Raw genomic sequence first — 115,343 nt, 5'->3', positions numbered from 1 at the left:
CGGTGTACGCCTCGGCGAGCGAGCCCCGCCAGCCGGCCGGCCGCATGATCGACCAGCCGTCGCGCGACTTCCACATCCGTACGGCCGGGACGGCCCGCGTCGCGCTGGGCGTCGCCGTGGGCGTCGCACTAGGGGTCGGCGTGACCGTCGGCGTGAGCGGGACGGTCACCGCGGCGGGCCTGGCGGAGGCGCGCGGGGCTCCTTCCGCCGGCGAGTCGAGCTGGAAGTACGCCACCGCGCCGCCCGCGATGATCACCACCGCGGCCGCGGCCGCCGCGAGCAGGGCCCGGCTCCGGCCGCCCCGCCTCCTCTCGGGCACGTCCCGGTCGAGGTGCGCCGGCCTGGCCGCGAGGATCGCGGCGAGCAGCCGGTCGGCCTCCTCGGCGTCGACCCGCTGCTCCGGCTCCTTCTGCAGCAGGCCGCGCAGCACCGGGTGCATGATCGGCGGGATCCTGCGGTAGTCGGGCTCCTCGGTGAGCAGCGCGTTCAGCGTCGACATGGGGTCGCCCCGCTCGAACGGCGAGCGCCCCACCATGCAGGCGTACAGCGTGGCGCCCAGCGACCACAGGTCGGACGCCGGTCCGGCGTTCTCGGCGCGGACCCGTTCGGGGGCGAGGAAGCTCGGCGAGCCGGTCACCATGCCGGTCTTGGTGAGCGACGGGTCGCCCTCGACGGTGGCGATGCCGAAGTCCATGAGCACGGCCCGGCCGTCGTCGGCCAGCAGGATGTTGCCCGGCTTGACGTCCCGGTGCAGGATGCCCGCCTCGTGCGCCGTCTTCAGCGCGGACAGCACCTGACGGCCCAGCTCCGCCGCCTCGCGTACGGGCAGCGCCCCCGAGGTGAGCACGACCTGCTCGACCGTGGGGTGCCGCAGCAGCTCCATCACGATCCACGGACGGCCGCCCTCCTCGACGACGTCGTAGACCGCGACGACGGAGGGGTGGGTCAGCTTGGCCGCGGTACGGGCCTCGCGGGCGGTACGCAACAGCTGGCGCTCCTGCTCCCCCGGCGAGAGACCGTCGGGCAGCAGCACTTCCTTGATGGCGACCTGCCGGTTGAGCAGGGTGTCCTGCCCCTCCCAGACCACGCCCATGCCCCCGCGGCCCAGTTCACGCAGTAACTGGTAACGTCCTGCGACGAGCCGGTTGCTCTCCGAAACCATGCCCTACCCCTGTTGACACCCGAACACAGTGGGCAAGTTTCCCATACCAGCCAGCGGTTCGCGGGAAGGTCACGCAGGCGGCTTGCGACAGATCACCGAATGTTGTTCTACTGTGAGGGTGTCTGACGTTCGAAGCGGCCCTCTGGCCGGGGTTCGGGTGCTGGAGCTGGCCGGGCTCGCCCCCGGGCCGTTCGCCGGGATGATGCTGGCCGACCACGGTGCCGAGGTGCTGCGGGTCGACCGGGTCAAGGCCGTCTCCGACCGGCCGCGCACCGACGTGATGGACCGCGGCAAGCGCACGGTCGGGCTCGACCTGAAGGCGCCGGCCGGCGTGGCGGCGTTCAAGGAGCTGGCGCGCCACGCCGACGTGGTGATCGAGGTGTTCAGGCCCGGCGTGGCCGAGCGGCTCGGCATCGGCCCCGGCGACCTGCACGCCGTCAACGAGCGGCTGGTCTACGGCCGGATGACGGGCTGGGGGCAGGACGGCCCGCTGGCGCCCACGGCCGGGCACGACATCGACTACGTCGCCGTCTCCGGCGTGCTGTCGATGCTGGGCCGCGAGGGCGACAAGCCGACCCCGCCGATCAACATCCTCGGCGACTTCGCCGGCGGCGGCCTCATGCTGGCGTACGGCGTGCTCCTGGCCCTGTTCGAGCGCGAGCGCACCGGCAGGGGCCGGGTGATCGACGCGGCCATGGTGGACGGCGCGGCGATCCTGTTCTCGATGTTCTACCAGGCCGCGCAGAGCGGCTTCTGGGGGCCGCGCGGCACGAACCTGCTCGACACCGGCGCCCCGCAGTACGACACGTACGAGACGGCCGACGGCGGGTTCGTGGCCGTCGGGGCGCTGGAGCCGCAGTTCTGGGACGCGATGGTCGGACTGATGGGGCTGGAGGACCTGCCCGACAGGAACGACAAGGCGCAGTGGCCCGCGCTGAGGGCCCGCCTGGCCGAGGAGTTCGCGAAGCGGACGCGGGCGGAGTGGGAGGCGCTGTTCGACGGCTCCGACGCGTGCGTGTCGCCCGTGCTGTCCATGACGGAGGCCGCCTCCCACCCGCACAACACCGCCCGCGGCTCGTTCGTCGAGGTCGGCGGCCTCACACAGCCGGTGCCCGCGCCGCGCCTGCTCGGCGTGCCCGCGCCCGGCCTCTCCCCCGCCACGCGCCTGACCGACCTGTCCGCCTGGGGGCTGCCTCAGGAGGAGGCGGAGAAGCTGCGCGGCCAGGGCGTGCTCGCGTAGTCCTTCAGCGCTATCGAGTCGTGCAGGCGCACGCCCTTGCTGCCGATCTTGGCGGCCGCCCTGGTCAGCGCGACCGGGAGGCTGTTGATCAGGCGGATGGCCCCGCCGAGCGCCGCCAGGTCGAGCCTGCTCGCGGGGACGATGCGTTTGGCCGCGTTGACGGCGAACGCGCGGCTGCGGTGTACGTAATCACGTATCTCGGCCTCGTACGCCGGGAAGGCCTTCGTGTGGTCGCCGCCATGGGCGGCCAGCTCGCCCGCCAGCACGTACGCTCCCACGACCGCCAGGCTCGTGCTGCCGCCGACGGCGGGGCCCGGGCAGTAGCCCGCGTCGCCCACGAGCGTGACCCGGCCGCGTGACCAGGTGTCCATGCGCAGCTGGGTGATCGAGTCGAAGTAGAAGGCCGGCGTGCGGTCCAGCTCCTCCATGAGCCTCGGCACCTCCCAGCCCAGCCCTTCGACGTGCTCGCGCAGCAGCTGCTTCTGCCGGTCGACGTCCCGGTGGTGGTAGTCGAGCGGCTCCGGCGTCCTGAACAGGAACACCGCCCGCGCGTCGTCCATGTGGGCGGTGCTGCCGATCCCGGCCATCCTGCCGACCCCGGCGACGCACTCCATGCGCCCGTCGAGCCCCAGGTGGTCGGGCACGGACATGACCGCGAGGTAGGCGCCGATCCAGGTGGTGAACCGCTGTTCGGGGCCGAAGACCAGACCCCGCACGTTCGAGTGCAGGCCGTCGGCGCCGACGACCAGGTCGAACCTGTCCGTCCTGCCGCTGTCGAACACGACCTGCCCGTCGTCCGAGATCGACGCGATGGAGTCGCCGAAGACGTAGTCGGCGTCGTCGCGGGTGGCGTCGTAGAAGATCTCGCTCAGGTCGTCGCGCATGATCTCGATGTGCCGGTCGGAGATCGCGCCCATCACGCGGCTCAGGTCCAGCTCGGTGGGCCGCGATCGGCCCTCCCGGTAGATCGTGAGCCGCTCGACGCCGGTTTTCCCGGCCAGGACGTGCTCCAGGACGCCCATCTTCTCCACGATGTCCATCGCGGGCCTGAACAGGTCGATCGCGTGGCCCCCCGCCTTGCGGAGGGCCGGGGCCCGCTCCACGACGGTGACGGAGAAGCCGTATCTGGTGAGCCAGTAGGCCAGGGCCGGGCCCGCGACACTCGCACCGGAGATGAGGATTCGCATGGGCCCCTCCTTACTTAACGGTTGGTAAGCCGCCTTCAGCGTAGCGCACTTACTTAACGGAAGGTAAGGGATATTCTGCGACCATGCCCAGTGACACCAAGGCCCGCATCCAGGAGGTGGCCCGCGAGCTCTTCCTCTCGCAGGGCGTCCAGAACACCAGCCTGCGCCAGATCTCAGAACGGCTGGGCATCACCAAGCCCGCGCTCTACTACCACTTCAGCTCGCGCGACGACCTGGTCCGGAGCATCGTGCAGCCCATGGTCGAGGACATCGAGCGGTTCGTGACCACGCGGCGGCCGGGCGACCCGCGGGCCTTGCTCGGCGAGTACTTCGAGCTGGCCTGGCGGCACCGCGACGTGATCACCATGATGATCCGCGACGTGACCACGCTGGGCGTGCTCGACCTGGGCACGCGCATGTTCGACTGGCGGCGCCGGCTGATCACGCTGCTGCTCGGGAGCGACCTCACGCAGGAGCAGCGCATCCGGGCGACGGTGGCCCTGGGCGGGCTCTCCGACTGCTCGGTGGAGTACGCTCACCTGCCGATGGACGAGGTCAAGCCGGCGGCCGTCGAGGCCGCGGCCGCCGCACTCGGCCTCTGACGCTTCCGGATCCGGCCTTCGCCGCACCCGGCCCCTGACGCTCCGGATCCGGTGTTCGTCGCGCCCGGCCTCTGACGTTCCCGGATCCTGTCTTCAGACGGCGATGTAGAGGTCGGCGCCGTCCCGGTGGTGGACTTCGAGGTCCGTGGTGAACGCGCGCGCCGGCGCGCCGCCCGCCTCGGTGTGCTGCCACACCCGCTGCCACGCCTCCACCAGCGCCTGCGGCAACTGCCCGCGGGCCTCGACCAGCAACGCCTTGGCGGCCGGCACGCGGACCGCCACCATCCCCTCCGGCAGCCGCGGCACCGTGCGCACCCCGATGCCGACGATCTGCGTGTAGGCGCCGTTGTGGTCGCTCTCATAGTCGGTCAGCACGGCGTACAGATTCTCGTCGACGCGCCCCGGAACGTGCGCGAAGGCCCCCGGAGCACCCGCCCGGTGCCACAGGGCGGGCAGCCTGGCCCGCGCCGGATCCATCTCGTCGGCATTAGTGGTACGTACGGCGAAGCCCACCACGATCAACTCGGCCCGTTCGATGACGTCCACAGGCCCTCCTCCCCCAAAAGTGTCCGGGCCGATCATAAGCCCCCTTCACAAGGGGAAACTCTTTGGTGTCCCGTCACGGCATCGGGCATCCCTTCGGGGCATAAAGGTTTCCGTCCCGGCATAAGATTTCCCGTCACGGCATAAGATGGACGAACGTGAAGTTTCTCAACGGCCTCGAGCCGCACCACGATCTGACCTACAGCGACGTGTTCATGGTCCCGTCGCGCTCCGCGGTCGGCTCCCGGCTCGAAGTCGACCTCGCGACCCACGACGGCACCGGCACCACCATCCCGGTCGTCGTCGCCAACATGACCGCGGTGGCCGGGCGGCGCATGGCCGAGACCGTGGCGCGGCGGGGCGGCATCGCCGTGATCCCGCAGGACATCCCGCTCGACGTCGTGGCGAACGTCGTCGACTGGGTCAAGAAGCGCGACCTCGTCCACGACACGCCGCTCACCCTCACCCCGCACGACACGGTCGGCGAGGCCCTGCAACTGCTGCCCAAGCGGGCGCACGGCGCGATCATCGTGGTCGACTGGGAGAACCGGCCGGTCGGCGTCGTGACCGAGGCCGACTGCCAGGGCGTCGACATGTACACCCAGCTGTCGCAGGTCATGTCGAGCGAGTTGCTCACGATGCCCGCCGGTCTCGACCCGCGGGCGGCCTTCGACGGGCTGCACGGAGGCCGGCACCGGCTGGCGCCCATCGTGGACGCGAACGGGCGCCTGGTCGGCATCCTCACCCGGCTGGGCGCGCTGCGCGCCGCGCTCTACCAGCCGGCGGTCGACGCGCGGGGGCGGCTGCGCATCGCGGCCGCGGTCGGCGTGAACGGCGACGTCGCGGGCAAGGCCAAGGAGCTGCTGGAGGCCGGGATCGACTGCCTGGTCGTGGACACCGCGCACGGCCACCAGGAGAAGATGATCTCGGCACTGCGCTCGGTCACCGCCATCGACCCGGGCGTGCCCGTCGCGGCCGGCAACGTGGTGACGGCGGAGGGCGTACGCGACCTGGTGAACGCGGGGGCCGACATCCTCAAGGTCGGGGTCGGGCCCGGCGCCATGTGCACCACCCGGATGATGACCGGGGTGGGGCGGCCGCAGTTCTCGGCCGTGCTGGAGTGCTCGGCCGAGGCCCGGCGGCTGGGGCGGCACGTGTGGGCCGACGGCGGCGTGCGCCACCCGCGCGACGTGGCGCTGGCGCTGGCCGCCGGGGCGTCGAACGTGATGATCGGCTCGTGGTTCGCGGGCACGTACGAGTCGCCCGGCGACACCCACACCGACGCGAACGGCCGCAAGTACAAGGAGAACTTCGGCATGGCGTCCGCGCGGGCCGTGCGCCTCCGGACGGCGGACGACTCGGCGTTCGAGCGGGCCAGGAAGGCCCTGTTCGAGGAGGGCATCTCGACCTCCCGCATGTACCTCGACCCGAAGCGGCCGAGCGTGGAGGACCAGATCGACGGCATCGTGGCGGGGCTGCGGTCGGCGTGCACGTACGCCGGGGCCGTGAACCTGGAGGAACTCCACGAACGAGCCGTCATCGGCATCCAGAGCTCCTCCGGCTACGCCGAGGGCATGCCGCTGCACCAGAGCTGGTGACGCCCGCTCCGGCCGTGCCATGAACGGCAAGGCGACGGCGACCGCATAGAGTCTTCGGGTCAAGGTAAGCAATCAACAGGAGCACTTCGTGGCACTCGAGAAGCCCGAGATCGACTTCCCCGAGGGCGCGCCGCCCTCCGACCTGGAGATCGTCGACCTGTCCGTGGGCGACGGCCCCGAGGCCAAGCCCGGCCAGAACGTACGCGTGCACTACGTGGGCGTGTCGTTCTCGACCGGGGAGGAGTTCGACGCGTCGTGGAACCGCGGCCAGGCGTTCGAGTTCCCCCTCGGCGCGGGGCGCGTCATCGGGGGCTGGGACCAGGGGGTCGCGGGCATGAAGGTCGGCGGGCGGCGCAGGCTCGTCATCCCGCCGCACCTCGGCTACGGCCACCGCGGGGCCCCGCCCCGCATCAAGCCGAACGAGACGCTCATCTTCGTCGTCGACCTGCTCGGCGTCAGCTAGCGGCCCAGCCGGCCGGCGGCACACGTCGCGGGCGGGCCACCTCACGACCCCGCCGCCGTACGGCCTCACGGTCCTACGGCCCGGCTGTCGTACGGTGCCCCGCCCCGTCGGCGCGACCCCGCCGCCCCTGCGGCCCCTTCGTCGCCGGGGCCCCTCCGTCGCCCGCGCCGCCGACCGCCGCGGGCACTTCGATCCCGGCGCGGTGACGGCCGCGCCCACTGCGATCCTGGTGTCGCCGATGCAGAAGGCCGACGCGGGCACTACGGACCCGGCATCGCCCACGGAGACGGCCGACGCGGGCACTGCGATCCCGGCATCGCCCACGGAGACGGCCGACGCGGGCACTGCGGACTCGGCGTCGGCCACGGAGACGGCCGCCATCCGTGCCGTCGACGCGCCGGTAGTCGGGGGTGGCGCACAGCGGACCCGGCGTCGCCGGTGGAGCCCGTGCCACATGATTGCCACGGAACATCAAAGCGTCGGATAGCCTGCCGGGCATGCGATCATTTCGCGACTTCGCCTCGGGAGTCGGATTCTTCCTCCAGGGATTCGGCTGGGTCGCCCGGAACGGGCGGTGGTGGCTCTTCGGGCTGATCCCGGCGCTGATCGCGTTCGCCGTCTACGTGGTGGCGCTGATCTTCCTCGGCACCAACGCCGGTGACCTGGCCGCGTTCCTGACACCGTTCGCGGATTCGTGGAGCTGGCGGGAGCTGTTCAGGACGCTGGTGGGGGTCGCCCTGTTCCTGGGCGGGCTGGCGCTGGCGGTGCTGACGTTCACCGCGCTCACGCTGGCGATCGGGGAACCGTTCTACGAGCGCTTGTCGGCGGCGGCGGACGTCCTGGAGACGGAGGACGATCAGCCGTGGTGGCGCACGCTGCCGCGCTCGATCCGCGACAGCCTGATCACGCTCTGCTGGGTGCTGCTCTTCACCGTGCCGCTCTTCTTCCTCGGCTTCGTGCCGGTGGTGGGGCAGACGGTGGTGCCGGTGCTCGGAGCCCTCATTTCCGGATTTTTCCTGACAGTGGAGCTCACCACGCTGGCGCTGGAGCGGCGCGGGATGGCCCGCAAGCAACGCTTCGCGCTGCTGCGCGCGAACAAGGCGAGCGCGCTGGGCTTCGGGGTGGCGGTGTTCGCGCTGTTCCTGGTGCCGTTCGTGGCGATCGTCGCGATGCCGGCCGCGGTGGCGGGCGCCGCGCTGCTCGTACGCACCCGCCTGGCCTCCGCTCCGTAACCGAGCCCGCTCCGTAGCCGAGCCCGCTCCGTAACCCGTCCTGCTCCGTAACCAAGCCCGCTCCGTAACCAGGCCCGCAGACCCTCACGCCAGAGCCGCCCCGGTTATCCACAGCCGCGCGAGGCAAGACCACCACTTTCCCCAGAACCCCGTTCGGCCCAACGCCACCCCGGCCATCCCGGGCACCCTTTGGGCCCATGACGACCAACCACCAGCCCCCGGCTCCCACGAGCACCGCCACCCCGCTCCCCCATCCGAAGCCACGGCCCCGCCCCACCTCTCAGGCGGAGCCCCGCCACAGCCCGGAACCGCAGGTGGACACGGAGACGGAGCCGGACGCGGAGATGGAGGCGGAGCCCTGTCTCACCCTGTCCAGCCCCACCGACATCCTGGCCGCCGTCCCCTACCTCGTCGGCTTCCACCCGAAGTCCAGCCTCATCGTGATAGGCCTCGACCGCCGCCAGGCCAAGGTGGTGGCCAGGTGGGGCCTGCCGCTGCCGCCGGGCACGCTCGGCGGGCTGGAGCCCGTCTTCGGCCGGGAGAACGTGACGGAGATCGTCGTCGTCGGCTACGGCGCGGGAGAGCTGGTCACGCCGGCGGTCGACGAGGCCAGGCTGGTCGCCGCGAAGGCCGGGGTCCGCGTGAGCGAGGCGCTGCGGGCCCACGAGAGCCGTTACTGGTCATACGTCTGCGACCTGCCGCTGTGCTGCCCCGCCGAAGGCACACCGTACGACCTGTCCACCAGCCAGATCGCAGCCGAGGCGACGCTGCGCGGCCTGGTCGCCCTGCCCGACCGCGAGTCGCTGGAACGTACCATCGCCCCCATCACGGGCCCCGTGCGCATGGCGATGCGCCGGGCCACGGCGGACGCGATCACGGCGTTCCAGGCCGACCTGATGGCCGCTCCCGACCTCGACACGTTCGCCACCCGATACGTGTCGGAGAGCCTGGCCAGGGTGCGATCCGCCCTGCGGGCGCACGAGGAGGGCGGCCGCCTCGACGACCTGGAGGCCGCGAAGCTGGGCCTGGCCCTGACCCTCACCCGGGTCCGCGACGAGGCCTGGACCCTCATGGAAGATTCCCACACGCTCCTCTGGAAAGATCTGACCCGCCGGTTGGAGCCCCGCTTCACCCCGCCGGCGGCGTCCCTCCTGGCCATGGCCGCCTGGCGGACCGGAAACAGCGTCCAGGCCACCATCGCGCTGGAGCGCGCCCTGACCATCGACCCGGGCTACTCGATGGCCAACCTCCTCATGCACGCGCTGCAGAACCTTCTCTCTCCCGCCATCCTGCGAGGCCGCCTCCCCACCGCGGCCGAGCTCGACACCGCCATGGGCCCACCCCACCCGGCCTGGCTCCTCCCCCTGGTCAACCTGCTGGACGACGAGACCCCGCAACCACCTCCGGCGGGCCAGGAGGAGACATGAGCAGACGCACGTCCCCAGCCCGGCGCGGGCGTGCAGGGCCGTACAGGGGGTGAAAGCGTGAGGGAGGTGAGCTGAGCCGTCAAAGGGTCAGCCCGTCAAGGAGGACGCTCACGACGTGACTACAGGCCGCCTTCCTCGCGGCGGCGACGCTCGTTGTAGGCCCGCATGCGCGGCGGATAGCCCGTGAGCTGAACGTCGTACACCGGGAGGGCGAGATCGCGGGCAACCTTGTGGATCACGGCGGGAGAGCCGACCCTGCGCCTGGTCCACTCGCCGTCGTCGGCGACCGCCACAGCGGTCGTGTCGGTGGCGAACGTCTCCGGCTCGACGTAGAACTCGACGCCGCGCCGCGAACGGGCAAAGGCGATGAGCGCTTCAATGTCGGCGTCTGTCGCCTCACGATCGAACTTCGCGATCTTAGGACCGCGCAGCCGACGAATACCGTAGCGGTCTCGCCATCTCATGAACCCTTTTTACACTGTCTTGAGCTAATGCGCGTGGGGGATGATCTAGGGGATACATCCGGGATTCTCCGGATGGCACGAGGGGCGTGCGCGACGCAGTATGAGAGGTGACTATCTGATTCTCTAAGGAGAGGCATGGCGATTATGGCTGGGGTACCGCAAACCCCTGGGCCGGGACAGGTGCCGCCAGCTCATCTGCGCGTCACCCACCAGGACCGAGAGCACGTTGTCGAGCACGTCAAGGCCGCCTACGCGGAGGGGCGCTTCGACAAGCTCGAGTTCGACGACCGGCTGGAGCGCGCGATGACGGCGCGCACGCACGGGGACCTGATGCCCATCATGACCGAGTTGTACGGCGCCCAGGCCGTGCCACACCTCGAGCCGCTCCCGCAGCCGGTCCGCGCCGAGCGCGCCCCGGAGAGCAACGAGCGTCTCGGCGCCGCGGTCGGCCATCTGCTGATGGCCATCGGCGTCCCGATCATCGGCCCGCTCATCCTGATGCTCACCGGCGGCAAGACCTCGCCGTACATCCGGCGGCAGGCGGTGGAGGCGCTCAACTTCCAGATCACGGTCGTGGGAGCCTCGTTCATCCTGCCCTTCACCGTCATCGGCGTCGTGCTGGTGCCGATCATCTGGGTCGCCGCGGTGGTCCTCTCCATCGTCGCCGGCGTCTCGGCCCTGGCGGAGAGCAACTTCCGCTACCCGCTGACCGTCCGCCTGGTCAAATAGGCCTCGGGCAGGACCGTCGAATCCCGCGTACCGGCAAGACCGAGCACGCGAGACAGGCGAAACAGGCAAGAGACGGGCGAGCGACATACCTTTACGGACACCCCTCTGGAACCTGGGCGGGGTGTCCACGCATTTCTCCCACCCAGCACGGTCACGGCATCCGCCTCCTCCACGCCGACCCGCGCGATCGTCTCCGGATCCCTCAGCGGCGATTGACGTGACGCCGTCGTTCGTTCGGGACCCCTCCCGGCAGGGATCATGAGAATGGGACGCGGCTGAGGGTGTGCCCTCCAGCCTCGTCCGAGGAAGTGAGCCTGGTGGATCCGACGTCCATGCCCCCCGGCGACCGCCCGCACGAGCCGGGGCGTACCGGGTCCGAAGCCCCCGGGAGGTCCTGGGATCCGGCGGCCGTGGCGCTGGCCAACGCCTCGCTGCTCGGCGCCGGATACATGATGCTGCGGCGGCGCAGGCCCGCCGTCGTCACCGTCGTGATCACGATCGTGCTGGTCGCCGTCCTCGCCCTGGGCGTGCGGACGGTCTGGTTCGAGGCCGTCGTGCTCGCGTGGTGGGCGGCCGTCGTCGTGCACGGCTGGTATCTGGCGGGCGGGCGACCGCGGCGCTCCCCGTCCGTACCGGCGGGTCCCGGCCGGGAGGCGGTGCGCAGGCAGCGGCTCGTCGCCCTGGGCATCGCGGGTCCGGTGCTGCTGGCCGTCGGGTTCCTCCGGTTCGACGCCTCGCGGATCGAGCGGGATGCCGCCGCCGCGCACCGGCAGGGCGAGTGCGCGCGGGCGCTGTCGATCCTGGACGGGCTCTGGGCGGGACACCACGTGGCCGACGCGCCGCTGACCGCCCGCGCCGAACGCGGCGCGGAGGCGTGCGAGTTGTTGCTGACGGCCGAGCGGCAGGCCGGGCGCGATCCGTTGCTCGCCGCCAGGACGCTCCAGGCGTACGGCGCTCATCCGTCGGCCTTGTGGGCGAGTGCGGACGGCCGGAGGGCGGAGCTCTTCCTCGCGCGGGCCGCCGACGAGCTCGACGCCGCACTGACCGGCGACACCAAGGCGCTGGAGACAGGTTTCGGCCGCCTGTCCACGGTCCTCGGGCAGTTCCCGGGCCAGGAGGGAAACGTCCAGAACGTCATGAACGGGTTTCTCGGCCACCTGCCCGCCGACAATCCCTGCGCCACCAGAGCGATCACCGACTGGCTCGGCGAGCGGCCGGCGGCCGGCGACGTGCTGGACGGCGCCGCCGGCGTCGTGCCGGAGCTCGCCCCCGCGGCCATCCTCGGATGCGGCGACGACCTGGTGGCGGCCAAGGACTGGAAGGAGGCACGCGCGCAGTACGAGCAGCTGCTCGACCAGTATCCCAAGCACGACCTCGCCGCGAAGGCCGAGCGGGGCAGGAAGAAGGCGCAGCTGGCGATCGAGCTGGCCAACGTCCGGAAGCTCCTCAAGAAACCGGAGTCCGGCGGAAAGCCCGCGTACTGCACCAAGCCGGCACGCTACAGCGGTGCGAAACCGTACCGCGGCAAGGGCCCGCACCGCGCGCTGTTCTTCGGCAAGGACGATCACCGCAGGAAGCTTCCGTCCTCCTGGCTCGCCAAGGACGCCGCCGACGCGGTGCTGGTGATCTGCGCGGGCAAGATGACGTACGGCTCCGCGGTCACCAGCTGCGACTACCGGGCACAACGGTCCGGCTGGATCACCAGGGTGACGTTCCGGAAGCGGAAGGTCCCGGTCCGCGTCTACGAGCTGCGCACCGGGCGGCGCGTGGCCGCCCACAGCGTGCAGATCGGCGGCACCAGTTGCCCGCGCCGCATCCACTACACCATCTTCGGCAGCTTCGACCCCGGCCCGCCCTCGAAGAGGTACGTCTCGTCGTCCACGTCCGACGTGCGCGCGGGCTACAGGCCGCTGATCAGGCCATGACGGCGAACGACGAGCGGGCCGCCTGTCGCCGGGACTAGCGCGCCAGGACCTCGTACTTGACGCGCATCACCCCGGCGTTGGTGTTGCCGATGGCGGCGAACGCGGCTTCGGAGAGGTCGAGGCAGCGGCCGCCCACGTACGGGCCGCGGTCGTTGATGCGGACCGTGACCGATTCGCCGTTGTTCGGATTGGTGACGCGGACCCTGCTGCCCAAGGGGAGGGTCTTGTGCGCGGCGGTCATGGCCGAGGGGTTGAAGCGCTCGCCGCTGGCCGTCATCTGGGGCTCGCCGTAGTAGGAGGCGCCGCAGATGCCGGCCGCGATCACGCGCGCCTTCGGCTTGCCCGGCTTGCGGACCGCGGACTTGCGGGATTCGGTGGCCTTGGGGGCGGGCGTGTTCGTGGTCTTGGGAGCGGCCGTACCGGCCGGCTTGGCATGAGCCGCGGCGGCGGGCTCGGGGGTGTTGGGCCGCGCCGTCGCCGAGGATCCGGTGGTCTTCGGGTGGGCCGCCGGGGGCTTGGGCGCCGGTGAGGACGGTTGCGGCGTCGCCTGGCGGGCGCCCTCGTTCAGCGGCTTGGCCGGGGGCAGAGCCGGCGTGGCGCGCTCAGGGGAGTCGTCGTTGCCGATGGCGGCCCAGGCGGTGGTGGAGGCGGCGGCCACGACGGCGGCTCCCGCCGCGACGGTGATCCAGCGGCGCCGACCCGGGGCGCGCTTACGGTCCCGAGGGGATGGCTTGACGGAATGCTGGCCCAAGGTAAACCACGGTCCTAGTCAGGGGATAGGGCAGGGAAAGGCCGAGCCGGGGGTGGTGGAGGGGGTACGGCGGCCGATCCGCGGGCGGGATGGGGGCTCCCGCGCAGTGAGGACGAACATACGCGATAAAGGCCAAGTAAAGACAACTTAATGGGACATTAAGTGAAATATCTCACTTATGTCTCAAGATCGGACAGAACGCCCAGCGTACGGCATGGATCTTCGGAATTCCGGGAAACCGTAGAAATGCGCCTTGATCAGCACGAACGGGCTGCGGGAGGGCAGGCCGCCGCGGACAGGTTGGCGGCAGGCCATCGCAGACAGGCGTCAGCGGCGGACCAGCGGCAGCGGCAACGGCAACGGCAACGGCGGCGGCAGCAGCAGCGGCAGCAGCGGCGGCGGAGATTTCACAACGTCAGCGGCCGTCGGAACACCAGATGCCGTCAGAGCATCAGCGAGCGGACCGTCTCCACCGTGTCGGCGTCCTCGACCCGCTTGTCGGGCCGGTAGCGGAGGACCCGCGCGAAACGCAGGGCCATGCCGCCGGGGTAGCGGGGCGAGCGCTGCACCCCGTCGAAGGCGATCTCCACCACCAGCTCGGGCCGCAACGTGACCGTCCAGCTGTCGGTCGGCCCCTCGGCCAGCTCCAGGAAGCGCTCGGTCTGCCAGGCCAGCAGCTCGTCCGTCAGCCCCTTGAACGTCTTGCCGAGCATCACGAAGCCGCCCTCGGGGTCACGCGCCCCAAGGTGAAGGTTGGACAGCTTGCCCTCGCGCCGCCCGTGGCCCCACTCGGCGGCCAGGACCACGAGGTCGAGCGTGTGGCGCGGCTTGACCTTGATCCATCCGGCGCCCCGGCGGCCCGCCGCGTAAGGGGAGGTCAGGGACTTGACCACCAGGCCCTCGTGACCGGCCTTCACCACATCGATGAAGAACCGCTCGGCCTCCGCCGTCTCCCCCGTCACGAGGCGGGGCGTCAGCAAGCCCTGGGGCACGGCCCGCGCCAGCGCCTCCTGGCGCTGCGCGTAGGGCAGGTCGAGCAGGTCGGCGCCGTCGACGCGCAGGGCGTCGAAGAAGAACACGCTCAACGGCGTCTGCTCGCGCAGCCGCTCGATGTCGGTCTTGCTGCTCACCCGGCTCGCCGTCACCTGGAACGGGTGGGGCCGCCCGTCCGGACGCAGCGCGATCACCTCGCCGTCGAGCACGAGATCGTCGTACGGCATCGCCAGCACGCCCTCGACCAGTTCCGGCACCTGCGGCGTGATGTCGTCGAGGGTGCGGGTGAAGACCTTCACCTCCGAGCCCGACCGATGGGCCTGCACGCGTACGCCGTCGAGCTTCCACTCCAGCGCGGCGGGCGCTCCCGCCTTGTCCAGCGCGGCCGCCACGTTGGGCGCGCTGCCCGCGAGCATGGGTGAGACCGCCCGCCCCACCTCCAGCCGGAACGCCCGCAACGCGTCGACCCCGCCGGTCAGCGCCGCCGCCCCGACGGCGGGGAGCCAGCCGCGCAGCGTGAGCGCGCGCCGCACGTCGGCGGACGGGGCGCCGGACGCCTTGGCCACCGCCTCGATCATGACGCCGTCGAGCGCGCCCTGCCGCAGTTCGCCGAAGAGCAGGCGGCGCATGAACTGCTGCTCCTGGCTCGTCAGCCCGGCGAACAGCTCGCCGACCAGCGCCCTGCGCGCCGCCTGCGAACCCGCCCCCGACACCGCCTTGATCCTGCTCAGCAGCTCGTCGACGTGGGCCAGCGTGGCGGTGGCGGCCAGCTTGGGCTGGGGGACGTCCTCCAGCGTGCGCCAGCCCACGCCCACCTGGCGCTGGGGCAGCTCGCCGGAGAGATATGAGATCGCGATCTCCGCCTCGTCGGGACCGACCCGCCCGAGCAGCTCCGCCAGATGGCCGACCTTGCCGAGCCTCGCGGACGTGCGCGTCACCGCCTCGGAAACCCGCACCACGTCGATCAGAAGCACACGCCTATGGTGCCCTACGCCGCCGACATTTCCCCACCCGATATCGGCCAAGTGTCTGCATCGTTCCCAACCCCGTCCCTGGACGCCGCCGACCGGAGCCCCAGGGCCGGCGGCCCGGCTCTGCGCGCGGGGACGGCTCGCTGCCAGGACACGGCTTAGTGGTTGCGCCCGGAAATCCTTCGGGTTGACAGAACGGCTGCGGGTGCCGGGTGTGGTCAGGTGTCGATGGCAGCGACCCTTCATTTGCAGGGGCACCACGATCCGGCCCTTGGTGGCGAGCTGCGCCAGCCATGCCGGCGGGATGTCCGGGCTTGCCACGGTGACAATGATCCGGACGAAGGGGGCGCCGGAGGGCACGCCGTATTCGGCGTCGGCATGCACGACCTCGACGCGGTCGTAGCCGGCGGCGGTGAGGTGGGCGCGGGCTCGCTCGACGATGTCGCCGTCGATATCGACGGAGGTGACGTGCCCGGCCGAGCCGGCGAGCTCGGCGAGCAGTGCCGCGTTGTAGCCCATGGAGCCGATTTCGAGCACCGCATGCCAGGCTTGACCTCGGCCTGCTCCAGATGCGTCTCAAGTACGAACACATGCCGGGGCACGACGGCCATGGCGTTGGCCACCGCGTCGGAGGTGATCGCGTCGCCACGGGGCGCCTCGACCATGGAGGCTCGCAGCCGGTCGGCGTTCCCCACATCGTATTTTCGACCTGTAGTCATTCGGCTACCTGTTGATCGGTGATGGATGGGGTTCGGCTGTCGGGCGAGGGCGAACAGTCGTCGCTGCGCCGCCGGGTGGGCGCCAACCACCGGACGCTGTCGACCTGCGTCAGCACCCTGCGCCGCCATGGCCTCTGGGTGAGCGCGCTGGCCGAGCCGCGGCCGGCTCCCGCGTGGGCCGGCAGGCGCCCCGACGCCGCCCGGTTCCCGTGTTCCTCGTCGCGAGCTGCGTCAAGGCCGGCGATCCGCCCGCCGGGTGAACGCTCGCGTGCCTGTGCCCGGCCCGTGGACAGAGCATGCCGGGCACAGGGCTTCTTTGCCCGGTGGTCAGGAGCTCGGGCAGGTGTGGCGGTACTCCTCGATCGCCAGACCGCTGGGCGGCGGGCAGAGGAACTGCTCGTAGCGGGTGTCGTCGTCGACGAAGCGCTTGAGCCAGGCGACCATCGACTTGGCCATTGTGGTGTTGGTCGTCTGCGGGAAGAAGTGGCTGGCGCCGTTCAGCTCCAGATACGCCTTCTCCGACGAGGACGGGATGCTCTCGTAGAAGAGCTGCGAGTGCGTCGCGACCGGGGCGATGCTGTCGTTCTCACCACCGATGATCATCGTGGGCACCTGGACGCCTGGCCAGGTCTTGTCCGTGTTCCAGGGTGCGATCGGCACGGCCGCCTGCAGCGACGGCCGATCGTCCGCGGCCTCCAGCGTGCCGCCGCCGCCCATCGAGTGGCCGGCCACCGCGAGCCTGGAGGAGTCGATGCGGCTGCGGACCGTCAGGGAGCTGTCCTCCACCAGGTAGTCGAGCGCGGCCAACAGCTGGCGGCCCCGGCTGGAGGGCTGGTCGTAGAGGGTGTTCGTCTCGATGCCGATCACGACGAAGCCGTGTGAGGCGATCCTCGGGCCGAGCCAGGAGAGGCTGGACCACCTGGCGGTGTACCCGGGCGAGATGGCGATCGCGCCGAACGTGCCCTGACTGGTGTCGGTCGGGTAGTAGATCGTGCCGCCGCCGAAGCCGAGCACCAGCGAGGAGACGCTGGTGGTCGCGACCGTGAACGGGCCGCGGGCGGCTTCGAGGAGGGCGTCGGTGGGTGCGGGGCCGCGCTCGAAGCCGGCCGCGTGGGCGGGGGATGCGGTCGCGAGGCCGCCGGCGATCAGTGCGGCGGTGAGGGCGAGCTTGGTCAACGTTCGCGCGCCGGTACGGGGGGTGAAGAGCTGCACGTCGTCTTGCTCCCTGCTCGTAGAGGGGTGACTGCTGACTGACGCCATTGTTGGGAGGCGGAGTCAACCGTGCATCGGTGAAATCACCGGTCCTCGGTCAGGACATGAGCCGTACCAGTTCGACCCGGGAGCGGATGCCGAGGCGGCTGAAGATGTTCCTGAGGTGGTGCTCGACCGTACGGCGGCTGAGGAAGAGTTGCTCGGCCACCTCCTTGTTCGTGGCGCCCTCGGCCACCATGCGGGCGATCTGCAACTGCTGGGCCGTGAGCTGCCCGGTGGTCACCACCGGCGCCGGGCGTACCGGCTCGCCGGAGGCGCGCAGCTCGGCCCTGGCCTGCTCGGTCCACAGGCGGGCGCCGTGCCGTTCGAACGTCTCCAGCGCCGCGTGCAGGTGGGTGCGGGCCGCGCCGGGGCGGCGGTCGCGGCGTAGCGCGCTGCCGTACAGCAGCCGGGTGCGTGCTGCCTCGAACTCGTACGCCGCCTGCCCGTGCAGGTCGAGCGCCTCCTGGAACAACCCCTCCGCCTCGCCGGGTTCGGCCAGCAGCGCCCGGCAGCGGGCCACCAGCGCACGCAGGCCGGGGCTGCGCGTGCTGCCCACCCACCGTTCGAACACCCGCAGCGCCGACCCCGCCCGCTCCCGGTCACCGGTACGCGCGCACGCCTCGATGAGGTGCGGAGTAGACATGACCCGGATGACGACGTGGTTGCTGATGCGCCGCTCGCCGCGCAGCCGGTTGGCGGCGTCCGCCGGGCGTCCCGCAGCCAGGTCGAGGTAGGACAGCGCCCAGTTGCCGATCGCGCCAGCGATGCCGAGACCGTGCGCCTCGGCCAGGTCGATGGCGGCGTCGGCGCGCATGCGGCACGTCTCCTGGTCGCCGCCGACGGCCGCGGTGATCGCCAGCCAGGCGAGATGCTGGGCCGCCGTATTGAGCTGGCCGGCCGCCTGGGCCAGGCGCAGCCCCTGGGCGGCGGTCGCCGCCACGGAGGCGTACCTGCCCATCCAGATCTCGGGGTAGATCGTGTACTCCAGCAGCTGCGGCAGGGCGGAGGCGGCGCCGCGGAGGCGGGCCGCCTCGACGGCGCGGGCCGACAGGCGGTGGGCGGTGTCGTCCTCGCCGAGCAGCATGCTGGCCACGCACGCCCACACGAGTACGGCGGGATCGCGGACGCTGCCGGCCAGCTCGACCACGCGCCGCAGCGGCCCCGCCGCCTCCTGGTGAGAGCCGCTGAACGTGGAGGCCATCCCGGCCAGATACTCGAACATGAGCTGCGCCGCCATGGTCTCGTCGGGGCGGCGCAGGGCGGCGGCCTGGCGGGCGATCGCGATGAACGCCCGGTTGTCGCCCGCCCGGTAGCTCGCGTCGGCGGCCCTGACCAGCGCCCGCACCCCGAGCATGCGGTGGCTCTCCAGCAGCCAGGCCGCCGCCGACAGCAGCTCCTCGCGGGCGCTGCCGGTCTCGCCGCCGAGCAGTTCGAGGCTGCCGTGCAGGAGCTCGACGTGCCCGCGCAGCTCGTCGGGCGCTGCGGTGGGGGAGCGCAGGCCGGCCAGCAGCGAGCGGGCCACCTGTGGCCGGCCCGCCACCCACGCGTGCCGGGCGGCGGCGGCCAGGCGTTCCGCCTTGGCGGGGTTGCCGGGCTCGGTGAGCTCGCCGGCGCGTTCGAGCGCGAGGTACGGCTCGGGGTGCCCGCCTGGCGGGCGGGTCGTGAGCGCGGCGGCGGCGAGCTCGTCGGCCAGCTCCGCGGCGGGGCCGTCGAGCGCGTACGCCCGGTGCCAGGCCAGGCGCAGCCGCCGCGCCCCGTAGCCCGGCGACGGCTCCGACAGCAGCCTGGCGAGCAGGCGATGGGCCTCCCGGCGGCGCACGAGCGGCGCCCCGTGGTACGCCACCGCCCGCACGGCGGGGTCGCGGAAGTCGTATCGGTCGCCGGTGCAGCGCAGGATGCCCGCCCGCTCAGCCGGCTCGACGGCGGTGAGCGCTGACGCGGGCGCCGCCGCTCTGATGAGCATCTCCGCGTCGAGCCCGGGGTCGGCGGCGACCAGCAGCGTCAGCCGACGCGCCGCCTCGGGTAACGCCGCCAGCCGGCTCGCGTGCTCGCGCCACAGCCGGCCGTCGCGCGGCGGCGCGGCGGGCGGCGCGGCCAGGCCGGCGAGCTGGTCCGGGGTGAGCGAGTCGATCAGCTCGGCCAGGGCGAGCGGGTTGCCGCAGGCGACCTGGTCCAGCGCAGCCAGCAGGTCCTCGGCCACCTCTCCCGGCGCCAGGTCGCCGGCCAGCTCGCGGACGGCCGCCGCGTCCAGCCCCGCCAGCTCGCGGACGGGCACGCCGGCGAGCTCCCAGCACGCGTCGCGGACGGGCACGTCATTGAGTTCCCGGCACACCTCGCGGACGGGCACGTCGTGGCGGTCCCGGCATGGTCGGCGGGCGGGCACGGTGTCGAGGTCGCCATCGCGAGCCGCGAAGAGCAGGGCCACCGGCTCGCTCGACAGCCGCCGGGCCGCGAAGGCCAGGACCCCGCGGCTGGCCGAATCCAGGAGGTGGACGTCGTCGACGCAGGCCAGGACCGGTTGGTCGGCGGCGACCGCAGACAACAGGGCGAGCACGGCCGCGGGAAGGGCCAGGCCACCGGCCCCGGTGCCGGATTCGAGGGCGGCGAGCAGCGCGCCGGCCTGGGCGCGCGGCAGCGACGCGGCCGACGAGGCGACCGGGCGCAGCAGGCCGTGCAGCCCGGCGTACGGGAGCCGCGACTCCGACTCCACCCCCGACACCCGCAGCACGCGGAAGCGGGGGAGCGCGTGCGCGGCGGCGTTGTCGAGCAGCGCCGTCTTCCCCATGCCCGCCGCGCCCACCAGCAGCAGCGCCCCGCCGGCGCCGGTCTCGGCGCCGTCGAGCAGCCGCCGCAGGGCGCGCTCCTCCTCGCCGCGACCGCGCAGCACGGGCACGCGCCTGAGAGGGGACACGACGTCAAGTGTTACGCGCAGATGTCATGATGAAAAGGGAGGCGTTCCTGGAAACCGGTGAGTTCACCGATACCCGGTGGCCTCACCCGGACGTGGCGTCCGGCGGTTCGAGCAGCGACGCGACGACGTACATGATGGCCCCCACCCGGCGTAGAGCAGCGGCCACCACGAGGCCGAGCACGACGAGGCCGAAGACCGCCAGATGCCGACGTAGACGGTCCCGAACACCCGCTCGTACGTCTCCTGCCTGGCCGGCCGGAGCACCCTCAACCGGCTCACCCCTTCAGCCCGCTGGTGGCGATGCCGCGGATGAAGTACAGCTGGCCGCACAGGAAGACGACCAGGATCGGCAGCACCGACGGCACGGCCCTCCGTCATGATCATGGCGTATTCCGAGATGCCGTACTCGCTGAGGCCGTCGATGCGCGCGGCCTCGCACAGGTCGTCGGGGATCGACAGGTAGTACGCCGGCCACCCACACGACCCGGACGTGTGCAACGAGACGGCACACCGTGGCGACCCGCCGGAGGTGGCCGTCCACGCACACCGGACGTGTGCGCCGAGACGGCGCAACGTCTCGGCTTGCCGCAGGAGGCGCGACCGCAGGCGGCCAGCGCCAGAAGCAGGTCAGCGCCAGAAGGAGGTCACCGTGTGGCCGAGCTCCTCGAACAGGTCGCGCAGCAGCGGCAGCGAGACGCCCAGCACGTTGCCGTGGTCGCCCTCGATCCCCTCGACGAACCATCCGCCGCGCCCCTCGAGGCTGAAGGCCCCCGCGACCCTGAGCGGCTCGCCGGTGGCGACGTAAGCGGCGATCTCCTCGTCGGACGGCTGCCCGAAGCGCACCACGGTGGTGGCCACCTCGGCCGCCTGCCGGCCCGCGGCGACGTCGATCACGCAGTGGCCCGTCACCAGGCGGCCCGTGCGCCCGCGCATGAGGCGCCACCGCTCGGTGGCCTCCTCCTGCGTGGCGGGCTTGCCGTAGGGGCGGCCGTCGAGCTCCAGGATCGAGTCACAGCCGATGACGAACCCTTCGTCCAGCCCGCTCGCGACCGCCTCCGCCTTGGCCTTGGCCAGCACCAGGCTGAGGGCGGCCGGGCTGTGGGCGGAGAACGACTCCTCGTCGACCCCGCTGACGATCACCTTGGGGTCGAGGCCGGCGCTGCGCAGGAGGGCCAAGCGTGCGGGGGAGGCTGAGGCCAGGACGATCACGCGACCAGCCTACCGGTGACCAGGCGGGCTCCGTTCACCAGTCCGGGTTGCCCGGTGCCAGCTCGTGACCGTCCGGTGTCGCGTGGCCGTCCGGGGGCCTGGGGCGGCCCGCGCGGGCACCCGGCTCGTACGGCCCGCCCTGCTCCGGCACGGCCTCGCCGAAGATGGCGCTCAGCAGCCCTTCGAGCAGGTCGCCCAGCTCTCCGGGTACGGCCGCCCGCTCCCGGTCGAGGTCGTCGGCCATGTCGTCCGCGTCCATGCCGTGGGCTTCGGCCCGATTGGCGAGCAGGGACATGACCATGGGGGCGATCAGGGGCATCAGCCGCATGATGGTGCTCGCGTCGACCCCGGCGAACCGCGACAGCCCGGTGGCCGCCTGCTCGGTGCCGTGGCCGCCGAGCACGTGGTGGAGGATGCCGTGCCCGTCGCGGGTCAGCGACGCCACGTCGCCGGTGAACGGGTCGGTGTCGACGTGCTCGTCGAGCGCCCCGCGCAGGGCCTCGGCCCCGTCCGCGCGCTGGGCGTTGCGGGCCAGGCCCCCCACGATGGCGCCGGCCACGGCCGTGACCACGTCGCGGGCCGTGGCCGTGTCCGTGCCGAGCATCCCGGCGATCTGCTCCAGTCCTGAGTCTCCGAGCTCGGCGAGGAGCTCGTCATTCAGAGTCACGACAGTCCCCCGATCGTCAGGCCTCGATCGTCAAACCCCCAACCGGCCGTTGTTCCGGGGGCGTGCCCCCGGCTCCGGGAGTGTGCCCTGCCCAGGATCGAGCAAATGCCGGATTTGTCCTAATTCTCGGAAAAGGTGGCCGGCTGGCTCTGCGGAGCGGGGGAAGGGCCTGCGCCCCGGCCGGGGCGGGACCCCGAAGCGGGAGACGGGGCAGCGGACGGAGACGGCGCCGGGGAGGGCGATGGAGTGGAGGACGGAGACGGGGCGGAGGACGGGGACGGGGACGGGGTGGAGGACGAGGTGGCGGCGGCCGTGACCGGGCGGGGCTCCGTCGAGATCGCGGGGCTGGACAGGCCCGCCGCCGCGTACGCCCCCGCCTCGTCGAGCGTCTCGTGTTCGAGCAGCGCCGCCACGATGGCGTCGAGCTTGTCCCGGTTGTCGGTGAGGATCTGGACCGCGCGCTCGTAGCACTCGTCCACGATCCGCCGCGCCTCCTCGTCCACGGTGGCGAGCGTCGCGGGCGAGGCCTGCGGCTGCTGGCCGTCGTTGGGCAGGATGGTCAGCGGGCCGACCTTCTCCGACATGCCCCAGCGCCCGACCATGCCCCGGGCGATCATGGTGACCTGCTCCAGGTCGTTCTCGGCCCCCGTGGTGATGACGCCGAACACGACCTGCTCGGCCGCCATGCCGCCGAGCGCGCCGGCGATGCGCCCGCGAAGGTACTGCTCGTCGTAGGCGTACCGGTCGGAGTCGGGGGTTGACAGGGTGACGCCGAGCGCCCGCCCGCGCGGGATGATCGAGATCTTCCTGACCGGGTCGGCGCCGGGCTGGAGCATGCCGAGCAGCGCGTGGCCGGCCTCGTGGAAGGCGGTCCTGGTGCGCTCCTCCTCGGGCATCACGATGCTGCGGGCCGCGCCGAGCTGCAGCTTCTCCAGCGCGTCGGCGAAGTCGGGCGTCGTGACCTTCTCCCTGCCGCGCTTGGCGGCGAGCAGGGCGGCCTCGTTGACGAGGTTGGCGAGGTCGGCGCCGGTCATGCCGGGGGTGGTCTTGGCGATCTGGTCGAGGACGACCCCGCCGTCCAGCGGCACGCCGCGCGTGTGGACGGCCAGGATCGCGGTACGGCCGGCCGCGTCCGGCAGCCCCACCTGGACGGTGCGGTCGAAGCGCCCGGGACGCAGCAGCGCCGGGTCGAGGACCTCGGGACGGTTGGTGGCCCCGATGACGATCACGCCCTCGGCGCCCGAGAAGCCGTCCATCTCGGTGAGGATCTGGTTGAGCGTCTGCTCGCGCTCGTCGTGGCCGCCGAGGCCGCCCGCGCCGCCGCGCGCCCGGCCGATGGCGTCGATCTCGTCGATGAACACGATCGAGGGGGCCACCTTGCGCGCCTCCTCGAACAGGTCGCGCACCCGGGAGGCGCCGACGCCGACGATCATCTCGATGAACTCTGAGGCCGAGGCCGAGAAGTACGGCACCTTCGCCTCGCCCGCGACGGCCCTGGCCAGCAGCGTCTTGCCGGTGCCGGGAGGGCCGGCGAGCAGCACGCCCTTGGGCAGCTTGGCGCCGAGCCTGCGGTATTTGCCGGGGTCCTTGAGGTAGTCGACGATCTCGACGAGCTCGTTCTCGACCTCGTCGATGCCCGCGACGTCGTCGAACGTCACCCGCACCTTCGCGGCCTCGACCGGCTTGGCGGCCTTGGACTTGCCGAGCCCGCCGATCCCGCCGCCCATGAGGCTGGCGCCGCGGCGCATGATCCAGATCCACAGCCCGGCCAGGAGCAGGACGGGCAGCAGCGACAGCAGCAGGTTGGAGAAGAAGCCGCGGGTGAGCGGCTTGGAGGTGATCTCGACCTGGCCGGTGGCGAGCTGCTGGTCGAGCTGGTCGGTGTTGGCGAACGCCGGGATCTCGGTCGCGAACTTGGTGTAGGTCTCGCTGCTCTCGGGGTTCTTCGCCGCCGATCGAAGGTCGCCCTCGACCGACAGCCCCTGAGCGTAGATCTCCTTGACGTTCTTGGCGTTCACCTGGTTGGTGAACTCGGTGTAGGAGATCGTCTCGACGGATCCGCTGTCGACGAACGACGACACCACGAAGAAGCCCGCGTACACCACGAGCAGGGTGACCACGAAGCGCCACCAGTTGATCTTGGGCCGTCCTCCGGGTGTGCCCGGCAGGCCCTCCGAGCGCCAGGGCGGCTTGCCCTTGCCCTTCTTCGGTGCCTGCGGCGCTCCAGAGCGTTCCACGGCGTCACTCCCCACATCGCCGCATACATGATCTTTCTAGCCTAGAACACGCACCCCTGAGGCCACGCGGCCGATGTCACGCCACTGCTTGCGCTGCGAGTCAGGCACTGTGACGAACGCCAGTCCCGGCTTGGACATTCCCCCGTCCATCACCACGACGGCCGCCCGCGACTGATGTTTTCCGTATATGACGCGGTAAACGAGCATCCAACCGTTCTTGACCGGCTGTGAGGCGAGCCACGTGATCCGGGACCCCTTGGGGTGGTGGTTGAGCGTCCAGCGGGCGGCCAGCAGCGCCGTGTCACGCGCGGACTTCTGGTGCATGATCGGCAGCGGGCAGGTGACGAAAGTCCCGCGCAGGCGCGTACCGCGCTGCTTGGGCAGCACCTGCCTGGTGGTGAACGGCGCCGCGCCGACCGGCTTCCACGGCCGTCCCAGGCGCGGTACGGCGAGCCCCGAGCGCGCGTCCTTGACGACCTTCTTGTACGGCGAGGGCAGCGACATGCGCTTGACGTCGCGCGTCAGCCTGGGCACGCGCGGGTCGGCGTACAGGGCCTCCATGGCCGTGTAGCCAGGGGCGAGCGAGGCGCCCGGCGAGGGGGTGGGACGCGAGCCGGATCCCGTGGACCCGGAGGACGGCGCGGCCGACGGCGCGAGGGCGGCACCGGACGACGACGGCGCGGGCGCGGAGCCGGACGGCACGGGTGCGGAGCCGGACGAGGACGGTGCGGCCGGCGGCGCGGTTACCGGCCCCGCCGCGACCTCGTCCGGCTCGGCCGGGAGCACCACGGCCAGCGCCACGGCCACGGCCGCGACCGCGCCGGCCGCCGCGAGCCCCCGGTACACCACCCGCATCCGAAGATCTCCGATGCGGGAGCGTCTGGGAGGAGAAGCCGGGATCCCGGGCCGCGTCCTGGTTCTCACTCCGGAACCCTTGACCTCATCTTCCCCATCGAGCACGAGCGGAGCGTACGACAAATCACGCCATCGCGTCCTAGAAGCAACCGAAGTGCAATCATGGCTCCGTGGAACAGGTGGAGCTGCGATTCGACCACGCCTCCCGGGCGGCCGGGACGCACACGAACCTCTCGGCGATCCGGCAGAGCCCCGGCGGACTCTGGGTGGCCGGCGACGAGACCGCCACCTTCGAGCACCTGGCGTGGACCGGCGACCACTACGGCGACCAGCGCACCTTTTTCCTGTCAGACTACGTCGACCTGCCCGCGGGCCGCGACGACGAGGCCGACATCGAGGGGCTGGCCCGGGCGGACGGCCACCTCTGGCTGGTCGGCTCGCACAGCCTCAAGCGCAGGAAGGTCAAGTCGAAGGACCCCGGCAAGGCCGCCGACCGGCTCGCCACGGTGGTCAGGGAGGAGAACCGGTTCGTCCTGGTACGCCTGCCGCTCCACGACGGGACGCCCGGCCGGGGAAGCCTCCTGTCGGGCAGGGACAACCTGGCCGCCCACCTGCGCGACGACCGGCACCTGGCGCCGTTCCTCGCGCTGCCGGGCAAGGACAACGGGCTCGACGTGGAGGGCATCGCCGTCGTGTCCGGGCGCGTCTACCTCGGGCTGCGCGGCCCCGTGCTGCGGGGCTGGGCGGTGGTGCTGGAGCTGCGGCTCGACGACGCGGGCGGGGGGCGGCTGCGGTTGAGCGAGCCGTACCGCAAGCACTTCCTGGACCTGGGCGGCCTCGGCGTGCGGGACCTGTGCCCCGACGGCGACTCGCTGCTGATTCTCGCCGGCCCGTCGATGGACCTCGACGGGCCCGTACGTGTCGTGCGCTGGCGGCCGGGACCCGGGCGCGAGAGGCTCGTCCCCCGGGAGGGGCTGGAGCCGGTGATCGAGCCGCCCCACGGCGACGGCTGCGACCACCCCGAGGGGCTGGCGCTGAACGACGGCCAGCTCATGGTCGTGTACGACAGCCCGTCGCCCGCGCGCATCACCCCGGCGGGCGGCGTCCTGGCGGACGTGTTCACGCTCTAGAGCGGACATCCACGCCGCGGAGCGGGCGTTCATCCTCTGGAGCGGATGTTCGCACCGCGGGGCAGGCGTTCGCACCGCAGAGCGGGCGTTCGCACCGCGGAGCGGACGCCGCCGCCAGCTAGCCGGAGACGCGTCCCTTGAGCCAGGGCGCGTCGGCCACGAACGTGCACGAGCCCGGCTCGATCTCCGTGAACCCGGCATCGCGCACCACCGGCAGCCCCGCCTTGACCATCGACGCGAAGTCGTCCGCCGAGGCCGCCGTGCGCACGGAGACCGCGAGGCCACCGGCACGCCAGGCGTCGCGCTCGGCCTCGTCGCTGGCCCACCAGGCGAGCTGCGCGGCGTGCCCGGCCTGCGCCATGGCCTTGCCCGCGGACATGGCGAGACCGGGGTTGGCCCACAGGATCGGCGGGCGCGCGGGGCCCGGCTCCACGGTGTCGCTCAGCTCCGTGCCGCCCACCTGCAGCCGCGCGAGATCCCGCGGCCAGTCGTCGAGCGGCACCGGCGGGTGCACGCGCACCTCGGCCGTGCGGTGCTCGACGGTGCGGCCGGGCAGCGCGACCGCCCTGCGCCACTCGGCTCCCCTGGCCCGGCGCACGACCTTGCGGATCTTGCCGGTGGACTGCCAGGCGTGCAGCTCGGCGGCCCACTCCCCCGGGTCGTCCAGCAGGCCCAGCACGGCCATGGCGGCCGCTTCCAGGGCGTCGGTACGCTCGGGGGGTGTGGCGCGTTCGATCCTGACGACCAGCGGCAGGACGTAAAGCTCGGAGTTCATCGCCCCTTACTATGCCTGATGGCCGCCGACATGCCGGCGGCCAGGAGGCACAGGGCGCCGGCGCCGTACCAGGCGAGGTCGTAGTTGCCCAGGTGGTCGCGGGTGACGCCGGCGGCGACGGCGGCGATCGCGGCCCCGACCTGGTGGGAGCCGAACACCCAGCCGAACACCACGGACCCGTCGGCGCCGTAGATCCGCCGGCACAGCGCCATCGTGGGCGGCACGGTCGCCACCCAGTCGAGGCCGTAGAAGACGATGAAGACCAGCATGCTCGGCTCGGTCGTGGCCGCGAAGAGGCTCGGCAGCACCATGAGCGACAGCCCGCGCAGCGCGTAGTAGACGACGAGCAGGACCTTGGGGTCGATCTTGTCGCTGAGCCAGCCGGAGGCGATCGTGCCGGCGATGTCGAAGATCCCGATGACCGCCAGCAGGCCCGCCGCGACGGGCTCGGCCATGCCGTGGTCGTGGGCGGCGGGAATGAAGTGGGTGCTGACCAGGCCGTTCGTGCTGGCGCCGCAGATCGCGAAGCCGCCCGCGAGCAGCCAGAACGGCCGCGTCCTGACCGCTGAGGCGAGCACCGTGACGGCTCTGACGGCGGCGTTCGCCGTGCTCGGCGCGGCGCGTACGGCGCCGGGGTCCGCGCCGAGCGCGGTCGTGCCCACGTCCTCGGGACGGTCGCGCAGCAGCCACCACACGAACGGCACCACGGCCAGCGCCGACGCGGCCACGGTCAGGGACGCGAAGCGCCATCCCGGCCCGGCGGCGAGCTGGGCGAGGGCGGGCAGGAAGATCAGCTGCCCGGTGGCTCCGGCCGCGGTGAGCACGCCGGTGACGAGCCCGCGGTGCCGTACGAACCAGCGGTCCACCACGGTCGCGGCGAACACCAGCGCCATCGAGCCCGTCCCGAGCCCGACGAGGACGCCCCAGAGCAGCAGGAGCTGCCAGCTGGCCGTCATCAGGACGGTGAGGCCGCTGCCCACCGCGATCAGCAGCAGGGCGACGGCGACCACGCGGCGCATGCCGAACCGGTCCATCAGGGCGGCGGCGAACGGGGCGGTCAGGCCGTAGAGCACCAGGTTGATCGAGACCGCGAGCGAGATCGTGCCGGACGACCAGCCGAACTCCTCCTGCAGCGGGGTGATCAGGACTCCGGGGGTGGCGCGGAACCCGGCCGCGCCGAGAATCGCCACGAAAGCGACGGCCGCCACGAACCAGGCCCGGTGCACACGGCGATCCGTGGGGGTGGTGGTGCTCAACGTCATGCGCCAATCCTGATTTATCCCTTTACGTGGGTACGAGTGGCCGGACAGCCAATATGTGAAAGAATCCGGCCATGCCCCATCGCGTGGCCGTCGTCGCCCTCAACCACTTCGCCCCGCTCGACCTCGGCGTGCCGGGGCAGGTGTTCCGCGTGGCACGGACGCCCGACGGCGAGCCGCTCTACGAGGTGGTGACCTGCTCGGAGGGGCGCATGCCGGTCCGCTGCTCGGCGGGTTACAGCGTGCTGCCCGACCACGATCTCGACGTGCTCGACACCGCGGACACGGTCGTGGTGCCCGGCGTCCACGGAGGCCGGGTGCTGCGCGACGGCACGATCTCGGACACGCTGGCGCAGGCGCTGCGCGGCCGCCCCCGCACGCTGTCGATCTGCACGGGAGCGTTCGTGCTGGCGGCGGCGGGGCTGCTGGACGGCCGGCCGGCCACCACGCACTGGCACGAGGCCGGCCTCTTCGCCCGCCTGTTCCCGAAGGTGAAGCTCGACCCCGACGTGCTGTTCGTGGACGACGGCGACGTGCTCACCTCGGCCGGGGTGGCGGCCGGGCTGGACCTGTGCCTGCACGTGATCAGGCGCGACCACGGCAGCGAGGTGGCCAACAGGGCCGCCCGCCGCTGCGTCATGCCGCCGTGGCGGGACGGCGGCCAGGCCCAGTACATCGACCGGCACCTGCCGGACGCCGGGGGCGGCACGGCGGCCACGCGCGAGTGGATGCTGACCCACCTCGACCGCCCGCTCGACCTGGCCGCGCTGGCCGGGCACGCCAGGATGAGCGTGCGCACGTTCACCAGGCGCTTTCGCGAGGAGACCGGCATGAGCCCGGCCCGGTGGCTGAACGGCCAGCGGGTCCAGCACGCCAGGCGCCTGCTGGAGACCACGGACCTGGGGGTGGAGGAGGTGGCCAGGCGGGCGGGGTTCGGCACGGCGGTCTCGCTGCGCCAGCACCTGCACGCGGCCGTCGGCGTTTCGCCGCTGGCGTACCGGCACACGTTCCGCCGGGCCTGAACGCTTGCGGCATATGGCACGGTTCCCCCTAGAATCGGCGCCAGAAGATCGTCGAGGGAGGCGTCACATGGCCGAGGCGGACCGCGTACCCGCCGGGATCAACCCGAACGTGCCCAGCGTCGCCCGCATGTACGACTACTACCTCGGCGGGCGCGACAACTTCGCGTCCGACCGCGAGGCGGCCGAGAAGATGATCGAGATCGGCCGCGCCATGGGCAACGACGCCCGGGAGATCGCCCTGGCCAACCGCGGCTTCCTCGGCCGCGCGGTGCGCCTGCTCGCCGAGTCCGGCGTGCGGCAGTTCATCGACATCGGTGCCGGCCTGCCCACGCAGGACAACGTGCACCAGGTGGCCCAGCGGCACGCCCCCGGCTCGCGCGTGGTGTACGTCGACAACGACCCGATCGTCCTGACCCACGCCCGCGCGCTGCTGGCCAGGGACTCCGACGTCATCGCGATCGAGGGCGACCTGAAGGACCCCGACGCGATCCTCGACGACCCGCGCGTCGCCGCCCATCTCGACCTGTCGCAGCCGTACGCGATCCTGCTGGTCGCGGTGCTGCACTTCTTCCCGGACGCGGCCGAGGCCGCGCAGATCGCCGCCCGCGTCCGGGCGCGGCTGGGCTCGGGCTGCCACCTCGTGCTGTCGCACCTCTACCTGGGCAACGCCACCGTGGACGAGACCCAGGCCGGCAAGCAGGTCTACTCGCACACGTCGTCGGGCGGCGTGGCCGGCCGCGGCTACGACGACATCGTCTCCTACTTCGACGGCCTCCAGCTGCTCGGCCCGGGCGTGGTGCCGGTCGCCGACTGGACGCCCGACGCCTCGCCCGGCGGCGCGTACGACTTCGTGCGCTCGGGCATCCTGGCCGGGGTCGGCCGCCGCGCCTAGTCACCGCCCGCCGGGCGCGAACGGCACCCCCGCCGTGCGCGCCCTGAGCAGGATGACGAGCGCCTCGCCGAGCAGGCCCACCCCGATCGACAGCGTCATCGGCCTGGCCTCGGGGTGCATGCCGGTGGCCACGGCCAGCGCGCCCACCCCGAAGCTGATCGCGAACGTCACCACCCAGACCACCAGCGTCTTCCACGTGTAGCGCTGCCACAGCACGCCCTGCCGCGGGTACACCACGGTGGTGGCGGCCCGCAGCGCGCCGAACGCGACGCCGAGCACCGCCGTGCCGGCGAGCCATCCCGCGTCGAGTCCCGACAGCTCCACCCCGGTCAGGCCGTGGACGCCGATCGCGACGAGGACGACCGGTGGCACGAACACGTCCTTGGCGACCAGGGGCTGCCCCGCCATCCGGCGGGCCACGACGTAGACCACCAGGCCCACGATGATCAGCGTATTTAGCATGTCCATGCCAAATAAAATAGCAGGGTCATGCTATAAAAGACACATGCCCAAGGTGGTGGATCCGCAGGCGCGCAGGGACGAGGTGGTCGACGCGGTGTTCCGCGTCGTCCGGCGAGCCGGTCTCGAGCACGCCTCGCTGCGCAACGTGGCCGAGGAGGCCGGCCTCGCCATCGGCTCCGTCCGGCACTATTTCGCCGGGCACACGGAGATGATGGTCTTCGCGATGCGGGCCTCCGTCGAGCGCGTGAGCGCCCGGCTGGAGGCGCACGTCGCTCCCCTCCTGGCCCGGCAGGGTGCGGACGAGCGGGCCGAGGGCGTCGAGCTGATGCTGTCGGAGCTGCTGCCGCTGGACGAGCGGCGGCGGGACGAGGCGACGGTCTGGCTGGCGTTCACGATGGCCGCGCGCACCCACCCGGAGCTCCGCCCCCACGCGGAGGAGGCCTACGACGGCATGCGGCGGCTGGTCGGGCGCATCATCGGCGGCATCGCCCGGCAGCGGCCCCTGCGCGGGGACGCCGGGGTGGAGACCGAGCGGCTGTGCGCGCTGATCGACGGGCTCACCGTCGAGGGCGTGCTCCACCCCGACCGGATGACGCCCGAGCTGATGACGCTGGCCCTGCGCCGCCACCTCGAGACCCTCACCGAACCCGGGCCGTAGCCCCCCACCGGGCCGTGCGGGCGTGCCGGTCAGGCGTCTGTACCGTGGAGGGTGACGGCCGCGCCCGAGGCCCGGGTTTGCGGGAAATCGGTGGCCGTACGGGCGCGGCGCGTGAGACGGTCGGACTCTGATGATCCATTGGACCGAGGCGGGGCAGGAGCGGTCGGCGCTCTGGCGTTCGGCGCTGGGCGTGCCGCCACCCAGACGCGTGATCACCGCCGACGACCGGATGACCGCCGACACCGCCTACCGCCTGGCCTGCGAGGGCACCGCGCTGCTGTGGCTCGGAGACTTCCAGAACGCCCGCCGGCTGCTGTCCGCCATGGGGCGCCGCTGCAAGCCGGCCGCCCCCGACGCCGGGTTCCACCGTTACCGCCAGGCCCGCTCCCAGCGCGCCCGCACGCTGGGGATGCTGCTCGTGCCGTTCGCGGAGGGCCACGTGGTGCCGCTGCGCAGGGCGCCGGACGTGCGGGCGGCGTGCGCCGAGGTGTACGGCCCCGAGGCCCCTCCAGGGGTGGGCCAGCTACGCGAGCTGCTCGGCCTGATCGGCGCCCACGAGTGGCGGCGCAAGGGCGTCTACGTGCCGGCGCTCGATGCCCGGATCCATCCGCATCACGGCGTGTTCGCCCCCACGAGGGCCGAGTACGTCGACCTGGTGGCGCGGGCGCCGCTGCCCGACGACCGGCTGGCCTTCGACATCGGCACCGGCACCGGGGTGCTGGCCGCCGTGCTGGCCAGGCGGGGAGTCCGGCGCGTCGTCGCCACCGACCTGGACGAGCGGGCCGTGGCGTGCGCCGGGGAGAACGTCGCCCGCCTGGGCCTGGCCGGCCGGGTGGAGATCGTGCGCGCCGACCTGTTCCCGCCGGGGCGGGCGCCGCTGGTCGTGTGCAACCCGCCCTGGCTGCCCGCCAAGCCGGCCTCGCCCCTCGACCAGGCGATCTACGATCCGGGCGGGCGGATGCTGCGGGGGTTCCTCGACGGGCTCGGCGAGCACCTCGAGCCGGGCGGCGAGGGCTGGCTCGTCCTGTCGGACCTGGCCGAGCACCTGGGGCTGCGCACCCGGGCCGAGCTGCTGGCCGGGTTCGAGCGGGCGGGGCTGAGCGTGGCGGGGCGCCTGGACGTCCCGCCACGGCACGGGCGGGCCACGGACGAGCACGACCCGCTGCACGCCGCCCGCGCCGCCGAGGTGACCTCCCTGTGGCGGCTCACGCTCCGTGACCGCCAGAGCCCGCCGGAGCGCTGAAGGCACGCCGGTAGGCCGAGGGCGACGTGCGCATGGCCCGCGTGAAGTGGTGCCGGAACGTCACAGCGCTCTCGAACCCGACCGCCGCCCCGATCTCCTCCACCGGCGCCCCCGTCGACTCCAGCATCGGCAGGCTGGCCGCCACCCGCTGCGCGATCACCCAGCGCAGCGGGCTGGTGCCGGTCTGCCGCTTGAAGTGCCTGGCGAACGAGCGCTCCGACATGTGCGCCACCCTGGCCAGGTCCGCCACGCTGATCGGCCGGGCCAGGTGGCCCAGCGCCCATGACATCGCCCTGCCCACCGCGTCGTCGTCCTCCACCGGTGTCACGGCGGCCTGGATGAACTGGGCCTGGCCGCCCTCCCGGTGCGGCGGTATGACCAGGCGGCGGGCCACGGCGTTGGCCACGCCGGGGCCGTGGTCGGTGCGTACGAGGTGGACCAGCAGGTCGAGCCCGGCCGCGCTGCCCGCGCTGGTGAGCACGTCGCCGCCGTCCACGTACAGGACCGAGGGGTTGACCTCGACGTGCGGGAACCGCTCCCTGAGCAGGTCGGCGTACCTCCAGTGGGTGGTGGCCTCGCGCCCGTCGAGCAGCCCCGCGGCAGCCAAAGCGAACGCGCCCGAGCAGATCGACACCATGCGCGCGCCGCGCGCGTGCGCATGGCGCAGGGCTGTCACCAGCGGCCTCGAGACGTCCCCGCGCACGTCCGCCACCCCGGGCACGATCACGGTGTCGGCCTCGGCCAGCACGTCGAGCCCGTACGCCGCCCGCATGGTGAACCCGCCCACCACCCGCAGCGGCTCCATCGTCTCGGCGCACACCGCCAGCGAGTACCACGGCACGTCGAGCTCGGGCCTGGGCAGTCCGAAGAACTCCACGACGCAGCCGAGTTCGAACGGCGCCATGCCATCGAACGCCAGAACGGCCACGCGGTGCGGTCTTGAGGGCTCCGGCAGCAGCATGGCCCGCATGTTAGCCGGGGGCTCTCAGCGGCAGAAGACAGGTATGCATATATCGGGAGTACAGGTTGTTTTGCCTGATCACCGTTACACTCAGGCGGAGATCACCGAGGCGTTCTCCCGGCTGACCAACTGTGACGAGGAGCTGCTGCGGCGCTTCCACCGGGCGACCGGCGTGGAGGGCCGCAATCTCGCGCTCACGCTCCCCGACTACGCCAAGCTCGACTCCTTCGCGCGGGCGAACGACGCCTACGTCGAGAACGCCCTCGACCTCGGCGAGCAGGCGTTGAGAGGCGCGCTGCGCAAGGCGGACATCCGCCCCGAGCAGGTCGACCACCTGCTGTTCTGCTCGACCACGGGCGTCGCGACGCCCTCGCTCGACGCCCGGCTGGCCCAGCGGGTCGGGCTGCGACCGGACGTCAAGCGGGTGCCCGTGTTCGGCCTCGGCTGCGCGGCGGGCGCGGCGGGGCTGTCGAGACTGCACGACTACCTGCGCGGCTGGCCCGCTCATGTCGCGGTGCTGGTGTGCGTGGAACTGTGCTCGCTGACGATCCAGCGGGACGACACCTCGATCGCGAACCTGGTGGCCAGCGGCCTGTTCGGCGACGGCGCGGCGGCCGCCGTCGGCACCGGCCACGGCGCGGGGCCCGAGGTCGTCGCGACCCGCAGCATGCTGTATCCCGACACGGAGCACCTCATGGGGTGGGAGGTCGGCGACCACGGCTTCCGCATCGTGCTCGACGCTGACCTGTCCGATTTCGTGGAGCAGGTGCTGGCGGGTGACATCAAGGCGTTCCTGGCCGACTACGGCCTGACCCCAGATCAGGTCGCCACCTGGATCTGCCACCCCGGCGGCCCCAAGGTCATCGAGAAGATCGTGCAGACCCTCGGCCTGCCGGCCAGGGCGCTCGACGTGACCTGGCGGTCGCTGCGCGAGCACGGCAACCTGTCGTCGATCTCGGTGCTGCACGTGCTCCAGGAGACCCGGGGCCGTCCCGGCGCGCCCGCCGTGCTCCTGGCCCTGGGGCCGGGTTTCTCCGCCGAGCTGCTGCTCCTGCACTGGTGAGCGGCGGCCTCACCCGGCGGGGTCCGGCCGGGCAACCGTGATCTCCTCCAGTCCCTCCGGCTGTTTGCCCGGGTAGAGGCCGGTCAGCAACGTGCTGACCGTGTAGAGGTGCCAGGCCAGGGCGGGTTTCTTGACGACGGGGTCGGCGAAGAGCGCGCGCACCTCGTCCGCGTTCACGATGGGCGCGAGCGCGTCGAGGCCGCCGAGCACCTGGTCCCGCAGCACGCTCGTGAGCGCGGGGCCGGGGCTGGTGCGCCAGCTCCAGCCGCCGCCCGTCTTCGCGGTGGGCATGTGCCCGGTGGGCATTCTCGACCAGGGCCAGCGCTTGGTCAGCCCCTCCGCGAACCGCCACGGCTTCCCCTCGATCGGCACATCCCGCAATCTCGGGGCGAACCGCAAGATGAGGTCATAAATCACTTCTTCGGAGAGGCGCCAGCCCTGGTCGAGGCTGAGCGCCGCCCGTACCACCCGGTTGTCCAGGAACGGCCGGACGGGATCGCCGCGCCGCAGGGACCCCGCGCGGGCGCTGGCCTGCCAGCGCCCCACCTTGTACCAGATGTAGAGGTGGTCGAGGGCCTCCAGCCGGTTCGTCCGGGCCTGCCACGGCTTGGCCAGCTCGCGGGCGTGCTCGTTGGCCTCGGCGGTGAACAGCCGCTCGTCCTTGAAGAAGGTGTTGTTGATCCGCCGCAGCAGCGCCTTGTCGCCGAGGTCCGTCTGGAGCAGGTTGAGGCTGCCCGCACGCAACGTCTCACCGCTCTGCCCGGACATGGTCGGCTTGCCGGAGTAGGGAAGGTAGCTCACGATCGTCTCGTACGCCGAGGTCATGCCCTCGCACGTGCGCAACGTCTCCCACGCCCGGCTCAGCGGGTGCTCGACCAGGACCGCGTCCTTCTGCGCCGTCTGCGGCGGCGCGATGACCGTGTGCTCCACCTTCAGCTCGGCCGCGATCCGCCGCGCTATGATCACGTCGGGGTGCGTGTCGAGCCCGTTGGTCGTCACCCGGAACGGCACCCGCGCCGCGTGCAGCAGCGCAGCCAGGATGCGGGTGTCGCGCCCGCCGGTCAGCGCCAGGTTCACCGGCTCGCCGAGGTCGCGCAGCGGCGCCACGGTGGCCAGCAGCGCGTCGGCCAGCTCGGCGATGGCGGCCCGCTTGCCCCGGGCGCTGGCCGGCGCGGGCGCGGCCTCCGGCAGCGGGGTCTCGGTGATGGCGCGCCGCCCGTCGCGGACGACCAGCCGCGAGCTGGGCCGCAGCGCCGACACTCCCCGGTACGGCGTCTCGTCCGACAGGAAGAACCCCTGCCGCACCATCGATTGCAGCGCGAGCACGTCGTGCTCCACGCGGTCGCCCGGCTGGGCGGCCAGGTGCACCAGCAGGGCGCGGCTGCCCACGATGTGCAGGTCGGGCGTCTCGGCGTAGAAGACGGGGCAGACCCGGTTGATCGCGGTGCTCGCGGTCAGCTCGCCGTCGCGGGCGATCCACGCCGAGAAGCAGCCGCCGGCGGAGTCGTCGGGCATCCTCGTCACGTCGGCGGGGTCGGCCAGGTGGCCGTTCAGCCCGATGATCCGGTCACCGTGCTCGGAGAGCAGCGGCGGCTGCCTGGTGTCGTCGGGCTCGTTGGTCCACCCGAACAGCGACACCCCCCTGCCGTGCCACTCGCGGCCCCGGATGACGTCCGGCGGCACCGGAAAGGCCGACTCGATGGCGGACCGGACCCGGTCCAGGACGGGGGCGGGGATGTCGTGCCGCTTGGCGGCCACCCCCAGGTAGACGCGCACAGGCACATGACTACCTCAACTATCCCAATTGTCACAACTGATCACGTGTCGGTCGCGGTTTGCGCTCGCTTCCGTCACCGGCCCGGCCCGCGGCGGGCGAGTTCCGTCGTACGCCAATGGAGGTGGTGACTGCCATGAAATTTCGTGTTTTAGCGGCGTGTACCGGGATCGTAGCGTTGCTGGCCCTCGCCGGATGCGGCGGCGGCGCCGGCAGCAGCACGCAGAGCTCCGAACGAGCGCCCGCGCGCAGCGATCAACAGCCCGTCCACCCGTCGGCTTCCCCCGCCCAGGAGAAGGGTGAGGAGAGCGCCGACGAGAACGGCGAGAAGGACACGACCACGGCCCAGATCTCCACGTTCGCCCTGGACGTGGACACCGCCTCGTACGGCTACGCCCGCCGTACCCTCCAGGAGGGCCGCTGGCCCGCGCCCGGCGAGATCCGCCCCGAGGAGTGGGTCAACGCCTTCCGCCAGGACTACGCGGAGCCGTCCGACGACGGGTTCACCGTGCACGTGGACGGCGCGAAGCTGCCCGCGCGCGACCAGGCCGTCCTGCGCGTCGGCCTGCAGACCAGGGCGACGGAAGCGGCCGGCCGGCGGCCCGCCAACCTCACGTTCGTGGTGGACGTCTCCGGCTCGATGGCCGAGGCCGGCCGCCTCGACCTGGTCAAGTCGGCCCTGCTGAAGCTGCTCGACCAGCTCGCGCCCGGCGACCAGGTGTCGATCGTGGCGTTCAGCGAGGAGGCCGAGGTGCTGGCCTCGATGACCCCGCTGACCGCCAGGGACGAGCTGCGCGCCGCGGTGGAGGAGCTGCACGACGGCGGCGGCACCAACCTCGAGAGCGGGCTCGTCACCGGCTACCAGGAGGCGTCCAAGGCGTTCCGGCCGGCCGCCACGAACCGGGTCATCCTGCTCTCCGACGGCCTGGCCAACCAGGGCGACGTCGAATGGCAGGCCATCCTCGGCCAGGTCAAGGAGTACGCCGGCAGGCAGGTCACGCTGCTCACCGTCGGCGTCGGCCGCGACTACGGCGACGAGCTGATGGAGCAGCTGGCCGACAACGGCGACGGCATGGCCGTGTACGTCAGCAGCCAGGAGGAGGCCGACAGGATCTTCGCCACGCAGCTGCCCGCCACCATCGAGCTCCGGGCGCGCGACGCCAAGGCCCAGGTCGTCTTCAACCCGTCGGTCGTGGAGAGCTACCGGCTCATCGGGTACGACAACCGCGCCCTCGCCACGGAGGAGTTCCGCGACGACAGCGTCGACGGCGGCGAGATCGGCCCCGGCCACTCGGTCACCGCGCTCTACGCGCTGCGCCTCAAGCCGGGCGCCAAGGGCCAGCTCGCCCAGGCCACCGTGCGCTGGCAGGACCCCGACACGCGGGCGGCGTCTGAGGCCGGCGAGTCGCTGCGCGCCGACGAGCTGGTCACGTCGGTGTGGGAGAAGGCGCCGCTCCGGCTCCAGGTCGACATGGTGGTCGCCGCGTTCGCGGTCTACCTGCGCGACCGCGAGGCGTTCGGCATGGACCTGCCCGAGCTCGGGGAGCACGCCACCCGGCTGGCGGCGGCCTCGGAGGACCCGATGGTGTCGGAGCTGGTCACGCTCATCGACCAGGCCCGGGCGGTCGGCTGACCCCTCCGGGATACCGCGCTCCCTGGCGGTGGGCCAGGGGGCGCGGAATTTTAAGGTGTGCTTGGCGGGTCGCGAAGTCCGCTAGACTCGTACACGCAGCGAGGGCTGCAAAGGGGCTATGGCGCAGTTGGTAGCGCGCCTCCATGGCATGGAGGAGGTCTGGGGTTCGAATCCCCATAGCTCCACCTCGAAACAGCGGCGGTGCCCACAGGGCACCGCCGTTTCGCGCTGTCCGGAGCCCCGGGGGTCGCCGCCCCAGCCGGTGGTTCGCCGGAAGGCGGTGGCCTGCTCAGAGGCGGTAGTCGAAGGTGTAGGAGTGGCCGCCGTCGGCGTCGATGGCGATGTCCATCCGGCCCCTGATCCCCGCCAGCTCCCCCGTGCCCGACCCGGGCACGACCGTGACGCTCAGCGACTGCTCGCCACGGTCGTCCACCGCGTTGTGCTGCACGACGAAGGCCCCCGCACGGCCCCCCAGGGTGCCCTCGATGCGCTCCATCGCCACGTACGCGCGCGAGTCCTCGGCCTCCGCCGACGCCACCAGCATGTACACGACGCTGGAGGCGCTCAGATCCCCGTGGAAGGTCTTGGACATGGTCACGAGCCCGACGGAGACGCCGTCACGCTCCTCGAAAGGGGGCTTGGCGTCCCAGCCGGCGGTGTCGAAGGTTCCCTTGGCGAACATGTCCCTCATCGTGCCGCACATACCTGTCAGGGTCCGTCAGGTACCGGCGAGCCGCTCCACCACCGGGGCGAACGCGTCCAGGTACTGGGCGTTCACCGACACGTACGAGACGCCGAGCCGGTCGCGCCGCCTGCGCAGCGTGTCGGCCATCTCGTCCGGCGTGCCGGTCAGCACCCCGGTGCCGCCGGGCGGCACGGACAGCCAGGACGGCGGCTCGCCCCCGGCCGCCGCGAGGTTCATGCTGAGCTCCAGGTCGTGGAAGCGGTCGCCGGCCAGCTCGTACAGCTCGTCCAGCTTGGCCGCCACCTGGTCCTCGGTGTACCGCGGCGGCACGCCGAGCGCCACGGTGTCGGCCTTGCGCGCGGCCAGCCGGAGCAGCCTGGGCCCGGACGCGGCGACCAGGACGCGCACGTCCTTCACGGCGTCGATGGTCCGGGCGAGGCGCTCGACGCGCCGGCCGGGCGTGCCGAACTCGACGCCGAGAGCGGCGGCGTCCTCCTCCGCGCCGGGACGGCCGGCGCCCAGTCCCAGCTCGAAGCGGCCGTCGGTGAGCGTGTGCAGCGTGGCGGTCTCCCAGGCCACGGACTCGGGCGTGCGGTTGGGCGCGCTCAGCACGAACGTGCCGACGCGCAGGGTCGTCGTGGCCGTCGCGGCGACCGCGGCGGCGGCGAACGGCGACAGCGTCCGGAGCGTGTCGGGCACGAGCAGCGTCGCGTAGCCGAGGCTCTCCGCCCGGCGGGCCAGCCCGGTCCACGCGGCGGCGTCGGTGGCGTGTCCGGCGACGGCGCCGAACCTGAACGGGTGATCGGTCATGCCACCCACGATCGCGGAGCGGGCGTTCCGGCACATCGTCCACCGGGCCGGTGGCGGGCTACGTCCCGGGGCGCAACACCGCGCGGGACGCTACTCCCCCAGCAGTATCCGCGTGTAGTCGTTGGCGAACTTGCCGCCGGGGTCGAGCCGGTGCACCAGCGCGCGGAAGCGGTCGGGGCAGGCGGGCCACCGGGTGAACAGCTTGCCCCAGTGCGGGCGCGGCTCGAACGGCGCCAGCGTCTCCTCCACCAGTTCCAGCACCGGCTGCACGGTCGCGACGTCCCGCACCCAGGTGAAGTGCACGCCCACGCTCTCACGGCCCCGGAAGGGGCTGAGCCACAGGTCGTCGGCCGCGATGGAGCGCACCTCGGAGATCTGCAGGGCGGGCCTGATGCGGTCGCCGATGGCGTACAGCTCGCGCAGCGCCTTGACCGCGTGGTCCCGGGGCAGGATGAACTCCGACTGCAGCTCGTCGCCCGCGCCGCTGGGCTCGGCGTCGTGCCGGAAGTGCGGCAGCCGCTCGTACCACGGCCCGGGGATGCCGAGCTGGACCGTGCAGTTGTCGGCGGGCATGGCGGGCAGCGGGTGGCGGGGCTGCTCGGCCGGGGTGGTGCCGTACCAGTCGGGGGCGGTCAGCTCGTCCGTGCGCTTGAGCCAGACGCGGGTCTCACGCCAGTCGGTGAAGAGGCTGACGCTGTAGCCGGCGGACATGATCTCGTCGAAGTGGGCGAGCGCGTCCAGGGTCAGGCCCTCGCGGACGTACTGGCGCACCTCGAAGGCCGGCACCAGGTCGAGGGTCAGGGTGGTGACGACGCCGAGCGCGCCGAGCGCCACGACGGCTCCGGGGAAGTCGGCGTCGCCGCGCGAGAACGTCAGCACGGAGCCGTCGGCGGTGACGAGGTCGAGCGCCGACACGGCGGAGGCGAGCCCCTGGACGGCGTCGCCGGAGCCGTGCGTGCCCGTCGCGACCGAGCCGGCCACGGAGATGTGCGGCAGCGAGGCCAGGTTCGCCAGCGCGAAGCCGGCCCGGTGCAGGATCGGGGCGAGCCGGGCGTACGTCATGCGCGCCGGCACGCGCGCGGTGGCCGCCGCGCTGTCGATCTCCACCGCGTCCGGCATCCGGTCGAGCACCACGAGATCGCCGGTGGAGTCGGCGACGTCGTTGAACGAGTGGCCGCTCCCGAGCGCCCGCACGCGGGAACCGGCCGAGACGAGCCGCTGGAGCTCGTCGAGTGAGGTCGGATGGTGAACGTTTTGCGCCCGAAATGCGGTGTTTCCCGCCCAATTGGTCAGCGTCACGGCCTTACCTTCCCACAACCCACCTTGTCAGCCCCGCCGGGGTGCCGCTACCTTCAGGTGCCGCTGACGGAGGTGCGCCGTGCTCTACCTGTCCGAGGCCATCGGCCTCGTCACGCTCGTGCTCTGGCTCTACTGCCTGCTCGACGTGATCACCACGCCCGACGTCCTCTGCCGGAACCTGCCGAAGATCGCCTGGGTGCTGATCGTGCTGCTCTTCCCGCTGGTCGGCTCCATAGCGTGGCTGGCGGCCGGCCGCCCCGAGCGGGCACAGGCCGTCACGCGGCCCAGCGCCTTCCCCGAGTACGACCGCCCCGGCCGCTTCGCCGCCACCGATCCCGACGACGACGAGGAGTTCCTGCGCCGCTGCCGCGAGCGGGCCGAGGAGCAGCGCAGGAACGCGCCCAAGAAGCCGCAGGAGGACTAGAGTCCCTGGGCCAGGCGGTAGTACGCCTGGTTCCAGCGCAACTCCTTGGTGAAGCGCTCGGTCGTCGTGTCGGCGTCGATGACCAGCAGCTCGACGCCGAGCATGTCGGCGAGATCGGTCAGCTCCTCGCGGCCGACGGCCGTGGAGAGCACCGTGTGGTGCGGCGCGCCCGCCGTGAGCCACGACTCGGTGGAGGTGCGCAGGTTGGGGCGCGGGCTCCACACCGCGCGGGCCACCGGCAGCTTGGGCAGCGGCTGCGGCGGCGTCACGATGTCGATCTCGTTGGCCACCAGGCGGAACCTGTCGCCCATGTCGGCCAGGCCGACCACGATGCCGGGCCCCGGCTCGGCGTCGAACACCAGCCGGACCGGGTCCTCCCTGCCGCCGATGCCGAGCGGGTGGATCTCGCACGACGGCGTGCCGGCCGCGATCGACGGGCACACCTCCAGCATGTGGGCGCCGAGGATGAGCTCGTGGCCGGGCGTCAGGTTGTAGGTGTAGTCCTCCATGAACGACGTGCCGCCCGGCTTCATGGCCTTGAGCGTGCGCAGCAGCACCGAGGTCTTCCAGTCGCCCTCGCCGCCGAAGCCGTACCCGTCGGCCATGAGCCGCTGCACGGCCAGGCCGGGCAGCTGGCGCAAGCCCCCGAGGTCCTCGAAGTTGGTGGTGAACGCCCGGAAGCCGCCCGCCTCAAGGAAGCCGCGCAGGCCCAGCTCGATCCTGGCCGCGTAGCGCAGCGACTCGTTGCGCTCGCCGAGCAGCTCGGGGGCCACGGCGTACTGCTCCGCGTACTCCTTGACCAGGGCCGTCACGTCCGCGTCGGAGGCCGCGTCCACCGCCTCGACCAGGTCGTTCACGCCGTACGTGTTGACCGAGACGCCGAAGCGCAGCTGCGCCTCCACCTTGTCGCCCTCGGTCACGGCCACGTCGCGCATGTTGTCGCCGAACCGGGCCAGCTTGAGCGTGCGCACCTCCGCCAGCCCCTTGGCCGCCCGCGCCCAGGTCTCGATGCGCTCGCCCACCGACGGGTCCGTGACGTGCCCGGCCACGGTCTTGCGCGGCACGCCCAGGCGGGTCTGCACGAACCCGAACTCCCGGTCGCCGTGCGCGGCCTGGTTGAGGTTCATGAAGTCCATGTCGATGGTGCTCCACGGGAGCTCCACGTTGGCCTGCGTGTGCAGGTGCAGCAGCGGCTTGCGGAGCGCGTCGAGCCCGGCGATCCACATCTTGGCCGGGGAGAACGTGTGCATCCACGCGATCAGGCCGGCGCACTCGTCGTCGGCGTTGGCCTCCAGCATCACCCGCCTGATCGCCGCGGCGTCGGTGAGCACGGGCTTCCACTCGACGGGCACCGGCAACTGCTCGGCGATGCGCTGGGACTGCTCCGCCACCTGGCGCAGCGTGTCCTCGCCGTACAGCCCCTGGCTGCCGGTCAGAAACCAGATCTTCAACGCGGGCTCCTCTGTCCGTAGACGTTCTGATAGCGGTCGTACAGGCGATCGATGTCGTCCTGCGGGATGGGCAGCGGCTCGCCGAGCTGCCTGGCCACGTGGACGGTACGGGCGACGTCCTCGCACATCACGGCGGCCTTCACCGCGGCCTTCGGGTCCTTGCCGATGCTGAACACCCCGTGGTTCTGCATGAGCACGGCCTTGGAGCGGTGCCCCTTGAGCGTCTCGACGATGCCCTGCCCGATCGAGTCGTCGCCGATCAGCGCGAACGGGCCGAGCGGGATCTCGCCGCCGAACTCGTCGGCCATCGCGGTCAGCACGCAGGGGATCGCCTCGCCGCGGGCCGCCCAGGCCGAGGCGTAGGTGGAGTGGGTGTGCACGACGCCGCCGACGTCGGGCATGTTGCGGTAGACGTACGCGTGCGCGGCGGTGTCGCTGGACGGCGAGTGCTCGCCCTCCACGAGGTTGCCGTCGAGGTCGCACACGACCATGTTCTCCGGTGTCAGCTCGTCGTAGGAGACACCGGAAGGCTTGATGACGAACAGGTCCTCGCCCGGGATCCGCCCCGAGACGTTGCCGGCCGTCCAGACCACGAGGTTGTAGCGCACCAGCTCCGCGTGGAGAGCCGCGACCGTCGTCCTCATCACCTCACTCCCTCGCGGGCTCACGAGCGGGCCTCGTTCCTGATGGCGCGGAGGGTGTGCAGCATCTTTCCGTCCCCGAAGAAGTCGTGAAGCTTGCGGTACTCGGCGTAGAGCCGGTCGTAGGCGTCGGCCCTGGCCTCGTCGGGCACGTACGCGGCCTCGGCGCGCTTGCCCATGGCCGCGGCGGCCTCCTCGATGCCGGGGTAGGCGCCGGCGGCGACGGCCGCGTGGATGGCCGAGCCGAGCGCGGGGCCCTGGTCGGAGCCGATGACCGACAGCGGGCGGCGCAGCACGTCGGCGTAGACCTGCATGAGGAAGCGGTTCTTCAGCAGGCCGCCGGCGACCACGAACTCCTGGACCGGCACGCCCGACTTCTCGAACGTCTCCACGATCATGCGAGCGCCGTACGCGGTGGACTCGATGAGCGCCCGGTAGACGTCCTCCGGCCTGGTGGCCAGGGTCTGGCCGACGATCACGCCGGAGAGGTTGTGGTCGACGAGCACCGAGCGGTTGCCGCCGAACCAGTCGAGCGCGACCAGGCCGTGCTCGCCGACGGCCTGCTTCTCGGCCAGCTCGGTCAGCCGCTCGTGGCTGAGGCCGGCGCCGAGGTTGTCGACGAACCAGGCGAAGATGTCGCCGACCGCCGACTGGCCCGCCTCGTAGCCCCACAGGCCGGGCACGATGCCGTCGCGGACGACGCCGCACATGCCGGGCACCTCGGCGAGCTGGTCGCTGGGCATGATGTGGCAGGTGGAGGTGCCCATGATGGCGACCATCTGGCCGGGCCTGACGGCGTCGGCGGCGGCCGCGGTGACGTGGGCGTCCACGTTGCCGACGGCCACGGCGGCGCCCTCGGGCAGCCCGGTCCACTGCGCGGCCCGCGCGGTCAGGCGGCCGGCGAGCCCGCCGAGCGGGGCCAGCGTGGCGCCGTTGACCTTCTCGCCCACCTCGCCGGTGGCGAGCTTGCCGGCGAACCCGGCGAAGCCGGGGTTGAGCTCGGCGAGGAACTCCTCGGAGGGATAGCCGCCGTCCTGGAAGATCCCCTTGTAGCCGGCGGTGCAGATGTTGCGGCTCTCCACGCCGGTGAGCTGCCAGATGATCCAGTCGGCCGCCTCGATCCAGCGCTCGGCCCTGGCGTACACCTCGGGGGCCTCCTCCAGGACCTGCAGGGCCTTGGCGAACTCCCACTCCGAGGAGATCTTGCCGCCGTAGCGCGGCAGCCAGCTCTCCCCGCGGCGCGCGGCCAGCTCGTTGATGCGGCCGGCGTGCGGCTGCGCCGCGTGGTGCTTCCACAACTTCGGCCAGGCGTGCGGCTCGTCGGGGGTCTCGAAGCACAGCGGCGTGCCGGCGGCCGTGGTGGGCAGCACGGTGCAGGCGGTGAAGTCGGTGCCGATGCCGATGACCTCCTCCGGCGCGACGCCGGCGGCGGTGACGGCGGCGGGCACGGCGATCCTCAGCACGTCGAGCCAGTCCTGCGGCGACTGCAGCGCCCAGTCGGGGCCGAGTTTCCTGCCGGAGTCCGGCAGGCTGTGCTCGATCACGCGGTGGGCGTACTCGTGCACGGCGCTGCCCAGCTCGGCGCCGTCGCTCACGCGGACCACGACGGCACGCCCGGACAACGTGCCGAAGTCGACGCCGACCACGTATCTGTTAGCGTTCACATTCCACTCCAGGGGTTTCTTCCGGTGGCATGCCCATCATCTACCGAGCGGGGGACGTGCTCGATCTCACCACGAAGCCGGGCGGCACGACCAGCCGCTCGTACGTGGCGGAGCCCAGGTCGATCTGGCGCAGCAGCACCTCGATGCAGTGCCGGCCCACCACGTCGAAGTCCTGCCTGACCGTCGTCAGCGGCGGCGAGAAGAACTCCGACTCCGGGATGTCGTCGAAGCCCACCACGCTGATCTGGTCGGGAACCCGCACGCCGGCCTCGCTGAGCGCGCGCAGCACGCCGAGGGCCATCTGGTCGTTGCCGGCGAACACCGCCGTGACGCCGTCCATCGCCGCCAGGCTCTTGCCCGCCTCGTAGCCGGCGCGGGGGCTCCAGTCACCGGCCAGCGGCTCGGGCACCGGCCGGCCCGCCTCCTCCAGCGCGGCCCGCCAGCCCTCGATCCGGCCCTCGGTCTCCAGCCAGTCGGCCGGGCCGCTGACGTGCCAGACCGTCTCGTGGCCCAGCTCCAGCAGGTGGCGGGTGGCCAGCCGGGCGCCCTCGATCTGGTCGATGCACACCACCGACACGTCGGCGCTGTGCGTGCCCTCGACCGCCACCGCCGGCATGCCCGGCGGCAGGTTCTCCAGGGCGCGCCCGGCCGAGCGCTGCGGCGCGACCACCACGACCCCGTCCACGCCCTGCTCGGCGAGGTAGTCGATGGCGTCGCGCACGCTGCCCGCGTCGATCGACTTCAGGCTGACGATGCTGATGAAGTAGCCCGCGGTCCTGGCCGCCTGCTCGATGCCGTAGATCGTGCTGGCCGGGCCGTACAGGGTGGTGTCGAAGCTGACCACCCCGAGCGTGCGCGACCGCTTGGTGACCAGGGCGCGGGCGACCAGGTTGCGCCGGTAGCCCAGCCGGGTGATGGCCTCCTCCACGCGGGCCCGGGTGTCGGGCCGGACGTTCGGGTGGTCGTTGAGCACCCGGGAGACCGTCTGATGCGACACGCCGGCTTCTTTGGCCACATCGGCCATGACCGGCAGACGGCGCTTGGGGGTCGTCACGGTCTCTCCTTTCGCTGGGCTCCAAGGATCTTAGTCAGCGCGATGCGCCCGCCCGGCGCTTGGTCCAGACGTCGAACGCCACGGCCGCCAGCAGGACGGCGCCCTTGACCAGCATGACGCGCTCGCTGGGCGAGCCGATCAGGGACATGCCGTTGTTGATGACCGCCATGATGAGGCCGCCGGTGATCGCGCCGACCACCTTGCCGACGCCGCCCTGCACGGCCGCGCCGCCGATGAAGGCCGCCGCGATGGCGTCCAGCTCGAAGGCGTTGCCCGCGGTGGGGCCCGCCTGGTTGAGGCGGCCGGCGAAGATGACGCCCGCGATGGCCGACAGGACGCCCATGTTCACGAAGATCCAGAACACGACCGACTTGACCTTGACGCCGGACATGACGGCCGCCTGGAGGTTGCCGCCGATGGCGTAGATCTGCCGGCCGAACACCGTGCGGTTGGCCATCAGCGAGTACCCGAGCACGAGCACGGCCAGCAGCACCAGCACCCACGGCAGGTTCTTGAACCGGGCGAGCTGCACGACGAGGAAGAGGATCAGCGCGGCGCCCGCGGCCAGCTTCAGCACGAACAGCACGAACGGCTCCACCGCCTGCCCATAGCTGCGCCGCGCGGTGCGCGAGCGCCACTGCGCGGCGGCCATGCCGGCGATCGCGACGATGCCGATCAGCAGGCTGAACAGGTCGGCGCCGCCGAGCGGGCCGAGGCCGATGTTGCCGAAGTAGCCGTTGGTGAAGCCGTTGGCCAGCGTGCGGACCTGGTCGGGGAACGGGCCGATGCCCCGGTTGCCCAGCACGGTCAGCGTGAGCGCCCGGAACAGCAGCATGCCGGCGAGCGTCACGATGAACGCCGGGATGCCGAAGTACGCGATCCAGTAGCCCTGCCAGGCCCCGATGAGCGCCCCGGCCACCAGCGTGATGAGCAGGGCCAGCGGCCACGGCAGGCCCATGTTGACCATGAGCACCGCGGCCAGCGCTCCCGTGACCGCCACCACCGAGCCGACCGACAGGTCGATGTGCCCAGCGATGATGATCAGGATCATGCCGATCGCGAGGATCAGGACGTAGGAGTTCTGGACGATGATGTTGGAGATGTTCTGCGGCGTGAGCAGCGCGCCGTCGGTCAGCACCGAGAACAGCACGACGATCAGCGCGAAGGCGATGTAGATGCCGCTGGATCGCAGGTTGAGCGACAGTCCGCCGAGCGACACCCGGCCCGGCCGCCGTGGCGCTCCTCCATCGCCCTGGGCGCCGACCTCCACGTCGGCGGGCGTGATGCTACTCATTTCTCCTGTCCCTTGGTCATCAAGTACATGAGGCTCTCCTGCGTGGCGTCCGCGCGCGGCACCTCGCCGGTGATGCGGCCCTCGGAGAGCGTGTAGATGCGGTCGCACAGGCCCAGCAGCTCGGGCAGCTCAGAGGAGATCACGAGCACCGCCTTGCCCTGGTCGGCCAGGCGGTTGATGATCGTGTAGATCTCGTACTTGGCGCCGACGTCGATACCTCTGGTGGGCTCGTCGAGGATGAGCACGTCGGGCTCCGTCAGGATCCACTTCGACAGCACGACCTTCTGCTGGTTGCCGCCGCTCAGCTTCCCGACGATGCTCTCGACGCTGGGCGCCTTGATGTTCATGCTCTTGTGGAACCGCTCGGCGACCTGGTACTCCTCGTTCTCGTTGACCCAGCCGCGCCTGGACAGCCCGGTGAGCCCGGCCGCCGAGATGTTGCGCTTGATGTCCTCGATGAGGTTGAGCCCGTACCTCTTGCGGTCCTCGGTGGCGTAGGCGATGCCGTGCCTGATCGCGTCCTGCACGTTGCGGACCTCGATCGGCTTGCCGTCCTTGAAGATCTTCCCGGAGATGTGCACCCCGTACGCGCGCCCGAAGACGCTCATGGCCAGCTCGGTGCGCCCGGCGCCCATCAGCCCCGCGAGCCCGACGATCTCGCCGCGACGCAGCGTGAGCGCGGCGCCGTCGACCACCTTGCGGCCGGGCTGGCTCGGGCTGTAAACCGTCCAGTCCTCGATGCGCAGCACCTCCTCGCCGATCGTCGGCTCGTGCGGCGGGAACCGGTTGTCCAGCGCCCGGCCGACCATGCCGGAGATGATGCGGTCCTCCGTCACGTGGTCGGACGCCATGTCGAGCGTCTCGATCGTCTGCCCGTCACGGATGATCGTGACGGAGTCGGCGATGGCGGTGACCTCGTTCAGCTTGTGGGAGATGATCACGCAGGTGATGCCCTCGTCCCGCAGGCCCCGCAGCAGGTCGAGCAGGTGGGCCGAGTCGTCGTCGTTGAGCGCGGCGGTCGGCTCGTCGAGGATGAGCAGCTTCACCTCTTTCGACAGCGCCTTGGCGATCTCGACGAGCTGCTGCTTGCCCACGCCGATGTCGGAGATGGGCGTCGTCGGGTTCTCGCGCAGGCCGACCCGCTTCATCAGCTCGGCGGCCTCGAAGTTGGTCCGGTTCCAGTCGATGAGGCCGCGCCTGGCGCGCTCGTTGCCGAGGAAGATGTTCTCCGCGATCGACAGCTGCGGGCTGAGCGCCAGCTCCTGGTGGATGATCACGATGCCGGCGTGCTCGCTGTCGCGGATGCCGCCGAACTCGCACTTCCGGCCCTCGAAGATGATCTCGCCCTCGTAGTCGCCGTGCGGGTAGACGCCGGAAAGCACCTTCATCAGCGTGGACTTGCCGGCGCCGTTCTCGCCGCAGATGGCGTGGATCTCGCCGCGACGGACGGACAGGTTGACGTTCTGCAGCGCTTTGACACCGGGGAACGTCTTGGTGATCCCGCTCATCCGCAAGATGTGCTCGGTCATATAGCCCCTCACTCAGGGGAACCCCGGGGACCCGGCGGGGTCCCCGGGGCCCGGCCCTTACTTGAGCTGGTCCTCGGTGTAGTAGTTGCTGCCGATGATGACGTCCTTGTAGTTGCTCTTGTCGACGATCACCGGCTCCAGCAGGTACGACGGGACGACCTTGTTGCCGTTGTCGTAGTCGGTGGTGTTGTTGACCTCGGGCTTGGTGCCCTTGAGCACGGAGTCGGCCATCTTCACGGTCTGCTCGGCGAGCTTGCGGGTGTCCTTGAAGATGGTGGAGTACTGCTCACCGGCGATGATCGACTTGACCGACGCGAGCTCGGCGTCCTGGCCGGTCACGACCGGGTACGGCTGGCCGCTGGTGCCGTAGCCGGAGCTCTTGAGCGCCGACAGGATGCCGATCGACAGGCCGTCGTACGGCGAGAGCACGCCGTCCACCTTGGTGCCGCCGGTGTAGGTCTTGGTGAGGATGTCCTCCATGCGCTTCTGCGCGGTGGCCGGGTCCCAGCGCAGGATGGCGGCCGTCTTGAAGTCGGTCTGGCCGCTCTTGATCTTCAGGGTGCCGTCGTCGATCTTCGGCTGGAGCACCGACATGGCGCCGTTCCAGAAGAACGTGGCGTTGTTGTCGTCGGGCGAGCCGCCGAACAGCTCGACGTTGAACGGGCCCTTCTCGCCGTCCTCGACGCCGAGGCCCTTGAGCAGCGAGGTGGCCTGCTGCACGCCGACCTTGAAGTTGTCGAAGGTGGCGTAGTAGTCGACGTTCGGGCTGTTGCGGATCAGCCGGTCATAGGCGATGACCGGGATCTTGTTGTCGGCGGCCTGCTGGAGCTGCGAGGTGATGGCCGTGCCGTCGATCGAGGCGATGATCAGCAGCTTGGCGCCCTTGGTGATCTGGTTCTCGATCTGGTTGGCCTGCGTGGGGATGTCGTTCTCCGCGTACTGGAGGTCGACCTTGTAGCCCAGCTTCTCGAGCTGCTGCTTGACGTTGTCGCCGTCGTGGATCCAACGCTCGGACGACTTCGTCGGCATGGTGACACCGATCAGGGCGCCGGCGTTCCCGGCGGCGGCGGAGGCGGAGGCCTCGGCGTCGACGGTCTTCGTGCTGGAGCCACAGGCCGTCATAGACGCGGCGAGCGCGATGGCGGACACCACGCCCCCGATTCGTCCCAACCTCATGTCTTCTCCTTGCATGGGGGTCACGGCAGCGCTGGACGCGGCGGCTGCCGGTAGAGCGAGGGATTCAGTCACAGAACGTGACGAATCAGAACAAAATTCTCATTCGTTACCCGCCGATTGTTATCGCTAACAACGTTCCTGTCAACGGGCGGGCATAACCTACCGGAAACTTTCAGATAACCTTTCGCCGAGGTCAGCGACGGGATCTCGCCGAGAACAGACGCTGTAGCAGGATGAACGCGAAGAGCAACATTCCGATGAAGATCTTCGTCCACCACGACGACAGTGTGCCCTCGAAACTGATGATCGTCTGGATCAGTCCCAGCACCAGCACTCCGAGCACGGTGCCGAGCAGGAAGCCGCTACCGCCGGTGAGCAGCGTGCCTCCGATGACGACGGCCGCGATGGCGTCCAGCTCCATGCCCACGGCGTGCAGCCCGTACCCGGAGAGCATGTAGAACGACAGCAGCACGCCGCCGAGCGCGGAGCAGAACCCGCTGATCGTGTAGACGGTGATCTTCGTCCTGGCCACGGGCAGCCCCATCAGCAGCGCCGACTGCTCGCTGCCCCCGGTGGCGTAGACCGCGCGGCCGAGACGCGTGTAGTGCAGCACGTACACCGCCGCCAGCACGACCACCACGGCGACGATCACGCTCGGTGAGATCCACATGTCGGCGAACAGGTCGAGCCTCGCCTGCGCGAACGCCGTGAACGTGGGATCCTCGATCGGGATCGACTCCGTGCCGATCGTGTAGCACAGCCCCCTGGCCAGGAACATGCCGGCCAGCGTCACGATGAACGGCTGGATGTCGAAGGCGTGCACGATGTACCCCATGACCAGCCCCAGCCCCGACCCGATGACCAGCACCAGCGGGATCACCAGGTACGGTGGCCACCCGGGCCCGGCCATGAGGCTGGCCGAGATCATCGTGGACAGCGCCACCACCGAGCCCACCGACAGGTCGATGCCCCCGGTCAGGATCACGAACGTCATCCCGACCGCCACCACGAGCAGGAAGGCGTTGTCGATGAAGACGTTGAGGATGACCTGGCCGCTGGCGAAGCCCTCGTAGCGGATGCCGCCGGCCACGAACATGGCCAGGAACAGGCACCCGGTCACGAGCACCGGCAGATACTTGGTGGGCACGCTCGCGCGGCCGACCGTCAGCGTGGTCATGCGGTCACCTGCACCTTCTCCTCGGCCGCCGGGCCGGCGGAGGGCACCTTCCCGCGCCTGCGGAACGCCTTCGCGCGGAAGGACGGGGACTGGATGAGGCAGACCGCCGTCACGACCAGCGCCTTGAACAGCAGCGTGGTCTCCGGCGGCACGCCGATCGAGTAGATCGTCGTGGTCAGCGTCTGGATGATCAGCGCGCCCAGCACGGTCCCGCCGAGCGAGAACCGGCCGCCGGACAGCGACGTTCCGCCGATCACCACGGCCAGGATGGCGTCCAGCTCGATCCACAGGCCGGCGTTGTTGCCGTCGGCGCTGGAGACGTTCGAGCTGATCATCAGCCCCGCCACGCCCGCGCACAGGGCGGCGAAGGCGTAGACCATGATGACGATCCCGCGCGCCCTGATGCCCGCCAGCCTGCTGGCCTCGGCGTTGCCGCCGACGGACTCGATCAGCATGCCGAGCGCGAGGCGCCGGGTCAGGAACGCGGTGATCGCCAGCACGGCGACCACGATGAAGATGCCGAACGGCACGGTCAGCCAGTAGCCGCCGCCGATCAGCTTGTACGCCGGGCTGTTGACGGTGATGATCTGCCCGCCGGTGATGAGCTGGGCCAGCCCGCGCCCGGCCACCATGAGGACGAGCGTGGCGATGATCGGCTGGATGCCGACCGTCGCGACCAGGAACCCGTTCCAGGCGCCCAGCACCAGGCAGAGCCCGAGCGCCGCCGCCACGGCGGTGAACAGGCTCGCGTCCTCGCTGATCTGCAGGCACGCCAGGGCGCCGGAGATCGCCACCACCGAGCCCACCGACAGGTCGATGCCGCCTGTCGCGATGACCAGCGTCATCCCGAGCGACACCAGGATCAGCGGGGCGCCGAAGCGCAGGATGTCGATCAGGCTCCCGTACAGGTGGCCCTCGGTGACCTGGATCGAGAAGAAGCTCGGCGTGAAGAACACGTTCAGCGCCAGCAGCAGCACGAGCACCACCGCCGGCCAGAGCAGCCGTCTCATGAGGCCCGGCCTCCGCTCGCGATCGTCTCCATGAGCACGTCCGTGGTCAGCTCCCCGTCGTTGGGCAGCTCGGCCACCAGCCGCCGGTCGCGCAGCACCTCGACCTTGTGGCTGAGCCGCAGCACCTCCTCCAGCTCGGCCGAGATGAACAGCACCGCCATCCCGCCGCCGGACAGCTCCGCCACCAGCCGCTGGATCTCGGCCTTGGCGCCGACGTCGATGCCCCGGGTGGGCTCGTCGAGGATGAGCAGGCGCGGCTCCAGGATGAGCCACCTGGCCAGCACGACCTTCTGCTGGTTGCCGCCGCTCAGGTCGCGCACGAGGTGCTCGGGGTTGGGCGGGCTGATCTTCAGCGCCTTGATGTACCGGCCGACCAGCTCGTCCTGCTGCTCGCGCGGCACCGGCCTGGTCCAGCCCCTGGTGGCCTGGAGCGCGAGGATGATGTTCTCGCGCACCGTGAGGTCGGGGATGAGCCCGTCTGCCTTGCGGTTCTCGGAGCAGAACGCGATCTTGTGGTTCATGGCCGCGCGCGGCGTGCGTAACGCCACCGGCGCGCCGCCGACCGCGATCTCGCCCGTGCCCGCGTGGTCGGCGCCGAACAGCAACCGCGCGATCTCCGTACGGCCCGAGCCGAGCAGCCCGGCCAGGCCCACGACCTCGCCCTCGTGGATGGTGAGCGTGAACGGCTCGATGGCCCCCGCCCTGCCCAGCTCGCGGGCCTCGACCAGCGGCCGGTCGAAGACCCCGGCCTCGCCGTGCATCCGCTCCAGCTCCTCGAGCTCCTGGCCGATCATCTTGGCGACCAGCTCCACCTGCGGGAGCCGCTCGGTCAGGTGCTCGCCGACCAGCCGGCCGTTGCGCAGGATCGTCATGCGGTCGGAGATCTCGTAGACCTGGTCGAGGAAGTGCGAGACGAACAGGATGGCGATGCCCTCCTCCTTGAGCCTGCGCATCACCCTGAACAGCTGCTCGACCTCGTCGCCGTCCAGGCTGGAGGTGGGCTCGTCCAGGATCAGCACCCGCGCCTCGATGTCGATCGCCCGCGCGATGGCCACCATCTGCTGGATGGCCAGCGAGTACGTCGACAGCGGCGCCGACACGTCCAGGCTGAGCTCCAGCCGGGCCAGCAGCTCGCCCGCCCTGGCCCGCATGCGCTTCCAGTCGATGCGCCCGCGGCGGCGCGGCTCACGGCCGATGAAGATGTTCTCGGCCACCGAGAGGTTCGTGCAGAGGTTGACCTCCTGGTAGACGGTGCTGATGCCGGCGTGCTGCGCCTCCAGCGGGCTGGCGAACGCCACGGGGGCGCCGGCCAGCTCGATGGTGCCCGCGTCGGCGGGATGCACGCCGGTCAGCACCTTGATGAGGGTGGACTTGCCCGCGCCGTTCTCTCCCATGAGCGCGTGCACCTCGCCGGGCAGCAGCCTCAGGTCCACGCCGTCCAGCGCCTTGACGCCCGGAAACTGTTTGCCGATCCCGCTCATCGTCAGGACCGGCGCGGGTGCGATCATCTCGCCCCTTTCTAGGTCGGCTCCGTGTGGGCTCTCATGCCGCCCGGCGGGTCAGTACTGGCGGGAGGACAGGGCGTCCTTGGCCTGCTCCTGCGTGAACGTGGTCTCCTCGGTCACCACGCGGGCGGGCACCTGCTCGCCCTTGACGACCTTCTTGGCCAGGTCCATCAGCTGCGGGCCGAGCAGCGGCGAGCACTCGACGATGTAGTTGATCTTCCCGTCGGCCAGCGCCTGCATGCCGTCCTTCACCGCGTCCACGGTGATGATCTTGATGTCCTTGCCCGGCACCTTGCCGGCGCCCTCGATGGCCTCGATCGCGCCCAGTCCCATGTCGTCATTGTGCGCGTAGAGCACGTCGATGTCCGGGTTGGACTTCAGGAAGGCCTCCATGACCTCCTTGCCCTTGGCCCGGGTGAAGTCACCGGTCTGCGAGGCGATGATCTTGAACTTGGAGTCGGCCCCGATGATCTCCTGGAACCCGGCCTTGCGGTCGTTGGCCGGCGCCGAGCCCGTCGTGCCCTGCAGCTCGACGATGTTGACCGGGTCCGTGCTGTCCTTGTACTCCTCGACCAGCCACTGGCCGGCCTTCTTGCCCTCCTCGATGAAGTCGGAGCCGAGGAAGGTCTTGTAGAGGGTCGTGTCCTTGGAGTCCACGGCGCGGTCGGTCAGGATGACCGGGATCTTCGCGTCCTTGGCCTCCTTGAGCACCGTGTCCCAGCCCGACTCCACCACCGGCGAGAAGGCGATGACGTCCACCTTCTGCTGGATGAAGGAGCGGATGGCCTTGATCTGGTTCTCCTGCTTCTGCTGGGCGTCGGAGAACTTCAGCGTGATGCCCGCGTTCTTGGCCGAGTCCTGCACGGACTTGGTGTTCGCGGTCCGCCAGCCGCTCTCCGCGCCGACCTGCGAGAAGCCCATGGTGATCGCGTCGTCGCCGCCACCGCCGCCGCTGCCACTGCCGCCACCACAGGCGGACACCGAGAGGGCGGTGAGTCCGGCGATCACTAAGGCCGAGATCCTCTTCAACACGTGGGGGGTCCCTTCTGATGTGAGCGCTAACATCCACGATGAGACGCTGGCGCTGCCCTGCCTTCCGTGTACGCCTCGCGCAGCGGCCGTCCCCGATCCTGCCCGGCCGGCGCCCCGGCGTACGGGTCGCACCGCCGACTGTGAACGCTAACAAGGGGGCCCGTCAAGGGTCCGCCGGATCACGGTCGGATCACATGGGCTATGAGCCGACCTCATGTGGGACGACGCGGTAGTGGGTCGTCACCCGGCCCTCGTCGTCGAGCACGTGGAAGGCGACCGCCGGCGGCAGGTCGTAGTCGAGGCAGTTCTCGAACGACGTGCCACCCTCCCACGGCAGCCGCAGCGTGGACACGACGCCCGGGGCGACCAGCAGCGGGCGGCCGGCGAAGGTGGTGGCGGCGGGCGTGTGGGCATGCCCGACCAGGACGGCCGGCACGCCGGGGTGCCGGCCGAGCAGCTCCTCCAGCGGCCCGCTCGCGTGCAGCCTGATCCCGTCCACGGGCGGGCTGTGCAGGAGCGCGGGCGGGTGGTGGAAGGCCACGAACACCGGCCGGTCCGCCCCGCCGAGCACGCCGTCCAGCCAGGCGATCGTCTCGTCGTCCAGGTGGCCCGCGTCCTCGCCGGGGATGGAGGAGTCGCACATGGCGTAGATCGCTCCGCCGGTGCGGAGGACCTGGTTGATCGGGCCGCCGCCGGGCCGGTCCTCGCCGAGCAGGACCCGGCGGAACGGCTCGCGCGCGTCGTGGTTGCCGGGGCCGGCCAGGACGGGGTGGCGCGAGCCGAGCAGCTTGCGCGCCGCCTCGTACTCCTCGTCCAGCCCGTGGTCGGCGATGTCGCCGGTGACCAGCACGGCGTCGAGGTCGTGGGGCAGCGCGTCGAGGTAGCGCATGACGGCGTCGGCGCGGCCGGCGCTCTGCGGGGTCGCGCCGAGGTGGATGTCGCTCAGATGCGCGATCACGATCATGTGCTGTGGTCCTCCCGGTCCCGGCCGTCTCCCCCACCGTAGACCGCGACGCCGGGAACCGCGCCGCCGCGGGAACGGGCGACCTCCCCCTGGCCGGCGCCTGCCAGGGGGAGGTCCCTTTACCTACCTAGGCGCACTGCTTCCGCCAGTAGGCCGAGCAGTCGCTCCTCCAGCACTTGAAGTAGGCGCAACAGATGCTGCCGCTACAGGTCGTGTGGTCGAGAATGCACCGTGCCGTGCAGGCGGCCTGCGCGTCGCCCACCGGTACGACGAAGGCGAGGATCCGGTCCGCCAAGGCTGTGATGGATGTCACCTGTCTCACCTCTCTCTGACGACCTACTCGCACAGGGTCACCGTGCGGTAGCTGCAGTTGGTCTCGTAGCACCTCATCTTGTAGCACCCGGTGTTCGGGTCGTAGCTGATCTGCACGCACCTCGGGGTGCACGCCGCGTCAGCCTTGACCGTCGGGATCAGGCGATCGATGATCTTGTCCAGCATTCGTTCTCACCTCCTTTCGCATCTCGGGGTTCACGGGGCGCGGACGTCACGGGGAGCCATCTCGTGATATCCGCGGGCTTGCAGGCGGAAGAGGCGGGCGTACGTGCCGTCCACCGCCATGAGGTCGTCGTGGCCTCCCCGCTCGGCGACGACCCCGTCCTCCAGGACGACGATCAGGTCGGCGTCGCGCACCGTGTTCAGCCGGTGCGAGATGAGCAGGCTGGTGCGGCCCGCGCGGTGCCGGCGCATCCGCGCGTGCACGTCCGCCTCGGCCTCGGGATCGAGGCCGGAGCTCGGCTCGTCGAGGATCATCAGGTCGCGGCCGTCGCGGAGGAAGGCCCTGGCCAGGGCGGTCCGCTGCCACTGGCCGCCGGAGAGCACGACGCCGGTCGAGGAGTCCTCGCGGTCCTCCTCGCTGCTGTACGTCCGGGTGAGCAGCGTGTCGTAGCCGCGGGGAAGGGCCGCCAGCAGCTCGTCCACCCCGGCCTTCCGCGCGGCGGCACGGATCCGGCCCAGGTCGTCATGGACGCGGGCGTCTCCCACGCCGATGTTGTCGCGGGCGGAGAAGTCGTAGGCCATGTGGTCCTGGAAGACGCCGCTGATCCGCTCCCGCAGCGCCTCCGGCCGGACGTCGCGCAGGTCGGTCCCGTCCCAGAGGATCGCTCCCCGGCTCGGGTCGTAGAACCGGCAGAGCAGCTTGACGAGCGTGCTCTTGCCCGCGCCGTTGAGCCCGACGAGCGCCACGGCCGCGCCGTACGGGATGACCAGGTCGACGCCGCGCAGGATCCAGGGATGGTCGTCGCTGTAGCGGAACCACACGTCGCGCAGCTCGATCCCCCGGCGCAGCGGCGGCGGAGGCGCGGCGCCGGCCGGCACGGCGAGGTCGGGCTCGGCCCTGATCACCGCCACGTAGTGGCCGAAGAGCCGCAGGTGGTGATCGGTGATCGCGATGCCGTTGACCAGGGTGTCGAGCGCGCCCTGGACGGCGACGACGGCGACGGTGAACATCGACACGTCCCCGACGGTGAGCGTGCCGGCCCTGGCCGCGGCGATGGCCCAGACGAGCCCTCCCCCGGCCACCACGGCGGACAGCAGCGCGAGCGCCCCCTCCGCCGACAGCTCCTTGCGGTCCATCCGCCGCTTGGCCTCGTGCGTCGTCGACAGCTCGGCCATGAGGCGGCCGCGCAGGAATCCGCCCAGGTTGAAGAGCCTGATCTCCTTGGCCGCCTCGATCGTGCTGAGCAGGGTGCTGTAGAACAGCTGCCGTCGCTCCGCCGGGCCGATCTCCCCCATCATGGCCGTGCGCCGGCGCGACAGCTTCAGCTGCGCGACGAGCGCCGGCACGGCGGCGCACAGCACGATCAGCGTCATGACGGGGCTGATCACCAGCACGGACCCGACGAAGCCGATCGCGGTGACGGCCGAGCGGACCAGGCCGAACCCCTCGGTGACGATGCCGTCGGCCCTGGACGTCCCCTCCTGGGCCAGGCGCAGCCGGTCGAGGAAGCGCGGCTCCTCGAAGGGCCGCAGCCCGGGAAACCGGGCCGTGGCCGCGAAGAGCCGGTCCGTCGTCGTGGCCGCCATGGCGCGGCTGATCTGGCTGCCGAGGTAGCGCGAGCAGTGCGGCAGGATCGCGGTGGCGACGCCGGTGCCGGCCAGCCCGGCGGCGAGGCCCAGCAGCTCCGCGAGCGAGGCCGTCCCGGTGAGGCCGTCGATGACCAGCTTGGTCAGCCAGGCCACCGCGACCGGTGCCGCGGCCGTGCCCAGCAGGGCGGCCGCGTACCCGATCATGGGAACGGCGGCGCCGCTCCAGCCGGTGGCCGCCGCCTCGCGCGCGGAAGCGGTCAGGCGCACCCCGTCAGCGGCCATGCCGCGGCTCCAGTTTCCTGACGGTGACGGCGCGCAGGTCGTCGGCGTGGAAGAAGCCGTGCTCGCGGGAGTCGAAGCTGGCCTCGGCGTTGTCGCCGGTCAGGACCAGCCTGCCGGCCGGGACGACGTCGTCGGCGACGACCTCGCGCACCGCCTTCGGGACCGGGTCGCCGGGCAGGGCGGCCACGCGTTTGATCAGGTACTCGCCGCCGGTCGGGCGCGGGTTCGCGACGACGGCGATCTGCCCGTTGCGCAGCGCCGCCAGGCGCGTGCGCCGGGCCAGGACCCGGTCCCCGTGGGTCAGCGCCGGGGCCATGCTGTGGCCGTGCACGCGGATCACCAGGTACGTCGCGCGCAGCCGCACGACCAGCAGGGCCAGCCCCGCGAGCCCGCCCGCGGCGGCGAGGAGCGCGCGCCTCACGGCGCCTCGACCTCGGCGGGTATGGCGAGCGCGGTCCCGGTCCGGGCCTGGCACGCGTCGATCAGGAGATGCACGGTTCGGATGTTTCACGATCCCGCTAGCCCGCCCATCGCGCGCCGCTAGCCCGGCCTGTGCCAGACCGTGCGCGGTCAGGCGCTATGGCGCGCCACGACGCCCGGCCGGAGCCGGCCCGCGCGCGGTCAGGCGCGGTAGCGCGCGACCAGCTCGGACCCGATCCTGGCCAGCTCGGCCCGTACCTCCTCCGGCTCCACGACCTCCACCGTCGAGCCCCACCCGGCCAGCTGCTCGGCGATGGTCAGCGCCATCGGCGCGGCCACCCGCAGCCTGACCCGGCCGTCGGCATCGGTCCCCACCACCTCGGTGTTGCGCCCGAAGCGGGCGCGCAGCACCGGCACGTACCGCTCGGCGACGAGCACGGTCGCGGAGACGAACGAGCGGCGCCGCTCCATCTCCTCGACGACCTCGCCCCACGCCCGCGACAGCTCGAACCCCTCCGGCCGCTCGAACGGCACCTCGGTCACGGCGGCCTCGGCGATCCGGTCGACCCTGAACGTGCGCTGCCCCCGGTCGGTCCCGGCCACGAGGTACCAGACGTCGTCCTTGTCCACCAGGCCCCAGGGATCGACGAGGCGGCGGGTGCGCTCGCGGGAGCGGCCCTCGTACACGAGGCTGACCTTGCGGCGCCGTACGGTGGCGCGCTGGAGCACGGACACCAGCTCGGGACGGTCGCGGTCGTGCTCGCCCCAGCCCGCGGGATCGACCACCACGGCGCCGGCGGCCGCCTCGGCGTCGGCCCTGAACGTCGAGGGCAGCGCCCGCAGCAGCTTGCGCAGCGCCGACTTGACCTCGGGCGCGGCGGCGGCCGGCCCGGCCAGCAGGAACAGGGCCTGGGCCTCGTTCGCGGTGAGCCCGCTGAGGTCGGTCCTGGCGCCGCCGAGCAGCGACCAGCCGCCCCCGCGCCCGGCCTGCGGGTAGACGGGGACGCCCGCCGCGGACAGCGCTTCGAGGTCGCGGCGCGCGGTGGCCACGGACACCTCCAGCTCCGCGGCCAGCTCGGCCGCGGTCACCCGGCCGCGGGCCTGCATGAGCAGCAGCGCGGCCACCAGACGGTCGGCTCGCATGACGCGACATTCTGCCGGGAAAAGTGCTCATAAGGTGAGCACTTCAATCGGAAGAATCGGAGGAGTCATCGGGAAAGAGAGGACCAGACCCATGCTCCGCGGATTCGCCACCATCAGCTTCTACGCGGCCGACCTCGACGCGGCCAGGGCGTGGTACACCGAACTGCTCGGGTTCGAGCCGTACTTCCAGGTGCCCGGCTACATCGAGTTCCGGGTCGGGGACCGTCAGGGCGAGCTGGGCGTGATCGACAGCCGCTACGCGCCAGAGGGGGCGACGGAACGGCCGGGGGGCGCCGTCATGTACTGGCACGTGGACGACGTGAAGGCCGCGCTGGGGCGGCTGCTGGAGCTGGGCGCCCAGGAGTATCAGCCGATCACCGAGCGCGGCGAGGGATTCGTCACGGCTTCCGTGATCGACCCGTTCGGCAACGTGCTGGGCGTCATGTACAACCCGCACTACCTTGCTACGTTGTGAGTGGAGCCATGGGGATTCGGGCCCCAGATCTTCTCCATGCCATCGACGCAGTCGCGCTCTGAATTACGGTGGAGCTATGGGGGTTCGGACCTCAGGCCTTCTCCATGCCATCGACGCAGTCGCGCTCTGAACTACGGTGGAGCTATGGGGATTCGAACCCCAGACCTCCTCCATGCCATGGAGGCGCGCTACCAACTGCGCCATAGCCCCTTGCGATCACCAAGTGTATCGGAGATCCGGAGCCGTTGTGTCACACCGCCGCCCGTCTGGTACGTCTATGGAGTCATGCCGCACTTTGAGGAGCACCGCAGTCTGCTGACCGGTGTCGCGTACCGGATCCTGGGCAGCGTCGCCGACGCCGAGGACGTCGTCCAGGAGGCGTGGCTGCGCTGGTCACGGGTGGACGAGGCGGAAGTGGAGGACCCCCGGGCCTACCTGGTCAGGGTGACCTCGCGGCTGGCCATCGACCGGCTGCGGTGGGCGAAGTCGCGGCGGGAGTCGTACGTGGGGCCGTGGCTGCCCGAGCCGATCGGCACCGAGCCCGACGTGGCGGAGCACGCCGAGCTGGCCGAGTCGGTGGAGCTGGCGCTGCTGCTGGTGCTGGAGACGCTGTCGCCGCTGGAGCGGGCGGTGTTCGTGCTGCGGGAGGCGTTCGACCTGCCGTTCGCCGAGATCGCGGAGATCATCGGGCGGACGGAGCCGGCGACCAGGCAGCTCGCGCGCCGCGCGCGGGACCACGTGCGGGAGCGGCGGCCGCGGTTCGACGTGGACGGCGAGGAGCGCAGGCGGATCACCGAGCGGTTCATCACCGCCTCCGCCGAGGGCGATCTCGACGGCCTGATCGAGTTGTTCGCGAGCGGGGTCACGATGGTCAGCGACGGCGGCGGCAAGGCCAGGGCCGCGCTGCGGGCCATCACCGGCGCCCGCAACGTCGGCCGGTGGCTCATGTCGATCAACACTCCCGCCAACCTCGCGGCCTTCATGGCCTCGATCGGCCTGGCGGACGTCTCCGGCCTGTCGTTCGGGGTGGCGACACTGAACAACGCCCCGGCGATGGTCGTCTCCGTGGAGGGACGGGTGATCACGGTGATCTCGCTGCTGATCGTGGACGGCGAGATCGACACGATCTACCTCATCGCGAACCCGGACAAGGTCGCTCACCTGAAGCCCGCCTGAGGGCCTCAGGTCACTCCGCGCCGCAGGTCGTGCGCATGGTGAGGGCCGCCTCGTCGAGCGAGAGCGCGATCTCGACCCCGCCGAGCTCGGCCGTGCTCGTGACGTGGGTGCCGCCGCAGGCCATGGAGGCCGCGCCCTCGGGCAGCGAGCAGTTCCACGTGCGGCGGTCCGTCAGCCTCGGCCCCGGGACGTCCACGTGGACCGGCGCGCCGGCGGCCACCCACGCCGCCAGCTGCTCGCCCGCCTGCCGCGCGACCTCGGCGACGTCCATCCCCTCGGCCGAGAAGCCCTTCTTGCGCAGCGACTTGCCCAGGCGGTAGACGTCCACGCTCCCGTACGGGCCGATCCGCGACGAGACGATGGCCGCCTGGTCGAAGTCGGGGTGGCCGAGCGGGTCGAGCGCCGGCTCCTTGCGCCAGCGGCCGGCCAGCGCGGCGTTCAGCGCGAGGGCGGCCAGGTGGCAGGCGGTGTGACCGGCCGAGAGCGCCGCCCGGAAGGCGGCGTCCACCTCCAGCGCCACCTCCTCCCCCACGGGCAGCGGCTCCTCGGTGACGTGGACGACCAGCCACTCCCAGTCCTCGGCGCCGCGCCGCACGGGGACGGCCTCCCCCACGAAAACCTCGCCGGTGCTCGACTGGGCCCCTGTCACGCAGTCGACGACCGGCAGGCCCGCGATCGTCCCGCGGTCAGCGGGCTGGTCGGGCCAGGTGTGGTCGAGGGGGTGGAACGGCGTCTCGGCGACGACGAGGCCGTGCCGGTCCCCCACCGGCACGACCCCGACGATCTCGGACCGGCCGCTGGTCAGGCCGCCGGGGAAGGTGACATGGGTGCTTCTCACCCGGTCATCCTCGCAGGCTCGTCCTCCAGGTAGCGGTCGCGGCCGGCGTACAGGCCGGTGAGGAGCTGGGCGAGCAGCACCGCGAACAGCAGCGCGTACGGCACCGTCCATCCGCCCGTCACGTCGCGCAGCACGCCCACGAGGATCGGGCCTGCGCCGGAGATGAGGTATCCGGCGCTCTGCCCGAACGCCGACAGCCCGGCCGTGGCCTCCGGCGTACGGGTGCGCAGGGCCAGCATCATCAGAGCCAGCGGGAACGAGCCCATGCCGACGGCCACCAGCACCACCCAGACCAGCGCCAGGTCGACCGGCCCCAGCCACAGCCCGAGGAACCCGGCCGCGTAGAACACCACCAGCCCGACGACCACGGGACGCTGGTCGCGGAAGCGGGAGGCGACCACGGGCACGAGGATCGAGACGGGGATGTTCAGCGCGGTGAACGCGCCGAGCACCGCGCCGGCCTGCGAGGTGGTGAAGCCGCCGTCGGTCAGGATCGTGGCGAGCCAGCCGAACATGACGTACGCGATCAGCGACTGGGTGCCGAAGTAGATCGCGACCATCCACGCCAGCCTGCTCCTGAGGAGGCGGCGGATGCCCGCGTCCCGGCCGCCCGTCTCCCGCTCCGGCTCACTGCGCAACAGCGCAAGCCACGGAATGGCGGCGACGGCGGCCAGGGCCGCCCACACGCCGAGCGCGATGTGCCAGTCGCCTGACGCGCGCTCGATGGGCACGGTCGCGGCGGCGGCCAGCATGGTGCCGGCCGCCAGGGCCGTGGTGTAGACGGTGGTCATGATCCCGGTACGGGCCGGGAAGTGGCGCTTGATCAGCGTGGGGATGAGCACGTTGCCCACCGCGCCGCCGGAGAGCGCGACCGCGCTGCTCACCAGGAACACCGCGGCCGAGCCGACCACCGACCTGACCAGCATTCCCGCGCCCAGGACGACCAGGGCGAGCAGGAGCAGCCGGTGCTCCCCGACGCGCCTGGCCATGGTGGGCGTGATCGCGCCCACGGTGGCGAAGGCCAGCACGGGCAGCGTGGTGAGCAGGCCGGTCGACACGCTCGACATCCCGAGCGCGCCGGCCAGCTGGTCGAGCAGCGGGCCGACGCTGGTGACGGCGGTGCGCAGGTTGAGCGCGGCCAGGACGATTCCCAGCACGAGGAGCCACGCAAGGGGTCCGGTGGTGCTGCGGCGGGCCTCATGGGCGAGCACGCTCATGCGGGGAAGGTCCTCCATTCATCAAGTCATAGGACGAATCATCCTAACAGCGGGCAAACCAGCCTTTATTCCTTCTTGCTGGGATACCTCCCGCGTCGTATCCGGGCCGCCTCCCCAGGGACGATTCCGCGGCCGCCGCCGGGATGCGAGCGTGGGACGCATGGACGCACTCCGCACGGCACTGGGCTGGCTGTCCCTGCTCTACGCGCTGACCTTCCTGCTTTTCGGGCTGCTGCACGCCGGGATCGGGTTCGGCTCGGTGCGCCAGCCCGTGATCGTGCCGGCCGCGATGGTCGAGACGCTGTGCGCGGGTGCCGTGGCCGTCGGCGCGTACGGCGTGCTGGCCAGGCGCTCCTGGGCCTGGGACGGGCTCGTCTACGGCCACGCGGCGGCGCTGGCCGGCGTGCTGCTGGGGATCGTGGCGCTGGCGGCCGGGGCGGGCGCGGCGGACGCGCTGCTCGGCTGGTATCACAGCGTGATGGCGGTCGTGCTGGCCGCCGGTCTGGGGGCCTCCTTCTACGCCTCCAGGGCCCGCGCGTAGCCGGGGCGGGCGGCCGGCCTATGCCTCCAGGGCGCTCAGGTAGGCGGCGGCCTCCTCGATGTGATCCTCGTCGAAGACCCGGATGCCGTTCCGCTCCAGCAGGGCCGTCGTGACGCCCTGGCCGGGGCCGCGCCGGCCGGTGAACGTGCCGTCGTAGACCGACAGCACGCCGCACGACGGGCTGCCCTCCTTCAGCACCGCCAGCCGGACCCCGGACGAGCGGGCCAGGGCGAGCGCCGACCGCGCGCCCGCCACGAACGCGGCCGTGACGTCCGACCCGTCGCTCGCCAGCACGCGGGCAGCGCCGGACAGGACGGCCGCGCCCCCGGCGCCGCCCTCGATCTCGGCGGCCGGGCGCGGGATGGGCAGGCCGCCCGCCACCTCCGGGCAGTGCGGCACCAGCCGGCCCTCCTCGCGCCACGCGGCGAGCCGGGCGTCGGCGCTGGTCCTGGCCCGGCCGTCGTAGCGCACCGGGCGCCCCATCAGGCAGGCGCTGACGAGGATTCTCTCCATGCCTTCGATCCTATGAGCGCGATCGGCACCAGCGAGACGGCCGCCAGCGCGGTGGCGACGCCGAACGCGTATGTGAAGGGCCGCTCCACGCCGGCCCTGGTGAACACCTGGAGCAGCACGGCCAGCACCGCCACGCCGAACGGCGCGGCCAGCCGTACCGCGATGGTGCTCAGCGTGGTCGCGGCGGGGATGGCCGCCGGGTCGAGCGTCCTGAACGCGGCGGCCATCAGCGACGCCGACACCAGCCCGTGGCCGAGCCCGAGCACGAGCATGGGCACGGGTCCCCCGAACGCGGCGAAGGCGGCGACGCCCGCGACCGCCACGACCACGCCCGCCGCGCCGACCCCGCGCGGCCCCCTGGCGTCGGTCAGCTTGCCCGCGAGCGGCATCGTGATCGCCGCGCCGATCCCCATGGGCGCCATCAGCAGGCCGGCGTCCACCACGTTCCCGCCCTGGGCGAGCTGGCTGTAGAGGGGGACGAGCAGGGTGACGCCGGACATCGCGGCCGAGTAGCACACGAGCGCGGTCACCGCCGAGGCGAACGTCCTGTCGCCGAACAGCCGCAGGTCCAGCAGCGTCCCCGTCGTCCGCAGGGCCCGTACGGCGAACGCGGCCACCAGCGCCACGCCGATCCACAGCGCGGGATGCAGCGGCGAGGCGCCGTTGCCGATCTCGGACAGCCCGTAGACCAGCGCCGCCAGGCCCGGCGACAGGACGGCCAGGCCGGCCGCGTCGAGCCGCTGCGGGCGCGCCCCGGGCTCGCGCGGCAGCACGACGAACGCCGCCGCCAGCGCCACCGCGCACACCGGCACGTTGATCAGGAAGAGCCAGCGCCAGCCGAGCCCCTCCACGATCAGGCCGCCGACCGGCGGCCCGAGCACGGGCACCAGCATGGCGGGGACGGAGATCGCGGCCATCGCGCGGCCCATCCGCTCCTTTCCCGCCGCCTGGGCCAGCATCATCTGGCCGACCGGCAGCAGCAGCCCGCCGCCGAGGCCCTGGACGGCGCGGAAGGCCACCAGGCTGCCGACCGACCAGGCGGCGGCGCTGAGCGCGGAGCCCCCGGCGAACAGGACGAGCGAGACCAGCCAGACGTTCCTCGCGCCGAACCGGCCCACCGCCCAGCCGGTGACGGGGACCGTCATCGACAGGGCCAGCAGGTAGCCGGTGACCGCCCACTGCATGGTCGCGAGCGTCGTGCCGAAGCCGCGGGCGAGGCTGCCGAGAGCGACGTTGACGATCGTGGTGTCGAGCATGGTCATGGCGAAGCCGAGGAGGACGACCAGGCCCATGGCCCAGAGTGAGGTTCGTACGCCGTATCGCATGTCGTACACCGTAGCAGTTTCGTACGGCGTATAAAATCGGACGGTGAGCTCGATCTGGTCGCGTCCCTCCCCGCCCCGCCGCCCGGTCCTGACCAGGGAGGCGATCGTGGCCGCCGGCATCGCCGTGGCCGACGCCGAGGGGCTGGCCGCCGTCTCCATCCGGCGCGTGGCCGCCGAGCTGGGCGCGCGGGCGATGACGCTCTACTCGTACATCGAGCGCAAGGAGGACCTGCTCGCGCTGATGCTCGACGAGATCAGCGCCGAGGTGCTCGTCGAGGAGCCGCTGCCGGAGTCGTGGCGGGAGGCGCTGCTGCTGATGGCGCGGCGCGAGCGCGAGGTGGTGCTGCGCCATCCGTGGCGGGTGGAGCTGATCTCGCAGCGGGTCGCGGTCGGGCCCAACGGGCTGCGGCACGTCGACCAGAAGCTGTCCGTCCTCGACGGGCTCGGGCTCGACCGGCTGGAGTGCTGGCGGATCCTGGCCGCGTTCACCGACTACATGACCGGGTTCGTGGTGCGGGAGTCGCTGGAGCGGGGGGCGCCGAGGTCCGAGGGCATCAACGACGCGGAGCGGGCCGCCGTGGCCGAGCCGTACATCAAGGACCTGGTCGAGCGCGGCGAGCTGCGGCGGCTGGCGCCCATGATCGAGGAGGGGGTGCGCGGGGCCGACGACAACTTCGAGCGCGGCCTCACCTGGCTCCTCGACGGCATCGAGCGCACGATCGGCGAGAGATAGCCCGCGGCGGCGGGACCGGCGCCCCCTGGGGATAGCCTTGGCCCCGATGAACACCGTCATCTCCACGATCGTCATCGCCGTCTCGCTGGTGCTCATGCTCGCCAGCCTGATCGTCGCGATCCGCAACCGGCCGATGGGCATGGTGCTGCTCGTCGGGTTCGCCGTGCTCGAGGTGGCCGTGCTGGTGCAGGCCGGCTTCGTGATCGCGGCGGTGGCCGGGGGCGAGGGGCCGGACGAGAAGGCCACCCTGTTCGGCTACATCGGCGGCCAGGTGGTGATCCCGCCCGCCGGGGTGTTCCTCGCGCTGGCCGAGCGGAGCCGGTGGGGATCGGCGATCCTGGGCGTGGCCGGGTTCGCGATCGCGGTGATGACGGGGCGGCTGCTGCAGATCTGGCAGGGGGTCGCGTGACCACCCCCCTCGGCACCGGGCCGGGCCGCGCGCTGATCGCGGTCTACGCGCTGTTCTCGCTGGCCGCCGGGTCGCGGGCGGCCGTGCAGATCGCGACCAGGTTCGGCGAGGCTCCCCTGGCGTACGCGCTGTCGGCCTTCGCGGCCGCCGTCTACATCGTGCTCACCGTCGCGCTCTGGCGCGGCGCCCGCGCGCTCGCGCTGGTTGGGCTCGGCATCGAACTCGCGGGCGTGCTGATCGTCGGCACGCTGAGCCTGCTCGACCCGGCCGCCTTCCCCGACGAGACGGTCTGGTCCGCGTACGGCAAGGGCTACCTCTTCATCCCGCTCGTGCTGCCTGTCGTGGGCCTTTACTGGGTCCTGCGCCGCAGGCGTTAGCCGCCGGGGCACTCGGGCAGGGGAGCCTGCCATGAGCACGATCGAACACTCAGTGGACGTAGAGGTCCCCATCAGGGTGGCCTACAACCAGTGGACGCAGTTCGAGAGCTTCCCCGAATTCATGGAGGGCGTGGAGTCGGTCAAGCAGATCGGCGACACGCGGACGGCCTGGGTGGCGGAGATCGCCGGGGTCAGGCGGGAGTTCGAGGCCGAGATCACCGAGCAGCACCCCGACGAGCGCGTCGCCTGGCGCTCCCTCGACAAGCCGCACCAGGCCGGCGTGGTGACCTTCCATCGCCTGGACGACTCGCGGACCCGGGTCACGCTGCAGATGGAGTACGACCCGGAGGGCTTCCTGGAGACCGCCGGCGACTGGCTGCAGGTGGTCCGGCTGCGGGTGGTCAACGACATCGAGCGCTTCAAGTGGTTCATCGAGTCGCGGGGCAGCGAGACGGGCGGCTGGCGCGGCGACGTGCCCGGGCCGCACCAGCGCGGGTCGACGTACGACGACGGCGCCCAGCCGGCGCCGCCCGGCCCGGGAGGGCGCGACGACCGCGTGCCGCCCGGCACCGTGGGCGGCGAGGACCGGACGCCCGGCACCACCCTCCCGCCGCCCGGCCCGGTCCCGCCCGGCCGCGTCCCGCCCCAATCACCCGGAACGCCCGGAACGCCCGGCGGCGGACCCCCGGAGGGCCCTCGGCCGATGCTGTGACCCCCGCCCCTACGGCAGTCCCGGCGGCCGGGGCGTCCGGCCTCCGCATGCGCAGAAGGATGTAGGCCGGTTCAGCCCGCCGGAGGAGGCGGGCACCGACCTCCCACCAGCACGATCGTGAGCATGACGATCGGACTGCTCCTCACCCTCGCCGCGCTCGCGCTGGTCGACAGCACCAGCTTCGGCACCCTCGGCATTCCCGTCTACCTGCTGGTGGCCGCGCCTCGCCCCGGGCTGTCGGTCTACCTCGTCACCCTGGCCGCGTTCTACTTCCTGGTGGGGGTCGCACTCATGCTGGGGCTGTCCACGGTGATGGAGCGCTTCGGCGACGTGCTGCGCAGCGATCCCGCGTACTGGGTGCAGCTCGTGCTGGGGGTCGGGCTGTTCGCGCTCAGCTTCCGGTTCGACCCCAAGCGGCGCGCGAAGCGGGGCGGGCCGGAGCGGCGTTTCGAGCCGCGGGTGGGCGGCCCCCGCACGATGGTGCTGCTGGGGCTGAGCGCCGGAGCGCTGGAGGTGGCCACGATGGTCCCCTACCTCGCCGCGATCGGCATCATGACCTCGTCCGGGCTGGTCGCCGCGCAGTGGGTGCCGGTGCTGGCGGCGTACGTGCTCGTCATGTTCCTCCCGCCGCTGGCGCTCATCGCGCTGCGAGCCGTGGCGGGCGCCTGGCTGGAGCCGAAGCTGGAACGGCTGCGCGGGTGGCTGAGCAGGCACGCGACCTCGGCCGCCGGCTGGGCGCTGGCCATCGTGGGCTTCCTGCTCGCGAGGGACGCCGCGGCTCAGCTGTTCTTCCACTGACCGTAGGATCGAATGCCTCCGCTGGATCTTCGGGGGTAGATCGGTCATGTTGCGGGCGTTTCTGAGGACCGAGGCGGGCAGCACCGCCTTGCTGCTCGCCGCCACGGTCCTGGCTCTGGTGTGGGCCAACTCGCCGTGGGGCGCCACCTACGACGCGTTCTGGCACACCCCGACGGGCATCTCCTTCGGCGACGCCACGTTCTCGCTGGACCTGCGGCACTGGGTCAACGACGGGCTCATGACCGTCTTCTTCTTCCTCATCGGGCTCGAGGTCTCGTACGAGGTGCGCCTGGGGCAGCTGCGTGACCGGCGGCTCATCGCCGTGCCCGCGCTGGCCGCATTCGGCGGGATGCTGGTGCCCGCGGGCGTCTACCTCCTGCTCAACGCCGGCGGCCCGGGCGCGGGCGGGTGGGGCGTACCGATCGCCACCGACACCGCGTTCGTGCTGGGCGTGCTGGCGGTCGTCGGGGCGCGCTGCCCCGATCCGCTCCGGGCGTTCCTGCTGACGCTGGCCATCGTGGACGACGTGCTGGCCATCATGATCATCGCGATCTTCTACACGTCGAGCATCGCCGTGCCCGCGCTCATCGCCGCCGCGCTGCTGCTGGCGGCCATCGTGACCCTGCGGTGGCTGAAGATCTGGCGGGCGCCCGCCTACATCGTGCTGGGGTTCGCGCTCTGGGTGGCCACCCTCGAGAGCGGCATCCACCCGACGCTGGTCGGCATCGCGCTGGGCATCCTGGTCTTCGTCTACGCGCCCACCGACCACAAGCTGCTGCTCGCCGGCGAGGCCGTGCAGGAGTTCACCAGCGAGCCGAGCGCGCAGGCCGCGAGGGAGGCCGCCCGGCGGGTCCAGCGGGCCGTCTCCGTGAACGAGCGGCTGCAGCTGCGGCTGCATCCCTGGAGCAGCTACGTGATCGTGCCGGTCTTCGCCCTGGCCAACGCGGGGGTGCCGCTCGACGGCGAGAGCCTGCGGGCCGCCCTCACCTCGCCGGTCTCCATCGGCGTGGCGCTGGGGTTGCTGCTGGGCAAGTTCGCCGGGATCTCGCTGGGCACGTGGCTGCCGCTGCGGTTCGGCTGGGGCATCCTGCCGGGGAACCTGGTGTGGGGGCAGCTGCTGGGCGGGGCGGCCGTGTCGGGGATCGGGTTCACGGTGGCGCTGTTCATCGTGGACCTGGCCTTCGACGACTCGGCCATCCACACCCAGGCGAAGATCGGCATCCTGGCGGGCTCGCTGCTCTCCGCGCTCATGGGGTGGATCATCTTCCGGCTGGCCTGGGACCGGGGCGGCGTGTGCGCGCCGCCCGAGGCCGAGCCGGACGAGGAGCTGCCCGACCGGCTCGCCGTGCCGGTCGGGCCGACGGATCACGTGCGCGGGCCGAAGGGCGCCAAGGTCACGATCGTGGAGTACGGCGACTTCGAGTGCCCGTACTGCGGGCGGCTCCAGCCGGTCCTCGAAGAGCTACGCAGAAAGAATTCCGACATTCGGGTGGTCTTCCGGCATTTCCCGATACGGACGCTGCACCCACGCGCGGCGTCCGCCGCCATCGTGTCCGAGGCGGCGGCCGACCGGGGCAGGTTCTGGGAGATGCACGACATCCTCTTCGACAACCAGCGCTTCCTCACCGACGCCGATCTGGAGCACTACGCCGCCGAGCTGGACGTCGACCCCTGGTCCGACGTGTCCGGCCACGCCGCGCGGATCTCCCTCCACGAGGAGTCCGGCCGTGACAGCGGCGTGCGCGGCACCCCCACCCTCTTCCTGAACGGCGTGCGCTACCAGGGCCCGCTCGACCTGAGGTCGATCAGCCAGGCGGTGGAAGACCTGCGAGGATCCCCGTAACGTCGTCACGTCCGGTTCCTACCCCCGATCGGAGTTCCTGGATGGTCCAGACCCTTCAGATCATCAGCTACCTGACCCTTGCCGCGATGGCCATCGTGCTGGTGGTGGGCGTCATCGTGACGGCGATGGGCAGGCGCAACCACGGCTCCGCCGCGCTGATCGGCATGGGCGGCTGCATCCTGCTCCTGCTCGGCGTGGTGTTCAACGTGCTGCGCTCGTTCCTCACAGACCCGCTGGCCGACGCGATCGGCATCGGCGCGTCCTTCACCATCCTGTCCCTGATCTCCCTGCTCTTCGAGGTGGGCGGCACGGGCTTGCTGATCTGGGGCGTGGTCGCCCGCAGGACGCCGCGCGGGCCCGCCCAGCCCTCCCAGGGCGCGCAGGCCCCCGGCTGGCAGCAGCCCCAGCCGAACTGGCAGCAGCCGCAACCACAGCCTCCCTACCAGCAGCCGCAGCAGCAGCCGTACCAGCAGCAGCCCGGCTGGCAGACGCCGCCGCCTCCGCCCCAGGGCGGCGGCCAGAGCTGACGGATGCCGGGACCGGTCCCGCCGCGAAGTGTGACAATGTCGATGTAAACCCCGCACTCCGCAGCGGTCCCTGGGGGGATCATGACGCACGAGCAGCCGGGCCGCGAAGGGCCGGACCCCCACGAGACGATCAGGCACCGCCACCCGCGCCCCGGCCCGCCACCTGGCCGGGGGCCGTCGCGGCCACCGGTCACGCGACGGCTGCCGTACACGCCGGACCTGCTTCCCGACGTGCCCCACTACGAGGCCGGGCCGTCGCGGTCCGGCTGGTGGTGGCTGGTCGTGGCCGGCTCGATCGTGCTGCTCGTCGCGGCCGTCGCGGTGGCGGCGATCCTGTGGTCCCGCGCCGTCGACGTCCCTCCTCCGCCTCCGGCCGGGACGTCGCTCACGCCCGGGTGAAGTCCATCGTCCAGTTCGTCTCCCAGGTACGCCCGTCGTCCGCCGAGAACGCCTGCTCCCAGCGGGCCGCGTCCGGGCCGGGCACCGTCCAGACGAACCGGCAGCGGACGGGCCTGCCCTCGTGGGTCTCGACACCGTGGAACTCGCCCCGGTCCCCCTCGAACGCGCCCGTCATGGGCCTGGTGTCGAGCACGCCCGTCCTGCTGTTGGCCCAGTAGATGCACCACTGCCGCGTCTCTTGGTTGTACAGGCGCACGCTCATCCCGCTGAACCCCCTGGTGGGGCAGGTGATCTCGTCGAAGCTGGCCGCCCCGTCGAAGTGCCGGGTGGCCACCGAGTAGCCGGGGAACTCGTCCCATTCGTCGCTGCCGGACAGCACCTTCACGAGCCTGCGATTGGTGACGTTCCAGTGACCGGCGAGAAAGTCGAAATCGTTCACGCGGCCGAACCTAAGGCGTGGTCACTGACAGGTAATGTCAGCGATTGTGCGTGCTTCCCGCCTGGTCTCGATCCTCCTGCTCCTCCAGACGCGCGGCCGGATGACCGCGCGGGAGCTGGCCGAGCGGCTGGAGGTCTCCGTGCGCACCATCTACCGCGACGCCGAGTCCCTGCACGCCGCCGGCATCCCCCTGTACGGCGACGCCGGTCCCAGGGGCGGCTACCAACTGCTCGACGGCTACCGCACCCGGCTCACCGGGCTGACGGCGGACGAGGCCGAGTCGCTGTTCCTCGCCGGCCTGCCGGGTCCGGCGGCGGAGCTGGGGCTGGGCGCGGTGGTGACGGCCGCGCAGCTCAAGCTGATGGCCGCGCTGCCGGTCGAGCTGCGCGACCGCGCGGAGCGCATCCAGGAGCGGTTCCACCTCGACGCGCCCACCTGGTACCGCGACCGGGAGCCGGTGCCCCACCTGGCGGCCGTGGCCGACGCCGTGTGGAACGAGCGCCGCATCCAGGTCACCTACCGCCGCTGGAAGGCGCCGCAGGAGGTGGAGCGGCTGCTGGATCCGTACGGGCTGGTCGTCAAGGCCGGGCGGTGGTATCTCGTCGCGCGGGCGGGCGACGATGTACGGACCTACCGCGTCTCGCAGATCCTCGGCCTGCGCGCACTCCCCGAGGGTTTCACCCGGCCCGGCGGCTTCGACCTCGCGGCGCACTGGCGGCGCTACCTGGCCGAGTTCGAGGCCCGGCTGCGGTGGGGCGAGGCGGTGGTGCGCCTGTCGCCGCGCGGCCTGGAGCGGCTGCCCGACCTCATGACCCCCGGCGTGGTGGCGGCCGCCGGGGAGAGCGCGGAGCCGCCGGACGAGGAGGGGTGGACGCGGGTCACGGTGCCGATCGAGTCGATCGAGCACGCGCTGGGCGAGTTCCTCAGGCTGGGGGCCGACGCCGAGGTGCTGGCCCCCGACGAGCTGCGCGAGCGCGTGGCGGCCACGGTGACGGGGCTGGCCGCCCGCTACCGTCCCGCCACGCGGGCGCCGTGAGTGGGCCGCCCGCCGGGCTCACGGGGTGAGTGCCGACTCCGCCTGCCAGCAGTGGGTCCAGCGACCCTCCCCCAGCTCGGTGCGGTCGGGCGCCCGCTCCGAGCACACCGGCAGCGCCACCGGGCAGCGCGGGTGGAAGCGGCACCCGCTCGGCGGCTCGATCAGGCTCGGCGGCTCGCCGTGCCGGGTGGCCTCCGGCGGCGTCACCCGGTCGGGGTCCGGCGCCGACTCCAGCAGGAGCTGGGTGTACGGGTGCCGGGCCGACTGCGTGAGCGCCTCGCTGGGCCCGCTCTCGATGAGCCGCCCGGCGTACATGACCGTGATGTCCTGGGCGAAGTAGCGGGCGCTGGCGATGTCGTGGGTGATGTAGAGCAGCGCCAGCCCGCTCTCCTGGGCCAGCCCCTCCAGCAGCCGCAGCACGCCGAGCCTGATCGACACGTCCAGCATCGACACGGGCTCGTCGGCGATCAGCGCGACGGGCCGCACCGCCAGGGCACGCGCGATGGCCACCCGCTGCCGCTGCCCGCCGGACAGCTCGTGCGGCAGCTTGTCCATGAACTGCTCGACGGGGGTGAGGCTGACGCGTTCGAGCAGCTCGGCGACCTGTGCTTTTTCGTCCGCGTCCGAGCGGACGTGTCCGTGGATGCGCAGCGGCCTGGCCAGGTGGTAGCGCACGCGGTGGAAGGGGTTCAGGGAGGCGAACGGGTCCTGGAAGATGAGCTGCACCTGCCGCCGGTAGTCCCTGAAGGCCGCGCCGCGATGGGCGCGCACCGGCTCGCCGCGCAGCAGCACCTCGCCCGACGTGGCCGGATAGACCTGCGCGAGCAGCCGCGCCACCGTGCTCTTGCCGCAGCCGCTCTCCCCGACCAGCGCCGACACCGTCCCGGCGCGCAGCGCGATCGACACGTCCTCCACGGCCCGCACCGGCGGGCGCCTGCCGAGCCGGCCGCGGGGTCCGCGGGCGGCGGTGAAGTGCTTGGTGAGGTTGCGGCCCTCCAGCACGATCATGATGCGTCCTCCAGACCGCGCCCGCCGTTCAGCAGGCACGCGACATCGCCATCGAGCGCGGGCAGCTCCGAGGAGCACTCGGCCATGGCCTTCCCGCAACGTGGGTGGAACGCGCATCCCGGCGGCAGCGACCTCAGGTCGGGCGGGGTGCCGGGGATGCCCAGGAGCTGCTCGCGCGGCCCGTGCAGGCGCGGGAAGGAGCGCAGCAGCCCCAGCGTGTACGGGTGGCGCGGCGAGGTGTGGATGGCCCGGGCGCCGCCGGTCTCGACGACCCGGCCCGCGTACATGATGGCGATCCGGTCGGAGATCTCCATGAGCAGCGACAGGTCGTGCGTGATGAACACGACCGCGAAGCCGTATTCCTCCCGCAGGGCCCTGATCTCGTGGAGGATGTCGCGCTGGACCACCACGTCGAGCGCGGTGGTCGGCTCGTCCATGATGATGACCTCGGGGTTGAGGGCCAGCGCGATGGCGATGGCGGCCCGCTGCCGCATGCCGCCCGACAGCTCGTGGGGATACGCGCGCCGCCGGTCGGCGCTGATGCCGACGCGCTGCAGCAGCTCGGCCGCCCGCTCCGCGCGGTCGTTCCGTGACATGCCGGGTCTGTGGATGCGCAGGACGTCGTCGATCTGCGCGCCGACCGTGCTGACCGGGTTGAGCGCGTTCATGGCGCTCTGGAAGACGACGGCCAGTTCCTTCCACCGGAAGGCGCGCAGCTCCTTCCTGCCGAGCGCGAGCACGTCCTCGGAGGAGCCGTCCTGCCGGCGGTAGACGACCGAGCCGGAGGTGATCGCGGCGGGCGGCCTCAGCAGCCGGGCCACGGCGTTGGCCAGCGTGGACTTGCCGCTGCCGCTCTCCCCAGCCAGGCCGAGGATCTCGCCGCGCCGCAGGTCGAGCGAGACGTCCGCGACGGCGTGCACCGCTCCGCCGCCCGACAGGTAGTCGACGGACAGGTCGCGGATCTCCAGGACGTTCATGTGCGGGCCTTCGCCTTCGCCGTCACCTTCGACGCCGCCTCGGGCGTCGCCTTCGCCTTCACCTTCACTGTGCGCAACCGGGGGTTGGCGATCTCGTCGATGCCGAAGTTCACCAGCGCGAGCCCGGTGCCGATGAGCGCGATGCACAGGCCGGGCGGGATGAACCACCACCACGCCCCGATGAGCAGCGCCTGCCCGTTCTGTGCGAAATAGAGCATGCTGCCCCAGCTCACGGTGGACAGGTCGGCCAGGCCGAGGAACGACAGCCCGGCCTCCGCCAGGATCGCCGCGACCACGGTGGCGAGGAAGCTGGTGGCGATGACGGGCAGCAGCACCGGCAGGATCTCGAAGAAGATCACCCGGAACGCGCCCTCGCCGCTGGCCCGCGCGGCCTGCACGAAGTCGCGCCGCCGTACGGACAGGGTCTGGGCCCGCAGCACCCGGGCGCCCCAGGCCCAGCCGGTGACAGCGATCACCACGGCGACGGACGCGACGCCGCGCTGCGGCAGGTAGCCGGCCAGCACGATGATCAGCGGCAGGGCGGGCAGCACCAGGAAGATGTTGGTGAGCACGGACAGCACCTCGTCCACGGCGCCGCCGAAGTAGCCGCCGACCAGGCCGACCGCGACCGCGAACACGGTGGCGATGACCGCCGACAGCACGCCGACGCCCAACGAGACGCGCGAGCCGTACACGATCTGGGTGAGGATGTCCTGACCGGTCTGCGTGGTGCCGAGCCAGTGCGCGGCCGACGGGCCCTGGAGGCCGTCCTCGCTGGTCGCGGCGGGGTCGGCGCCGATGAGCAGCGGCCCGGCGAGGGCCATCAGCGCGAAGAAGACGAGGATCCCGATACCGATCTTGATCTTCATTCGGACTCCTGCCTGGTGCGCGGGTCGAGCACCACGTACGCCAGGTCGGCCAGGAAGTTGGCGACGAGCACGGCCAGCGAGATGACCAGGAAGATGCCCTGCATGAGCGGGAAGTCCTCGTTCTCCACCCCTTTGAGCAGCATCGACCCGATCCCGGGGTACGAGAAGACGATCTCCGTCAGCACGGACCCGCCGACGACGAAGCCGAGCGACAGGGCGAAGCTGGTGATGTTCGGCAGGATCGCGTTGCGGGCCGCGTACGCCCACATGACCCGGCGCGAGGTCAGCCCCTTGGCCTCGGCCATCACCACGTAGTCCTCGCCGAGCGTGGTCACCATGACGTTGCGCATGCCGAGGATCCGGTCGGCCATGGACGCGACCACGATCGTCACGGCCGGCAGCGCCGCGTGGTAGAGCACGCTCCCGGCGAACTCGCCGGTGAAGCCAGGCATGACGTCCAGCCCGTACGCCCGGGAGACCGGGAACCACTGGAGCGTCACCCCGAAGACGAACACGAGCGCCAGCGCCACCCAGAAGTACGGCACCGCGTGCATGAACGTGGCGGCGGGCAGCACGCCGTCGAGCCAGGTGCCCCGCTTCCACGCCATCAGCACGCCGAGCGCGGTGCCCACCAGGTAGCTGATCAGCGTGGCCACGCCGACGAGCCCGACCGTCCACGGCAGGCTGTCGGCGATGACCGTGGACACCTCGGTGGGGAAGAAGGTGATCGAGCGGCCCAGCTCCCCGTGTGCGAGATTGCCCAGATAGTCCACGTACTGCTGCCACAGGCCCGCGTCGCTGATGCCGAACGCCCGCCGCATCGCGTCGATCGCGGCGGGGTCGACGTTGCCCTTCAGGCGGGCCACCAGCAGCTCCACCGGATCCCCCGGCATGAGCCGGGGGATCAGGAAGTTGAGCGTGACGGCGGCCCAGGCCGTCAGGAGGTAGAAGCCGAGCCGCCTGGCCAGAAACCTCACGGGGCCGCCGGCTTCAGGTGCAGCAGGACCACAGCCGCGTCGGGCGAGGTGTACGGCGACGGCATCGCGTACGGGTCCTGCTCCGACGGCCAGCCGACGTACTTGTTCGTCCTGAACTGCGCCCAGGACGGGCTGTAGAACAGCGGCAGCGCGGGCATCTTCTCGACCATGATCCGGGCGAGGCCCTGCGTGACCTTCTGCTGCTCGGCCAGGTCCTCGGTCGCGGCGTAGGCGTCGATCAGCCGGTCGGTCTCGTCGTCCTTCCACCGCTCGTAGTTGCCGGTCGCGGACTTGCCGACGGGCTGGGCCAGCGCGCCGAAGAGCATCGAGCGCATCTGGAAGTACGGGGTCGGCCCGGACGCGGTGGCCCTGATCGACAGCTCGTAGTCGCCCTTGCCGACCTTCGAGACCCAGTCCTGGAACGCCACGCCCCTGGTGTCGACGGTGATGCCGACCTTGGCGAGGTCCTCCCTGATGAGCTGGGCGGCGTTCACCCAGTCGGTGAACGGCGAGGGCACCAGCAGCGTGAACTTCAGCTTGGCCGGGTCGACGCCCTTGAGCAGCTCCTTGGCCTTGGCGACGTCCACCTTGTAGGCGGCGTCCTTGTACTCCGCCGGCACGTACGCCTCACCGCCCGGCATCGGCACGCTGGTCGGGTGCGCGACCTTGGTGTAGCCGCGCTCGGCCACCTTGACGATCTTGTCGCGGTCGATGGCGAGGCTGATGGCCTGCCGGACCTCCGGCTTGGCCAGGACGGGGTTGGTCAGGTTCGGCAGCAGCGTCACCACGCCCTCTGGCGGGAAGAAGTACTTGTTCTGCTCCGGCTTGCCCTGCACGTAGATCTTGTCGATGTCCGGCACGAACGCGCCCGCCCAGTCGACCTCGCCCTGCTGCAGCGCCGTCTGCAGCGCGTTGGCCGTGTACGCGGGGAAGCGCAGCAGCGGCACCTCCGGCTTGCCCGGCTGCCAGTAGGACGGGTTCTTCTCCAGCTCGTAGAGCTGCGCCGAGAACTGCTTCAGCTTGTACGGCCCGGTGCCGACCGGCTTGGAGTTGGTGAACGTGACCGGGTCCTTCTGCTTCTCCCACAGGTGCTTGGGCACGATGGGCGAGTTGCCGGCGATGTTGAACAGCTTGGCGTACGAGGTGTTCTTGAAGTCGACGCGCACCTTGTCCGGTGCGAGCGCCTCCGCCCCCTCGATCTCCAGCGCGTTCCTGTTCAGCTCCGGGTGGTCCTTGAGCATCTGGAACGTGAACGCCACGTCGTCGGCGGTGAACGGCTGCCCGTCGGTCCACTTCACCCCCTCGCGGAGGGTGAAGGTGAGCGACTTGCCCTTGTCGGACCACTTGTAGTCCAGGGCCAGCCACGGCGTGATCTCTCCGGGCTTGAGCCTGTTGAAGTACATGAGGGTCTCGTGGATCATCCCGCTCGTCCCGAAGTTGACGCCTTCGAGGTGGTACGGGTTGAAGTCCTCCTGGAACGTGCCCGCGTCCACGGCGTGGATCACCAGCGGCGGCGCGTTCTCCTCACTCTTGCCGGCGGAGCCGCCGCCGCTGCTCGAACAGCCGGCGACGGCCAGCGCCGCGAGGACGGCCAGAATGCGTTTCATCAGGGGCCTGCTCAATGGGGGGATGCCTTTCCGAAATACTTCGTCCGGAGGTCGCGCGAACCCTTCGGCGCGGCGAAGGCCTGCGCGCGACCGAACCCGGCTGGTGCGCCGCGCACGATGGTCAGTGCGCGGTAGTACTCGACGTAGGGGAAGCCGTAGGTCTCGCCTCTGGCGTAGGCGTATCCGGTCATCGCCTCCGACCAGATCTCGTACGCCTCCTCGCTCAGCTCGACGAACACGTCGGGGACGAACCCTTCGGCGTCCTCCCAGTTGTCGGCGTAGTAGAGCTCGCTCGCCCAGTAGGCGGGGTGCTCTCGTTCGAGCGTCTTGAGCCCGCCGTAGAAGCGGGCGTCCTCGACGATCCGGTGCGTACGAGCGTGATCCTTGTGGATGGACACGCTCCAATGGGTCAGGATGACGTCCGGCCGCAGCTCCCTGATGAGGTCGCCGACCCGCATCTTGACCTCTTCGTCCTCGGGCAGCAGGCCGTCCTCGTAGTCGAGGAAGCGCACGCCCGCGCCGATCTTCTGGGCGAACGTCTCGGCCTCCTCGCGCTTCTGCTTGGCGTAGTCGGGGACGGACATGCGGGGATGGCCGCGCTCGCCGAGCGTGAGGTGGAGGAGCGTGGCCCGGTCGCCGCGCAGGACGTGCTGGGCGAGCACGGCGCCCGCCGTCAGGTCGAGGTCGCCCGCGTGGGCGCCGATCGCGAGAACGTGCGTCATGCCGAGACTCGCCTCATCACGTGGAACCGCCTGGTGATCTCGTAGCCCGCTTTGGTGTAGAGGTGGCCGGCCGGGCTGGTCTCGCCGGTCCACAGGAACCACGACGAGTGGAGCCCTTCGGCGCGCATCATCGTCATGGTGAGATGGAGGAGGATCTTGCCGAGGCCGGTGCCGCGCAGGTCGGGGTCGACGCCGAACGGGCCGAAGCGCTCGGGGATGCCGCGGTAGGCCGCGTACAGGGCGAACCCGACGATGCGCTCCTTCTTCGCGATGACGATGCGCGCGGGGTCGCGGTGCTGCCGGATCGCCTCTCCCCAGTCGGGGTTGAAGGCGTCGGCCGCGAAGCGGATCAGCTCCGGCAGTTCGCCCACGGTGGGGCTGCGGAAGGCGTACCCCTCCCGCTCGCGCCGGCCGCGCAGCTCGTGCACCTCGTCGGGGGTGGCGTAGCCGACGAGCGTCCTGTCCATGGCGACCGGCGAGTAGAGGGTCTGGAAGCCGAGCCCGGTCAGCAGCCGGTAGCCGTCGGGGTAGAGCTCGGCGTCCGCCCCTGGCAAGACGTAGTTCGGCGTATAAGACGAAAAATCCACCTTCGTCCGGCCGGTGTTCTCCAGGAACGCCAGCGCCTCGCCCACGAGCCGCCTCCCGAGCCCCTTCCCCCGGTGCTCCGGGACGACGAAGAAGAACGGGATCCAGCCGGTGTCCGGCTCGAGGTCGGTCCCCGGGGCCAGGGGCGCCAGCCTGCGTACGGCGTACGCGCAGCCGACCACCCGGCCGTCCGAGACGGCGACCCGTAAGCCCTCGGGGTCGAAGTTCGGGTCGAGCAGCACGCAGTCGCGGAACCAGCCAGGGGTGGTGGGATCCGACGGCATGCCGAGGTTCCAGGCATGAACGAGGGAGGTCTCATCTCCGGCGGCGAAGGCGCGGACGGTGACCATGGGGGGTCCTTTCCCGTTAGCTCTCGTGTCACAGCTTTCCCAGGTCAAACCGGCCCGGTCAAGACGATTGAGGAACTAATTTTCTTCGATGCCGCACATCTAGAAAATAACTTTTGCGTCGCGGAGGCCCGGAAACTTTCACGGATCACACTCTCTCCACTGCGCTCCGCCGCAGGTCATCGACTCGGCTCAAGCCGCCTCGACCAGCCATGATTGCGCCGCCGAAACTTTCATTTCACACTCGCAATGTTTCAGGCGAACGAGAGGAGCCCGATGATCATGAGAGCCCGGATAGCAGGTGCCCTGATCGCCGCCGTGACGCTGATCGTCATGGGGCTGATCACGGCGCCACCGGCCGCCTCGGCACAGCTGACAGAGGTGACCGGCTTCGGCACGAACCCGACGAACCTGCGCATGCACCTGTACGTCCCGGACGGCGTCGGGTCCCGCCCGCCCCTGCTCGTGGCCGTGCACTACTGCACGGGCTCCGGCCCGGCCTTCTACTCCGGCACGGAGTTCGCCTCGCTGGCCGACCGGTACAAGTTCATCGTGATCTACCCGTCCGCGACGAGGAGCGGCTCCTGCTTCGACGTCTCCTCGCCGCAGGCGCTGCGGCACGACGGCGGCAGCGACCCGGTCGGCATCGTCTCCATGGTCAGGTACGTCCAGCAGCGTTACGGCACCGACCCAGGCCGCACCTTCGTCACCGGGGCCTCGTCGGGCGGCATGATGACGAACGTCCTGCTGGGCGACTATCCCGACGTCTTCAAGGCCGGCTCGGCGTACATGGGCGTGCCGTTCGCCTGCTTCGCCACCACCGACGGGTCGAGCTGGAACAGCGCCTGCGCCAACGGCCAGGTCGTCAAGACGCCGCAGCAGTGGGGCGACCTCGTACGCGGCGCCTACCCCGGCTACAGCGGCGCCCGGCCGCGCATGCAGGTGTGGCACGGGACCGAGGACACCACCCTGCGCTACCCGAACTTCCAGGAGGAGATCAAGCAGTGGACGAATGTCCACGGCCTGAGCCAGACGCCCAGCAGCACCGACCAGCCGCGCTCCGGCTGGACCAGGACCAGGTACGGCGGCACCGGGACGATGCCGCCGGTCGAGGCGATCAGCGTCCAGGGCGTCGGCCACAGCCTCCCGATGAGCGGGATGGCCGCCGCCACCATCGCGTTCTTCGGCCTCGACGGCACCGGCCCGAACCCGACGCCCACCCCGACCCCGACCCCCACCCCCACGCCGACCCCGACGCCGGGTGCGGGGGCCTGCCGCGTCACGTACACGATGAACTCCTGGAACACCGGCTTCACGACCGCCGTCACGGTCACCAACACCGGCACCGCGCAGCTCTCCTCCTGGGCGCTGGCCTTCACGCTGCCCGGCGGCCAGACGGTCACGCAGGCGTGGAACGCCACGATCTCGCCCTCCAGCGGGCAGGTCACGGCCAGGAACGTCAGCTACAACGGCACGATCGCGCCCGGCGCGTCCGCTTCGTTCGGCTTCCAGGCCACCCACACCGGCGACACCTCCCGGCCGTCGGCCTTCACCCTCAACGGCGCCGCCTGTGACTGACAAGGCCGCCCCGCCGCCGCGGCGGGGCGGTTCCGTCCGTTGATCATGTGATGGATACTGCCCTTCGGAGATTTGGGAGCGCTCCCGGATGCGCTCCCGTCACGACCGAAAGGGCAGATCTTGTCCAATTCGCACCAGCGGTTATCGGCGGTGACGGCGGGCCTCGCGCTCGTCCTCGCCGCCGGTCTCTCGCCGCTCCACCAGGCGGCGGCCGCGACCACCGAGCCCGCTGCGACCCAGCAGGCACCGACCTCTCCGACCGGGCAGGCGCCCGGCGCGAGCGTCACCCTCACCCTCATCACCGGCGACGTCGTCGAGTACACCCCGCCCGCATCAGAGGACGGCGTCCCCTCCGTCGCCATCAGGCCGGTCCCGCGGCCCGGCGGCGCCGGCGTCACGTTCGCCACGCTGCCCAGCAAGGACGGCGGCTACCTCGTCATGCCCTCCGACGCGGCCTCCATGGTCGCCTCGGGCACCCTGGACGAGGAGCTGTTCGACGTCGAGACGCTGGCACGGGACCGGCGGGCCGAGGCGATCCCGCTGCTCGTCACCTACCAGGGCGACCCGGCCCCGGCCGCCCTCGCGAGCGCGGCCCGCGCCCTGCCGGCCGCCGGGAACGTCCGGGTGCTCGACAGCGTCAACGGCGCCGCGATGAGCGTGCGCGCCGACCAGGCGGACGACTTCTGGGCCGGGCTGCGCACCGGCAACCGGCTCTCCGGCGGCGGGATCGCCAAGATCTGGCTCGACCGCAAGACGAAGGCGTCGCTCGACAAGAGCGTGCCGCTCATCGGCGCGCCGGCCGGATGGGAGCGCGGCTTCGACGGCAAGGGTGTCAAGGTCGCCGTGCTCGACACCGGGATCGACACCACCCACCCGGACTTCGCCGGGCGCATCGTCGCCACCGAGAACTTCACCACCTCCGCCGGCATCGCCGACAAGGTCGGGCACGGCACGCACGTCGCCTCGACCGTCGCGGGCGCGGGCGCGACGTACCGGGGCGTCGCTCCCGCCGCGTCCCTGATGGTCGGCAAGGTGCTCGGGGACGGCGGCGAGGGCGAGTGGTCGTGGGCCATCGCCGGCATGGAGTGGGCGGCCACGCAGGGCGCGGACGTGGTCAACATGAGCCTCGGCACCTGCTGCGGCAACGGCACCGACCCGATGAGCCAGGCGCTGAACGAGCTCACCGAGAAGTACGGGACGCTCTTCGTGACGGCGGCCGGCAACGAGTCCGACCCGCTCACGATCAGCGTGCCGGCGGCGGCCGACGAGGCACTCGCCGTCGGCGCGGTCGACAAGGAGACCGGCACCACGCTGGCCGACTTCTCCAGCAAGGGGCCGAGGCTGGACGACGCGGCCGTCAAGCCGAACATCGTCGCGCCCGGCGTCGACATCGTCGCCGCCCGCTCGGCCGACTCCAGGCTGCCCGGTATCCCCGGCGACGACCGCTACACCACGTTCAGCGGCACCTCCATGGCGACGCCGCACGTGGCGGGCGCCGCCGCCGTCCTGGCCCAGCAGCACCCCGGCTGGCGGGCCGCCGAGCTGCGCGACGCGCTCACCTCGACGGCGCGGCGCGACGACGCGCACAACTGGTTCGAGCAGGGCAGCGGCCTGGTGGACGTGCGCCGCGCGGTCACCCAGACCGTCTTCGCCAGCTCGGTGGTCGACTTCCGGCTCATCGGCGAGCCCGCGACCAAGCAGGTCACCTACCGCAACACCGGCGCGGAGCCGGTCACGCTGGACGTCTCGCTCCTCACGCGCGGCTGGAGCGGCGACCCGGCCCCGGAGAGCGCCGTCGCGCTGGGCGCGAAGAGCGTGACCGTGCCCGCGAACGGCACCGCGACCGTCCCCCTCACCGTCGACCCCGCCGCCGCGCCCATCGGCGCCTACGGCGGCTGGGTCACCGCCGCCACCGCCTCCGGCGACGTGCGGGTGGTCACGCCGTTCAGCTACTACACCGGCCCTGAGACGCACCGGCTCGGGGTGTCGCTGGTCAACTCGTACGGCACCAAGGAGTTCTTCCCCGGCTACCAGGCCGAGCCCATGGTGTACGCGATCCCGCTGAAGCGTACGAACAGCCCGGACGACCCGTTCAACCCGTACGGGTACTACTACGCGAAGACCGACTACTCGGGCGACGGGGAGTTCTTCCTGCCCGCCGGGGACTACGAGGTGATCGGCGTCGCCGGCGAGAGCCGGATCAGCAACCGGATCAGCTGGGTGATCGAGAACGTGCGTCTCGACGGGGACAGGACGGTCACCCTGGACGCCCGCACGACGGTCCCGCTCAGACCGGACACCCCGAAGGAGCTGGACGGCGGTGGGACCGCCTACTACGTGCGCACCTTCACCGACCGCGCCAACCCGGTCTCGCTGTGGGGCTCGGCCGCCGGCGGCGGCCACGAGCTGTACGTCACGCCGATGCGCTCGGTGAAGGCCGGCAAGGTGCGGCTGTCGCACCAGTGGAACCTCGAACCGCCGCCGCTCGCCTCCGCCACCGCGGGCCGCCTGCGCCTGCATCCGGACTACGACCTGGAGGCCATGGAGAGCCTGACGGCTCCCGCCACCTACCCCGTCGTCTCCGTCGGGCAGGGGCGCCCGGAGGACTTCGCGAACGCGGACGTCTCCGGCAAGGTGGTCCTGGTCGGGGTGCCGGTCGAGACCGGCTACGTCAACGCGGGCGCCCAGATGGACGACGCCGCCAGGGAGGCCTCCAACCGGGGCGCGGCGGGCATCATCGGCTTCCTCGACGTCGACGGTGGGCGCCCCCGGGTGCCGCTGGGCTCGTTCCTGCGGCTGGGCGTGAGCGCCGGCGAGGGGCGGGCGCTGCGCTCCGCACTGGACGCCGGTCCCGTGTCGCTGCGGCTGGAGCCGTACACGGGGCCTGAGGAGGTCTACCACCTGCGCTTCGACACGCGCGGGCAGGTGCCCGCCCGGCCCGAGAAGGTCCGCATGAAGGACCTGACGCGGGTCGACGTCGCCTACCACGCCGACGCACCCGGCACGAGCGGCTGGGTGTACGGCGAGTCGGCGATCGCCGAGGAGCCGAGCCGCCTGGTGTACGGCGGATCGACGCCGATGCCGCTGGCCCGCACCGAGTACTACGGGCCCGTCTCCGGCGAGGTGGTGTGGTCGCGCACGATCACCAACGCCGGGCTGATCATGCGCTCCGACGACCGGTTCACGCGGCGCGACAAGCGCGTCTCCGAGCAGTGGTTCAAGGCGCCGCTGGTGCCCGGTGCCGCCGACGTGCCCTCGGGGTACCCGGTCGCCGTGCCGTGCGCGTCGTGCCGCGACGCCGACCGGTTCGTGCCCTTCGAGCAGTGGCTGGACTCCGATCCCCGGCACTACAGCAACCTGAGCCCGATCACGTCGGCGCCCAGGCTGTTCGTGGACGGCCAGGAACTGGCCGCGCAGGGGCGGCGGCCCCGGTCGTTCACGGTGCCCGGCGAATCCGGTGACTACCGGCTGGAGGCCGTGGACACCTCCGGGCGCCCCCTGTCCGGCAAGGTCACGACCACCTCGTCGTTCACCTCGACGGGAGCGTCGTCCTCCGGGGCACCCCGGGGGTACACGTGCTCGTTCGGCGGCGGCTGCGCGTTCCAGCCGGCCGTCCAGCTCCGGTACGACCTGCCGCTCGACCTGCTGAACCGGGCCCCGGCCGGGCGCGATTTCGCCTTCGAGGTACGGGCGGGCGCGCACTCCGGCGTGCGCGGGGCGCCGTCCGTCAAGCGGGTCACCGTCGAGTACTCCGTGGACGACGGGGCGACCTGGCAGGAGGCCCGGCGCGTCAGGAGGCACGGCGACGGCCGGTTCCGGGTGGGACTGCGGCATCCCGCGCTCGCGCAGACCAGCGGCTTCGTGTCGCTTCGGGTCACGGCGTCGGACCGGTCGGGCGCCTCGACCACCCAGACCATCGACCGGGCGTACGCCCTGAGGTAGGCGACACCGGCGGCGGCCACGGACCCCTGGCCGCCGCCGGCGGGCTCATCACAGACCGGCCTCACGCGGACCACCGGCACTCACTACACACCGGCCACAGCGCACCACCAGACTCACCACAGACCGGCCACACGCGGACCACCGGCACTCACCGCACACCGGCCACACTCGCACCACCGGCACTCATCGCCCACCGGCCACGCGTTCCACCGGCGCTCACCACAGACCGGCCGCGTGAGGGCCGCCGGCGCTCACCGCAGACCGGGTCGTGGCCGACGCCTGCGGTCATTTCAGCCCGGCCAGGAATTTCCCGGCCAACCGGGTCATGGCCGCCTGCGCCGCGGACGGGTCGAGGGCGGGCGGCCGGTAGCCGGGCGCGCCGACGATGCCCCCGCCGGTCGTCGTGCCGCCGAAGGTGAACTCGACCGTCCGCTCACCGATCAGCACTTCGATCAGGACCTCCCGCCTGGGCTCCTCCTCCGGTTCGCCCGGCCTGGTGGTGGTGGACACCACGGCGAACGCCTTGTCGCCGAGCCCGGACAGCTGCCGTCGGGCCTCGAAGTCGGTGTGGCTGACGCTGTTGCCGATGCCGCCCTTGGCCCGGTAGCGGTCGTACTTCTTGGCGTCGCGGTCGAACTGGAACGCCGCCCCCTCGTCGTCGCCCCAGTCGACCAGGTGGACGCGGAACGTGCCACCTCGCGTGGTGTACTCCTGGCCCGGCTCGTGCTCGACCGCCTCGCTGATCTTCCAGGCGCAGGTGACCTGCTGGACGCGGCCGTCGGTGCCGCCGACGGACGGCCCCTCGGCGGTGGGGAAGAACGCCGACTCGACGTTCCCTGCCGTGATGGTCCCGCACGGCCCGGTGATCTTCACCTTCCCGGCGTCCTTGGCCATCTCCGCCGTGACGCGGTCGGCGACCTTGCCGGCCGCGGCCCGCACCTCGTCGCCCGTGGGGTACTTGGCGCCGCTCCGGTTGCTGCCGCCGTAGGAGACCTCGATCAGCCAGGGCCCCTGCCGGACGTACACGGTGGCCTTGAGGCCGCTGAGCCCGATCGAGCTCTGGCTGTACGAGGCGTCCCCGTACGTCAGCGGCTTGAGCTCGCCGAACGCCGAGCCGGTGGTCTTCCCGTCGGTCCGCCTGCCATCCCGGACGTTGACCCGCCGCTCGTTCGCCTTCTCGTCGCTGTCGAACTCCTTCTTGGCGTGCTCGACCGCGTTCTGGCTGTCGGTGCTCTCGGCCTCCACGGAGATCGTCAGCGTCCGGTAGCCGATGACGCCGTCGCCGACGTCCATCTTGCTGTTGCGCCACCCGCAGGACGCCCGCTTCTCGGTCGCGGAGGCGGCCTGCGTGGCCGCGTCCCTCCCGCCGTACTTGCCGTCGCTGACCAGGCTCTTGCGGAGGCTGTCGGGGACGGCGGCGCACAGCTGGTCGCCGGTGACCGGGCGCAGCTTCACCGCCCCGGCCGCCGGTGACGGCGACCGGGACGGGCTGCCGCGCCGCACGCGCTCGGAGAGGTCGGGCGGATCCTGCGGGCCGCGGCCGGCGCCGCCCCGCAGGAGCAGCCAGCCACCTGCCAGCGCGCCGACCAGGACGACCCCGACCACGGCGACGATGACGACGATCAGCGGCCCCTTCCCGCCACCGCCACCCCCTCTGTGCCGGGGAGCCTGGGGAGGCTGGGGGTGCTGCGGACGTTGCGGAGGCTGCCAGACGCCTTGGGGCCCGCCCTGCCCCGGTGGACCGCCCGGACCGCCCTGCCCCGGCGGGCCGCCGTAACGCGGGCCCGGCCCTGGGGGCGGTCCCGGACTCCCCTGCCCCTGGGATGGCGGATACGGCGAATACATTGCTTGCCCCCCGTGCCTGTACGCAGCTGGATGGCGAGCCTACGGACGGCGGGGACGCGGGGATGTCAGGTGAACACCCGACAATGAGATCACGGTTCGATCATGCGGGTGGAGCTATGGGGATTCGAACCCCAGACCTCCTCCATGCCATGGAGGCGCGCTACCAACTGCGCCATAGCCCCTGGTCACCGCTCCGAGACCACCCGTTGCGGCGCTCGGAGAGCATATAGCCATCCGCGCCGTTTCGCCTAATCGGCGCGGCGCCCGCACCGGGAGCGGGCTGCGGGCGTACGGCCCCCGAACCGTACGGGCCCGCTCATGCCACGGCTTCGGGCCTGTCGTCGCTGTTGACGGGCTCCGGGAGCGTCCCGGCGTTGTGCTCCAGCAGCCGCCACCCCTTGCGGCCCTCCTGCAGCACGGACCAGGAGCAGTTGCCGAGCCCGCCCAGCGCCGCCCACAGCGGCTCGGGCAGCCCCAGCAGCTCGCAGATCCCGAGCCGGAGCGCGGCTCCGTGGGAGGCCACGACCAGCAGCCCGTCGTCGTCGAGCTTGGCCGCCCACCGTCGCATGGCGCCGGCCACCCTGGTGGCCACGTCGGCGACGGGCTCGCCGTCCGGCGCCTCCCAGTTCACGTACTCGTCGGGCCAGCGCGCGGCGATCTCCTCGCGGGTCAGCCCCTCCCACTGGCCGCCGCCGCGCTCACGGAGATCCTTGTCCACCGATACGTCGAGCCGTACGAGCCGGCCGAGCGCCAGCGCGGTGTCGTTGGCGCGCTGCAGGTCGGACGAGACGATCAGGGTGGGCCGCAGCGAGGCGAGCAGCGAGGCGGCCCTGGCGGCCTGCGCCATGCCCGTCTCGTCGAGAGGGATGTCGGAGTGGCCCTGGAAGCGCCGCTCGACGTTCCACAGGGTCTGCCCGTGGCGCAGGCAGACGATCCGCTTGCTCATGCGGATTCCTCACGGGTGTCGGGGAGTGAGGTGAAAGATGCCGGTCCGGTCACGCGCGGGCCCGCTGGAGGTTGGCCTGCATGACGCTCTCCGGCAGCGAGATGGCCGGACAGTCCTTCCACAGGCGCTCGAGCGCGTAGAACGTGCGGTCTTCCTCGTGCTGGACGTGCACGACGATGTCGATGTAGTCGAGCAGCACCCAGCGGCCCTCGCGCTCGCCCTCCCGTCGCACGGGCTTGGCGTCCACCTCCGTGCGCAGCCGCTCTTCGATCTCGTCGACGATGGCGCGGACCTGGCGGTCGTTGGTGGCGGAGCAGAGCAGGAAGGCGTCGGTGATGACGAGCTGGTCGCTCACGTCGTAGGCGAGGATGTCATCGGCCAGCTTGTCGGCCGCGGCCTCGGCGGCGATGCGTACGAGCTGGACGGATCTGTCAGATGCGGTCACGATGCGGGTCTGTCCTCCTGTGTCGGCAACATGCCCATACGTTGAGGGTACCCTTCCAGACCGAAACCGTTCCTCATGAGCGCACGGAACTCGGTCCGGCCGCCCGTTCAGCCTTCCCCGTGGTAGAGCCCCCGCTTGTTGATGTACTGCACGATGCCGTCGGGCACGAGGTACCAGATGGGCTCCCCCTTGGCCACGCGCTGGCGGCACTCCGACGACGAGATGGCGAGCGCGGGGATCTCCAGCAAGGTCACCCGGCCCTCCGGCAGCCCCGGGTCGTGCAGGGTGTGCCCCGGCCGGGTGCAGCCGACGAAGTGGGCGAGCTCGAACAGCTCGTCGGCGTTCTGCCAGTCCAGGATGGCGCCGAGGGCGTCGGCGCCGGTGATGAAGTACAGGTCCACCCCAGGACCGTAAATTTCCGAAATATCGCGCAAAGTGTCGATAGTGAATGTGGGGCCTGGCCGGTCCACGTCCACCCTGCTCACCGAGAAACGCGGATTCGACGCGGTGGCGATGACCGTCATGAGGTAGCGGTCCTCCGCCGCCGAGACCTCGCGCTCGGACTTCTGGTACGGCCGTCCGGTCGGCACGAAAACGACTTCGTCCAGGTCGAAGTGGTGAGCCACCTCGCTGGCGGCCACCAAGTGGCCGTGGTGGATGGGGTCGAAGGTCCCACCCATCACCCCCACTCGCCGCTTCCCCTGCACACCAGGCGCATTCATCATGAACCGGACCTTACGCGGACGTTCCACCACAACATGATGGCACCCCCCTTCGTGATGACCGCGCATCGCTTCCCTTGCGGACGTAGCATGCCGGGCATGACGACCACCCCGGACCGCAACCGCGTCCAACTGCCCGGCATCTCGTCCCGAGCCTACGAACACCCCGCAGACCGGTCCGCCCTGGTCGCTCTGCGTAAGTTGAGTGGGTTCGACACGGTCCTCAAGCAAATGTCCGGCCTCGTCAGCGAGCGCCGGCTGCGCCTGATGTACCTGGCTTCGGCCGTACGCGTGAGCGAGACCCAGTTCCGCTCCATCTACGACATGGGCCGCGATGCCGCCTACACCCTCGACCTGCACCGGATCCCGGAGATCTACATTCAGCAGGACCCGCGGGTCCAGGCCAAGGCGATCGGCTTCGACGACCCGTTCATCGTCGTGACCACCGGTCTGCTCAACCTCATGAACGAGGAGGAGCAGCGCTTCGTCATCGGCCACGAGACCTCGCACATCCTGTCGGGTCACGCGGTCTACCGGACGATGCTCGACATCCTCACCATGCTCGCCGCCCGCGTCGCGTGGATCCCGCTCGGCTACATCGGCCTGCGGGCGATCGTCGCGGGCCTGGAGGAGTGGTACCGCAAGTCCGAGCTGTCCTCCGACCGCGGCGGCCTGCTCGTCGGCCAGGATCCCGAGGCGGCCAAGCGCGCGCTGATGAAGCTGGCCGGCGGCGACTACACCCACGAGATGAACATCGAGGCGTTCCTGGAGCAGTACCAGGAATACGACACCGCGGGCGACCTTCGCGACGGCTTCCTCAAGGTGCTCAACCTGCTCGGCACCACCCACCCGTTCGCGGTGGTGCGCGTCGCCGAGCTGGACAAGTGGCAGCGCAGCGGCGAGTACGACCGCATCCTGGGCGGCGACTACCCGCGCAGGGAGGACGACTCCAACGCACGAGTGACCGACGAGATCAAGGCGGCGGCCGAGTCCTACCGCGCGTCCTGGTCGCAGTCGCAGGACCCGTTCATCGGCGTGCTGCGCGATGTGGCCGAGGGCGCGGTCAACGCGGGCGAGCGCATCTTCAACCGCTTCTCCCGCCGCGACGGCGGCCAGGGCTGACCGCCGCACCGCCGTACGCGGCCGATCCGCTTGATCGGCCGCGACGACCCGCCGCGGCCGGCGACGACCCCGGGCGCGGCGGGTAAGAGCAGCGACGCGACGGCGCCGGGCGGCCAGGGCGACGGCTCCACACGTCAGAGCAGCAACGCGATCGCGCGCACGGCGGCCGCGCACAGGGCGACGAACCCGCCCAGCACGGCCAGCGCGCGCAGCCCCTCCCTGCGCAGATCGGGCAGCCGATGCCCGATCCGTTCGATCTCACGGCCGGCGAAACCGCCGCACAGCATCCCGAACACCACGCCCGCCACCGTGACGGGAGCGGGCTGCTGCCACCAGTCGGAGTCGATCACTCCGCCGCCGGTCACCCAGAGCGCGCCACCCGCCGCCAGCGCGACCGGCACACCAGGCCACACCGCGGCGGTCGCGACCGCCGCCACCAGGGCAAACGGGAAGAGCAGCACGCGCAGCACCACCCGGACGCGCCGCGAGGCGCGCTTGTGCACCATCCAGTGGCCCATCCAGAGCGTCCGGGTCAGCACCACGAACACCGCGGTGATGGCGATGGAGGCGATCGGCCAGATCACCGACGTCACCACGCACGGCACGGCCAGCACGGCGAGCAGCAGCAGCGCGCCGTTGCCCGCGGGCAGCGTGGTGGCCGACTGGGCCCTGAGCCCCGACCGGCCGCGCGCCTGTGTCCTGCTCCTGGCGGCGGCTGTCGTCGTGCGCTGACGGGGCGCGGGCATCTTCGACCGCATGAGGGCGTCCTTCGGCTCCCCGGCGGCGCGGCCCCGCGGCGCGGGCACCTCGGCCCTGCTCCGGACCGCCGCGCCCTTCCCGTCGGTGCCGGTACGCCCGCGCGCCGCCGCCGCGCCCTTACCGTCGGTCCCGGCACGGCCACGTGGTGCAGGGGCCGCGTCCGCCCCGCCGGAGCGGCCTCGCGCCTCCGTACCTCCGGCCCGGCCGCGGGCGTCGGTCCCGCCGGACCGGCTGCGTGCCTCGGCCCCGCCACGGTTGCGCGTTCCCGCGCCCTTCCCGTCGCCGGTCGACGAGGTACGGGACGCGGATCCCTTCCCGTTCACGCCGGAGGCGCGCGAGGCCGATCCCTTTCCGTCCGTGTTCGAGCGCGTACGCGGCGCCGGCACCTTGCCGTCCGTGTTCGCCCGGCTCCGTGCGGACTTGCTCCCCTCCTCGGTGGCGACCCGGCCCGCCTTGCCCTCGTCCGCGACGGGCTCGGGCTCGGCCGCGCTGGTCGCCCTGGCCAGCCGCGACAGCCGGTCGGCCAGCAGCGCCGCCGTGGGCCGCTTGCCCGGCTCCCTGTTGAGCGCGGCGCGTACGAGGGGCAGCAGCTCCACGGGCACGCCCTTGAGGTCGGCCTGCCCGTTCAGCACCGCGTACATCTGCGCCTCGGCCGTCCCCCGCCCGAACGTCGGCCGCCCCGTCGCGGCGAACGCCACCGTCGCCGCCCAGGCGTGCACGTCGGCGGGCGAATCGACCTGCTCGTCGGCGAAGATCTCCGGCGCGGTGTAGCCGGGCGTGCCCAGGAACGTGCCAGTCATGGTGAGCCGGGTCGCGTCGAGCACCTGCGCGATGCCGAAGTCGATGAGCACCGGCCCCTCGGTGCCCATGATGATGTTGCCGGGCTTGAGGTCGCGGTGCACGACCCCGGCCGCGTGGATGATCGCGAGGGCCGCGGCGATTCCCTGCGCCATGTCGACGAGCTGGGAGACGTCGAGCGGCCCGCTCTGGCGCACGCGGTCGAGAAGCGTGACGCCCTCGATGTGCTCCATGACCAGGTACGGCCGGGCACAGTTCAGGTCCGCGTCGAGCACCTTGGCGACGTACGGGCTCTCGACCCTGCGCAGCGCTCTGACCTCCCGCTCCAGCCTCACGCGGGAGGTCTGGTCCTCGGCCAGGTCATGCAGGACCTTGAGCGCGACGCGCTCGTTGCGGCGGGTGGTCGCGAGGTAGACCTCGCCCATGCCGCCTCGGCCAAGCCGCTCGACCAGGGTGTACGGCCCGACCTTGCCGAGCTTGCTCACCGTCCCTCCCCGCCCGGCGCGCCCATAAGGGACACAACCCTAGCGCTGGGATGCGAGTCGACGCTTGAGGCACGCCGAAGGATTATCGACGAGTGTGGTCGGAGAGCATGCTGTCGAGCTCGGCTGTGGGCGCGTCCGACAGTTGCCTGCGGCCCTTCCTGCGCCAGTTGACGTGACCCCGGCTCTCCAGCCAGAGCAGCAACCGGTCGGCGCCGAGCAGCACGGCGGCCGAGAAGACAAGGGCGACGACGATCTCCATGTCTCCCAGTCAACCCGTGGCGCACGGCGCCGGTCAGGCCGACACGCCGACTAACCGGGCACCACCGTGCCCTCTGACGTGCGCAAATGCCCCTCACCGGTATAGATCCACTTGGTGGAGGTGAGCTCGGGCAGCCCCATCGGGCCGCGGGCGTGCAGCTTCTGCGTGGAGATGCCGATCTCCGCCCCGAACCCGAACTCGGCGCCGTCGGTGAACCTGGTCGAGGCGTTGACCGCCACGGCCGCCGAGTCGACCAGCGCGACGAACCTGCGCGCCGCCCGCTGCGACCTGGTGACGATCGCGTCGGTGTGGGCGGAGCCGTACTTCCTGATGTGGGCCACCGCCTCCTCCAGCGAGCCGACGACGGCGGCGGCGATGTCGAGCGAGAGGAATTCGGCGTAGAAGTCGTCCTCGGTGGCGGGCACGACGCCGGTGCCGTGCGCGGCGATGCGCTCGTCACCGTGCACGGTCACGCCCGCCTCCGCGAGCGCCGCCAGCGCCCGCGGCACGAACGCGCCGGCGACGTCCTCGTGCACGAGGAACGTCTCGGCCGCGTTGCACACCGACGGCCGCTGCGCCTTGGAGTTGACCAGGATCTGCAGGGCCAGGTCGAGGTCGGCCTCGGCGTCGACGTAGACGTGGCAGTTGCCGACGCCGGTCTCGATGACCGGCACCGTCGACTCCTCGACCACCGAGTTGATCAGGGACGCGCCGCCGCGCGGGATGAGCACGTCGACCAGGCCGCGGGCCCGCATGAGCTCCTTGACCGAGTCGCGGCTGAGCCCGGGCACGAGCTGGACGGCTCCGGCGGGCACCTCGGTGCCCTCCAGCGCGTCCTGCATGACCTTGACTAGGGCGGTGTTGGACGAGTAGGCGCTGGAGGAGCCGCGCAGCAGCGCCGCGTTGCCGCTCTTGAGGCAGAGCGCGGCGGCGTCGACGGTGACGTTGGGACGGCCCTCGTAGATGATGCCGATGACGCCCAGCGGCACCCTGACCTGGCGCAGCTCCAGGCCGTTGGGCAGGGTCGAGCCGCGGACGACCTCGCCCACCGGGTCGGGCAGGTCGGCCACCTCGCGCACCGCCTCGGCCACGGCGGCGACCCTGGCCTCGTCGAGGCGCAGCCGGTCGATCATCGCCTCCGAGGTGCCCTGCGCCCTGGCCCGCGCGACGTCCTCGGCGTTGGCCGCGACGATCCAGGCCGCGTGCGCCTCCAGGGCGTCGGCGACCGCGCGCAGTGCCCGATCCTTGGGCGCCCGCGGCAGCGGGGCCAGCTCGGCGGCGGCCTCTCGTGCCGCGTGGGCGACCTTCAGGAACTCTGTGCTCATGGCTTCCGCTTCCCGGGACTAGTTGTGGGCTTCCAGTATGACGATGTCGTCACGGTGGATGAGCTCGCGTTCATATTCCGGACCGAGCGCGCTGGCCAGCTCCCTGGTGGAGCGGCCGAGCAGGCCGGGGATCTCGGTGGCGTCGAAGTTCACCAGGCCGCGCGCCACCACGCCGCCCCGGGGCTCGCACAGGTCGACCGGATCGCCGGCCGCGAACTCGCCCTCCACCGACGTCACCCCGGCCGGCAGCAGCGACTTGCGCCGCGCCACGATGGCCTCGACCGCGCCCTGGTCGAGGTGGAGCCGGCCGCGCCCGGTGGTGGCGTGGGCGAGCCAGAGCAGGCGCGTGCCGGGGTGCCGGCCGCCGGGGTGGAAGTAGGTGCCGACGTCGGCCCCGCCCAGCGCCTGGGCCGCGTGGGCGGCCGCGGTGAGCACCACGGGCACGCCCGCCTCCGTCGCGATCCTGGCGGCCTGCACCTTGGTCACCATGCCGCCGGTGCCGACCGCCGCGCCGCTCTTGCCGAGCTCGACGCCGACCAGGTCTTCTGGCCCGCGGATCTCGGCCAGGCGCCGCGACCCGCTGCGGCTCGGCGGCCCGTCGTAGAGCGCGTCGACGTCCGACAGCAGCACGAGCGCGTCCGCGTGGATCAGGTGCGACACCAGCGCGGCCAGCCGGTCGTTGTCGCCGAAGCGGATCTCGTCGGTGGCGACGGTGTCGTTCTCGTTGACGATCGGCACGATGCCGAGCTCCAGCAGCCGCGCGAGCGTGCGCTGGGCGTTGGCGTGGTGCGCGCGCCGCATCATGTCGTCGGCGGTCAGCAGCACCTGGCCGACGCGCAGGGAGTAGCGGGCGAAGGAGGAGGTGTAGCGGGCGACGAGCACGCCCTGCCCGACGGAGGCGGCCGCCTGCTGGGTGGCCAGGTCGCGCGGTCGCGCCGTCAGCCCGAGCGGGCCGAGGCCCGCCGCGATCGCCCCGGAGGAGACCAGGACGATCTGCGTCCCGGTACGGCGCCGCGCCGCCAGCACGTCCACGAGGGCGTCGACCCGATCGACGTCGATCATGCCCTGGGGGGTGGTGAGCGAGGAGGAGCCGACCTTGACAACGACCTTCGACGCTGAGCTGATCTGTTCCCGCACGTCTCGCAGCCTATCCGAGCTCGAACTCCCCCTGATCCGCGGGCGGCTCAGCCCAGGCGGTTGTCGGAGCCGCGCGGCCCCTGCCGTACGGACTCGGCCCGGAGCGTGGGCTGCCAGTCGAAGACGTAGCCGCCCTCCATGGGCCCGATGACCACCTCGGCGCCCGCGGTGGCGCCGAGCTTGGCCAGCTCCTCCTCCACCCCGAGCCGTTCGAGCCGGTCGGCGAGGTAGCCCACGGCCTCGTCGTTGCTGAAGTCCGTCTGCCGGATCCACCGCTCCGGCTTCTCGCCGGTGATCTGGAACAGGTTCTCGTTGACCCGCCGTACCCGGAACCCGGCGTCGCCGAGCTGCTTGGGCCTGATGACCAGCCGCGTCGGCTCCTCGACCGGCTTGTTGGCGCGGGCCGCCGCGACCCACTCGCCCATCGCGTACGTCAGCTCCCGCAGCCCGTCGTGCGTGGCGGCCGAGATCGTGAACACCCGCAGCCCCCGCTCCTCGAACTCGGGCGTGACCAGCTCGGCCAGCTCCCGCGCGTCGGGCACGTCGGCCTTGTTCAGCACGACCAGCCGCGGCCGGTCCTCCAGCTTCCCGTACGCGCGCAGCTCCGCCTCGATCACCTCGTAGTCGGTGATCGGGTCGCGGCCCGGCTCCATGGTGGCGCAGTCGATGACGTGCACGAGCATGTCGCACCGCTCCACGTGCCGCAGGAACTCGTGCCCGAGCCCCTTGCCCTGCGAGGCCCCGGGGATCAATCCGGGCACGTCGGCCACGGTGAAGACGGTCTCGCCCGCCGTCACCACCCCCAGGTTGGGGATCAGGGTGGTGAACGGATAATCCGCGATCTTGGGCTTGGCCGCGCTCAGAGCGGCGATCAGCGAGGACTTGCCGGCGCTGGGGAAGCCGACCAGCGCCACGTCCGCGACGCTCTTGAGCTCCAGCATGGCGTCGAGCGAGTCCCCCGGCTCGCCCAGCAGCGCGAACCCGGGCGCCTTGCGCTTGGTGGTGGCCAGCGCCGCGTTGCCGAGCCCGCCGTGGCCGCCCTGGGCGATCACGTACCGCGTGCCGGCGCCCACGAGGTCGACCAGCACCTCGCCGGTGGTGGCGTCCTTGACCACGGTCCCGTTGGGCACGGGCAGGATCACGTCCGCCCCGTTGGCCCCGTCGCGGTGGGAGCCCTGCCCCTGCTTGCCGTTCTGGGCGCTGCGGTGGGGCCGGCGGTGGTAGTCGAGCAGCGTCGCCGTATTGGGGTCGACCTCCAGGATGACGTCGCCGCCGCGCCCGCCGTTGCCGCCGTCGGGGCCGCCGAGCGGCTTGAACTTCTCCCGGTGGATGGAGGCGCACCCGTTCCCCCCGTCACCGGCGCTGATGTGAAGGACCACCTGGTCCACAAAGTCCGGCATCCCGCACTCCTCCACCCCCTCGCGGGGGAACTCGTCGGCGCGGGAGAACCGCGCCCACACAAAAGCAAAGGGGTGGATCGGCGTCGCGATCCACCCCTCAGCAACAAACCCAGGGCCGACGGAGAGAGAAGAACCCTACTCCGCGACGGGGACGATGCTCACGGCCCGACGGCCGCGCTTGGTACCGAACTGCACGTGCCCGGCCGTCAGCGCGAACAGCGTGTCGTCGCCGCCACGCCCCACGTTGTCGCCGGGGTGGAAGTGGGTGCCGCGCTGGCGGACGATGATCTCGCCCGCGTTGACCAGCTGGCCACCGAAGCGCTTGACGCCCAGGCGCTGGGCGTTGGAGTCACGGCCGTTCCGGGTGGACGACGCGCCCTTCTTGTGTGCCATCTCTCAAACTCCCGATCAGGCCTGCTCGATACCGGTGATCTTCACCTGGGTGTACCGCTGGCGGTGACCCTGGCGCTTCTTGTAACCGGTCTTGTTCTTGTACTTGAGGATGCGGATCTTCGGACCCTTGGTCTCGCCGAGGATCTCGGCGCTGACCGTGAACCTACCCGCCTCCGTGGTCACGTCGCCGTCGTTGACGACGAGCACCGTCGGCAGCGAAACCGAAGAGCCGACCTCGCCGGCGACCTTGTCCACCTCGAGGACGTCACCGACGGAGACCTTCTGCTGCCTGCCGCCGCAACGAACGATCGCGTACACCGCGGAACCCTTCTACTGACTCACTGTTGTCTCGTACATCGGCCGCCTCACGGAGAGGCGGCCGCCGAATGCTGCGCCTGTCATTCGGCCTGTCCCAAACCGACGAACCGAGTAAGCGCGCCAACAGGGCACGTCACCTGACGCACCGATTGTCTAGGGTACCGGATCAGTGGTCCCTAGGCGAACCGGACGGAACGTCGGAAGCCCGCCGAGAGCTACTCGGAGGACTTGGCGCGGCGGGAGCGTCGCCGCCCTCTGCCGGAAGTCTGGCTGGCCTGGTCGTCCTCGGCCGGGACGTCTTCAAGCGCACCGGTCACGGTATCACGGCCCGAGGTGTCCTTGGCCGCCGAAACCTTGTCGGCGACCGACTTCTCGACGGCCATCTTCCCCTGCGTGCCGCGCGGCTCCGGCTTGGGCTCGACCGGCTCCGTGGAGACGAGCAGCCCGCGGCCGTTGCAGCACTCACACGGCGTCGAGAACGCCTCCAGCAGCCCCTGACCGACCCGCTTACGGGTCATCTGGACCAGGCCCAGGGAGGTCACCTCGGCCACCTGGTGCTTGGTCCTGTCGCGGGCCAGGCACTCCAGCAGCCGCCGCAGCACCAGGTCGCGGTTGGACTCCAGCACCATGTCGATGAAGTCGATGACGATGATGCCGCCGATGTCACGCAGCCTGAGCTGGCGCACGATCTCCTCGGCCGCCTCCAGGTTGTTCCTGGTGACGGTCTCCTCGAGGTTGCCGCCCTGGCCGGTGAACTTGCCGGTGTTGACGTCGACGACGGTCATGGCCTCCGTACGGTCGATCACCAGCGAGCCGCCGCTGGGCAGCCACACCTTGCGCTCCAGCGCCTTCCCGAGCTGCTCGTCGATCCGGTACGACTCGAACACGTCGCCCTGGTCGCCGTCCCACTTCGACAGGCGCTCGGCCAGGTGCGGCGCGACGTACTTGACGTAGTCGTCGACCGTGTCCCAGGCGTCGGCGCCCTGCACGACCAGGTTGGTGAAGTCCTCGTTGAAGACGTCGCGCACGACCCTGATCGTCAGGTCCGGCTCGGCGGACAGCAGCTCCGGCGGGCTGGCCGACTTGGCCTTCTTCTGGATGTTCTCCCACTGCGCGGACAGCCGCGCCACGTCACGGGCGAGCTCGTCCTCGGACGCGCCCTCGGCGGCGGTACGCACGATCACGCCGGCGTTCTCCGGCATGACCTTCTTCAGGATGCTCTTGAGCCGCGTGCGCTCCTTGTCGGGCAGCTTGCGGCTGATGCCGGTCATCGACCCGTCCGGCACGTACACGAGGTAGCGCCCGGGCAGGCTGATCTGCGACGTGAGCCGGGCACCCTTGTGGCCGATCGGGTCCTTCGTGACCTGCACCAGCACCGACTGCCCCGACTTCAGCGCCGACTCGATGCGCTTCGGCTGGCCTTCGAGACCGGCCGTGTCGAAGTTCACCTCTCCGGCGTACAGGACGGCGTTCCTGCCCTTGCCGATGTCCACGAACGCGGCCTCCATCGAGGGCAGCACGTTCTGGACCTTGCCGAGGTAGACGTTGCCGACGTAGGACTGGCTGGCCTCGCGGTTGACGTAGTGCTCGACGAGGACGCCGTCCTCCAGGACCGCGATCTGCGTACGGTCGCCGTGGCGGCGTACCACCATCATGCGGTCGACGGCCTCGCGGCGGGCCAGGAACTCCGACTCCGTGATGATCGGCGGCCGCCTGCGGCCCAGCTCGCGACCCTCGCGACGGCGCTGCTTCTTGGCCTCCAGCCGGGTGGACCCGCGCACGCTCTGCACGCCGTCCGTCGCGGTGTCGAGCGACGCCGCCCGGCCCGCGCGCGGCGCGCGGATGCGCACCACCGTGTTCGGCGGGTCGTCGCTGGACGGCTCGGTGTCGGTGTCGGAGCCCCGGCGGCGACGGCGACGGCGGCGGCGCGAGGTGGAGCTCTCCTCGTCCTGGGCGCTGTCCTCCGCCTGCTCCTCCTCGGCCTCCTCTTCCTGCTCCTCGCCGTCCTCGGCCTCGTCCCGCTCGCGCGACTTGCCCCGGCCCCGGCCGCCACGCCTGCGGCGACGGCGCCGGCCGCCGCCCTCCTCCTCCTGCTCGTCGGAGGTGTCGACGTCGGTCTCGTCCTCGGTGGCGGTCTCGTCGACCGGCTCCTCGACCTCCTCGGGCTCGGGAGCGGGCTCCGGCTCGGCCTTGCGAGTGACGGCGGGCTTGGCCCTGCTGGGGTCGGGGGCCTGGAACAGCGGCGCGAAGATGGCCGCCGGGCGCTCGAACATGGTGCCCGGCTCGTCCTGCCTGCGCGCGGACAGGCCGAACGGGTCGGCGAGCAGGCTCGGGCGCACGGCGTCCTCGTCGAGGTCCTCGCCCGCGGGCTCGTCGTCCAGCGGTTCGTCCTCGGGCAGGATCTCCAGGATGTCCTCGTCCTCACCGCCGGCCTTCTCGCCCGCACGGACCGCCTCACCGGCGCCACGCGCGGCATCGCCCTCGGCACGGACCGCACCACCAGCGGCACGCGCGGCATCGCCGCCGGCCGGCGCGGCGTCATCCGCACCGCCGGCCGCCGCCGCGTACTCTCCGGCCCCGGCGCCACCGCGTGCGGTGGCCCCCTCGGAGCCGGCCACCGCCCCCGCAGCGCTCTCACCGGCAGCACCGGTCAACGTGCCGGCGGCATCCGTGACGGCTTGGTCCGCACCGGCGACCGGTGCTCCCTCGGCAGCACCAGCGGCTTCGCCCACACCGGCCTCAGCCGACGTGACAGCCTGCTCCGCGTCCGCCTTCTTACGGGTCCTGCGCCGCTTCACCGGCTCGGCAGGAGCCTCGTCCTCGGGGAGCGCTCCCGGGACATCCGGCTGCTCCTCGGCAGCCTTCTTCGTGGTGCGCCGCCGCGCCGTCGTGGCGGTCGACCTCGTACGCGTGGCCCGCTTGGGCTTCTCGGCGACGGCCTCATCGGCCGCCTCCGCGACGGCCGCCTCGACCGGGCTCTCGGGCGCACCGGCCTCCGCCGTCCCCGAAACAGCGCCCGGAGCGGCAGTCGTCGAAGCGGTGCCGGAAACGGGGCCGGAACTGGCCAGAACGCCGGGCGAGGGCTCTCCCGCCGCACGCTGCGCGGCGTTGCTCTGCACTTCCTTCACATCAGCCACGGACGGCGCGGCCTGCGCGGCGACGACCGTGACCGGAACGGCGGCCGGCTCCTCGGGCAACTCCGGCGGGGGACCCGCGGGGCGGCTGGCGGAGCGGCGACGTGGGGTCACCTTGGACTGTTCAGTTGTCTCCCCGTCAGGGCCAATGGCCCCGGCGTTGGGCTCGTTGTCGAGCATGCGGGCGCTCTCCCGTCAGCTCCCGGGCGCGTCGCCGCGCCGCGCAGGAGCCCTCGTGTCTCGTTGTCCGCCGGCGCTCCCGGTGAGGGAGCGCCGGCGCCAAGTCCTGTCAGCGGTCGTTCCCCGCTGTCGCGGGGCACGTCCTTAACCGGCGACGTGCTCACCCGCCGGTCCCGCCTCGCCGCCGCGCGTCGTGTCGCGGTCAAGGCCGAGCGGGTCGGCAAGCGCACCGGTGCTGGCGTCGAGCGGCCCCTGCGCCAGCCTGGTCACCTCGGGGGGAACCGGCGGCGCGAAGTCGGCCACAAGGCGCAGCCCTGTGAGCACATCGTCGGGTCGAACGGCAGGCGTCATGTGCCGAACAACCATGCGCAGTATGACACACGGCTCTCCAAGCACCTGAGCTGCGAATCTCTCTGCTCCCTCGGACACCGCGAGCCCCAGGACGGCCTCCCGCGCGTCGAAGCGGCGGGGGCCCTTCTTGGTGAGGCGCTCGACCTCCACAGTGCCCTCCGCGAGAAACTTCTCCGCCGCCACCTCGGCGAGCTCGCGATCGGCACCGGGCAGCCGCACCTCCCACTCGGAGACCTCCAAGCGGTCGGCCAGCGCCCCAGGACCCGCCTCCACGACGTCGAGCACATCGAGCCCAGGTGGCAGCGACCCGTCAAGGCCCCGCTTGACCTGCTCCGGGTCGCACGGTGTGGTGACACCGATCTCGAGGTATTCGGCTTCGCTGGCGACGCCGGTCGGCGCCGCGCCCGCGTAGGAGATCTTCGGGTGGGGCGAGAAACCCGCGCTGTAGGCCACCGGAATGCCGGCACGGCGGACCGCTCTCTCAACGGCCCGCGAGATGTCGCGGTGGCTGGTGAAGCGCAGGCGGCCGCGCTTGGCGTAACGCACGCGAAGGCGCTGCACCGTGGGCGCGGGCGGAGGCCCTTCGGGAACAGGTTTCAGAGCTTGTCGTCCTTCCCTTGTCAGAGTTCCTTCTTCTCAGGTCCCTTCGTCTCAGGATAAGCCGCGCGGGCGCGTGAACGTGTACGCCGAGGCACGGGCTGCCCACTGAGCGCGCTAGACCACCGTAAGAGGAAGGAGTTTCCGCCCTGTGGGGCCGATTTGAATTTCTGTGCCCATGGTCGGGCAGACACCGCAGTCGTAGCAAGGAGTCCAGCGGCAGTCCTCGACCTCGCCACCGGAAACCGCCTCCTGCCAGTCCTGCCAGAGCCACTCGCGGTCGAGCCCGGCGTCGAGATGGTCCCACGGCAGGACTTCGTTCTCCTCGCGCTCGCGCGTGGTGTACCAGTCGACGTCGACGCCGGCCTGCTCGGCCGCCGCCATCCATCGCTCGTACGAGAAGTGCTCGCTCCAGCCGTCGAACCTGCCGCCGTCCTCCCAGACGGCGCGGATCACGGCGCCGACCCGGCGGTCGCCCCGCGAGAGCAGGCCCTCCACGATCGAGGGCTTGCCGTCGTGGTAGCGGTAGCCGATGGCCCTGCCGTACTCCTTGTCGCCCCTGAGCGAGTCGCGCAGCGCCTTGAGCCGCCGGTCGACCGTCTCGTGGTCGGCCTGGCCGGCCCACTGGAACGGCGTGTGCGGCTTGGGCACGAAGCCGCCGATGGAGACCGTGCAGCGGATGTCGCGGCTGCCGGTCGCCTCGCGGCCCGCCTTGATGACCTTCTTGGCGAGGTCGGCGATGCCCATCACGTCCTCGTCCTGCTCGGTGGGCAGCCCGCACATGAAGTAGAGCTTGACCTGGCGCCACCCCTGCGAGTAGGCCGTGGTGACGGTGCGGATCAGGTCTTCCTCGGTGACCATCTTGTTGATCACCTTGCGCATGCGCTCGGAGCCGCCCTCGGGCGCGAACGTCAGGCCCGAGCGCCTGCCGTTCCTGGAGAACTCGTTGGCCAGGTCGATGTTGAACGCGTCGACCCTGGTCGAGGGCAGTGACAGCGAGGTGTTGGTGCCTTCGTAGCGGTCGGCCAGGCCCTTGGCGATGTCGCCGATCTCGGAGTGGTCGGCCGACGACAGCGACAGCAGGCCGACCTCGTTGAAGCCGGACTCCTTGACGCCGTTGTCGACCATGGCGCCGATCGTGGTGATCGAGCGCTCCCGGACCGGACGCGTGATCATGCCCGCCTGGCAGAACCTGCAGCCGCGGGTGCAGCCGCGGAAGATCTCCACGCTGAACCGCTCATGCACCGTCTCGGCCAGCGGGACCAGCGGTTTCTTCGGGTAGGGCCACTCGTCGAGGTCCATCACGGTGTGCTTGTGCACCCGCCACGGCACGTCGGCCCTGTTGGGCGCGACCCGCTTGATACGACCGTCGGGGTGATAGTCCACGTCGTAGAACTTCGGGACATAGACCCCGCCGGACTCGGCGAGCCGCATGAGCAGCTCGTCCCGTCCTCCTGGTCTTCCCTCGGCCTTCCACTCGCGGATCACCTCGCTGATCGCGATGGAGATCTGCTCGCCGTCGCCGAGCACGGCCGCGTCGAGGAAGTCGGCGATCGGCTCGGGATTGAAGGCCGCGTGGCCGCCGGCGAGCACGATCGGATCGTCCTCGCCCCGGTCGGCCGCGACGAGCGGGATGCCCGCGAGGTCGAGCGCGGTCAGCATGTTGGTGTAGCCGAGCTCGGTCGAGAACGACACCCCGAACACGTCGAAGGCGCGCACCGGCCGGTGCGCGTCGACGGTGAACTGCGGGACGCCCTCGGCCCGCATGAGCGCCTCGAGATCCGGCCAGACCGCGTAGGTGCGCTCGGCCAGCGTGCCGGGCAGCTCGTTGAGGATCTCGTACAGGATCGCCACGCCCTGGTTGGGCAGGCCGACCTCATAGGCGTCCGGATACATCAGCGCCCATCGCACGTCGGCGGAGTCCCAGTCCTTGACGGTCGAGTTGAGCTCACCTCCGACGTACTGGATGGGCTTCTGCACCTTGGGCAGCAGCGCTTCCAGGCGGTGGAAAATCGACTCGACAGGCATACGTCAAGGGTAGCGGCGATCGAACGCCGACAGGCCCGCCACCACCCACACCCACGGGCGGCAACTCCTGAACCCCCACCATCGTGGGGCGAAGTGCGGCGTATGACGGGTGTGGTCGAGTCTCGCCAGGCTGCTCCGGCGTCCGCGTTCCCCTCAACCCGAGCCGCGCACCTCGGATAAACCCGCACACAGACCTAGTTGAACGACTGTCTTCGCACCCTGATGGCCTGCAGAAGCCCGATCGCGATCAGATTGGCGAACGTGGCCGTACCGCCGTACGACACGAACGGCAGCGGCAGGCCCGTGATCGGCATGATGCCGATCGTCATCCCCACATTGACGAACGCCTGGAACGCGAACCAGCACACGATCGTCCCGGCCACCAGCGTCCCGAACCGGTCGTCGCAGTGCCTGGCGATCTGGAGCCCGCGGATCAGCACCACCCCGAGCAGCAGCACGACCGTCACGGACCCCAGGAAGCCGAACTCCTCCCCCGCCACCGTGAAGATGAAGTCGGTGTGCTGCTCGGGCACGAACCTGCCGGTCGTCTGCCCGCCGCCCAGCAGTCCCTTGCCCAGGAGCTGCCCCGACCCGATCGCGATCATCGACTGGGTGCTGTTGTAGCCGACCCCGCGCGGGTCGACGCTCGGATCGACGAACGCCGTGAACCTCGCCACCTGGTACGGCTCGAGCAGCTGGAAATAGAACACCGCGAACACCCCGGCACCCGCCACCACGGCCAGCGCCGCGATCCACCGCTTGCGCACCCCCGCGACGACGAGCCCGGAGGCTGTGATCACCGCCAGCACCAGCGCCGTCCCGAGGTCGGGCTGGAGCATCACCAGCCCCATCGTGACGAACGCGGCGATGAGCGCCAGCCAGATGTCCAGCGCCCGCGGCCGATCGCTGCCCTCGGCCGGCTGCGCCAGTAGCATCGCGATGATCAGCAGGAGCCCGACCTTGGCGAACTCCGACGGCTGCACCGCGAAACCCCCGCCGAGCAGGATCCACGAATGCGACCCGTTGATCGTCGCGCCCAGCGGCGTGATGACCAGCCCCAGGCCTATCAACGACATCAGGAACACCAGCGGCGCGTACGCCCGCATCGCCCGGTGGTCGACCGTGGCCACCACCGCGCACACCACTATGCCGAGGGTCTCGTTCAGAATGTGCTTCTTGACCAGGCCGGTGGACCCGGGCGCCCATGTCCTGGTGGACGACCAGACGAGCAGCGTGCCGATAACGCTCAGCCCGGCCACCGCGACCAGCATCAACGCGTCGAGCCTGCGCACCGCCGAGTTCTCGGCAGTCACGCGCCTTAGCAGCGAGGGCCGCCGGATGGCCGCCGTCCGATCGATCACCTCCGGCCCCCTGTCTCACGATCCGGGCAGCCGACGAGCCAGCCGACCGCACATCCGATCACCCACCCGGCCGCACAGCCGACCACCCACCGCCCCAGCCCACGCCCGACGGACGACCGCCCCGATCCACACCCAACGGGCAACCGTCTCAGTGCACGTCCAACGGGCAACCGTCTCAATGCGCGTCCAACAGGCAATCGACCCAACCCACGTCCAACGGACACCGGTCTCAGCCCACGTCCGTCCGGCACCCGCCGCCCGAGCCGGCCGCTACCCGCCCCATGCCCGCTCAGCACCCGTCGCACAAGCCGACCGCCACCGCCCTCATGCCCGCCCAACACCCGGCCCCTGATCTGACCACCACCACCGGCCCACGGCTTCCCAGCAGACGTGGGACGCGCTGCCACCGAGCCGCCACATCGCCACCGCAACCCGCCGGCGCCCGCCTCCGCACCGTCATGGCCCTGCTCCACACCACCGTCGATCGGCCCGCAGCCACCGGCAAAGGGCTCAGCACCAGCATCAAGCAAGGCAGCACCACCACCAGGCGCATGACCACCAGTCGGCACTGCAACACCACCAACCGACACAGCATCACCAACCGACACGGCACTACCAACCGGCGCGGCATCATGCACCGCCATCGGTCCACCAACCGATGTCACTCCACCAACCGGTGTCATTCCAGCAACCGGCGTCGTTCCAGCAGCAGCCTGCGCAGCACCATGGCCAACCGGATGGATTTCGGCGCGGGGCCTCGCCTTCCAGCGACCCCTACCCTTGGGCAAGCATCGCCCGCCATCGCGAAGGCCCGCCCAAGGCGCAGGGGTGATCATTGCCCCTCCACCGTTCCGTCAGGCGCGAACTGGGGCAGCCTCGTCGTGAGCTTCCCTCCGGGCACGGCCGGAGGCCGCTTGATGCCGTAGATCCCCTCGTAGATCTCCCGCGCGGCAGGCGCCGCCGTCTGCGCGCCCTGCCCGCCCTGCGAGACCATGACCACGACGACGTACTGCGGGTTCTTCGTCGGCGCGAAGGAGGCGAACCACGAGGTGTCCTGCTTGCCCCACACCTCCGCGGTACCGGTCTTGCCGCCGATGCGCACCTTGTTCATCGGGAACCCGGCGAAGGCGCCCGCCGCGGTGCCGTCGGAGGGGACGTCGCTCAGCGCGTCCTTGATGTAGTGGCGCTCCTTCTCGTTGAGCGGCAGCTTGCCGACCACCGGCACCGGGATGGTCTTGACCACGGTGCCGTCGGGCCGCACCAGCGCCCACCCGATGCGCGGGCTGCGCACCTTCCCGTCGCTCACCAGCGCCGCGTACGCCCGCGCCAGCTGCATCGGTGTCACCAGCACGTCGCCCTGGCCGATGGAGAAGTTGGCCGAGTCACCCGGCCGCAGCAGGAAGCCTTCGGTGCAGTTCTCCAGCGCGAGCCGCTTGAGGAAGTCGGCCCGCGCCCGGTCCTTGACCTCCGGATAGCCTTTGCGCGACCGCTCGCAGCTCACGTCGTGGGTGGCGTTCCACAGGTTCTTCTTCCAGGCCCGGTCGGGAATGCGCCCCGAGGACTCGCCAGGCAGGTCGACCCCGGTCGGGGCGCCGAACCCGAACGACCGGGCGGTGTTGGCGAACACCTCCTTGGGCACCTTCTTGGGATTGCGCCCGCCGTCCTTGAGATACTGCTCGTACGCCGCCTTGTAGAAGATCGTGTCGCACGACTTGACCAGCGCCATGTGCAGGCTGAGCGTGCCCAGGGGAATGCCGCGGAAGCCGCTGAAGGCCCGGCCGCCCACCATCACGGAGCCGGGGCAGTCGTACTTGCCGTTCAGCGGGTATCCGGCCCGCAGCATCGACGCCACCGACGAGATCTTGAACGTCGAACCGGGCGCGAACTGGCCGTTGATGGCACGCGACACGAGCGGCTTGCCTGACTTATCCGACATCAACCACTGATAGCCGCGCGCCGAGATGCCGCCCGCCCAGATCGCCGGGTCGTACCCGGGCGCGCTGGCCAGCGCCACCACCCGTGCCGTACGCGCGTCGAGCACCACCGCCGCGCCGCCGTCGGCCGCCGGCGCCGACTTCATCGCTCTGGCCAGCGCCTTCTCCACCACGGCCTGCACCCGCGAGTCGATGCTGGTCACCAGATGGTCGCCCGGAACGGGAGCGGTCTGCTCCTCCACCCCGAGCGCCTTGCCCATCCTGTCGACCTGCACCCTGCGCAGTCCCGACTTGCCACGCAGCGCCTCGTCGTAGACGTACTCGAGCCCGTCCCGGCCGACCAGGTCGACCCCGGAGAAGCTGGCCTTGAGCCCCTCGCGCTTCTCCAGCTCGGCCTCGGTGACCGGCTGCAGGTAGCCGAGCATCTGCGCCCCGGCCCGCCCGCCGGGGTACTGCCTGACGGAGTGGACCTCCGCCGTCACCCCGGGAAACTCCTCCTGCCGCTCCAGGATCTGCAGCGCCTCACGCGTGTCGACCTTCTCGTCCAGCGGAACCGCCTGGTACGGCGAGCCCGTCCAGCACGGCTTGGAGACCCCCGGCCCGCACGGCGTGATGCGCTGCTGCAGCTCCGCGACCGGCCTGCCGAGCACCGCCGACAGCTTGCGCAGCACCTTCATGCCGCCGTCGGGCATCCTGGTCAGCCTGGTCCGATCCACCGACACGACCAGCGCGGTCTTGTTACGGACCAGCGGCCGCCCGTGCGAGTCGAGGATCTGCCCGCGCACCGCCGGGACGATCACCGTGCGCGTCCTCGTCTCCGTGGCCCGCGTCACGAACTCGTGCCCGCGCACCACCTGCACCTGCCACAGGCGCACGGCGAGCACGACGAGCATCGTCACCACGAGCACGTGCAACACCAGCAGCCTGGCCCGCATCCTCATCATGTCGAGTACCCCGCCTCCCTGCCCCGCGTCGTCAGCCAGATCACGATGGGGGAGACGAGCAGGGTGTAGACGACGGTGACCGGCACCCGCTCGGTCAACGCGGCCACCGTCACCCGGGGATCGGAGACCAGCCCGACCACGAGCGCCGCGAGCAGGGGCGCGATCAGCACGCACAGCACCACGGTGGTCACGGGCCCGCCCGCGCCGCGCCCCGCCACGTAGCCGACCACGGCCAGCGCGAACGCGTACTGTCCCACGAGGTGAGCGCTGGGAGGCATGATGTCGACGAGCAGCCCGGCACAGAAACCGAGCACCGCCCCGTGCTGCGCGCCCCGCCCCAGGGCCGCCCCGATCACGGCCAGCAGCACCAGGTCAGGGGCTCCCCCGCCGGGCAGGGGCAGCCGGTTGACCAGCATGACCTGTGCGAGCAAGGCCAGCACCACGGAGAGCCCGCCGATCACCGCGCCCCCTCCCGCACGCCCCATCCCCCGTCAGCGGGAGCGACCACCCGCCCACCGCCCCGACCGGCGAGCCGCTCAGCACCGCGACCGGTCGCCCGTGTCGAGGGGCGCTCACCCTGGAGGGCCGACCGCTCCCAGGCCAGGCCAGACGCCGCCACAACCGCTCTCACGCACCCGCCACACCCAAGCCGCCTGGACCGATTCACCACGCCGTACCGCGCACCCACACACCCGTCACAGCTCCGGCAGGCGCCTCTTGCGCCGTGCCCTCCCGGCGGCAGGAGCCGCGCCCCACGCCGCCCGCCGATCACCGCGATCCCTCCTTGGCGGGCAGCACGGCGTCACGTGGATCCCGCTTGGGCGCCGCCACCACCACGCCCACCACGTCGAGCGCCGTCAGATCGGCGTACGGCCGGGCGTACGCGATGCGGGTCAGCTCCCCCGGCGTCGACTCCACCCGCTCGATCACCCCGACCGGCACCCCCGGCACGTACGGGCTGCCGTTCTGCGAGCCGAAGCTGACGATCCGCGCACCCCTGGTCAGCGGGGCAGTGGAGTCGAGGAGCCGGAACTGAACGAGCCGCCCGTGCTCCCCCACCCCGTGCACCACGCCGATCTCCTTGCCGCCCTCCAGCCGTGCCCCGACCGCCAGGGCGGGATCGCTGAGCAGCACCACCGTCGAGGTGTCAGAGGACGTGCGGACCACCCGCCCGACCAGCCCGCCGCCGCTGAGGACGGTCATCTCCGTGCGGATGCCGTCGTTGGTGCCCGCGTCGATCTGCACGGCGTCCTCGAAGCCCGGCAGCCCGCGTCTGGCGACCACGTTGGCGGGCACCACCTTGTAGCCGCCCGCGCCCGCCAGGCCGAGCATCTGCTTGAGCTCCTTCGACCGGCTGCTGTCGAGCTTGCTGGCGAGCATCTCCGCGCGCAGCCGGGCGTTCTCCTCCTTGAGCGCCTCGATGCGCTCCTGAGCGCCCGGCGCGCCGACGAGGGCGCGCACGAACCCACCGACGGGCCGCACCAGCACACCGCCGAACTGCTCCGCCGTGCCGAACACGTAGGCCGCGGCAGCCCGCAGGGGCTTCAGCGGCGAACTGGTGCCGGTGCGGTGGTCGACGGTCAGGATGACCAGGGCCGCCATCAGCAGCGCTCCGAGGATCAGCCGGGCACGGCTCGAATCTCTCATCAGTGCCGCGACTCCGGCACCAGGACCTGCTGGAGCGCCTCGAACTCCTCGGCGCACTTGCCGGAGCCGATGGCGACCGAGTCGAGCGCGTTCTCGACCAGGTGCACGGGCATGCCCGTCTCGGCCTTGACCCGCTCGTCCAGCCCCTTGAGGAGGGCTCCCCCGCCGGTGAGCGCGATGCCGCGGTCCATGATGTCGCCGGACAACTCGGGCGGGCACTTGTCGAGCGTGGTCTTGACCGCGTCGACGATCGCGTTGACCGGCTCCTCGATCGCCTTCCTGACCTCCGCGCTCGACACGATGATGGTCTTGGGCAGCCCGCTGACCAGGTCGCGCCCGCGGATCTCCGCGTGCGTCTCCTCACCGTCAGGGCCCGCCGAACCGATGGCGATCTTGATCTCCTCGGCGGTGCGCTCGCCGAGCATCAGCGAGAACTCCTTCTTGGCGAACGAGATCACCGCCTGGTCGAGCTCGTCGCCGCCGATCCTGATCGACTGGCTCGTGACCACGCCGCCCATCGAGATGATCGCCACCTCGGTGGTGCCGCCGCCGATGTCGACCACCATGTTGCCGGTCGGCTCGTGCACCGGCAGGCCCGCGCCGATGGCGGCCGCCATGGGCTCCTCGACGATGTAGACCTTCCTTGCGCCGGCCTGGTAGCCGGCCTCCTTCACCGCGCGTTGCTCGACGCTGGTGATGCCACTGGGCACGGCGATGATGATGCGCGGCTTGGCGAAGTGTCGGCGGCGATGCACCCGTTGGATGAAATAGCGCAACATCCTCTCGGTCACGTCGAAGTCGGCGATCACGCCGTCCTTGAGTGGCCGTACGGCGACGATGTTGCCGGGTGTCCTGCCGATCATGCGCTTGGCCTCGATGCCGACAGCCACGATCTTTCCACTGGCGGTGTTGATCGCAACGACTGAAGGCTCGTTGAGCACGATGCCCCGGCCGCGCACGTAGACCAGCGTGTTGGCGGTGCCCAGGTCGACCGCCATGTCGCGGCCGAGGAACGCGAGCTTGCTGCCCATGGGGAACGGAGCCCTCCGTAACGTCGTTAGCGAGTGACTACGGATCGAATTCGAATCGTAACGTGACGTACCCACCGATGCGCGCAATGAGCCCTCGCGCCCCACAAAAATCTCCAGCCCCTACCTCAACCGCAATTTTGCCCGGATTGCACCACAACACCCGATCGCTTGCTGGACCGCTCCAAAACGCCCATCCGCACGGCCATCTCTTCCCGCCTCACGCGCCGGCGTCGCCGACCCTACGGGGAACGACCGACAAAACCGTGTCCCCGTCACTCTCACGGAACGACACGGCGCGCCAAGACCCTGCCAACATACGGCAGGTGGCCGACAAAAAGCGTGCGCCCGCGCGGCAAGAAGCCGCACGGGCGCAACAGGACCAGCCGGAATCGGCTAGAAACGGTCAGGGAAGAAGATCTTGATCTCCCTGGCGGCCGACTCGGGCGAGTCGGAGCCGTGGACGACGTTTTCGCTGATCTCGAGTGCGTGGTCGCCGCGGATGGTGCCGGGCGCCGACTTGACCGGGTCGGTGAGGCCGGCCAGAGCGCGGAACGCCTCGACGGCCCGCGGGCCCTCGAGCACCATGGCGACGAGCGGCCCGGAGGTGATGAACTCGACCAGCTCGCCGAAGAACGGACGCTCGGAGTGCTCGGCGTAGTGGGCCTTGGCGGTGTCGGCGTCGAGGGTGCGCAGGTCCATCGCCACGACCTTGAGGCCCTTGCGCTCCACGCGCGAGATCACGTCACCGATGAGGCCGCGCTTAACCCCGTCGGGCTTGATCAGGACAAGAGTGCGCTCGGACACTTGGAGTTCTCCTTTGAACAGAGTGAGGATCGCGGTCACGGGCGCCGGGCCCGGCCGCGCGGACGCTTCGCGGGGGACGGGCCCACGCGTCGCCGTGGCTCGGGCCTCAGCTTACCGTCCCGCGCCGCCACCCTCGTTTCCCTGTACGGCAAGGGGCTTACGACGGTCCGGGGTCCTCAGGCGAGTGTCCCTGCGGCGGCACGGCGGGCAACCGCCCGTCCTCAGCCTCACCCCTCGGCGACCGGCCCGCTTCGCCATCACCCCTCGGCGACCGGCCCGCTTCGCCATCGCGCCTCGACGACCGGCCCGCCTTGCCGTCACTCACCGACGACCGGCCTGCCTCGGCGTTGCCCTCCGGCGGCGTGCCCGGCGGCCGGACCGCCTTGCCGTCGCCCCACTGCCGCGCGCCGGATGCATCCGCCGCCGAGGACTCGGCTCCAAAGGCGGACTCGGCTCCGAAGGCGATCGGTCCGTCCTCGGCCGGCACGTCGTCATCGATCTCCCCGGCCGTCACCACCGGGCCCGCGCAGGGAACATGCGCCACGGCCTTCGCGGCCTTCCGTGCCATCAGCGCGGTCAGCGCGATCATCACGACGACGAAGAACCCGCCCACCAGCGCCCACGCATGCAGCGCGCCTACGAAGCTGTCGACCAGCTCCTGAACCGACGAGACGCCGTCCAGCACCGCCATCTGCACGCCCGTACCCAGGAGGAACCCCGCCAGCACCCCCGCGAGCCCCAGTGACAGCCCGAACACCGCCGCCCCGATGGCGACCTCCTCCAGCGCCGACGTCAGCGCCACCGCAGCCCCCACCGCCATCAGCGAGAACGGCACCACCAGCACCAGCCCGTCAGCCGACGGCACCAGCAGGCGCACCGAGCACAATCCGGCCACCATGGCGAGCAGCCCCAGAGGCGCCCGCCAGCGCGCGGAAGGCCGCCCGAGCCTGCGCACCGTCACCGACGCGCCCACGGCGAGCACGGCCGCCACGCCGTACGGCGCCCAGAGCCCGTTCAGCCCCGGACCGCCGAGCCCGCCCATCTCGACCATCGTCATCTGCGCCGCGCTGGGCAGCAGCACGACCCCGACGGCCACCATGGTGTACGCGAGCGTGCGGCTCTCCACCGTGCCGATCGAGGCCAGCGCCAGCAGCGCGACGAGCGCCACTACCGCCAGCGCGATCACCGGGATCGCCCGCCACCCCTCGGTCGCTGTGGCGACCCCGACCACCGCTATGCCGGCGGCGGGCACGGCGGCCAGCAGCAGCCGGTTGCGCTCGCCGTCGTCGAGCCCCGGCGCGGCGTGGACGCCGAGCAGGAGCCACACGATCACGTACGCGCCCGCCAGCGCGAGCGCGATGCCGGTCAGCAGCGGATAGGGCTGCAGCGTGATCTTCCAGCTGTGTGCCTGGTCGAGCGGCCAGAGCGCCAGCGCCTGGGCGGCGAGCAGGCTCAGGCTGAACACGCCCACCCACAGCGCGCGCAGCACCGGCGAACGGCTCCACACCGCGGTCAGTGTGGCCGGGATGATGAGCCCCGCGCCCACGCCGCGCAGCACCCGCACGACTCCGACAACGAACTCGGAGCCCGCGTAGCCACCCGCCACGTCGGACAGGGCCACCAGCACCAGGCCGCCGAGCAGGACGTGGACCACCGAGACGCGCCGCAGCGCGGCGGCCGCGAGCGGCACGGTCAGCATCAGCGCGGGGAGGGCGAGCCCGTGCGTGCGCATCAGCCCGACCTGGTCGGCGTCACCGGGCAGAAGCTTGGCGACGACGGAGAGCGTGTTGGGGATGGTGACGACGGCCAGCGGCAGCGCGGCGACGACGAGGAGCCCGAGTGTCACGTCGAGCAGCCACGGCCACCTGAGGCCGGCCGACCGTTGGATCGGGAGGACGGTCATGGACCGACCTTAGCGGAATGTAGCGCCCTCGACACGCCGAGCGACGACAATCGCCGTGATCCACAGCGCGGTGAAGATCACGCCCAGGAAGAACATGGTCGGTACGAGGAAACCCGTGCAGATCGCCAGCACCTGGACGACGCTGCCCAGGATGTAGCCGAACGGCTTCTTGAGCAGGCCGGCGGCCACCACGCACAGCACGGCCAGGCCGATGCCGGCGGTCACGGCCAGCCCCGGCGCGACGCCGCCGACCGCGATCGCCACCGGCGTGATCAGGCCGGCCACGATGGCCTCCATGCCGAGCACGCTGGCGCCCAACCGGCGCATGCCTGGAGTGACCTGGAAATTCATCGCGAACCATCCGCTTTGAGCAGTTGCCGTGCGTCGCCCGCCGTGACGACCGACCCGGTGATCAAGACGCCCGTGCCGCTGAACTCGCCCGCGGCGTCCGCGATGCCGATGCCCCGATCGATGGCGTCGTCGAGGCGGTCGACGACATGGACGCGGTCCTCCCCGAACAGCGGCCCGGCCAGCGCCGCCAGCTCCTCGGGCGGCATCGACCTGGGCGAGGAGTTACGCGTGACGATGATCTCGTCGACGATGGGCTCGAGCAGGTCCAGCAGCGCGGCGACGTCCTTGTCGCGCATGACCGCGACGACCCCGATGACCTTGGCGAAGTCGAACGCCTCGTGCAGACCCTCCAGAGTGGCCTGCATGCCGCCGGGATTGTGGGCCGCGTCGATGACGACCGTCGGCGTGCGCCGGACGACCTCCATCCGCCCCGGCGAGGACGCCTGCGCGAACGCCTGTCGTACGAGATCGACGTCGAGCGGGTCGTCGCCACCGGTCAGCGCCTCGACGGCGGCCAGCGCGCAGACGGCGTTGCTCGCCTGGTGAGCGCCGTAGAGCGGCAGGTAGACCTCGTCGTAGACGCCCTTGAGCCCGCGCAGCGTGAGCAGCTGCCCGCCGATCGCCACCTCGCGGCCGAGCACGCCGAACTCGAGCCCCTCGCGGGCCACGACGGCACCGACATCGGCGGCCCGCCGCATCAGCACCTCCGCCGCCGCCAGCTCCTGCTGCGCGAACACCGCGGTGGCACCGGGCTTGATGATGCCCGCCTTCTCGCCAGCGATGCTCGGGATGTCGGGGCCGAGCCGGTCGGTGTGGTCGAGCGAGATGGGCGTGACGACGGAGACGGTGCCGTCGGCCACGTTGGTGGCGTCCCAGGAGCCACCCATGCCGGCCTCGATCACGGCGACGTCGACCGGCGTGTCGGCGAACGCGGCGAACGCCATGGCGGTCAGCAGCTCGAAGAACTGGATGCGCCGCCGCCCCTGGCTGTCGGCCAGGTCGACGAAGGGCATGATCTCCTCGTAGACCTCGGCGAACCGCTCCTCACTCAGCGGCTCGCCGTCCACCGTGATCCGCTCCCGCACCGACACGAGGTGCGGGCTGGTGAACCGGCCCACCCTGAGGTTGCGCTCTTTCAGCAGCGCCTCGGTGAGGCGCGCCGTGCTCGTCTTGCCGTTGGTGCCGGCGATGTGTATGACGGGGTACGCCCGCTGCGGCGAACCCAGCAGGTCGAGAAGGGCCGCGATCCTGTCGAGCGTCGGCTCGAAATCCCACTCGACGCCGCGCTCCATGATCGCGCGTTCCACGGCACGATAATCCACACCACAACCCTACTGACCGCCGGCGGCGGTCCCGACCGTGGGCGCACACAAAAAAGGGGGTCCGACGCGCAAGGCGTCGAACCCCCTCCAAAGATTGTCCGGCGGTGACCTACTCTCCCACACCCTCCCGAGTGCAGTACCATCGGCGCAGAGAAGCTTAACTTCCGGGTTCGGAA

102 protein-coding genes, 3 tRNA genes, 1 rRNA gene and 1 pseudogene (1 of these 107 running past the window's edge) are annotated in these 115,343 nt (G+C 71.5%); 32 read left to right on the top strand and 75 right to left on the bottom strand.

What is annotated here, in order from left to right:
- On the bottom strand, positions 1 to 1,162 hold the 5' portion of the coding sequence (locus tag FH608_RS53275; RefSeq protein ID WP_226900318.1) for a serine/threonine-protein kinase. 368 nt of this gene lie to the left of the window's left edge; 1,162 of the gene's 1,530 nt are visible here — the first part of the coding sequence; it begins with the start codon at positions 1,160 to 1,162; its stop codon lies off the left edge, out of view.
- Positions 1,163 to 1,280: 118 nt separating this feature from the next.
- On the opposite strand from FH608_RS53275, the gene FH608_RS39975 reads away from it, so the two are divergent.
- On the top strand, positions 1,281 to 2,402 hold the full coding sequence (locus FH608_RS39975; protein WP_139635623.1) for a CaiB/BaiF CoA transferase family protein: 1,122 nt from the start codon (positions 1,281 to 1,283) through the stop codon (positions 2,400 to 2,402).
- Here FH608_RS39975 and FH608_RS39970 read toward each other — a convergent pair.
- Complete coding sequence (locus tag FH608_RS39970; protein WP_139635622.1) at positions 2,357 to 3,589, bottom strand: FAD-dependent monooxygenase; 1,233 nt, start codon at positions 3,587 to 3,589, stop codon at positions 2,357 to 2,359. The genes FH608_RS39975 and FH608_RS39970 overlap by 46 nt on opposite strands.
- 83 nt (positions 3,590 to 3,672) lie before the next feature.
- Between FH608_RS39970 and FH608_RS39965 the strand changes: the two genes are divergently transcribed.
- Positions 3,673 to 4,191 carry a TetR/AcrR family transcriptional regulator gene (locus FH608_RS39965; RefSeq protein ID WP_139635621.1) on the top strand — a complete coding sequence of 173 codons (519 nt, stop codon included), beginning with the start codon at positions 3,673 to 3,675 and terminating at the stop codon, positions 4,189 to 4,191.
- 93 nt (positions 4,192 to 4,284) lie between these two features.
- On the opposite strand, the gene FH608_RS39960 is transcribed toward FH608_RS39965, so the two are convergent.
- The gene (locus tag FH608_RS39960) at positions 4,285 to 4,737 is read right to left on the bottom strand and encodes a GyrI-like domain-containing protein (protein WP_139635620.1); all 453 of its coding nucleotides are present in this window, start codon (positions 4,735 to 4,737) and stop codon (positions 4,285 to 4,287) included.
- Positions 4,738 to 4,892: 155 nt separating this feature from the next.
- Between FH608_RS39960 and FH608_RS39955 the strand changes: the two genes are divergently transcribed.
- The 4 genes from FH608_RS39955 to FH608_RS39940 all read left to right on the top strand — a co-directional run bounded on the left by FH608_RS39955 (position 4,893) and on the right by FH608_RS39940 (position 9,454).
- A complete protein-coding gene (locus tag FH608_RS39955; protein WP_139635619.1) occupies positions 4,893 to 6,332 on the top strand; it encodes a GuaB1 family IMP dehydrogenase-related protein in 1,440 nt (479 codons plus the stop codon).
- An 88-nt stretch (positions 6,333 to 6,420) separates the two neighbouring features.
- Positions 6,421 to 6,795 (top strand): FKBP-type peptidyl-prolyl cis-trans isomerase, encoded by a 375-nt coding sequence (locus FH608_RS39950; protein ID WP_139635618.1) that lies wholly within the window; start codon positions 6,421 to 6,423, stop codon positions 6,793 to 6,795.
- 497 nt (positions 6,796 to 7,292) lie between these two features.
- Positions 7,293 to 8,027: an EI24 domain-containing protein gene (locus tag FH608_RS39945; RefSeq protein WP_139635617.1), complete on the top strand. Its 735-nt coding sequence runs from the start codon at positions 7,293 to 7,295 to the stop codon at positions 8,025 to 8,027.
- A gap of 197 nt (positions 8,028 to 8,224) precedes the next feature.
- Positions 8,225 to 9,454, top strand: coding sequence for a DUF4192 domain-containing protein (locus FH608_RS39940; RefSeq protein ID WP_226900317.1), 1,230 nt, complete (start codon positions 8,225 to 8,227; stop codon positions 9,452 to 9,454).
- A gap of 119 nt (positions 9,455 to 9,573) precedes the next feature.
- On the opposite strand, the gene FH608_RS39935 is transcribed toward FH608_RS39940, so the two are convergent.
- Positions 9,574 to 9,918, bottom strand: coding sequence for a hypothetical protein (locus FH608_RS39935; protein WP_139635616.1), 345 nt, complete (start codon positions 9,916 to 9,918; stop codon positions 9,574 to 9,576).
- A gap of 135 nt (positions 9,919 to 10,053) precedes the next feature.
- Here FH608_RS39935 and FH608_RS39930 point away from each other — a divergent pair, with 135 nt between their 5' ends.
- Together FH608_RS39930 and FH608_RS39925 are read left to right on the top strand one after the other, a co-directional pair.
- Positions 10,054 to 10,647 (top strand): DUF1707 and DUF4870 domain-containing protein, encoded by a 594-nt coding sequence (locus FH608_RS39930; protein ID WP_226900316.1) that lies wholly within the window; start codon positions 10,054 to 10,056, stop codon positions 10,645 to 10,647.
- A gap of 317 nt (positions 10,648 to 10,964) precedes the next feature.
- Positions 10,965 to 12,572, top strand: a complete 1,608-nt coding sequence (locus FH608_RS39925; protein WP_139635615.1) for a tetratricopeptide repeat protein — start codon at positions 10,965 to 10,967, stop codon at positions 12,570 to 12,572.
- A 34-nt stretch (positions 12,573 to 12,606) separates the two neighbouring features.
- On the opposite strand, the gene FH608_RS39920 is transcribed toward FH608_RS39925, so the two are convergent.
- From FH608_RS39920 to FH608_RS39880, 9 genes and pseudogenes are all read right to left on the bottom strand, one after another.
- The gene (locus FH608_RS39920) at positions 12,607 to 13,230 is read right to left on the bottom strand and encodes a septal ring lytic transglycosylase RlpA family protein (RefSeq protein WP_226900315.1); all 624 of its coding nucleotides are present in this window, start codon (positions 13,228 to 13,230) and stop codon (positions 12,607 to 12,609) included.
- Positions 13,231 to 13,766: 536 nt separating this feature from the next.
- Entirely contained in the window at positions 13,767 to 15,290 is a 1,524-nt protein-coding gene (locus tag FH608_RS39915) for an ATP-dependent DNA ligase (protein ID WP_226900333.1), read from the bottom strand.
- A gap of 297 nt (positions 15,291 to 15,587) precedes the next feature.
- Positions 15,588 to 15,806, bottom strand: a pseudogene (locus tag FH608_RS53270) (methyltransferase domain-containing protein); the annotation flags it as partial.
- A 527-nt stretch (positions 15,807 to 16,333) separates the two neighbouring features.
- Positions 16,334 to 17,182 (bottom strand): alpha/beta hydrolase family protein, encoded by an 849-nt coding sequence (locus tag FH608_RS39910; protein WP_226900332.1) that lies wholly within the window; start codon positions 17,180 to 17,182, stop codon positions 16,334 to 16,336.
- Between the two features lie 133 nt (positions 17,183 to 17,315).
- Positions 17,316 to 20,171 (bottom strand): AAA family ATPase, encoded by a 2,856-nt coding sequence (locus tag FH608_RS39905; RefSeq protein WP_226900314.1) that lies wholly within the window; start codon positions 20,169 to 20,171, stop codon positions 17,316 to 17,318.
- A gap of 627 nt (positions 20,172 to 20,798) precedes the next feature.
- Positions 20,799 to 21,380: a Maf family protein gene (locus FH608_RS39895; RefSeq protein WP_139635611.1), complete on the bottom strand. Its 582-nt coding sequence runs from the start codon at positions 21,378 to 21,380 to the stop codon at positions 20,799 to 20,801.
- 34 nt (positions 21,381 to 21,414) lie between these two features.
- On the bottom strand, positions 21,415 to 22,047 hold the full coding sequence (locus tag FH608_RS39890) for a DUF937 domain-containing protein (RefSeq protein WP_139635610.1): 633 nt from the start codon (positions 22,045 to 22,047) through the stop codon (positions 21,415 to 21,417).
- 119 nt (positions 22,048 to 22,166) lie between these two features.
- The gene (gene ftsH, locus FH608_RS39885) at positions 22,167 to 24,284 is read right to left on the bottom strand and encodes an ATP-dependent zinc metalloprotease FtsH (protein WP_317135608.1); all 2,118 of its coding nucleotides are present in this window, start codon (positions 24,282 to 24,284) and stop codon (positions 22,167 to 22,169) included.
- A 36-nt stretch (positions 24,285 to 24,320) separates the two neighbouring features.
- Entirely contained in the window at positions 24,321 to 25,139 is an 819-nt protein-coding gene (locus tag FH608_RS39880) for a hypothetical protein (protein ID WP_139635609.1), read from the bottom strand.
- 170 nt (positions 25,140 to 25,309) lie between these two features.
- Between FH608_RS39880 and FH608_RS39875 the strand changes: the two genes are divergently transcribed.
- Complete coding sequence (locus FH608_RS39875) at positions 25,310 to 26,269, top strand: DUF3616 domain-containing protein (RefSeq protein ID WP_226900313.1); 960 nt, start codon at positions 25,310 to 25,312, stop codon at positions 26,267 to 26,269.
- Between the two features lie 118 nt (positions 26,270 to 26,387).
- On the opposite strand, the gene FH608_RS39870 is transcribed toward FH608_RS39875, so the two are convergent.
- Entirely contained in the window at positions 26,388 to 27,044 is a 657-nt protein-coding gene (locus tag FH608_RS39870; RefSeq protein WP_139635608.1) for a peptidyl-tRNA hydrolase, read from the bottom strand.
- Positions 27,041 to 28,306, bottom strand: coding sequence for an MFS transporter (locus FH608_RS39865; protein ID WP_139635607.1), 1,266 nt, complete (start codon positions 28,304 to 28,306; stop codon positions 27,041 to 27,043). Before FH608_RS39865 ends, FH608_RS39870 begins: the two co-directional genes overlap by 4 nt.
- 71 nt (positions 28,307 to 28,377) lie before the next feature.
- Between FH608_RS39865 and FH608_RS39860 the strand changes: the two genes are divergently transcribed.
- Both FH608_RS39860 and FH608_RS39855 read left to right on the top strand, forming a co-directional pair.
- Positions 28,378 to 29,325 (top strand): GlxA family transcriptional regulator, encoded by a 948-nt coding sequence (locus tag FH608_RS39860; protein WP_139635606.1) that lies wholly within the window; start codon positions 28,378 to 28,380, stop codon positions 29,323 to 29,325.
- Between the two features lie 67 nt (positions 29,326 to 29,392).
- Complete coding sequence (locus FH608_RS39855; RefSeq protein WP_139635605.1) at positions 29,393 to 30,217, top strand: SAM-dependent methyltransferase; 825 nt, start codon at positions 29,393 to 29,395, stop codon at positions 30,215 to 30,217.
- Here FH608_RS39855 and FH608_RS39850 read toward each other — a convergent pair whose 3' ends face one another.
- Entirely contained in the window at positions 30,218 to 30,685 is a 468-nt protein-coding gene (locus tag FH608_RS39850; protein ID WP_226900312.1) for a hypothetical protein, read from the bottom strand. It lies immediately after the preceding gene.
- A gap of 37 nt (positions 30,686 to 30,722) precedes the next feature.
- On the opposite strand from FH608_RS39850, the gene FH608_RS39845 reads away from it, so the two are divergent.
- Both FH608_RS39845 and FH608_RS39840 read left to right on the top strand, forming a co-directional pair.
- Entirely contained in the window at positions 30,723 to 31,337 is a 615-nt protein-coding gene (locus FH608_RS39845) for a TetR/AcrR family transcriptional regulator (RefSeq protein ID WP_139635604.1), read from the top strand.
- A gap of 130 nt (positions 31,338 to 31,467) precedes the next feature.
- Positions 31,468 to 32,580 (top strand): methyltransferase, encoded by a 1,113-nt coding sequence (locus FH608_RS39840; protein WP_139635603.1) that lies wholly within the window; start codon positions 31,468 to 31,470, stop codon positions 32,578 to 32,580.
- On the opposite strand, the gene FH608_RS39835 is transcribed toward FH608_RS39840, so the two are convergent.
- On the bottom strand, positions 32,543 to 33,541 hold the full coding sequence (locus FH608_RS39835; RefSeq protein ID WP_139635602.1) for a helix-turn-helix domain-containing protein: 999 nt from the start codon (positions 33,539 to 33,541) through the stop codon (positions 32,543 to 32,545). The two genes, FH608_RS39840 and FH608_RS39835, sit on opposite strands and share 38 nt — an antisense overlap.
- Here FH608_RS39835 and FH608_RS39830 point away from each other — a divergent pair.
- Positions 33,540 to 34,604, top strand: coding sequence for a type III polyketide synthase (locus FH608_RS39830; RefSeq protein ID WP_317135607.1), 1,065 nt, complete (start codon positions 33,540 to 33,542; stop codon positions 34,602 to 34,604). The genes FH608_RS39835 and FH608_RS39830 overlap by 2 nt on opposite strands.
- A gap of 9 nt (positions 34,605 to 34,613) precedes the next feature.
- Here the strand turns inward: FH608_RS39830 and FH608_RS39825 are convergent, their stop codons facing one another.
- The gene (locus tag FH608_RS39825; RefSeq protein WP_226900311.1) at positions 34,614 to 36,386 is read right to left on the bottom strand and encodes an asparagine synthase-related protein; all 1,773 of its coding nucleotides are present in this window, start codon (positions 36,384 to 36,386) and stop codon (positions 34,614 to 34,616) included.
- A 170-nt stretch (positions 36,387 to 36,556) separates the two neighbouring features.
- Here FH608_RS39825 and FH608_RS39820 point away from each other — a divergent pair, with 170 nt between their 5' ends.
- Positions 36,557 to 38,011 carry a vWA domain-containing protein gene (locus FH608_RS39820; protein ID WP_226900310.1) on the top strand — a complete coding sequence of 485 codons (1,455 nt, stop codon included), beginning with the start codon at positions 36,557 to 36,559 and terminating at the stop codon, positions 38,009 to 38,011.
- A 112-nt stretch (positions 38,012 to 38,123) separates the two neighbouring features.
- Positions 38,124 to 38,196, top strand: a tRNA-Ala gene (locus FH608_RS39815).
- A 104-nt stretch (positions 38,197 to 38,300) separates the two neighbouring features.
- Here FH608_RS39815 and FH608_RS39810 read toward each other — a convergent pair.
- From FH608_RS39810 to FH608_RS39800, 3 genes are all read right to left on the bottom strand, one after another.
- Positions 38,301 to 38,693 carry a DUF3224 domain-containing protein gene (locus FH608_RS39810; RefSeq protein WP_226900309.1) on the bottom strand — a complete coding sequence of 131 codons (393 nt, stop codon included), beginning with the start codon at positions 38,691 to 38,693 and terminating at the stop codon, positions 38,301 to 38,303.
- A 36-nt stretch (positions 38,694 to 38,729) separates the two neighbouring features.
- Positions 38,730 to 39,506 carry an LLM class flavin-dependent oxidoreductase gene (locus tag FH608_RS39805; protein ID WP_139635599.1) on the bottom strand — a complete coding sequence of 259 codons (777 nt, stop codon included), beginning with the start codon at positions 39,504 to 39,506 and terminating at the stop codon, positions 38,730 to 38,732.
- A gap of 90 nt (positions 39,507 to 39,596) precedes the next feature.
- Positions 39,597 to 40,805: an FAD-binding protein gene (locus FH608_RS39800; protein ID WP_139635598.1), complete on the bottom strand. Its 1,209-nt coding sequence runs from the start codon at positions 40,803 to 40,805 to the stop codon at positions 39,597 to 39,599.
- Between the two features lie 79 nt (positions 40,806 to 40,884).
- Here FH608_RS39800 and FH608_RS39795 point away from each other — a divergent pair, with 79 nt between their 5' ends.
- Complete coding sequence (locus FH608_RS39795) at positions 40,885 to 41,229, top strand: PLD nuclease N-terminal domain-containing protein (protein WP_139635597.1); 345 nt, start codon at positions 40,885 to 40,887, stop codon at positions 41,227 to 41,229.
- Here the strand turns inward: FH608_RS39795 and araA are convergent.
- The 16 genes from araA to FH608_RS39720 form a co-directional block, all read right to left on the bottom strand.
- Complete coding sequence (gene araA, locus FH608_RS39790; RefSeq protein WP_139635596.1) at positions 41,226 to 42,680, bottom strand: L-arabinose isomerase; 1,455 nt, start codon at positions 42,678 to 42,680, stop codon at positions 41,226 to 41,228. The genes FH608_RS39795 and araA overlap by 4 nt on opposite strands.
- Positions 42,677 to 43,324 (bottom strand): L-ribulose-5-phosphate 4-epimerase, encoded by a 648-nt coding sequence (locus FH608_RS39785; RefSeq protein ID WP_139635595.1) that lies wholly within the window; start codon positions 43,322 to 43,324, stop codon positions 42,677 to 42,679. The genes araA and FH608_RS39785 overlap by 4 nt, the downstream gene beginning before the upstream one ends.
- Before the next feature lie 20 nt (positions 43,325 to 43,344).
- The gene (gene araB, locus FH608_RS39780) at positions 43,345 to 44,967 is read right to left on the bottom strand and encodes a ribulokinase (protein ID WP_139635692.1); all 1,623 of its coding nucleotides are present in this window, start codon (positions 44,965 to 44,967) and stop codon (positions 43,345 to 43,347) included.
- 58 nt (positions 44,968 to 45,025) lie between these two features.
- Positions 45,026 to 46,039: a LacI family DNA-binding transcriptional regulator gene (locus FH608_RS39775; RefSeq protein ID WP_226900307.1), complete on the bottom strand. Its 1,014-nt coding sequence runs from the start codon at positions 46,037 to 46,039 to the stop codon at positions 45,026 to 45,028.
- Positions 46,040 to 46,073: 34 nt separating this feature from the next.
- Entirely contained in the window at positions 46,074 to 47,333 is a 1,260-nt protein-coding gene (mmsB, locus tag FH608_RS39770) for a multiple monosaccharide ABC transporter permease (RefSeq protein WP_193318890.1), read from the bottom strand.
- The gene (gene mmsA, locus FH608_RS39765) at positions 47,330 to 48,862 is read right to left on the bottom strand and encodes a multiple monosaccharide ABC transporter ATP-binding protein (protein WP_139635594.1); all 1,533 of its coding nucleotides are present in this window, start codon (positions 48,860 to 48,862) and stop codon (positions 47,330 to 47,332) included. Before mmsA ends, mmsB begins: the two co-directional genes overlap by 4 nt.
- Positions 48,863 to 48,919: 57 nt before the next feature.
- Positions 48,920 to 50,038: a multiple monosaccharide ABC transporter substrate-binding protein gene (gene chvE, locus FH608_RS39760; protein WP_139635593.1), complete on the bottom strand. Its 1,119-nt coding sequence runs from the start codon at positions 50,036 to 50,038 to the stop codon at positions 48,920 to 48,922.
- A gap of 193 nt (positions 50,039 to 50,231) precedes the next feature.
- Positions 50,232 to 51,215 carry a galactofuranose ABC transporter, permease protein YjfF gene (gene yjfF, locus FH608_RS39755; protein ID WP_139635592.1) on the bottom strand — a complete coding sequence of 328 codons (984 nt, stop codon included), beginning with the start codon at positions 51,213 to 51,215 and terminating at the stop codon, positions 50,232 to 50,234.
- Positions 51,212 to 52,225 (bottom strand): ABC transporter permease, encoded by a 1,014-nt coding sequence (locus FH608_RS39750; RefSeq protein ID WP_139635591.1) that lies wholly within the window; start codon positions 52,223 to 52,225, stop codon positions 51,212 to 51,214. Before FH608_RS39750 ends, yjfF begins: the two co-directional genes overlap by 4 nt.
- Entirely contained in the window at positions 52,222 to 53,733 is a 1,512-nt protein-coding gene (locus tag FH608_RS39745) for a sugar ABC transporter ATP-binding protein (RefSeq protein ID WP_139635590.1), read from the bottom strand. The genes FH608_RS39750 and FH608_RS39745 overlap by 4 nt, the downstream gene beginning before the upstream one ends.
- 51 nt (positions 53,734 to 53,784) lie before the next feature.
- A complete protein-coding gene (locus FH608_RS39740) occupies positions 53,785 to 54,762 on the bottom strand; it encodes an ABC transporter substrate-binding protein (RefSeq protein ID WP_139635589.1) in 978 nt (325 codons plus the stop codon).
- 199 nt (positions 54,763 to 54,961) lie between these two features.
- On the bottom strand, positions 54,962 to 55,726 hold the full coding sequence (locus FH608_RS39735; RefSeq protein ID WP_139635588.1) for a metallophosphoesterase: 765 nt from the start codon (positions 55,724 to 55,726) through the stop codon (positions 54,962 to 54,964).
- Between the two features lie 336 nt (positions 55,727 to 56,062).
- The gene (locus tag FH608_RS51935) at positions 56,063 to 56,224 is read right to left on the bottom strand and encodes a hypothetical protein (RefSeq protein WP_193318889.1); all 162 of its coding nucleotides are present in this window, start codon (positions 56,222 to 56,224) and stop codon (positions 56,063 to 56,065) included.
- 30 nt (positions 56,225 to 56,254) lie between these two features.
- Positions 56,255 to 58,093 (bottom strand): ABC transporter ATP-binding protein, encoded by a 1,839-nt coding sequence (locus tag FH608_RS39730; RefSeq protein WP_139635587.1) that lies wholly within the window; start codon positions 58,091 to 58,093, stop codon positions 56,255 to 56,257.
- Positions 58,083 to 58,514, bottom strand: coding sequence for a S26 family signal peptidase (locus FH608_RS39725; protein WP_139635586.1), 432 nt, complete (start codon positions 58,512 to 58,514; stop codon positions 58,083 to 58,085). Before FH608_RS39725 ends, FH608_RS39730 begins: the two co-directional genes overlap by 11 nt.
- A 200-nt stretch (positions 58,515 to 58,714) precedes the next feature.
- Positions 58,715 to 59,656, bottom strand: coding sequence for a helix-turn-helix transcriptional regulator (locus FH608_RS39720; protein WP_139635585.1), 942 nt, complete (start codon positions 59,654 to 59,656; stop codon positions 58,715 to 58,717).
- Between the two features lie 91 nt (positions 59,657 to 59,747).
- On the opposite strand from FH608_RS39720, the gene FH608_RS39715 reads away from it, so the two are divergent.
- Positions 59,748 to 60,131: a VOC family protein gene (locus FH608_RS39715; RefSeq protein ID WP_139635584.1), complete on the top strand. Its 384-nt coding sequence runs from the start codon at positions 59,748 to 59,750 to the stop codon at positions 60,129 to 60,131.
- A gap of 137 nt (positions 60,132 to 60,268) precedes the next feature.
- Here FH608_RS39715 and FH608_RS39710 read toward each other — a convergent pair.
- Positions 60,269 to 60,341 (bottom strand) — tRNA-Ala (locus tag FH608_RS39710).
- A gap of 75 nt (positions 60,342 to 60,416) precedes the next feature.
- Here FH608_RS39710 and FH608_RS39705 point away from each other — a divergent pair.
- A complete protein-coding gene (locus FH608_RS39705; RefSeq protein ID WP_139635583.1) occupies positions 60,417 to 61,307 on the top strand; it encodes an RNA polymerase sigma-70 factor in 891 nt (296 codons plus the stop codon).
- Between the two features lie 10 nt (positions 61,308 to 61,317).
- Here FH608_RS39705 and FH608_RS39700 read toward each other — a convergent pair whose 3' ends face one another.
- Both FH608_RS39700 and FH608_RS39695 read right to left on the bottom strand, forming a co-directional pair.
- Complete coding sequence (locus FH608_RS39700) at positions 61,318 to 62,145, bottom strand: alanyl-tRNA editing protein (protein ID WP_139635582.1); 828 nt, start codon at positions 62,143 to 62,145, stop codon at positions 61,318 to 61,320.
- Positions 62,142 to 63,380, bottom strand: a complete 1,239-nt coding sequence (locus FH608_RS39695; RefSeq protein ID WP_226900306.1) for a CynX/NimT family MFS transporter — start codon at positions 63,378 to 63,380, stop codon at positions 62,142 to 62,144. Before FH608_RS39695 ends, FH608_RS39700 begins: the two co-directional genes overlap by 4 nt.
- 142 nt (positions 63,381 to 63,522) lie before the next feature.
- On the opposite strand from FH608_RS39695, the gene FH608_RS39690 reads away from it, so the two are divergent.
- The gene (locus FH608_RS39690; protein WP_139635581.1) at positions 63,523 to 63,903 is read left to right on the top strand and encodes a hypothetical protein; all 381 of its coding nucleotides are present in this window, start codon (positions 63,523 to 63,525) and stop codon (positions 63,901 to 63,903) included.
- Between the two features lie 18 nt (positions 63,904 to 63,921).
- On the opposite strand, the gene FH608_RS39685 is transcribed toward FH608_RS39690, so the two are convergent.
- A complete protein-coding gene (locus tag FH608_RS39685) occupies positions 63,922 to 64,416 on the bottom strand; it encodes a DUF523 domain-containing protein (protein ID WP_139635580.1) in 495 nt (164 codons plus the stop codon).
- Positions 64,386 to 65,741: a DHA2 family efflux MFS transporter permease subunit gene (locus FH608_RS39680; RefSeq protein ID WP_193318888.1), complete on the bottom strand. Its 1,356-nt coding sequence runs from the start codon at positions 65,739 to 65,741 to the stop codon at positions 64,386 to 64,388. The genes FH608_RS39685 and FH608_RS39680 overlap by 31 nt, the downstream gene beginning before the upstream one ends.
- A gap of 43 nt (positions 65,742 to 65,784) precedes the next feature.
- Here FH608_RS39680 and FH608_RS39675 point away from each other — a divergent pair, with 43 nt between their 5' ends.
- From FH608_RS39675 to FH608_RS39640, 8 genes are all read left to right on the top strand, one after another.
- Positions 65,785 to 66,474: a TetR/AcrR family transcriptional regulator gene (locus tag FH608_RS39675; protein WP_139635578.1), complete on the top strand. Its 690-nt coding sequence runs from the start codon at positions 65,785 to 65,787 to the stop codon at positions 66,472 to 66,474.
- Positions 66,475 to 66,520: 46 nt separating this feature from the next.
- Positions 66,521 to 66,883 carry a hypothetical protein gene (locus FH608_RS39670; RefSeq protein ID WP_139635577.1) on the top strand — a complete coding sequence of 121 codons (363 nt, stop codon included), beginning with the start codon at positions 66,521 to 66,523 and terminating at the stop codon, positions 66,881 to 66,883.
- On the top strand, positions 66,880 to 67,260 hold the full coding sequence (locus FH608_RS39665; RefSeq protein ID WP_139635576.1) for a hypothetical protein: 381 nt from the start codon (positions 66,880 to 66,882) through the stop codon (positions 67,258 to 67,260). Before FH608_RS39670 ends, FH608_RS39665 begins: the two co-directional genes overlap by 4 nt.
- Positions 67,261 to 67,291: 31 nt before the next feature.
- Entirely contained in the window at positions 67,292 to 67,972 is a 681-nt protein-coding gene (locus FH608_RS39660; RefSeq protein WP_139635575.1) for an SRPBCC family protein, read from the top strand.
- A gap of 123 nt (positions 67,973 to 68,095) precedes the next feature.
- The gene (locus FH608_RS39655) at positions 68,096 to 68,770 is read left to right on the top strand and encodes a GAP family protein (RefSeq protein WP_139635574.1); all 675 of its coding nucleotides are present in this window, start codon (positions 68,096 to 68,098) and stop codon (positions 68,768 to 68,770) included.
- A 46-nt stretch (positions 68,771 to 68,816) separates the two neighbouring features.
- Positions 68,817 to 70,613, top strand: a complete 1,797-nt coding sequence (gene nhaA, locus FH608_RS39650; protein WP_139635573.1) for a Na+/H+ antiporter NhaA — start codon at positions 68,817 to 68,819, stop codon at positions 70,611 to 70,613.
- Between the two features lie 41 nt (positions 70,614 to 70,654).
- Positions 70,655 to 71,140, top strand: coding sequence for a hypothetical protein (locus FH608_RS51930; RefSeq protein ID WP_193318887.1), 486 nt, complete (start codon positions 70,655 to 70,657; stop codon positions 71,138 to 71,140).
- A gap of 81 nt (positions 71,141 to 71,221) precedes the next feature.
- A complete protein-coding gene (locus FH608_RS39640; RefSeq protein ID WP_139635572.1) occupies positions 71,222 to 71,539 on the top strand; it encodes a hypothetical protein in 318 nt (105 codons plus the stop codon).
- On the opposite strand, the gene FH608_RS39635 is transcribed toward FH608_RS39640, so the two are convergent.
- Positions 71,526 to 71,978 (bottom strand): hypothetical protein, encoded by a 453-nt coding sequence (locus FH608_RS39635; RefSeq protein WP_139635571.1) that lies wholly within the window; start codon positions 71,976 to 71,978, stop codon positions 71,526 to 71,528. The two genes, FH608_RS39640 and FH608_RS39635, sit on opposite strands and share 14 nt — an antisense overlap.
- 46 nt (positions 71,979 to 72,024) lie before the next feature.
- Between FH608_RS39635 and FH608_RS39630 the strand changes: the two genes are divergently transcribed.
- A complete protein-coding gene (locus FH608_RS39630; RefSeq protein WP_139635570.1) occupies positions 72,025 to 73,014 on the top strand; it encodes a helix-turn-helix transcriptional regulator in 990 nt (329 codons plus the stop codon).
- A gap of 18 nt (positions 73,015 to 73,032) precedes the next feature.
- On the opposite strand, the gene FH608_RS39625 is transcribed toward FH608_RS39630, so the two are convergent.
- Genes FH608_RS39625 through FH608_RS39595 form a run of 7 tightly spaced genes read right to left on the bottom strand, consistent with a single transcriptional unit; the run spans position 73,033 to position 80,109 of the window.
- Positions 73,033 to 74,022 carry an ABC transporter ATP-binding protein gene (locus FH608_RS39625; protein ID WP_139635569.1) on the bottom strand — a complete coding sequence of 330 codons (990 nt, stop codon included), beginning with the start codon at positions 74,020 to 74,022 and terminating at the stop codon, positions 73,033 to 73,035.
- Positions 74,019 to 74,999 (bottom strand): ABC transporter ATP-binding protein, encoded by a 981-nt coding sequence (locus tag FH608_RS39620; protein WP_139635568.1) that lies wholly within the window; start codon positions 74,997 to 74,999, stop codon positions 74,019 to 74,021. Before FH608_RS39620 ends, FH608_RS39625 begins: the two co-directional genes overlap by 4 nt.
- Positions 74,996 to 75,868 carry an ABC transporter permease gene (locus FH608_RS39615; RefSeq protein ID WP_139635567.1) on the bottom strand — a complete coding sequence of 291 codons (873 nt, stop codon included), beginning with the start codon at positions 75,866 to 75,868 and terminating at the stop codon, positions 74,996 to 74,998. The genes FH608_RS39620 and FH608_RS39615 overlap by 4 nt, the downstream gene beginning before the upstream one ends.
- Positions 75,865 to 76,845 (bottom strand): ABC transporter permease, encoded by a 981-nt coding sequence (locus FH608_RS39610; protein ID WP_139635566.1) that lies wholly within the window; start codon positions 76,843 to 76,845, stop codon positions 75,865 to 75,867. Before FH608_RS39610 ends, FH608_RS39615 begins: the two co-directional genes overlap by 4 nt.
- Positions 76,842 to 78,452 carry an ABC transporter substrate-binding protein gene (locus FH608_RS39605; protein ID WP_139635565.1) on the bottom strand — a complete coding sequence of 537 codons (1,611 nt, stop codon included), beginning with the start codon at positions 78,450 to 78,452 and terminating at the stop codon, positions 76,842 to 76,844. Before FH608_RS39605 ends, FH608_RS39610 begins: the two co-directional genes overlap by 4 nt.
- A gap of 11 nt (positions 78,453 to 78,463) precedes the next feature.
- The gene (locus FH608_RS39600) at positions 78,464 to 79,174 is read right to left on the bottom strand and encodes a PIG-L deacetylase family protein (protein ID WP_139635564.1); all 711 of its coding nucleotides are present in this window, start codon (positions 79,172 to 79,174) and stop codon (positions 78,464 to 78,466) included.
- Entirely contained in the window at positions 79,171 to 80,109 is a 939-nt protein-coding gene (locus FH608_RS39595; protein WP_139635563.1) for a GNAT family N-acetyltransferase, read from the bottom strand. Before FH608_RS39595 ends, FH608_RS39600 begins: the two co-directional genes overlap by 4 nt.
- 273 nt (positions 80,110 to 80,382) lie before the next feature.
- Here FH608_RS39595 and FH608_RS39590 point away from each other — a divergent pair, with 273 nt between their 5' ends.
- Both FH608_RS39590 and FH608_RS39585 read left to right on the top strand, forming a co-directional pair.
- Entirely contained in the window at positions 80,383 to 81,684 is a 1,302-nt protein-coding gene (locus tag FH608_RS39590) for an extracellular catalytic domain type 1 short-chain-length polyhydroxyalkanoate depolymerase (protein WP_317135606.1), read from the top strand.
- A gap of 120 nt (positions 81,685 to 81,804) precedes the next feature.
- On the top strand, positions 81,805 to 85,626 hold the full coding sequence (locus FH608_RS39585) for a S8 family serine peptidase (protein ID WP_139635561.1): 3,822 nt from the start codon (positions 81,805 to 81,807) through the stop codon (positions 85,624 to 85,626).
- Between the two features lie 285 nt (positions 85,627 to 85,911).
- Here FH608_RS39585 and FH608_RS39580 read toward each other — a convergent pair whose 3' ends face one another.
- The 5 genes from FH608_RS39580 to nadD all read right to left on the bottom strand — a co-directional run bounded on the left by FH608_RS39580 (position 85,912) and on the right by nadD (position 89,587).
- Positions 85,912 to 87,231, bottom strand: coding sequence for a hypothetical protein (locus tag FH608_RS39580; RefSeq protein ID WP_139635560.1), 1,320 nt, complete (start codon positions 87,229 to 87,231; stop codon positions 85,912 to 85,914).
- A 349-nt stretch (positions 87,232 to 87,580) separates the two neighbouring features.
- Positions 87,581 to 87,653 (bottom strand) — tRNA-Ala (locus tag FH608_RS39575).
- 134 nt (positions 87,654 to 87,787) lie between these two features.
- Complete coding sequence (locus FH608_RS39570) at positions 87,788 to 88,417, bottom strand: histidine phosphatase family protein (RefSeq protein ID WP_193318885.1); 630 nt, start codon at positions 88,415 to 88,417, stop codon at positions 87,788 to 87,790.
- A 49-nt stretch (positions 88,418 to 88,466) separates the two neighbouring features.
- Positions 88,467 to 88,862, bottom strand: a complete 396-nt coding sequence (gene rsfS / locus FH608_RS39565) for a ribosome silencing factor (RefSeq protein WP_139635558.1) — start codon at positions 88,860 to 88,862, stop codon at positions 88,467 to 88,469.
- Between the two features lie 107 nt (positions 88,863 to 88,969).
- Positions 88,970 to 89,587, bottom strand: a complete 618-nt coding sequence (gene nadD, locus FH608_RS39560; RefSeq protein WP_139635557.1) for a nicotinate-nucleotide adenylyltransferase — start codon at positions 89,585 to 89,587, stop codon at positions 88,970 to 88,972.
- Positions 89,588 to 89,674: 87 nt separating this feature from the next.
- Here nadD and FH608_RS39555 point away from each other — a divergent pair, with 87 nt between their 5' ends.
- Positions 89,675 to 90,706 carry a M48 family metallopeptidase gene (locus tag FH608_RS39555; protein WP_394367730.1) on the top strand — a complete coding sequence of 344 codons (1,032 nt, stop codon included), beginning with the start codon at positions 89,675 to 89,677 and terminating at the stop codon, positions 90,704 to 90,706.
- 134 nt (positions 90,707 to 90,840) lie between these two features.
- On the opposite strand, the gene FH608_RS39550 is transcribed toward FH608_RS39555, so the two are convergent.
- The 20 genes from FH608_RS39550 to rrf form a co-directional block, all read right to left on the bottom strand.
- Positions 90,841 to 92,748: a serine/threonine protein kinase gene (locus tag FH608_RS39550; RefSeq protein ID WP_139635555.1), complete on the bottom strand. Its 1,908-nt coding sequence runs from the start codon at positions 92,746 to 92,748 to the stop codon at positions 90,841 to 90,843.
- 82 nt (positions 92,749 to 92,830) lie between these two features.
- Positions 92,831 to 93,007, bottom strand: coding sequence for a hypothetical protein (locus tag FH608_RS51925; protein WP_193318884.1), 177 nt, complete (start codon positions 93,005 to 93,007; stop codon positions 92,831 to 92,833).
- A gap of 50 nt (positions 93,008 to 93,057) precedes the next feature.
- Positions 93,058 to 94,332, bottom strand: a complete 1,275-nt coding sequence (locus tag FH608_RS39545; protein WP_139635554.1) for a glutamate-5-semialdehyde dehydrogenase — start codon at positions 94,330 to 94,332, stop codon at positions 93,058 to 93,060.
- A gap of 18 nt (positions 94,333 to 94,350) precedes the next feature.
- Entirely contained in the window at positions 94,351 to 95,469 is a 1,119-nt protein-coding gene (gene proB / locus FH608_RS39540) for a glutamate 5-kinase (protein WP_394367729.1), read from the bottom strand.
- A gap of 47 nt (positions 95,470 to 95,516) precedes the next feature.
- A complete protein-coding gene (obgE, locus tag FH608_RS39535; protein ID WP_139635553.1) occupies positions 95,517 to 96,869 on the bottom strand; it encodes a GTPase ObgE in 1,353 nt (450 codons plus the stop codon).
- Positions 96,870 to 97,004: 135 nt separating this feature from the next.
- A complete protein-coding gene (gene rpmA / locus FH608_RS39530; protein ID WP_068925700.1) occupies positions 97,005 to 97,262 on the bottom strand; it encodes a 50S ribosomal protein L27 in 258 nt (85 codons plus the stop codon).
- A gap of 15 nt (positions 97,263 to 97,277) precedes the next feature.
- Complete coding sequence (rplU, locus tag FH608_RS39525) at positions 97,278 to 97,580, bottom strand: 50S ribosomal protein L21 (protein WP_139635552.1); 303 nt, start codon at positions 97,578 to 97,580, stop codon at positions 97,278 to 97,280.
- A 215-nt stretch (positions 97,581 to 97,795) separates the two neighbouring features.
- On the bottom strand, positions 97,796 to 100,894 hold the full coding sequence (locus FH608_RS39520; protein ID WP_226900305.1) for an Rne/Rng family ribonuclease: 3,099 nt from the start codon (positions 100,892 to 100,894) through the stop codon (positions 97,796 to 97,798).
- A 144-nt stretch (positions 100,895 to 101,038) separates the two neighbouring features.
- Complete coding sequence (locus FH608_RS39515; RefSeq protein ID WP_264372941.1) at positions 101,039 to 101,791, bottom strand: TIGR03936 family radical SAM-associated protein; 753 nt, start codon at positions 101,789 to 101,791, stop codon at positions 101,039 to 101,041.
- A gap of 168 nt (positions 101,792 to 101,959) precedes the next feature.
- Positions 101,960 to 103,870: a TIGR03960 family B12-binding radical SAM protein gene (locus FH608_RS39510; protein ID WP_139635550.1), complete on the bottom strand. Its 1,911-nt coding sequence runs from the start codon at positions 103,868 to 103,870 to the stop codon at positions 101,960 to 101,962.
- Positions 103,871 to 104,064: 194 nt separating this feature from the next.
- Positions 104,065 to 105,183 (bottom strand): rod shape-determining protein RodA, encoded by a 1,119-nt coding sequence (rodA, locus tag FH608_RS39505; RefSeq protein WP_226900304.1) that lies wholly within the window; start codon positions 105,181 to 105,183, stop codon positions 104,065 to 104,067.
- A gap of 880 nt (positions 105,184 to 106,063) precedes the next feature.
- Entirely contained in the window at positions 106,064 to 108,109 is a 2,046-nt protein-coding gene (mrdA, locus tag FH608_RS39500) for a penicillin-binding protein 2 (protein ID WP_139635548.1), read from the bottom strand.
- Complete coding sequence (gene mreD, locus FH608_RS39495; protein WP_139635547.1) at positions 108,106 to 108,570, bottom strand: rod shape-determining protein MreD; 465 nt, start codon at positions 108,568 to 108,570, stop codon at positions 108,106 to 108,108. The genes mrdA and mreD overlap by 4 nt, the downstream gene beginning before the upstream one ends.
- A gap of 307 nt (positions 108,571 to 108,877) precedes the next feature.
- Entirely contained in the window at positions 108,878 to 109,756 is an 879-nt protein-coding gene (gene mreC / locus FH608_RS39490; RefSeq protein ID WP_139635546.1) for a rod shape-determining protein MreC, read from the bottom strand.
- Positions 109,756 to 110,787 (bottom strand): rod shape-determining protein, encoded by a 1,032-nt coding sequence (locus FH608_RS39485; RefSeq protein WP_139635545.1) that lies wholly within the window; start codon positions 110,785 to 110,787, stop codon positions 109,756 to 109,758. Before FH608_RS39485 ends, mreC begins: the two co-directional genes overlap by 1 nt.
- A 393-nt stretch (positions 110,788 to 111,180) precedes the next feature.
- A complete protein-coding gene (gene ndk, locus FH608_RS39480) occupies positions 111,181 to 111,591 on the bottom strand; it encodes a nucleoside-diphosphate kinase (RefSeq protein ID WP_139635544.1) in 411 nt (136 codons plus the stop codon).
- Between the two features lie 157 nt (positions 111,592 to 111,748).
- Positions 111,749 to 113,494, bottom strand: coding sequence for a hypothetical protein (locus FH608_RS39475; protein ID WP_139635543.1), 1,746 nt, complete (start codon positions 113,492 to 113,494; stop codon positions 111,749 to 111,751).
- A gap of 9 nt (positions 113,495 to 113,503) precedes the next feature.
- Positions 113,504 to 113,845: a DUF4233 domain-containing protein gene (locus FH608_RS39470; protein ID WP_139635542.1), complete on the bottom strand. Its 342-nt coding sequence runs from the start codon at positions 113,843 to 113,845 to the stop codon at positions 113,504 to 113,506.
- Complete coding sequence (locus FH608_RS39465) at positions 113,842 to 115,137, bottom strand: bifunctional folylpolyglutamate synthase/dihydrofolate synthase (RefSeq protein ID WP_139635687.1); 1,296 nt, start codon at positions 115,135 to 115,137, stop codon at positions 113,842 to 113,844. Before FH608_RS39465 ends, FH608_RS39470 begins: the two co-directional genes overlap by 4 nt.
- A gap of 126 nt (positions 115,138 to 115,263) precedes the next feature.
- A 5S ribosomal RNA gene (gene rrf, locus FH608_RS39460) occupies positions 115,264 to 115,343 on the bottom strand; the annotation flags it as partial.

Source organism: Nonomuraea phyllanthi (genome assembly GCF_006334985.2).
Classification (GTDB): domain Bacteria; phylum Actinomycetota; class Actinomycetes; order Streptosporangiales; family Streptosporangiaceae; genus Nonomuraea; species Nonomuraea phyllanthi.
This window is presented reverse-complemented; position numbering and strand designations above follow the sequence as displayed.

Coding starts and splice junctions, on each gene's coding strand:
- FH608_RS39970 (WP_139635622.1), bottom strand. CDS start 3,589: ATGCGAATCCTCATCTCCGGTGCGAGTGTCGCGGGCCCGGCCCTGGCC.
- FH608_RS39965 (WP_139635621.1), top strand. CDS start 3,673: ATGCCCAGTGACACCAAGGCCCGCATCCAGGAGGTGGCCCGCGAGCTC.
- FH608_RS39945 (WP_139635617.1), top strand. CDS start 7,293: ATGCGATCATTTCGCGACTTCGCCTCGGGAGTCGGATTCTTCCTCCAG.
- FH608_RS39940 (WP_226900317.1), top strand. CDS start 8,225: ATGACGACCAACCACCAGCCCCCGGCTCCCACGAGCACCGCCACCCCG.
- FH608_RS39935 (WP_139635616.1), bottom strand. CDS start 9,918: ATGAGATGGCGAGACCGCTACGGTATTCGTCGGCTGCGCGGTCCTAAG.
- FH608_RS39930 (WP_226900316.1), top strand. CDS start 10,054: ATGGCGATTATGGCTGGGGTACCGCAAACCCCTGGGCCGGGACAGGTG.
- FH608_RS39880 (WP_139635609.1), bottom strand. CDS start 25,139: ATGCGGGTGGTGTACCGGGGGCTCGCGGCGGCCGGCGCGGTCGCGGCC.
- FH608_RS39870 (WP_139635608.1), bottom strand. CDS start 27,044: ATGAACTCCGAGCTTTACGTCCTGCCGCTGGTCGTCAGGATCGAACGC.
- FH608_RS39865 (WP_139635607.1), bottom strand. CDS start 28,306: ATGACGTTGAGCACCACCACCCCCACGGATCGCCGTGTGCACCGGGCC.
- FH608_RS39860 (WP_139635606.1), top strand. CDS start 28,378: ATGCCCCATCGCGTGGCCGTCGTCGCCCTCAACCACTTCGCCCCGCTC.
- FH608_RS39855 (WP_139635605.1), top strand. CDS start 29,393: ATGGCCGAGGCGGACCGCGTACCCGCCGGGATCAACCCGAACGTGCCC.
- FH608_RS39850 (WP_226900312.1), bottom strand. CDS start 30,685: ATGGACATGCTAAATACGCTGATCATCGTGGGCCTGGTGGTCTACGTC.
- FH608_RS39845 (WP_139635604.1), top strand. CDS start 30,723: ATGCCCAAGGTGGTGGATCCGCAGGCGCGCAGGGACGAGGTGGTCGAC.
- FH608_RS39840 (WP_139635603.1), top strand. CDS start 31,468: ATGATCCATTGGACCGAGGCGGGGCAGGAGCGGTCGGCGCTCTGGCGT.
- FH608_RS39830 (WP_317135607.1), top strand. CDS start 33,540: ATGGCCCGCATGTTAGCCGGGGGCTCTCAGCGGCAGAAGACAGGTATG.
- FH608_RS39835 (WP_139635602.1), bottom strand. CDS start 33,541: ATGCTGCTGCCGGAGCCCTCAAGACCGCACCGCGTGGCCGTTCTGGCG.
- FH608_RS39810 (WP_226900309.1), bottom strand. CDS start 38,693: ATGTTCGCCAAGGGAACCTTCGACACCGCCGGCTGGGACGCCAAGCCC.
- FH608_RS39805 (WP_139635599.1), bottom strand. CDS start 39,506: ATGACCGATCACCCGTTCAGGTTCGGCGCCGTCGCCGGACACGCCACC.
- FH608_RS39785 (WP_139635595.1), bottom strand. CDS start 43,324: ATGAGGACGACGGTCGCGGCTCTCCACGCGGAGCTGGTGCGCTACAAC.
- mmsB (WP_193318890.1), bottom strand. CDS start 47,333: ATGAGTAGCATCACGCCCGCCGACGTGGAGGTCGGCGCCCAGGGCGAT.
- mmsA (WP_139635594.1), bottom strand. CDS start 48,862: ATGACCGAGCACATCTTGCGGATGAGCGGGATCACCAAGACGTTCCCC.
- chvE (WP_139635593.1), bottom strand. CDS start 50,038: ATGAGGTTGGGACGAATCGGGGGCGTGGTGTCCGCCATCGCGCTCGCC.
- yjfF (WP_139635592.1), bottom strand. CDS start 51,215: ATGACCACGCTGACGGTCGGCCGCGCGAGCGTGCCCACCAAGTATCTG.
- FH608_RS39750 (WP_139635591.1), bottom strand. CDS start 52,225: ATGAGACGGCTGCTCTGGCCGGCGGTGGTGCTCGTGCTGCTGCTGGCG.
- FH608_RS39745 (WP_139635590.1), bottom strand. CDS start 53,733: ATGATCGCACCCGCGCCGGTCCTGACGATGAGCGGGATCGGCAAACAG.
- FH608_RS39735 (WP_139635588.1), bottom strand. CDS start 55,726: ATGATCGTGATCGCGCATCTGAGCGACATCCACCTCGGCGCGACCCCG.
- FH608_RS51935 (WP_193318889.1), bottom strand. CDS start 56,224: ATGCTGGACAAGATCATCGATCGCCTGATCCCGACGGTCAAGGCTGAC.
- FH608_RS39730 (WP_139635587.1), bottom strand. CDS start 58,093: ATGGCCGCTGACGGGGTGCGCCTGACCGCTTCCGCGCGCGAGGCGGCG.
- FH608_RS39720 (WP_139635585.1), bottom strand. CDS start 59,656: ATGCGAGCCGACCGTCTGGTGGCCGCGCTGCTGCTCATGCAGGCCCGC.
- FH608_RS39715 (WP_139635584.1), top strand. CDS start 59,748: ATGCTCCGCGGATTCGCCACCATCAGCTTCTACGCGGCCGACCTCGAC.
- FH608_RS39705 (WP_139635583.1), top strand. CDS start 60,417: ATGCCGCACTTTGAGGAGCACCGCAGTCTGCTGACCGGTGTCGCGTAC.
- FH608_RS39695 (WP_226900306.1), bottom strand. CDS start 63,380: ATGGAGGACCTTCCCCGCATGAGCGTGCTCGCCCATGAGGCCCGCCGC.
- FH608_RS39690 (WP_139635581.1), top strand. CDS start 63,523: ATGGACGCACTCCGCACGGCACTGGGCTGGCTGTCCCTGCTCTACGCG.
- FH608_RS39685 (WP_139635580.1), bottom strand. CDS start 64,416: ATGGAGAGAATCCTCGTCAGCGCCTGCCTGATGGGGCGCCCGGTGCGC.
- FH608_RS39680 (WP_193318888.1), bottom strand. CDS start 65,741: ATGCGATACGGCGTACGAACCTCACTCTGGGCCATGGGCCTGGTCGTC.
- FH608_RS39670 (WP_139635577.1), top strand. CDS start 66,521: ATGAACACCGTCATCTCCACGATCGTCATCGCCGTCTCGCTGGTGCTC.
- FH608_RS39660 (WP_139635575.1), top strand. CDS start 67,292: ATGAGCACGATCGAACACTCAGTGGACGTAGAGGTCCCCATCAGGGTG.
- FH608_RS39655 (WP_139635574.1), top strand. CDS start 68,096: ATGACGATCGGACTGCTCCTCACCCTCGCCGCGCTCGCGCTGGTCGAC.
- nhaA (WP_139635573.1), top strand. CDS start 68,817: ATGTTGCGGGCGTTTCTGAGGACCGAGGCGGGCAGCACCGCCTTGCTG.
- FH608_RS51930 (WP_193318887.1), top strand. CDS start 70,655: ATGGTCCAGACCCTTCAGATCATCAGCTACCTGACCCTTGCCGCGATG.
- FH608_RS39640 (WP_139635572.1), top strand. CDS start 71,222: ATGACGCACGAGCAGCCGGGCCGCGAAGGGCCGGACCCCCACGAGACG.
- FH608_RS39625 (WP_139635569.1), bottom strand. CDS start 74,022: ATGATCGTGCTGGAGGGCCGCAACCTCACCAAGCACTTCACCGCCGCC.
- FH608_RS39620 (WP_139635568.1), bottom strand. CDS start 74,999: ATGAACGTCCTGGAGATCCGCGACCTGTCCGTCGACTACCTGTCGGGC.
- FH608_RS39615 (WP_139635567.1), bottom strand. CDS start 75,868: ATGAAGATCAAGATCGGTATCGGGATCCTCGTCTTCTTCGCGCTGATG.
- FH608_RS39605 (WP_139635565.1), bottom strand. CDS start 78,452: ATGAAACGCATTCTGGCCGTCCTCGCGGCGCTGGCCGTCGCCGGCTGT.
- FH608_RS39600 (WP_139635564.1), bottom strand. CDS start 79,174: ATGACGCACGTTCTCGCGATCGGCGCCCACGCGGGCGACCTCGACCTG.
- FH608_RS39595 (WP_139635563.1), bottom strand. CDS start 80,109: ATGGTCACCGTCCGCGCCTTCGCCGCCGGAGATGAGACCTCCCTCGTT.
- FH608_RS39590 (WP_317135606.1), top strand. CDS start 80,383: ATGATCATGAGAGCCCGGATAGCAGGTGCCCTGATCGCCGCCGTGACG.
- FH608_RS39570 (WP_193318885.1), bottom strand. CDS start 88,417: ATGAGCAAGCGGATCGTCTGCCTGCGCCACGGGCAGACCCTGTGGAAC.
- nadD (WP_139635557.1), bottom strand. CDS start 89,587: ATGATGAATGCGCCTGGTGTGCAGGGGAAGCGGCGAGTGGGGGTGATG.
- FH608_RS39555 (WP_394367730.1), top strand. CDS start 89,675: ATGCCGGGCATGACGACCACCCCGGACCGCAACCGCGTCCAACTGCCC.
- FH608_RS51925 (WP_193318884.1), bottom strand. CDS start 93,007: ATGGAGATCGTCGTCGCCCTTGTCTTCTCGGCCGCCGTGCTGCTCGGC.
- FH608_RS39545 (WP_139635554.1), bottom strand. CDS start 94,332: ATGAGCACAGAGTTCCTGAAGGTCGCCCACGCGGCACGAGAGGCCGCC.
- obgE (WP_139635553.1), bottom strand. CDS start 96,869: ATGCCGGACTTTGTGGACCAGGTGGTCCTTCACATCAGCGCCGGTGAC.
- rpmA (WP_068925700.1), bottom strand. CDS start 97,262: ATGGCACACAAGAAGGGCGCGTCGTCCACCCGGAACGGCCGTGACTCC.
- FH608_RS39520 (WP_226900305.1), bottom strand. CDS start 100,894: ATGCTCGACAACGAGCCCAACGCCGGGGCCATTGGCCCTGACGGGGAG.
- FH608_RS39510 (WP_139635550.1), bottom strand. CDS start 103,870: ATGCCTGTCGAGTCGATTTTCCACCGCCTGGAAGCGCTGCTGCCCAAG.
- mrdA (WP_139635548.1), bottom strand. CDS start 108,109: ATGATGAGGATGCGGGCCAGGCTGCTGGTGTTGCACGTGCTCGTGGTG.
- mreC (WP_139635546.1), bottom strand. CDS start 109,756: ATGAGAGATTCGAGCCGTGCCCGGCTGATCCTCGGAGCGCTGCTGATG.
- FH608_RS39485 (WP_139635545.1), bottom strand. CDS start 110,787: ATGGGCAGCAAGCTCGCGTTCCTCGGCCGCGACATGGCGGTCGACCTG.
- FH608_RS39475 (WP_139635543.1), bottom strand. CDS start 113,494: ATGACCGTCCTCCCGATCCAACGGTCGGCCGGCCTCAGGTGGCCGTGG.
- FH608_RS39470 (WP_139635542.1), bottom strand. CDS start 113,845: ATGAATTTCCAGGTCACTCCAGGCATGCGCCGGTTGGGCGCCAGCGTG.
- FH608_RS39465 (WP_139635687.1), bottom strand. CDS start 115,137: ATGGAGCGCGGCGTCGAGTGGGATTTCGAGCCGACGCTCGACAGGATC.